Below are 115,343 nucleotides of genomic sequence, written 5' to 3'. Positions count from 1 at the left end.
GGAAACCGCCCTCCTCCTGCACCAGCCGCAACGTATTATCGGAGGGCTTGCCCTGGTACATGCCGTAGGGCCGCTCGCCCGTCAGCTCCGTATGCAGCCGTACGGCTTCCTGAATGTGCTTGCGCTCCAGTTCCTCAGAGAAATCCTTGTACTCCAGCCAGCGATAGCCGTGGCTGGCGATCTCCCAGCCGGCTTCCTTCATGGCGGCGACCGCTTCCGGGTTGCGCGCCATCGCGAGAGTCACGCCATAGACGGTCGCTTGAACCTTGAGATCGGTGAAGAGACGCCAGAGCCGCCAGAAACCGGCGCGGGAGCCGTATTCGTAGATCGACTCCATGTTGAGATTGCGCTGGTTCGGCCAGGGCTGCGCGCCGACGATCTCCGACAGGAGATTTTCCGAAGCCGAATCGCCGTCAAGGATAGAGCTTTCGCCACCCTCTTCGTAATTGATGACGAACTGCACTGCGACGCGTGCCTCGCCGGGCCATTTCGGATCGGGCGTGGCGCGCCCATAGCCGACGAGATTACGCGGATAGGTCTCGGATACCATCAAATCACCTTCTGAAAAGACAGGTGAAACGGTAGCATCCACGGGCGGAATGTCGAGCCGTAAAACTGCGGTATCGCCTTTCGGCCTTCAGCGCGCGCCTCAGGCGATCTTGCGCGCGCTCACCTTGCCCATCGGGTGCAGCGAGTGCACGCGGAATGGTCCGCCGGTACCTTCCTCGATCATCAGCGCCACATTCGAGACCGTCACCGGTTCGAGCAGCACGGCGTCGAAGACAGAGCGTAGCGCCTGTTCGATGCGCGGCATGTCGACAGCGTTGACCGGTCCCGTAACCGGCATATGGAAGCGGAATTCATCCATCACGTAGGGGTTGCCCCAGCGATGCAGATTGGCGAATTGCGCCGCCGAAAGACCGTCCGGATCGCTGCGTTCGATATCCGCTTCACTTAGCGGCGCGCGGAAACGATCGAACTCCTGAACGATTGCCGAGGCAAGATAGTGAACCTGATCGCAGGGTCGGATCGGAGAGAGGCTATAGAAGGTGCCGAGGCGCGCAACCTCCAGACGCGGAATCTGGAAAGGCGTAAGCGTCCCGCAAAATCGCATCAGATCGCGCAGGAGTTGCGATTCGGAAACCTCTGAAGAGAGGTGGAAAGGAGCCTTCAACACGCCATGGAACCCGTAGCGACGCGGCACTGCCGTATGAAAGGCGATCTCGTGGATACCGAGACCGCGGACTGCCGGGGGCTCGACCATTTCGCCTGAAAATACGTTGCGGCCAAGCCAATTGGCGGCCACATGCGAGAGCGGATCGCTCGCTGATGGCGTGAAGCAAATGGCATAGCGCATGCAATTTCCTCCAACTGATTGAGGTGAGCGCGGATCACATTCCGCGCTTTCGATGCGCAAGCAGATAGGTGATTTGCATGACAGAATAACGAAACGGAGCGGCTTCTAATTCACGTTTAACGTGAAGAGACTGCGATGTGGTTTGAAATCGCAAAGCTTTCCGGCAATAAAAATTCTGCATTTGCATCGCTTGCAATGCATATTGCCGCTTCCGCCAGCCGGTGCGCGAGCCCGAAACTGACTTTGAACCCGCCGGTCAGGGCGATGAGATTCTGACTCTCGGGATGTGCGCCGACCATCGGATCTCGATCGATCGCCTTGGGCCGCAGTCCGGTCCAGCGCTCGACAACTGGCGCGTCGCGCAACGCGGGCACCATCTCGCGCGCGGCTTCAATCAGCGCGTCGAGCTGTTCATCCGTGGAAAAGGGATCGGCAAAGCTGTTCTCGCTGGTGCTGCCGACAGCCACATGTCCACCCTCATGCGCCACTACATAAAGCCCGTCTCGGAAGATGGTCGGCAAGCCAGGGTCGATATCGGCGGCAAGCAGCGCCGCCTGGCCTTTCACAGCCTGGCCGAGAGGACGTTGCAATCCCGTCGTCAGGGTCGCGAGCAAGGGAAAGGAGCGATGCCCGGCAGCAAGGATGCTGCGCCCGAAAGCGATTGTTCCGCCCTCGATCGCCGCAGTCCCCCGCGCCGGATCGAGCTTCGTTATCTCCGTATTCTCGAGCACGCGCACATGCCGTGCCGTCAGCAAGAAGGCCTTGAGGGCAGCAACCAGCCCACGGGGCGCAACACGAGCGGCAAGCGTGTCGTGCACGAAACCGCTTTCGCCGGCGGCCGGGTCGAGCCAGCCTTCACCCGGCGGCCGGTCCAGCACATGCCAATGGAAACGCCGTTCTCCCGCTCTCCAATAAACCTCGGCATCAGCGGAATGGCCAAGCGCGATCTTGCGCAGATGCGGCTTTGGCAGCGGAATAAGCCGGCCGGAGCGCCTATAACCGGCCGAAAGGCCGGTCGCCTCCTCAATGGTGGCAATCTCTGCCTCTAGTGAGACCAGCGCATCGAACTGGAACTGCTTCTTCGCCGACCAGCGATCCGGCATATGAGGCATCAAGGCGCCGAGCAGCCCGCCGCTCGCTCCGCTGCCGAGATGTCCGGCATCGACAAGCAGAGTTTTCATGCCGCGACGCTCGGCGTGGACGGCCGCCCATAGACCCATAATGCCACCACCGACAATCAGAAGGTCGATGGATGATTGACCCGAGACCGGGGCGGGACTATCGGCTTTTTCCATGACAGATATCAATCCCGATCAGATCGGCGCGGGCAAGCCGCAGCCCCTCGAATGGCGCGACGGCGATATGCCCTATTCGACCGCCTTTGGCGACCATTTTTATTGCCAGACCGATGGAAGGCTGGAATGCGGTCACGTCTTCCTCGCCGGCAATGGCCTGCCCGAACGGTGGAATGGTCGCCCGAGTTTTCTCATCGGCGAACTCGGCTTCGGCACCGGACTGAATTTCTCGGAGACCTGGCGCCAATGGAAGCTCCATCGCCAGCCCGGTCAGCATCTGCATTTCATGTCCTTCGAACTCTATCCGATGCGCCGCGAGGAAATCGATCGCGCACTGGCCCACTGGCCCGAGATCGATGCCGAAAGACAGGCGCTGGCAGCCGCTTGGCCTGATATGCCCGAAGGCATTGTCTCTCTCGATTTGGACAGCCAGACGAGGCTCAGTGTTGTCTGCGGCCGTGCACTCGACGGCGTCGCTGCAGCGGCTCCCGGATTTGACGCCTGGTATCTCGACGGCTTCGCTCCCTCCCGCAACAGCGATATGTGGTCGGAAGAACTGATGCGCCTCGTCTGCGAGAAGACCACTGCCGGCGGACGCTTCGCCACCTACGCGGCTGCGGGTTTCGTGCGCCGCAATCTCGCGGCGGCCGGCTTTGTTGTCGAGCGGCGCAAGGGTTTTGCCGGCAAGCGGGAAATGCTCTGCGGAGTAAAGTCTCAGTAACCTGAGCGGCCCGGCTGCATTTGGCCGTAACCAAGCCACTGGCGGATCTTGTCTTCCAGAAGCTCCGGACTGATCGGCTTCGACATATAGTCGTCCATACCGGCATCGAGGCAAAGCTCGCGGTCGCTTTCCAGCGCATGCGCGGTGACGCCGATGATCGGCACGCGATGGCCCTGCCCCTGCTCCTTCTCGCGAATCAACTTGGTCGCCTGATGACCGTTCATGATCGGCATCGAGACGTCCATCATGATGAGCCGCGGCGTATGCCGCTCCCAGGCCTCCACGGCCTCCTCGCCATTATTGACGACGACGAAAGAAAGCCCGGTTCCCTGCAGGATCTGCGTGAAGACGATCTGGTTGACCTCATTGTCTTCGGCCACGAGAACATCGACGAAATCTGCTGCCCGTTGTCGCGGGGCCGGAGCCGGAGCTGCAGGTGGCGGCGGCACCTCCGCCTCCTTCTGCAGCCGCGCGATCTCCGCTTCGGACGCCTGTTTGACGCGGCTTGCACGCACGACCTCGACGACCGTATTGCGCATCACATTGGCGCGCGCCGGCTTCATCAGATACGCATGGCCGTTCAGCGCGGCAAATTCCTTCTCGGTGCCGGAAATATCCATCGACGTCAGGAAAATGATCGGCAGATCCACGAAGCGGCTGTCTGCGCGCAGGCGGCGCGCGACTTCGGCGCCATTCATCTCGGGCATGTGATAATCGAGCACGACGGCATCGACCTTGATGCCAAGATCGGCGGCGGCTTCCAGAATGGCAAAGCCGGTGGAGCCATCTTCTGCAGCAACGCCATCGAAACCCCAGAGGCTCAGCTGTTCGGTCAGGATACGGCGATTGACCTCGTTGTCGTCGATGACGAGGATGCGCGCACCCTGCACATTGATCGGCAGCGGCTTCGGCTCGATACGGGCGGCAGCGACCGCAAAAGGCAGCTGGACGGTAAAGACCGAGCCCTTGCCCCATTCGCTGTCGACATTGATATAGCCGCCGAAGAGATCGACAAGGCCGGCGGTGATCGCAAGGCCGAGACCTGTACCCTCATGCCGTCGGGTCGAGGAAGAATCGACCTGCGAGAACTTGTCGAAGACCGACTCCAGCTTTTCGGGCGGAATGCCGATGCCGGTATCTTCGATGCGCACGTTGACCATGATCTCGCCGCCGGCAGAAGGTTCGAAGCCGACATCCACGAAGACATGGCCGCGTTCGGTGAACTTCACCGCATTGCCGACGAGATTGGTAACGATCTGCCGAAAGCGCCCGGCGTCGCCGATAACGGCGGCAGGCAGATCGGGCGCAGCACGCACCAGAAGCTCGATATCCTTTTCTGCTGCGGGTGAGGACAATAGCGTCGCCACGTCCTCGACGGCCTCGACCGGATCGAAAGCCGCCTTGCGCAGCTTCATCTGTCCGGCATCGATCTTCGAGAAATCCAGGATGTCGTTGATGATCGTCAAGAGCGCATTGCCGGACTTGACGATGATGTCGACAAAGGTCGTCTGGCGGGTATCGAGATTGGTTTTGGCAAGCAGTTCCGCCATGCCGAGCACGCCATTCATCGGAGTGCGGATCTCATGGCTCATATTGGCGAGGAATTCCGATTTGGCGCGATCCGCAGCCTCGGCACGCGACAGAAGCTGCGTCAGCTCCTCCTCACGCTGCTTGAGGTCGGTGACATCGGTAAACAGTGCCACCCAGTGCTGCCGTGTGCTGACGGTGGCTTCCATATTCACCCAGCGCTCGCCCCCGACGTGGAAGACGGTGGAGATCGGCTGACGGGCCGCGATATTGGCGCGCCACTCTTCCAGCGTTTCGACCGCCTTGTCGTGGAAATCGCCGCGATTGGCGCAGAACTGGAAGAGGTCGATCCAGCCTCGGCCCGCTTCGGTGAGCTCGGACGGAATGCGCAGCACGTCGGCGAGCCCGTCATTGGAGAGCCTGATCACGCCGTCCTGGACGATTGCCAGCCCCTGCGACATGGCGTGCGTCGCATCGCGCATCATCTCGCCGAGGCTTTCCAGTGCTACGCGCGCCTCTTGGATTTCCTGCTCGCGCTCGCGCACGGCAGAAATGTCGGAATAGGTCAGCAGGATACGGTTGGAGGAAATGCGCCTGGAGTCGAAGATGACTGACTTGCCGGCAGCCCAATCGAGCTGGATCGGCTCCGGATTTGCAGCCTCGAACAGCCCCTTGCGGAAAGCATAGATCTCTTCGGGCGTCTGCGTGTCGCCGTAGCGGCCGAGCTCGTAATTGCGCTTGACGACGTCGATGAAGGGTCGCCCGTCGAAGCGATCGTCGAGCGGCAGTTCCCAGATGTTGTAGAACTCGTCGTTGACGTAGAGAATCGTGTGATCGTTATCGAGGATCAGCACGCCGACCGGTAGCGAGCGCAGGATGCTCTCGATCTCCTGATGCAGCGCTTCCTCATGCTGGCGCGCCTCGATCAGTTCCTTTTCACGCGCTTTCAGTGACGTGATGTCAGAGAAGGAACCGACGACATACCGCCTGCCGTCAGGCGTGACGACGCGGTTGACGCGGGAGATCACCTGGAAGATCTCGCCGTGGATATTCGGCAGGGTGCTCTCGATCTCGGTCAACACGCCGTTTTCCAGCGCCTGCTGGTTTTCCCGATAGATCGCCTCTCCGGCTTCCTGCCCAAACATGTCATGCTCGGTCATACCGAGCGCCTTGGAACGGGCATGGCCGGTGAAGGTCTCGTAATACTGGTTGGCATAGACCAGCCGGTGATCCTCGTCGCGCACGAAGGCGGCGACCGGAAGATCCTCCATGATGGTGCGCAGCAGGTCGCGCTCCCGCACGCTCTCATGCCAAGCGGTCTCGCCCGCCGGCGCGGGTTTGCTGCCATCTGGCGCATACCTGCTGCCATCGGGCGCATACCTGCTGCCACTGCGATAAGCGGCATTGACGATCAGCGGGCGGCCATCATCGGCAAAGATGCCGATCGGATGATCGAAATTTTCGAGCGTCTCACGGATACGGCCGAGATCGGCCGCCATCGTATCGGCGATTTCGGGAATGGCATGGCGTGGTTCGCGCGCTTCGAAAATCCCGAGCACATAGGCCCGATCCTGCGAGGGCGAGAAGCTCTCGATCAGCACCCGCTCATGGCTGAAGCCGGCCGCATCGAAGGCGATGGCGTTTTCTTCCGTGCCGAAAACCAGCGCACGGCGCTCGCGGTCCTCGCGCTCTTCCTCTTCCGGCCGGTCGAAGAGTTCGCGGCTGCGCCGCCCGATGAAATCAGAGATTTCGCGGCCGAAAAACCGGGCATAGGCCTCGTTGACGGCGACATAGCGCAGTTCGCTGTTCTTGACATAAGCAGGGGTATCCAGATCAGCGATCCGGCGACAGGCCAATTCCAAGAGTTCCCCGCTCGAATTCAAAAAATCTTCACTCCCGCAACGAACGAAATATCCCCTACAACAACTATAACGCCAAGGCTTTTAACAAGCTGTTAACCATAAAATTCCGAGGCGAGAATTCGAAGCCGGCTCATGAGGTTGATGAATCAGAGTGGCAACAAAGGCTTGCACGAAGCTGAAAAGACTCGAAATTCACGGGAGAAACATCGGCAGCCCAATTCGAGAGCGACGATTATGGAGAAAATTTAATTCAGGCGCGGTTTGCGCAACCATCAACGCGCCGCGATCGAGGTGGATTCTGCTCACGGCTTCAACGACGAGCCTAGCAGGAAAGGAATTCGACATGTCCGTTCTTCATAAGACAATGGCGGCGGGCCTGATTGTACTGACATTCACCGGTGCCTCGCTGGCTACCGCCGATACCGCAAATGCCCGACCGCGCGATGCCTTCTGGGGCGGTCTCGCCGGCGGCGTCGTCGGCGGCCTGGTCGGCGGAGCGATCGCCTCTGGTCCGGCATATCCGGCGCCTTACGCTTACTATCCGCGCCCCTACGCTTATTACCCCGCTTATCCCACCTACTACCGTCCGCGCTATTGCCATTTCGAATGGCGCTATGACGATTGGGGCGACCCCTACCGCATCAAAGTCTGCTCCGAATAGAAACCCACATCCGGCGCCGCTTGACCTCCCGGCGGCGCCAGTCCATGCATCGCATGACCCAAGGGAGGACATGCGATGCCCGAACCGCTCAAGAACCTGCTGCATGAAGGGCTGGTCGGCGACATGGCCGATCTCATTGCCGGCAACGCACCGTCCTTCGATAAGGAGCGCTTCGCAAGGCTCGCAACCGACGGCCTCGCAGCTCTGGAACTGATGGAGCGATCGGCGCTGATCCGAGACGCGTTATTTACAATCCTTCCCAAGGATTTTCCTGAAGCCGCCGCCATCCTGAAGGCGAGCCTTCCGACGTCAGGCAGGGCAGGACTCTCGGGCTGGATGCTGCTGCCCGTCAACCAGTTCATCGCCGCGCGCGGCCTTGAGCATTTCGATATCGCACTCGAGCTCCTGAAAGCACTGACGCCGCATTTCACGGCAGAATTCGGCATCCGCCAGTTCATTCATAAGGATCAACAGCGCGCGCTTACAACGATCGCCCGCTGGGTTGAGGATCGGAACCACCACGTCCGCCGGCTGGCGAGCGAGGGCACCCGCCCGCGTCTGCCCTGGGCGATGCGACTGCCGCAGTTGATCAAAGACCCCTCTCCCATCCTGCCGATCCTGACAGCGCTGATGGACGATCCCGAAGATTATGTCCGCCGCTCCGTCGCAAACAGCCTGAATGATATCGCCAAAGATCACCCGGATCTCGTCGCGGCCTTCATCGCCGACCATATCGAAGCTGCATCGGCCGAGCGCCGCTGGCTCCTGAAACACGCCTCGCGCACGCTGCTGAAGAAGGGCCATGCTCAGGCGCTCGCCAATTTCGGCTTCGGCGCGGCATCAGCTCTGAAATGCGAATTGCGGCTGCTCAATCCATCGGTGCTTTTCGGCGAGGGGCTGGATTTCGAAATCCGTGTGCGCAATGCCGGCAGGGCCGCACAATCCCTGATGATCGACTATGCGATCTATCACATGAAGGCTGACGGTACGCTCTCGCCGAAGGTCTTCAAATGGAAAACCGTCACGCTGGCAGCCGGTGAAGACCATGTGGTTCAGCGCCGCCACGCGATGCGGCCGATCACGACGCGGCGCTATTATCCCGGCGAACATCGTGTCGTCATTCTCATCAATGGCGCGGAGACAGCCTCGGGAGCTTTCGTACTTTCAATGCCTTCAGAACCCGCTATTGGCTGATCCCCTTGACTTTCGGTAGGAAATAGACCACATGGCACTCAGCTTTCACCTTCCGGCCGCCGCGTGAGCGTGCCACTGCAACAGATGCTGAAGAAGGATAGAGCGCATTCTGATGATGCCGTGTTCCAAAAGCGGCAAGACGCGCTGGAAAGCTTTTTCCAACTTACAAGTTCCCATTTCACGCGGGGTTCTTGACGCCAGATTGACACCGGACCGCAATGTCGCGAGCCGGCGTTTGTTTTTGGCGCGCCCTAAAAGGTTATGACTTGACCAATTTTGAATCGCTCGGCGTCTCCAAGCCGGTCGTCGCCACTCTGTTCCAGCTCGGCATCGAAACCCCGACGCCCATCCAGGAACAGGCTATTCCTCTCCTCATCCAGGGTCGCGATCTCATCGGTCTCGCCCAGACCGGCACCGGCAAGACCGCAGCCTTCGGCCTGCCGCTCCTCGAGCGCCTGCTCAAGGAAGAAAAGCGCCCCGACAATCGCTCGGTCCGCACGCTGATCCTGGCTCCCACCCGCGAACTGGTGAACCAGATCGCCGACAATCTGCGGAAGTTCATCCGCAAGTCGCCGCTGCGCATCAATGTCGTCGTCGGCGGTGTCTCCATCAACAAGCAGCAGCTTCAGCTCGAGCGTGGCTCCGATATCCTCGTGGCCACACCCGGTCGCCTGCTCGATCTCTGCAACCGCAACGCCATCACGCTGACCGCCGTGCGCTACCTCGTGCTCGACGAAGCCGATCAGATGCTCGACCTCGGCTTCGTGCACGACCTGCGCAAGATCGCCAAGATGGTGCCGAAGCGCCGCCAGACCATGCTCTTCTCGGCGACCATGCCGAAGGCGATTGCCGATCTCGCCGGCGATTACCTGACCGATCCGGTCAAGGTCGAAGTGACGCCTCCGGGCAAGGCTGCCGACAAGGTGGAACAGTACGTGCACTTCGTTCCCGGCAAGAACGACAAGACCGTTCTTCTGAAGAAGTCGCTGACCGAAAATCCTGACGGCCGCGCGATCGTCTTCCTGCGCACCAAGCACGGCGCCGAAAAGCTCGCCAAGCATCTGGAACAGGTCGGTTACTCGGTCGCCTCCATTCACGGCAACAAGAGCCAGGGCCAGCGCGAACGGGCGCTCAAAGGCTTCCGCGACGGCTCCATCAAGACGCTGATTGCGACCGACGTCGCCGCCCGCGGCATTGATATCCCTGCTGTCAGCCACGTCTTTAATTACGATCTTCCGGAAGTGCCGGATGCATACGTCCACCGCATCGGCCGCACGGCGCGTGCCGGCCGCGACGGTATTGCCATTGCTTTCTGCGCCCCAGATGAGGCCCGCCTGCTGCGCGATATCGAAAAGCTGATGGGCATCGAGATCACCGTTGCCAGCGGCGAGCCGCCGGCCGATCTGCGTGCGGCTCCCCGCAGCACCAATCGCGGCCGTGGCCAGGGCCAGCAACGTGGCCAGGGTAGTCGCGGTGAAGGTGGTCGCGGCGAAGGCAGCCAGCGCGGTGGAGAGCGCCGCGAAGGCGGCCGCAGCGAAACCCGCAACGGCAGCGGTCGTCCCGCCGGCCACGGCGACCGTCGTCCCCGCCACGAAGGCGAAGCTTCTGAAGTCCGTGCCGGTGAGGAGCGTCGCAACCGTCCGCAGCGCAACGATCGCCGCAACCAGGATTTCCGCGGCCAGCGTCGCGACGAACGGACACCGGATCTCGGCCCTGACAACGATCTGGCGTCGACCTCTGATTTCCGCCCTTCCCGCAAGCAGCAACAGCGCCCGGCTCAGCCGGCTGAAGCGACCGGCCATCATCGCGGCAACAAGCAGCACGTCCATGGCCGCCCGCCACGCAATCACGGCGACCAGCAGAATGGCGAGCAGCGCCGTGACGGTAGCGGCGGCATGCGCCGCAAGGGCGGCGGCCAGCGCCGCGAACGCGCATAAGCTTGAGACATCATGAGGGCCGGAGCGATCCGGCCCTTTCCTTTTGCCCGTCTACGACCTTCTGCACCGGATAGAGTTTGGTCCATTGGCGGAGCAGGAAATAATCACCTGCTCATCTTTTGTGCGACATGTCAGGTTCGATATGAACTCGCATCCCGCTAAGCCCTGGTAAATGCCCAGTTTTTCAGCCGCTTTTTGCGCTGCAAAAGATTTTATGAATCTTCCATGCGAACTGTGCATGGTTCTTGCATTGCCTTTTGCGTTGTATTCAAATGAACAAAAAAGGGGAGCCACACCTTTGGCATTTGATGAAATGATCACGGGCGACGAAAGTCCCCGAACGCCATATGAAAAATACTTTGAGTGGTACAACAGCCAAGACCGAGCGCATCTGATTGCAAAATCCCGCGATGCGGAAAATATCTTCCGCAAAACCGGCATCACCTTCGCAGTTTACGGCCACGCCGACAGTTCCGAAAAGCTCATCCCCTTCGACATCATCCCCCGCATCATCTCCGGCCGCGAATGGCGCAAGCTCGCCCAGGGTATCGAGCAGCGGGTGATCGCGCTCAACGCCTTTCTGGACGACATCTATCACAAGCAGGAAATCATCCGCGCCGGCCGTATCCCGCGCGAGCTGATCGAAAAGAACGATGCTTTCCTGCCCGAAATGATCGGCTTTCGTCCGCCGGGCGGCGTCTACACCCACATCGTCGGGACCGATATCGTCCGAACGGGCGAAGACCAGTTCTATGTGCTGGAGGATAATGCCCGCACACCCTCGGGCGTCAGTTACATGCTGGAGAACCGGGAAACGATGATGCAGATGTTCCCGGAGCTCTTCCATGAGAACCGTGTGCAGCGCGTCGAGGATTATCCCTATCTTCTGCGCCAGAGCCTTGCTTCGCTCGCCCCTCCCGGCTGCAAGGGCAAGCCGCGTGTCGCGGTGCTGACGCCCGGCATCTATAATTCCGCCTATTACGAACATTCGTTCCTCGCCGACACGATGGGTGTCGAACTCGTCGAAGGCTCGGACCTGCGCGTCATCGACGGCAAGGTGAAGATGCGCACCACGCGCGGCTATGAGGCGATCGACGTACTCTACCGCCGCGTCGATGACGACTTCCTCGACCCCCTCACCTTCCGGCCGGATTCGGCGCTCGGCATTCCCGGCATCATGGATGTCTACCGCTCCGGCAACATCACGATTGCGAACGCGCCCGGCACCGGCATTTCCGACGACAAGGCGATCTATTCCTACATGCCCGAGATCGTCGAGTTCTATACCGGTCGCAAGCCGATCCTCGAGAATGTGCCGACCTGGCGCTGCTCGGAAGCATCGAGCCTGAAATATGTGCTGGAACATCTGGAAGAACTGGTCGTCAAGGAAGTGCATGGTTCCGGCGGCTACGGCATGCTTGTCGGCCCGACCGCATCGAAGAAGGAACGCGCGGATTTCGCCGAGAAGCTGAAGGCCAAGCCGAGCAACTACATTGCCCAGCCGACGCTTTCGCTCTCCACCGTCCCGATCCTCGTCAACAAGGGCATCGCACCCCGCCATGTCGACCTGCGCCCCTATGTGCTGGTCTCCGACAAGGTGCAGATCATTCCGGGCGGGCTCACCCGCGTGGCACTGAAGCAGGGCTCGCTGGTCGTCAATTCCAGCCAGGGCGGCGGCACCAAAGACACCTGGGTATTGGAGGACTGATGCTCGGAAGAACTGCAAACGGGCTCTACTGGATGTTCCGGTATATCGAGCGCGCGGAGAATATCGCACGCCTCGTCGATGCCGGCCTGCGCATGTCGCTGACCCGCAGCGATTCCGGCGACGACAACTGGGACGGTGTCTTGCAAAGTGCCGGCGTGCGTGAACTCTACGACGAGACGCATACGAAACTGACCGGCCCCGACGCGATCGACTACCTGCTGCGTGATCGTTCCAACGCGTCGAGCGTCATGTCCTGCATCGATTTCGGCCGCAACAATGCCCGCATGGTGCGCACCGCGCTGACACGCGAGACCTGGGAAGCGACCAACGAATGCTGGATCGACCTCAAGGAGCTGCTGTCGAAAAAGCTGAAGGCCGCCGAACTGCCCGAAGTCATCGATGTCATCAAGCATCGCGCCGGCCTCATCCGCGGCGCATTCCACGGCTCAATGCTGAGGAACGAGCTCTATAATTTCGCTCGCATCGGCACCTTCATCGAGCGCGCGGACAATACGAGCCGCATCCTCGACGTGAAATATTACGTGCTTCTGCCGTCGATCTCGCAGGTCGGCTCTTCGGTCGACAATGTCCAGTGGGAATCCATCCTGCGCTCGGTCTCTGCCCATCGTTCCTACAGCTGGGCCTATGACGGCGAATACCGCGCCATGAACATCGCCGATTTCCTGATCCTGAACGGCCAGATGCCACGCTCGCTCGCCTATTGCTACGAGAAGATCGTCAGCAATCTCGGCTATATCGCCAAGGACTACGACGAGCGCCTGCCTGCCCACGACACGGCGGATGCGATCCGCGCAGCACTGCAGACCCTGAAGATCAAGGATATCATGGATCAGGGCCTGCATGAGTTCCTCGAGGATTTCGTCTCGCGCAACAACAAGCTCGGCAACGAGATCTCCGATGGCTACCGGTTCTATGCTTAAGCGGGTCAGATCATGAGACTGAAAATCAGCCACCTCACCGAATACCGCTACGACGAGCCGGCGCAGTTTTCCCTGCAGCGCTTGCGCCTGACGCCGCCGACCACGGTGGGCCAGACCGTGATCAACTGGTCGCTGCATGTGGAAGGCGCCAAGTCCGAAGTCGAATATGACGACCAGTACGGCAACCATGTGAACCTCGTCTCGCTGGAAGGCGAGCAGCAGGTAACGCGCATCGTCGCGGAAGGCGAGGTCGAAACCGAGGATCGCAACGGCGTTATCGGGCCTCACACCGGCTTCTGCCCGCTCTGGCTCTTCCTGCGCGAGACGCCGCTGACGAAGAGCGGCAAGCTGGTGAGGGAACTGATCAAGGAGGTAAGCGGCGAGAACGCGCTTGCCCGCATGCATGCGCTGATGGCGGCAATCCACGAGGCGGTGGAATACAAGCCCGGCACCAGCAGCACCGAAACATCAGCCGAACAGGCGCTGGAGAACAAGAGCGGCGTCTGCCAGGATCATGCCCATATCTTTGTCGCTGCGGCGCGTTTACTGGATATTCCGTCGCGCTACGTCTCCGGCTACCTGATGATGGAAGAAAAGGTCGAGCAGGCTGCCACCCATGCCTGGGGCGAGGCTCATATTCCGGGCCTCGGCTGGGTCGGTTTCGACCCCGCCAATAAGATCTGCCCCGATGACCGTTACGTCCGCACGGCCTCCGGCCTCTGCTACCGTGACGCCGCGCCGGTCTCGGGCATGCGCATCGGCACGCCGGGCGAAAAGCTGTCCGTCATCGTGAAGGTCCAGGACGGCGGCCAGATGCAGAGCCAAAGCCAGAGCTGACAAAAGCGCGGCTTCGTCCTGGACGAACTGGTCGGCCGTCAAACCCGGCAGACACGCGATCAAGGGCCGCCGGCCCCGATGTGTCTAGGCTTTTCGAAGGTAAACTCGGATGAAGTGGCCATGGCCTGCGCCGAAGATAGATCATCCGAGACGCCGTAGGCCGACGGTACGTAGACGCGGTTTCCGCGTAGCTTAGGTAGTAGCGCTTGGGAAGCGACCAGATACAAGATGATTGCGAGCATAGTTGTGCCGATCACGAAGAGCGGGAAAATCGGCATCTCGGATACTTCGGACTTCGTTCTCATCGAATTCTCCATTGGTTGTCCGATGAGAAGTTAGCTGCATTGAAGTCACGACGAGTATCATACTCGAAGGTGGGGCCGCCTATACGATAGGCTAGCCGCTTGGACGGAAATCCCCTGGCTTGCACTCTCGTCTTCCGGAAGAACCGGAGTGCATCGCGTCTGGTCGCCGGACCATTTCCATCAGGGCCGTCGGCGAATAGAATGAAGACTGTCGCGTTCGCCTCGGCCACTGTCAGGCAGGTCCGCCATCATCCATTTTCGCGGAGAAACGCTACGCTTATTCAACGGAGGTCGCGATGCGGCTGGAAAATACGAACGTTGCAGGAACGACGGCTGGAACGATTACGGTGGAATTCCGGGGCGAAGGAAACGACTTGATCACTGTTCGAATGTCGGCGGAGCCTGGCATGCAAGACGAAGCGGCGATCGTCCGGGCCAAGGAAATGATGGCAGAACTTGTAGCGGCACCTTCCGATCGCGTTTCGCCGTCGGCTGTTTAGAACCTCTCCTGGTTAACGTCAGGAATCCCCGATGGCTGTCCGAAGCGCAGGGCTCCTTATTTACCGTTCTGTAGATACGGCGGTGGAAGTGCTGCTTGTCCATCCCGGCGGACCGTTCTGGAAGGGAAAGGATGAGGCCGCGTGGTCGATACCAAAGGGTCTTGTCGAAGAGGGCGAAGATGAACTTGCCGCTGCCCGCCGGGAGACTTTCGAAGAACTTGGAGTCAATGTCTCCGGCCCCTTCGAGCGTCTTGGCGAATACAAGCAGCCTGGCGGAAAGCTCGTTATCGTCTGGCTCACGGAAGCCGAAAGTGGCTTCGAGCCCAGAGTCGAACTCAGTTCAACCTTTAAATTGGAATGGCCGCCGCGCTCGGGGAAGACGGAGGTCTTTCCCGAAGTCGACCGTGCAGGTTGGTTTTGCGCCAAGGAAGCGGAGTTTAAGATGCACAAGGGGCAAAGACAGATCCTGCATGATTTCCTGGAGAAAAAGGGGAAATAAGAACGCTCAGATGCGGTAAGTCCCTTACCGTTGGCCGTCCTCCCGCACACTGATCGATGCGGTTTGTCGCAAAACCCGCCAAGATCTCAGTCTCGCGACAAATACTGACTGCACGGCATATAATTGAAAGGCGGAGCTCTCGCCCCGCCTTTCAATGTTCAGTCCGGAATAGGCTGGATCAGTGGCTGTCCTTGCCGACAGCGCTGCCGCGGCATCCCTTGAGAAAGTCGAGGTCGGCGCCGGTATCGGCCCCTTCGACATGCTGCTGATGCAGGAAGGCGTAGCCCGAGGTCGGCAGATCATGGTTCGGCTGCCATTCGGCCAGGCGCAGCGCCAGTTCCTCTTCGGAAATATCGAGATGCAGGCGACGGTTCGGCACGTCGAGCTCGATCATGTCGCCGTTGCGGACAACAGCGAGCGGGCCGCCGACGGCCGCTTCCGGCGAGGTGTGCAGCACGACGGTGCCATAGGCCGTACCGGACATGCGCGCGTCGGAAATGCGCACCATGTCGGTGATGCCCTTCTTGAGCACCTTCGGCGGCAGACCCATGTTGCCGACTTCGGCCATGCCCGGATAGCCCTTCGGACCGCAGTTCTTCATGACCATGACGCAGTTCTCGTCGATATCGAGACTGTCGTCGTTGATCTTGGCCTTGTAGTCGTCGATATCCTCGAAGACGACCGCCCTACCCTTATGCACCATCAGGTGCGGCGAAGCGGCAGACGGCTTCAGCACCGCGCCCTTCGGCGCAAGATTGCCGCGCAGGACGACGATGCCGCCCGAAGAGGTCAGCGCCTTTTCAGCCGGCAGGATGACGTCTTCGTTCCAGTTGACGACGTCCTTGACTTCGTCCCAGACGGTTTCGCCCGACACCGTCAGCGCGTCCTTGTGCAGCAGGCCGGCTTCGCCGAGGCGCTTCAGCACGACCGGCAGGCCGCCAGCATAAAAGAACTCTTCCATCAGGTACTTGCCCGACGGCATCAGGTTGACGATGGTCGGCACGTCGCGGCCGCAACGGTCCCAATCGTCGAGCGAAAGGTCGATGCCGACGCGGCCGGCGATGGCCAGCAGGTGGATGACGGCATTGGTCGATCCGCCGATCGCCGCATTGGTGCGGATGGCGTTTTCGAAGGCCTGCTTCGTCATGATGTCGGAAGGCTTCAAGTCGTCCTTGACCATCTGCACGATGCGGCGGCCGGTGAGCTGCGCCATGACCTTGCGGCGGGAATCCACGCCTGGAATCGCGGCATTGCCGGACAGCGCCATGCCGAGCGCTTCCGCCATGGAAGCCATGGTGGAGGCCGTACCCATCGTGTTGCAGGTACCCGACGAACGGCTCATCGAAGCTTCGGCCTCGAGGAATTCGGCCTGCGTCATCTCGCCGGCCTTCACCATCTCGGAGAACTTCCACAGATGCGTGCCGGAGCCGACGCGCTCGCCGCGGAAATAGCCGTTCAGCATCGGACCGCCGGTGACGACGATCGACGGAAGATCGGTGGAGGCGGCACCCATCAGCAGCGACGGCGTGGTCTTGTCGCAGCCAACGAGCAGCACGCAGCCATCCATCGGCTGACCGCGGATCGCTTCTTCGACCGCCAGAGCCGCAAGGTTGCGGTACATCATCGCCGTCGGGCGGAAGGTGTTTTCGGAAGCCGAAAAGACCGGCACCTCGAGCGGGAAGCCGCCGGCTTCCCAAACGCCTGCCTTCACCTTTTCGGCGAGCTCGCGCAGATGACCGTTGCACGGCGTCATGTCCGACCAGGTGTTGAGGATACCGATGACCGGACGGCCGTCGAACAGGTCGTGCGGATATCCCTGGTTCTTCAGCCAGCCGCGGTGATAGATCACATCGCGGCTCGTGCCGCCGTACCATTCCTGCGACCTCAGCTTACGCGGCCATTCTGCTTTCTTCTTCATAATCTCTGTCCTTCAGGATACCCCCTGACCGCCTCGTACGATCAGGGTTATCGCACTTCGTCTCAAGCCAGGGTGTAGGCCGTCTTGACGGTTGTGTAGAATTCGGCGGCGTACTTGCCCTGCTCGCGCGGGCCGTAGGACGAGCCCTTGCGGCCGCCGAAGGGAACGTGGAAGTCGACGCCGGCGGTCGGCAGGTTCACCATCACCATGCCGGCCTCGGAGTTGCGCTTGAAATGCGTCGCATGCTTCAGGCTCGTCGTGGCAATGCCGGCAGACAGGCCGAACGGCGTGTCGTTGGCGGTCGCCAGCGCCTCTTCGTAATCCTTGACGCGGATGACGGAGACAACGGGCCCGAAGATCTCTTCGCGCGAAATGCGCATCTGATTGGTCGCCTCGATAAAGAGCGTCGGCTGCAGATAGAAGCCGGGCGTTTCGCGCGAGAGCAGTTCGCCGCCGAAGGCAAGCTTGGCGCCTTCCTTCTTGCCGATTTCGATATAATCGGTATCGGTCTTCAGCTGCCGCTCATCGACGACAGGGCCGATATGGGTACCGGGCTTCATGGCGTTGTCGACGACGATGGTCTTCAGCTTCTCGGTCAACGCGGCAACAAACTTGTCGTGGATGCCCTCGGTAACGATCAGCCGCGACGAAGCCGTGCAGCGCTGGCCGGTGGAGAAGAAGCCGGAATTGGCGGCAGCTTCGACGGCGACGGTCAGATCGGCATCGTCGAGCACGACCATCGGGTTCTTGCCGCCCATTTCCAGCTGGAACTTGCGGTTATGCTCGATAGAAGAGGTGGCGACGCGTTTTCCCGTGCCGGTCGAACCAGTGAAGGTGATGCCGGCAATGTCAGGGCTATCGAGCATGGCCTGACCGACGACCGAGCCCTTGCCCATGACGAGGTTCAGCACGCCCTTCGGCAGGCCTGCGCGGTGCAGGATGTCGGTGATCGCCCAGGAACAGCCGGGAACCAGATCGGCCGGCTTGAAGACGACAGTGTTGCCGTAGCAGAGCGCCGGAGCGATCTTCCAGGCGGGAATGGCGATCGGGAAGTTCCAGGGCGTGATGATGCCGATGACGCCGAGCGGCTCACGGGTGATCTCGATACCGATGCCAGGACGCACCGAGGGAACGACCTCGCCTGCCAGGCGCAGCGCTTCACCGGCGAAAAATTCGAAGATCTGCGATGCGCGGATCGTTTCACCGATCGCCTCGGGCAGCGTCTTTCCTTCCTCGCGGGCGAGCAGAGCGCCGAGTTCGTCCTTGCGCGCCATGATCTCGTCGCCAGCCTTCTTCAGGATGACGTGGCGTTCCCAGATGCCGGAACGGGACCAGGCGGGAAAGGCCGCCTTGGCAGCCGCGATCGCCGCCTTGGTGTCTTCGGCACTGCCCGTGGCATAGAGACCGACGACTTCATTCGTGTCCGATGGATTGATATTCTTCGTTGCGTCCGAACCGACCCATTCGCCGGCGATCAGGTTTTGATAAATGGTCATGGGCTTAACGAGCCTCCTCTACCGCTTACAAAAGGCGAGCCGGCCGCGCGCAAGACACGGCCGGACCTCGAATATCAGAGCTGCTTGACGGCGATTTCTTCTTCGGCGGCAATCTTCAGCGGGTTGCGCAGCGGCAGACCGAATTCGGCCACCTCGATTTCGAAGACATCGCCCTCTTCCGTCTTGATGCCATCGGCAAAGGAAAGCGTCGCAGTACCGAACATATGTACATGCACATCGCCGGGTACGCGGAAGATGCCATATTTGAAATGGTGATATTCCAGATTGGCAAAAGTGTGCGACATGTTCGCTTCGCCCGACAGGAACGGCTTTTCGAAAATCACCTTGTCGCCGCGCTTGATGCGCGACGCACCGCGGATATCCTCAGGGGCAACGCCGATGCGGATTTCCGGGCCGAAGCTTGCCGGGCGCAGCTTCGAATGGGCGAGGTAGAGATAGTTGATCCGCTCGGTGACGTGATCGGAAAACTCGTTCGAAAGGGCAAAGCCGATACGAAACGGCGTGCCGTCCTTGGCGATGACGTAGATGCCGGCCATCTCAGGCTCTTCGCCGCCGTCGAGCGCGAAAGAAGGCGAAACGAGCGGGGCACCCGGAGCAGCGGCTCCATAGCCGTTGCCCTTGTAGAACCACTCGGGCTGAACGCCCTTCTGGCCGGCGGCGGGCTTGCCGCCTTCGAGGCCCATCCTGAACATCTTCATCGAGTCGGTCAGAGTTTCCTCTGCCGCCTCGGTCGTCTTCTTGTGCATGGAATCGCGCGTCGCAGCCGATCCCAGATGCGTCAGGCCCGTGCCGGTCAGATGCAGATGCGCGGCATCGGGATGCGTGATCGGCGCCAGGAAGCGGCCTTCCGCATAGGCCTTTTCCAGATCGACGGTATCGCCGTATCCGTGAGCCTCGATGACGGAGGCGAGGGATTTGCCGCTGTTTGCGGCTTCCATCGCCAGGGCGTAGACGCTCTCGGCGCCCTTGACGGCCTTGGCGGCGGCACCCGGTTCGCGCACGGCGACGATGATCTCTCCGCTTGCGCCCTTGATCTGCGAAATAAGCACGGTCTTCATCCTTCTCGTTTGGCGATCGCAAAGCTTCGCCGCTCCGGCTCCATCCGGAGCCGGAATTCAATTTTCATATGACTGCGATGCGTGGGTCGAGCCTGCGCTCAGCCCTTGTTTTTGTTGTAGACGTCGAAGAACACGGCAGCGAGCAGCACCGCACCCTTGACCATCTGCTGGGAGTCAGTGCCAAGACCGTGGATCGACATGCCGTTGTTCATGATGCCCATGATCAGAGCACCGATGACAGCGCCGGTCACCTTGCCGACGCCGCCCTGGGCGGACGCGCCGCCGATGAAGCACGCTGCGATAACGTCAAGTTCAAGACCGAAGCCGCCTTTGGCCGTTGCCGAGTTCAGGCGCAGCGCGACGATGAGGCCAGCCAGGCCGGCAAGCAGACCCATATTTGCAAAGGTCAGGAACGTCAGTCTTTCGGTATTGATACCGGAAAGCTTCGTCGCCTTCTCGTTGCCGCCCATGGCGTAGATACGGCGACCAATCGTCGTGCGGCGCGTGATGAAAGCGTAAGCTGCGATCAGGGCCAGCATGACGACGAGCACGTTCGGGAAGCCGCGATAGATCGACAGCTGATAGCCGAGCGCCAGAATGGCGAAGGTGACGAGCGCATTCTGGGCGAGGAAAAAGCCGAGCGGCTCGACGTCGTTGCCATGCTTCTCGTTCGACAGGCGCTTGCGCCACGCCAGGTAGAAGAGAGCTACGGCGCCGATAACGGTCAGAATGATCGAGGTCGAGTTGATGCCGCCCATATCGAAAAGGTTGGGCAGGAAACCGATACTGATCAGCTGGAAAGCGGGAGGGAAAGGACCGATGCTGGTGCCGGTTCCCGAAGCCGTCATCACGAACAGCGTCAGGCCGCGGAAGACCAGCATGCCGGCAAGCGTAACGATGAAGGACGGGATCTTGTGATAGGCGACGAAATACCCCTGGACGCCGCCGACGAGCGCGCCGAGAGCAAGGCAGACGATACCTGCAAGAACGTAATTGGTGTGCCACTGCACCGTCATCACGCCGGCGATGGCGCCGATGAAGCCGACGACGGATCCGACCGAAAGGTCGATATGGCCGGCGACGATGACCAGCAGCATGCCCAGCGCCATGATGACGATGAACGAGTTCTGCAGAATGATGTTCGTCAGGTTGAGCGGTTTGAAGAGAACACCACCGGTCGAGAACTGGAAGAACACCATGATCGCGATGAGCGCGATGAACATGCCATATTCGCGGATGTTGCCGCGAAGGTAGTCCCCGATGGAGACGACACGCCCTTGCTCGGCGATGGGTTGATTGATCGGCGTCATTGTTTCTTCTCCCCTGAGCGCATGATAGCGCGCATGATGGTTTCCTGGCTTGCTTCTCCCTTCGGCAGTTCAGCGACGATGCGTCCTTCGTTCATCACGTAGATGCGGTCACAAGTGCCAAGCAGTTCGGGCATTTCCGATGAGATCATCAGAACGCCCTTTCCATCGGCGGCAAGCTGGTTGATGATAGTATAGATTTCGTATTTTGCGCCAACATCGATGCCGCGCGTCGGTTCGTCCAGGATCAGGACATCGGGGTCGGAGAACAACCACTTCGACAGCACTACCTTCTGCTGGTTGCCGCCGGAAAGATTGACCGTTTCCTGAAAGATGCTGGAGGAACGGATACGCAGCTTGGACCGATAGTCGGCCGCGACCCGTGATTCCTTGACGCTGTCGATGACAGAGGCATTCGATACCGCCTGCAGATTGGCGAGTGTCGTATTGTGGACGATCGACTCGCCCAGCACGAGGCCGAGATGTTTGCGGTCTTCGGTCACATAGGCGAGACCGGCGTCGATCGCCTTGCGAACGGTCGATGTATCGACCTTCTTGCCGCCGACGAAGACCTCGCCGCTGATCTTGTGGCCATAGGTCTTGCCGAAGACGCTCATGGCGAACTCGGTGCGGCCGGCGCCCATCAGCCCGGCGATGCCGACAACCTCGCCCTTTCGGACATTCAGGTTGATATCGTGCAGGACCTGGCGGTCGCGGTGCTGCTGGTGGAAACCATTCCAGTTCTTGACTTCGAAGATCGTCTCGCCGATCGGCACCGAACGCGGCGGATAGCGGTCTTCGAGGTCGCGGCCCACCATGTTCTTGATGATGATGTCTTCGCTGATCTCGTCCTTGTGACAGTCGAGCGTCTTGACGGTCATGCCGTCGCGCAGGACCGTGATCTGGTCGGCGACCTTGCGGATCTCGTTCAGCTTGTGGGAAATGATGATCGAGGTGATGCCCTGCTTGCGGAACTCCATCAACAGGGTCAGCAGAGCGTCGGAATCGCTTTCGTTGAGCGAGGCCGTCGGCTCGTCGAGGATGAGCAGCTTGACGCTCTTCGACAGCGCCTTGGCGATCTCGACGAGCTGCTGCTTGCCGACGCCGATGTCGGTGACGAGCGTGTTCGGAGATTCCTGCAGGCCAACCTTCTTGAGCAGTTGCTTCGTGCGGTTGAACGTTTCGTCCCAGCTGATGACGCCGTTCTTGGCGTTTTCGTTGCCGAGGAAGATATTTTCCCCGATCGACAACAGGGGCACGAGCGCCAGCTCCTGGTGGATGATGACGATACCGATTTCTTCGGAATCCTTCAGAACCTTGAAGTGGCGGGTCTCGCCTTCATAGACGATATCGCCTTCATAAGTTCCGGTCGGGTAGACGCCCGATAGCACTTTCATCAGGGTCGACTTGCCGGCCCCGTTTTCGCCTACCAATGCGTGAATCTCACCCTTGCGAACCTTGAGGTTCACGTTCTCCAGAGCTTTTACGCCCGGGAACGTCTTGGTGATGCTCCGCATTTCTAGGATGGTGTTGTCCATAGTCAAAGTTCCAGCGCCTGCAGCCAAAAACCGGCTGGGCGATCATAAAATCGAAGGCCGGAACCCGCAAGCGCGGGCTCCGGCCTCCTGTTCAACTTACTTCAGCTTGTCTTCGGTGTAGTAACCGCTGTCGACGAGGATCTGCTTGTAGTTGCTCTTGTCGACGGCAACCGGCTTCAGCAGATAGGACGGAACGACCTTGACGCCGTTGTCGTAGGTCTTCGTGTCGTTGACTTCGGGCTCCTTGCCGGACATGACGGCATCGACCATGGCAACGGTGACCTTGGCGAGTTCGCGGGTGTCCTTGAAGATCGTCGAGTGCTGTTCGCCAGCGATGATCGACTTGACCGACGGGATTTCAGCGTCCTGGCCGGTGACGATCGGCAGCGGCTGAGCCGCAGTGCCGTAACCGACGCCCTTCAGCGACGAGATGATGCCGATCGAGAGGCCATCATAGGGAGACAGAACGGCATCGACCTTGGCGTCGGTGTAGTTGGCCGAGAGCAGGTTGTCCATGCGGGCCTGGGCCGTTGCCGGATCCCAACGCAGCGTGCCGACCTTGTCCATGCCGGTCTGGCCGGACTTCACGACGAGCTTGCCGGAGTCGATGTAGGGCTGCAGGACAGACATCGCGCCGTCGTAGAAGAAGAAGGCGTTGTTGTCGTCAGGCGAACCGCCGAAGAGTTCGATGTTGAACGGGCCCTTGCCATCCTTGAGGCCGAGACCGTCGACGATGGAGTTTGCCTGCAGAACGCCGACCTGGAAGTTGTCGAAGGTGGCGTAGTAGTCGACGTTGGCCGAGTCGCGGATCAGGCGGTCGTAAGCGATGACCTTGATGCCGGCGTCATGGGCCTTCTGCAGAACGTCGGAAAGCGTGGTGCCGTCGATCGAGGCGATGACGAGAACCTTGACGCCCTTCGTGACCATGTTTTCGATCTGCGAAAGCTGGTTCGGAATGTCGTCGTCGCCATACTGCAGGTCGGTGCCGTAACCGGCAGCCTGGAGCTGCTTGACGATGTTGTTGCCGTCGTCGATCCAACGGGCCGAAGCCTTCGTCGGCATTGCGATACCGACGGTGCCCTTGTCCGCTGCCATAGCCGGCGCAACGAACGAAGCGACGCCGAAGGCAGCCGCAGCCATCAATGAGATAATGGATTTCATTTCTCTCTCCCTTGTTAAAGATTGACGGACGAAAAATCGCCCGCCCCGAAACTGTGGCAGGTTCCGTATTGGATAGTTACTTCAGATGGTGAGAAACGAAGTAGGTCTCCTCCACGATCTCACACGTGTTGAGTGCCAACCAGCACACGGCGGCAAACTGGTATGGATTCCTATAACTGTCAAATAGAATAACTGGTAATGTGCATAACAATTTTGGTATATCGTTAAAAAGTATTACTTTTGATGGAGCGCAGCGGGGAGGCTGCAACCATGACGATTATCTCGGAGCCGTTTTCGTTGGAACATGTCGACATAAACAGCGACAATTTTGGCGATGATGGCCTTCTGCGCGCGGGGCTTAAGCTGAATCACCTGCGTATGATTGTCGCAATCGAAGATAGCGGGCAGATTTCCGCCGCCGCCGAGGTGCTGAATATCTCGCAGCCGGCGGCGTCCCGGATGCTGTCCGATATGGAATCGATCGTGAAGACTCCGCTCTATGAGCGGGTGGCGCGCGGGGTGATGCTCACGACCTTCGGCGAGGCACTCGCCAGGCGTGCGCGCAAGATCCTTCTGGAACTTCGCGAGGCGAGCCGCGAGATCGGCGAACTGAAGAGCGGCAAGGGCGGCTCGGTCTTCATCGGTGCGGTCACCGCGCCCGCCATGAGCCTCGTCGTTCCCGCCATCAACATGGTGCGCAAGACCTTCCCAGGCATCGACGTCAGCATCCAAGTCGAGACCAGCAATGTGCTTGCCCGCGAGCTTCTGGCCGCCCGCCACGATTTCATCATCAGCCGCATTCCCGATGACCTGAACCCGCGCCTTTTCGAGGTGCGCGAGATCGGCATCGAGAGGGCCTGCCTGATCGTGCGCAGCGGCCATCCTCTGTTAAAGAAGAAGAAGCCGAGCAGCCTCGAGGAGATCAGGGATTACGATTGGGTGTTCCAGCCGCCCGGCACGCTGCTCCGCCGCACGATCGAGGACATCTTCCTGTCGCGCGCCGTCCAGCTTCCGGAAAACGTCGTCAACACCTCCTCGCTGCTTTTGACCTGCGCCATCATCTGCGCGACGGATGCGATCGCCCCCGTCGCCATCGATGTCGCCCAGTTCCTCGCGTCGCAGAGTTCGAATGCATCGGATGTGCGCATTCTGCCGATCGACTTTGAGATCAATGTGAAGCCCTACAGCCTGATCACCGTGCGCGAACGGGCGCTGCCGCCGAGCGCCCGGCTGCTCTACAGTCTCATCCTGGAAGAGAGCACTCGGCAGGCGAAGGGATAAAATCCAGCCCGGCGCCAACTTGGCCTCGTCTAATGCGCCCGTTCGCAAGGGAAGGCGCATGCTGTTCGGACAATCGATATTCCAATCCGTTCTCGAACGGCTGAAAACGGAAGAAGACGCGGCCGGCGAAACGGAAGAGCCGGTTGCCCACCGCGTGTCCGGCTTTTCGACGGGCCTTGCCTTCGATGTGATGGAAGGCGTCTCGGCTGCCTCGCAGCGCGTTGGCGAAGCCTATTTCGACAATCTCGGCCCCGAGCCTGTGATCGAGGCGCCCGAACCGCCCGCGCCTGAGCCCGAGCCGGTCATGCCCGAACACCTGGCCCGCACCGCGCCGGAAGAGGTTGCCGCTGAACTTATGATCTCCGCCGCCGATACGCAGCAGACATTGAATGAGAAGCGCCGCGCCTTCGCCAAGACCAATCATCCCGACGGCGTCGCCCTGCCCTTCCGCGACAATGCCAACAGACGCATGATGATTGCCAATCTCCTGATCGACGAAGCGATGCGCCGGCTGCCGCGCTAAAGCAGGTCGCGAAAGAGCGCGCGGCGATAACGACCTGCGTCAGATAAGGAATTGAAGCGTGGCTCCTACCCAGGCTTTCATTATTCGGCCTTCTTCTCTTCCTTGGTAGCAGGCTCGTCAGCGTCCTCCTCGTCCTCCTCGTCCTCATCGACGACGACGGCAGGCGCCGCCTCCGGCGGCTTCGGATCGAAGGTCCAGATCAGCATATAGAAGGCATAGGCGCCGACGGCACCCGCAAGCACGCCCCAGAAGGGATCGCCGCCGATAAATTCGAGACCTGCCCAGCCAAAACAGACTGCGACAATGAGGATGCGAACCCAGAGGTGTCGATAGGCCGGATGGTTGGGGTCGATAAGCTGCATCTCTCACTCGTCGTCGCATTGAAGTCACTTGTCTTTAGGATGGATTTCACAAATGTGAAAGGGCCGCGGGCTTGACGCGGCGACCGGAAAATGGAATGAAAATTCTAAACTTGTATCAATTCGGTTTATTTGTTCCGAATCTAGGGAGGCAGTTATGACAGTGAGATTTGGTCTTCTCGGCGCCGGCCGCATCGGCAAGGTGCATGCGAAAGCCGTCAGCGGCGATGCCAATGCGAAGCTCGTGGCCGTCGCCGACGCCTTCCCACAGGCGGCCGAAGCGATCGCCTCCGCCTATGGCTGCGACGTGCGCACCATTGAAGCAATTGAAGCCGCCAAGGATATCGATGCGGTCGTCATCTGCACGCCGACCGATACCCATGCGGATCTCATCGAGCGCTTCGCCCGCGCCGGCAAGGCGATCTTTTGCGAAAAGCCCATCGACCTCGACGTTGCGCGCGTAAAAGCCTGCATCAAGGTCGTGGAAGAGACCGACGCCAAGCTGATGGTCGGCTTCAACCGCCGCTTCGACCCGCATTTCATGGCCGTGCGCAAGGTCATCGACGAGGGCAAGATCGGCGATGTCGAGATGGTGACGATTACCTCGCGCGATCCGGGTGCCCCGCCGGTCGATTATATCAAGCGTTCCGGCGGCATCTTCCGCGACATGACGATCCACGATTTCGACATGGCCCGCTTCCTGCTCGGCGAAGAGCCGGTCTCGGTCGTCGCGACCGCTGCCGTGCTCGTCGACAAGGCGATCGGCGAAGCCGGCGATTACGACAGCGTCTCCGTCATCCTGCAGACCGCTTCCGGCAAGCAGGCGATCATTTCCAACTCGCGCCGCGCCACCTATGGCTATGACCAGCGTATCGAGGCGCACGGTTCCAAGGGCGTCGTCTCGGCGGAAAACCAGCGCCCCGTCTCGATCGAAGTCGCCAACGCCGAAGGCTATACCCGCCCGCCGCTGCACGACTTCTTCATGACCCGCTACACCGAAGCCTATGCCAACGAGATCGCAAGCTTCATCTCGGCGATCGAGAAGGGTTCGAAGATTTCCCCTTCCGGCGCCGACGGCCTTGCAGCGCTGGCGCTCGCCGATGCCGCCGTCCAGTCCGTCAAGGAAGGCAAGCTCGTCAAGATCGGCTGACCGCCCTCTCCCGACGGTCGCCACCATGAGATGGCCGGGCACCCGCCCGGCCATTTCTCGTTTTGATGCGTGTGAGGGCGAACCTTAAAAAGACCCCTGCCCAACCCCTCCCCACAGGGGGAGGGACTAACCCGGCCGCACCGCCTCGCTTCTTCCGAAACATCGAAAGTTTGGAAAGCGGGTGCGGCAATTTAAGCCCCTCCCCCTTGTGGGGAGGGGTTTGGGGCGGGGTCTTCATTTTTTGGGGAACACACGCCCTCACTCCGTCCCCTGCACACCCGCCACGACAATATCCTCATCGATCACCGCCAGCGCCCGGTTCAGATGCCCCTCGAAGACGAGGTTCTGCTCGTCCGCAACGACCCTGATCTCCGGCATGCCCTCCATGCGCACGACATGCGACTGGCCGAGCCCCTCCTCGATCCCCTGCCGCATCAGGTCGTAGAACCGCGTTCCCGGCCCGGTAATGGCGATCGGCATGCGCTCGGTCAGGCTCAGCATGCGCGACAGCCCGTTGCCGAGCGCCAGCCCCGCCTGCCGGAAGGCGAAGCCGGAGATGCGGTGGCCCTGCCGCGCCCTGGCTGCGATCTTGTCGAGCTCCGCCAGCGGCACGAATTTCGCCGGGATCGTATCGAGCGGCACTTCGAAGGCAGTGCGGAGGATCGCGTAGAAGCCGGCGTAAGCCTCGATGCAGCCGCGCGTGCCGCAGCGGCAGAGCCCGCCATTGGCCATATGCAGCATATGCCCGAAATTGGGCGCGGAGACTTCGCGCCCGCCATGGCTCGTCCGCCGGATGATGCCAAGTCCGATGCTGTGTCCGAGCGACAGCGCCGCCAGCGAGCGAAAATCGGCGCCTTTGACATTTTCCTCCCGCGCGCCGAGCGCGGCGGCAACCAATAGCGTCTCATTGTCGAGGATGACCTTCGCCTGCCATTCGGGCTTAAGCGCCGATTCGAAATCGATCCGGTCGTTGCCGAAGATCGGCGACCAGATGAGCACCGGCTCGGCCGAATTCACCAGCCCCTTGCTGCTGATCGAGATGAGCAGCACTTTTTCCCGTTCGATGCGCGAGCGCGACAGGATACGTTCAAGCCCCGCCCGCACGCCGTTCACGAAGCGGGCGGCTCCCGCCGGATCATGCGACCGCTCCTCGCTGAAACGGTCGATCAGTTTGCCGGCATAATCGACCAGCGAATATTGCACGGCATCGGAGGAGATGATGACGACGATGAGATAGCCGCAGTCGCGCCGCTGGCGCAGAAGCACGCGCGGCCGCCCGCGCCCGCTTGCGGCCTGCTGCTCGGATTTCTCGATGATCTGCGCCTTTTCGAGATCCGCCGTGATGGCAGAAACGGTCGCAGACGAAAGCCGCGTGAAATCGGATATCTCAGTGTGAGCAAGAGCCCCGTGGCGGCGAAGAGTGGCGAGCACGAGCACGCTGTTTCTCTGCCGTACGAGCTCCGTGCTCGATTTGGTCAGCATGTATAGCCGCCCTCTCCATGTTCGTTCCGCCCCTCACTTGCCACAGCATCTCCGGCCCCCTTTCGTCAAAGGAATTAAGCCGGTAGTGCGGTGTTGACAGTTGAAAAAATCTCTGACACTAAATTTCTCGACTGTCGAGAAAAAAATCCGAACCTTTCTGGACAGGCTTTCGCGGTGGCCGGAGGGGCAATTGCCGGGCCGGCCGCATTTCACTCGGGAGGACAATATGAAGTCTATTTTTAAGCTGATGGCCGGCGCGGCTATTCTTGTTTCCGTGCACACGGCTGCCATGGCTGCCGACCTCGTGGTCGGTGTTTCCTGGTCGAACTTCCAGGAAGAGCGTTGGAAGACGGACGAAGCCGCCATCAAGAAGGCTCTCGAAGCCAAGGGCGCAAAGTACATTTCCGCTGACGCCCAGTCTTCGGCCGCAAAGCAGCTCACCGACGTCGAGTCGCTGATCTCGCAGGGCGCAAACGCTCTCATCATTCTCGCCCAGGACTCCGACGCGATCGGTCCGGCCGTTGAAAAGGCCGCCAGCGAAGGTATCCCGGTCGTCGGTTACGACCGCCTGATCGAAAACCCGGCCGCCTTCTACATCACCTTCGACAACAAGGAAGTCGGCCGCCTGCAGGCCGAGGGCGTCTTCAAGGTCAAGCCGGAAGGCAACTACGTCTTCATCAAGGGCTCGTCTTCCGACCCGAACGCCGACTTCCTCTTCGCCGGCCAGATGGAAGTGCTCAAGCCTGCGATCGATGCCGGCAAGATCAAGAATGTCGGCGAAGCCTATACCGACGGCTGGCTGCCGCAGAACGCTCAGCGCAACATGGAGCAGTTCCTGACCGCCAACAACAACAAGGTTGACGCCGTCGTCGCTTCCAACGACGGCACGGCCGGCGGCGCCGTCGCCGCTCTCGACGCCCAGGGCATGGCCGGCTCCGTTCCGGTTTCCGGCCAGGACGCCGACAAGGCTGCACTGAACCGCATCGCTTTGGGCACGCAGACGGTTTCCGTCTGGAAGGACAGCCGTGAGCTCGGCAAGCGCGCTGCCGAAATCGCTCTCGATCTCGCCGGCGGCACGACCATGGACAAGATCGCCGGCGTCCAGACCTTCGAAGGCGGCCCGAAGAAGGTGAAGATGCAGTCCATCTTCCTGAAGCCGCAGGCCATTACCAAGGACAACCTCAACGTCGTCATCGACGCTGGCTGGATCTCCAAGGCTGAAGCCTGCCAGGGCGTCAAACCCGGCTCCGTCAAGGCTTGCGACTAATCCTCGCCGGCTGATTGGAAATACCGGCGCCGCAGCGGCCCTCCGCTGCGGCGCCGGATGCGGATGAAGCCCGCCTCTTGGTGCTTCTCCATTCTCGCGCGCACCGCGGATGCTTTGATTCCCTGCCAGAATAGTGCCGTTGTCATCGGCTATTTTCGGAAGCGTCCCGGTGGTCACATCAAGAACAGGGCGATCGTCGGCAGCTCCCGCAGGAGCAGGCCGCGCCCAAACAAATGGGGGAAACGGCAAACCCATGGCAGACATCACCCACTCCACGACGTCAGGTCCGCGCTCGGCAGTTGAAGGCCCCTTCACGCGCTTCCTGCGGGCGACGGAAATCGATACCCGCCTTCTCGGCATGATTGCCGCGCTGCTGGTCATCTGGATCGGCTTCCACTTCTATACCGGCGGCCTGTTCCTCACGCCCCGAAACCTCTGGAACCTCTCGGTCCAGACAACCGAAATCGCGGTTCTCGCGACCGGCATGGTGCTGGTCATCGTCACCAGAAACATCGACCTGTCGATCGGCTCGATCCTCGGCTTCGTCGCCATGATCATGGGCGTGGTCCAGGCGAAGTTCCTGCCGCAATATCTCGGCTTCGACAATTCCTTCACCTGGGTGATCACGCTGATTTGCGGCCTCCTCGTCGGCACGGCGATCGGCCTGTTCCAGGGCGTCATCATCGCCTTCATGGGCGTGCCGTCCTTCATCGTCACCCTTGGCGGCTTCCTCGCCTGGCGCGGCCTTGCCTGGTATGTCACGAGCGGCCAGACGGTCGCGCCGCTCGACACCACCTTCCGCATCATGGGCGGCGGTGCCGAAGGCGCGATCGGCGCCACCTGGAGCTGGATCATCGGTGCGGTCGCCTGCGTGCTGATCGTCGTCTCGATCATCGGTTCCCGCCACCAGCGCCGGCGTTTCAACTTCCCGCGCCGTCCGCTCTGGGCCGAATATTTCCTCGGTGTCCTCGGCTGCGCCCTGGTGCTCGGCGCCATCTGGGTCTCGACGATCTATTACTGGCCGCCGGCGATCGCCAAGCGCTATGCCGAGGCCAACAACATCACCGCGCCGGAAGGCGGCCTGATGATCCCGTACGGCATTGCCGTACCGGTGCTGATCGCCATCCTCGTCGGCATCGTCATGACCTTCATCGCCACGCGTCTGCGCTTCGGCCGCTATGTCTTCGCGATCGGTGGCAACCCTGAAGCTGCCGAACTCGCCGGCATCAAGACCCGCTGGGTGACGGTACGCATCTTCGCGCTGATGGGCTTCCTTGCAGCCGTCGCCGCCGCCATCTCCACGGCGCGCCTCAACGCCGCCGCCAACTCGCAGGGCACGACCTACGAGCTCTACACGATCGCGGCAGCCGTCATCGGCGGCACGTCTCTGGCAGGCGGCACCGGCACGATCGCCGGCGCCATGCTCGGCGCGCTCGTCATGCAGTCGCTGCAGTCGGGCATGGGCCTCGCCAATGTCGATACGCCCATCCAGAACGTCGTCGTCGGCGCGGTGCTCGTCATTGCCGTCTGGCTCGACACTGTCTATCGCTCCCGTGCGAAGTAAGAGGAGTCCGAACCATGGCTGAACAACGCACTCCCCTCGTCGAACTGAAGAACATTTCGATCTCCTTCGGCGGTATCCACGCGGTCGACAATGCCTCGGTCGATCTCTATCCCGGCGAAGTCGTGGCCCTTCTCGGCCATAACGGCGCCGGCAAGTCGACGCTGATCAAGATCCTCTCCGGCGCCTACAAGCGCGATGCCGGCGAAATCCTGATCAATGGCGAACCGGCCGACATCCGCAATCCGCGCGATGCCAAGAAGTTCGGCATCGAGACGATCTACCAGACGCTCGCCGTCGCCGATAATGTCGACGCCGCCGCCAACCTCTATCTCGGCCGCGAGCTGAAGACCCGCTGGGGCACGCTCGACGACGTCGCGATGGAGGCCTCCGCCCGCGAGGTGATGGGTCGCCTGAACCCCAACTTCAAGCGCTTCAAGGAGCCGGTGAAGGCGCTCTCCGGCGGCCAGCGCCAGTCGGTCGCCATTGCCCGCGCCATCCTGTTCAACGCCCGCATCCTGATCATGGACGAGCCGACGGCAGCCCTCGGGCCCCAGGAAACGGCGCAGGTGGGCGAGCTCATCAAGCAGCTGAAAAAGGAAGGCATCGGCATCTTCCTGATCAGCCACGACATCCACGACGTCTTCGACCTCGCCGACCGCGTCTCGGTGATGAAGAACGGCCAGGTCGTCGGCCACGCCCGCACCGAGGATGTCACCAAGGACGAAGTGCTCGGCATGATCATCCTCGGCAAGGTGCCCCCCAAGGCCATCCCCGGCCCCGGCGCCATGCAGGTCTGATCGAAAGACACGCCCGACAGAAAAACTCCGCCGCCCGATGGGCCGGCGGAGTTTTCATTTCGGCAACAGCTTGGCGCGCCAATCTCGCCTTAAAAGCCAAGCCGCAGAAATTCCGTAAACTTCGCGATTGAAGCAGAGCCAAAGCTAGGCTAAGAACCACGACATCGGACGACGAGTCACATCGTCAGGCATGCACCCGTAGCTCAGCTGGATAGAGTGTTGGATTCCGATTCCAAAGGTCACAGGTTCGAATCCTGTCGGGTGCGCCATTTACGAACAAAACTGGGCACTCCTGCCGGAGTTGCCCCATTCCCCATCACAAGCCGCTCCAGAACGTCTCTCCGCCCGTGGATGCGGATTTCCGTATCGTCGACTTCGACCTGATCGATGACGGAGCGCAGATAGGCACGGCGGAACGGGATGGCGCCGTTTGCGACGTTCTCGCGCATGAGGGCGGCAAAGGCGCTGATTTTCTCTTCGGTGATTCTGGTCTCGGGCTGAAGCTCGGAGAAGGCGCGGTCCTTCGCGGCCTTCGCATGGTCGCGTTCAGTCTTGAGCGATGCGAGCCGGTCTTTCAGCGTCGGGTCGGACGCGTCGGCGATGCCGTTCTCGATCGCTCCATAGAGCCGTGACAGGCGGTTTTCACAGTCCGCGACCTTGTTCTGAAGCGCCGCCAAGCGCTGCGCGTGGTCTTCGCTGCGCGAGGCCTGCCGGGCCATCAGCCCGCTGAGGATGGCGCGGACTCGTTCTGGCGTGAACAGGGATGTATTGAGCTGGTCGGTGACGATCTGGTCGAGCTTGTCCATCGGGATGGATCGTCCCGGGCAGGCAGACTTGCCCTGTTGAGCGCACGTGGCGCAGGTGTAGTAACGATAGCGCCCTGACTTGCCCGTGCGGAGGGTCATGCCGCCGCCGCAGCTGGCGCAGGTCGCAAGGCCGGTCAGGAGGATCGGTCCGGTGACGACACGCGGCGGCGTCTGCTTCGGGTTGCGGGATTTCAGGCGGGCCTGCACGGCATCGAACAGGACCGGATCGATGATGGGGTCGACCGCGACCATGATCTGGTCGGCTTCGGGCTTGTCTTCCTTTGTCTTCCAGACCTTGCGGTTGAAGCGGTACTCGCCCTTGTAGGTCGGGCTTGTCAGGAGCGCGTGTAGCGGGCCGATACCCCAGCGCGCACCGCGACGGGTGCGGTAACCCCGTTCATTCAGATGGCAGGCAAGGGCTTTGACGCCGAGGGGGCCGCTCGTGCCGTTGCCTTCGTGGACAAGGCGGAACATGAGCCGCACCACTTCTGCCTCCACGGCATCAATGGCAAGGCGCTTCTTGGTTTTTGCTCCCCGCTGCTCCGCAGCCACAATGGCGTATCCATAAGGCGCGGCAGAGCCATTCCAGAAGCCCTGCCGGGCATTCTCCTGCATGGCCCTAAGAACGTGCTTCGCGTTCTCCTTGGACTGGTACTCGTCGAACAGGGCAAAGACCTGCCGGACCATGACGCTCATCGGGTCATCGCCAAGGTCTTGGGTGATGCTGACGAGCTTTACGCCGTTCTTGCGCAGGCGGCGGACATGGTATTCGAGCGCGAAATGGTCGCGAGCGAAGCGGCTGAAAGAGTGGACAACAACCACATCGAAGGGGGAGTCTCCGCCCGCCGCGAGGTCAAGCAGGCGCTGCAGCTCGGGGCGACGGTCGTCAGTCCCGCTAAGGCCAGCGTCGACGAACTCGATGACAACCTGCCAGCCGCGCGCCTTGCAAAATTCTTGTGCCTGTCGCCGCTGGTCAGGGATAGACAGGTCGTTCTCGGCCTGGCGGCCTGTCGAAACGCGTAGATAGAGGGCAGCGCGCAGGCTGTCAGTGTTTTTCGCATCCAGAGTCGTGCGATTGAGAAGCTTCATGACAGTGCCCCCTCATTCTCCGGCACTATCGCAGTTGTTTGGGGCCGTTTCGAGTCATCTTGCTTGCTGGGGCTTGTTTCCAGCAGGCGCAATATTTGCGGCATCAGGAAAGCTTCGATGGCATCCAGTTCTTCGGCGGTGACGGAGAGAAGCTCAAGATTGTCGGCGATGACGGCAGGACGCGTGCTGTCACTGCTGCTGGCCTTTTGGCCGGCGGCAGGGCGCAGCAGCTCGCGATGGCTGGACTGGCGTCCGCGCATCTCCGCGTCCTCGGGAAGGGGTTGAAGTTAAAAATCATTATGCTGACGGCTTAGGCATCGCCGTCCTGGCGCTGGTCTTTCAGGCCGCCGCCGGGGTCGAAGGCATCAGACTCATAGCCACGGCGGGTATTTTCCTGCAGGAGCACGAAAGCAGGGCTTTCAACGGCATCCTTGAGGAAGGCGAGGAAGGCCTTGCCGACCGCTTGCGCCTCCGGTGTCACGCGCCGTGCATGGCCCCACGCATGGGCGTTCTCTTCCATCTGCCGGAAGTAGGTTGGATCGTCCATCTCCGGGCCATGATGGCCGGACACGAGGATGGCCAGGAGATTGATAATCTCCTGAAACGCCTCTGCGGTTTGTGCGGGCGTTGCGCCGTCGACATTGAGCCGGTCGAACCCTTCGGCAATAAAGCGCTCAATCGTGTCCGGCATCATGATGGTTGTTTTCGTATTCGACATGGCCGAAACCTTTGATGAGCGTGGCGTTTAGTACTGACCTTGTAACAGGCCAGTACTATGTCGTTCCACGCGAAAACCTCGCGCTCGCCGGCTACCCCATGCGGGGGCCGGTCGTACGCTGGCGGATGATGCGGTTCACGGCATCGAGGCTCGCAAATATCTCACGCGCTGGCTGCGAATGCGGCGCTGCCAGCGCCAGCTCGCGGTGCAGTGTGCCGCGCAGGGTATGGAGCGCGGACAGGCTCAGGGATTGAAGGTCTTGCAGGGTGTAGGTGCGGGACATCGTGGTTCCTTTCTCTCGCGGCCCCGCCAATCGGGGCCTTTGAGCCCCACGCACAGACAATCGGCAGAAGGACCGATGGCAGGTTGCGAAAGAGAAAGGAGAGATGGACAGCGCCGCGCCCTGGAGAGAGCGAAGTGCGGGCCTGTTGCGTGCCATGCACGGCGCGCTGCAAACTCTCGCGAAGTTTGCTGGCCGACGCGCGCGCGTGGTAGAATGTCCTTATATTGGGAGAGACTATTTAAGAGATTTGCGTGTCTATTATGATTAGCGTACGCGGCCATTTAACGATGGCGCAGCTACGGCAGGCATTATTTGAGGCCCTTGGAGAAATCGAAGAAGGATACAACTTGCGCCACGCGCGCAATGTCACTGTCTTCGTAAATCCCACTGATGAATTCGGCGAAAAGATCATCCTGCGCGACGAGCGCGGGAAGGTGCTTTCGCGCGTGACGAAGAAAGGGCCCTACCGGTCGGCGGCAGAGGAATACAACCTCTGACGCACAGCCGGAGCAAACGCGGGAAAGGTGGTGCGGCATGAAATTGCCGCCCTGTTACATAGGTTTGGAACAAGCGCGCCAGGTGCTGGCGGAGATCGGCGTCGAATTGACGCCACGCCAGATGAAGCGCGCAGCCGACCGCGATGCCCACGGTCATCGGAAGTTGCCGTTTTTCGTCGACCCGGTGGAAGGCACGCTGAAAATTGAAAAAGGCACGCTTGTTGCGATTTACCAGCAACTGCAGAACGATGCTGTGCGTGATTTCAAGGATAAAGATTGACTTCTATGTTCATATTTTGTTCTATACTTTAAACAACAACAAAAACAATGATTTCCGATGGCAGATATAAGGAAGCGCACGGGAAGTAACGGCACCAATTATCAAGTCCGGTATCCCAGCAAAAGCACAAAGACCGGCTATGCTTACGCCACCTTCGATACGTTGAAGGAGGCGCGCGCTTTCACCGAAAATCTGGGCAGTTTGAAACATATCGCCGGCGGACGGAAAATCACCGTGCCCGAAGCCGTGCAAATTTGGCTCGATACCTGCGAGAAGATTGGCCGCGATGGCCGGGAGAAGGTGGAGACCACCACCCACGTCGAATATCAGCGCCGTGGCGCCATCATGAAGGCTTATGATTGGGAAAAGCACCTGCACGAGCTAGAGGCCGCTGATGTCGTACATTTCCGGAACTGGCTGCTTCAGCACAAGAGCCGGGATCTGGCGCGCCGCACCCTGTCCTCATTCCATTCTGTCATTATCGAGATGAGGTTGCAGGGCCTGATAAAGGACGACCCTGCGGCTGGCATCACCATTCGTGCCGATGGCCGTTACGAAGAGGACGACAGCGAAGTTCGCATCCCGACTGACGACGAGGTCCGCGCCCTTCTGAAGGCGGCCGATGCGATGGGTGAAGGGTCAGAGCAGCTGGCGAAGGCCTGGCGCCGTTATCGCCCCATGATTTACCTCGCCGTGTTTTCCGGTATGCGCCCATCCGAGTATCGGGGGCTCGCTTGGGGCAACATCCAAATCGACCGCGTCCACGTCCGGCAGCGCGCTGATCGCCTCAACCAGATTGGGCCGGTCAAATCGCGCGCTGGCAGGCGCACCATCTATCTCCCCGAAGCTGTCGGGAAGATGGTCCTGGATTGGAAGGAGCATTGCCCGGCCTCGTCACTGGGCCTCGTGTTCCCGACGGCGCAGGGCAAGCCAATGGCGCTCAACAACTTTGCGCGGCGCTGCTGGGAGCCGCTGATGAGAGCGGCCAACCTGATGGAGCCGGACCCCAAGGGGAAAGAGGGGGCCATGCGGCCACGCTTCACGCCGTATGGTTTGAGGCACTATTTCGCGTCAAAGTTGATTGCCAAGGGCGAAGACCTGAAATTTATCCAGACCAGCATGGGTCATGCCGACATCCAAATTACCTTGAATGTCTACGGTCATCTGTTGAAGGATAAAGAGGCCAAACATCAGCGCACCGCTGAGGAGTTTGCGGCAGAACTGATGGCGGCCGAGTAGGTCTTTGCGGCGGGAACAAAAGGAGAAAATCGATGTGGCAAATATGTGGCAAGTCGGCTGGAGGCCGCAGAAACCTTGGACTCTTTCTCAGCTTCCCAAGCTGAATGTCGCGGGTTCGACCCCCGTCGCCCGCTCCACTTTAAAATCAATGACTTAGCATCAAATTAATTTCCGTAGTCACTGATATTTCGCGTTTTTTGCCACAAATCGTGAGTCCGCTGAAACCCGCAGAAATCCTAGATTGTCCGGCGTGGCCCGCGTGGGCTTGTGGCAAGGATGTGGCAAATCGATACCGAAGAAACCGACACTCAGCCGATACAGCTGAGTGTCTAGCGGCATATTCTGCAGCTTAATTACGGAAATTTTGGATCGCTGTGGGTCTGCATCAGAACCCGGGTTACTCGCCAGCTGTAGTCAGTTGCCATTTTGTCGCCCTCGCGCACTAGCCTGTCCACCTTCAGGCTGAATAACGCCTCGATGATGTTCGGGGCGCCGGCCCTAATGGCTTTGGCATCCGCTTCGACATCGGGTGAGGCCCGATAGGCGTAGGGCTGGCTCTGGATATGTTCGACCAGCGCTTCGACGGATTCTTCGTAGGAATGGCCGCACACCTCCACGAGAAATCGTACGATTCGGCCGTTGCAGGCATAGTCATTCCCATCGGGATAGCGCACCAGCCCATAGTCCTTGCCGAACGCCGCCCGGTCCCTGTCCTCACGTCCGGGATCTTCCTCATTGTTCCAGTCGACCAGGCCGGTCATGGCGTCGTAGCGCCATAGGCTTTGCGAAAGCTCGTCGCGCATCAGTTTGTCCTATCTGCCCGTGGGCGTTGCTTGCTGGAATTGGTCCGGGACCGCCCGGGCCATGTTCTTTTGATTGACTGACTTCAGTTACCGCTGCCGCGTGTCCGGTGGCCGCCATCGCCCCATGCGACTGGGTTTCCTCAATCTGTGACGCTGAGTTCTGGCCGGGCGCGCCGTCCGGTCAAACCCCGCCCGCACCACTCCCGCCTTCAAGGGGCGGGACCGTGTTAGGGCCTGACCCGCCGGCTCATTCGCCCGTCCTTCCTTGCCCGCGTCTTGAGGGAAACCCGCAACGCAAGGAGCAAGGTCATGACGACCACCAACGAAACCCCGCGGCAGGATGTCTACAGCCGCATCACCAATCAGATCATTGAAGCCCTTGAGCAGGGCGTAAAGCCCTGGACCCAGCCCTGGAACGCCGCCCACGCGGCAGGCCACGTCTCCCGGCCGCTGCGCCATAACGGCCAGCCTTATGCCGGCATCAACGTCCTGACGCTCTGGGCATCGGCGATGACGGCGCACTACGCGGCGCCTATCTGGATGACCTTCAAACAGGCCATCGAGCTTGGCGGCCATGTCCGCAAGGGCGAGAAGGGCTCGCCCGTCGTCTACGCCGACACGATGCGCCGCACCGAAACCGATGACGCCACCGGCGATGAGACCGAGCGCGCCATTCCGTTCCTCAAGGCCTACACGGTCTTCAATGTCGAGCAGATCGAAGGCCTGCCAGAGCATTTCCACGCGCTGGCTCACGCCAGCCGCAATCCCGACGAGCGGATTGCCGGGGCCGAAAGCTTCTTCGCCGCGACTCGCGCCGATATCCGGCATGGCGGCGATAGTGCCTATTACAGCCCGGCACTCGACTACATCCAGATGCCGCCCTTCGAGGCGTTCCGCGACGCCCAGGCCTACTACGCGACGCTCGCCCATGAGGCGACCCATTGGACTCGCCATACGACCCGGCTGGACCGGGATTTCGGGCGCAAGAAGTTTGGCGATGATGGCTATGCCCGTGAAGAGCTCGTGGCCGAACTGGGCGCGGCGTTCCTGTGCGCGGACCTCGGGCTGGTGCTCGAAGACCGGGCCGATCATGCTGCCTATATCGGTCACTGGCTGTCCGTCCTGAAGGATGACAAGCGCGCTGTCTTCGCCGCTGCCGCGCACGCGCAGCGCGCCGCCGACTATCTCGGGCGCTTCAGCCGTCCGCTGGAGGCCGCCGCCTGAGCGGAGGCCTTTCTTCCCGGATGCAAATTTGCTGGTCACGGCCGTCGTCTTTCCCGTACCGTTATTGCGGGATCGAGCCGGACGGCCCGGGCCATTCGTCCTCCGGACGGATCGGCAGCCTTTTGTGCGCATCCGTCAGGCTGTCCATGTACTTGTCGCAGAAGCTCAGCCGGTCGAGGATGGCGTTGGCCCGCCGCTGACCCATGACCTCAGCCACATCGAAGCGCTGGCCTAGGTATTCAAGAACCACGTAGTAGGACTCCCCGTAGTAGCGCGATACGCGCAGACCGGGTTTTGTCCTGACTGATGGTCGATTTCGTCCTTCTCGGCCTGCGCTTTGTCATGCTGGTACAGCACGAAGCGGTGTTCGTGGGAGCGATCGAACTTCTGCCATTCCGGCTCCGGCTCCCAGGAGGGAGCCTTCTTGATCTTCTTGAGCCAGATGACGTTTTCGGTGAACTTCACTGTCGCCGTCACCTGCGCGACGTGCCGGATTTTCTGCTGCATGAAGGGGCGTCCGCACAGGCCGCTGAGGAAAAACCCGACGGCGGGGGCGGTCACAGCCATCGCCTCGTAGCTGATCCAGCCCGCAATCCCGACAGCGGCGACAGCCAGAACACTCGCCATTTCATCGGCGGACTGCGCGTCAAACGGGCGAAGGTGACGGAGGGCGACGCTGATGGTGGTGCGCCCACCTTCGACCGTGATGTCCGTCCGGGGTTCGCCCTCAAAGACTTTCCCAATCGCGTTCATGACCGTTCTCCTTGGGTTGCGCCTTGTTTGGCGCTGACCTGCATGAGAATGTGTCACCGGAAGACGCGGTGTTTCCTCGCGCTTTCCTCGCAATTGCGGATCGGTCCATGGAGTATGCGGACGATATACTGGCCAGGATTCAGGCGGCGCTGATAGATTATCACGCAGCAACCCACACCAATGGGCATAAGAGGTCATGGTCCGTTATTGCGCAGGAGATTTACGACTCTGCCTTTGACACGCTGAGCGTGGGCGATGACGGCGCTTCCGGAGATCCCTACAAGGCGCTCGCTGAAGCGCTGCGGCGCTTTGCTGCTGGGACGCAAACGCCCAGCAAGGACCGGCTCGACGCCCTTTGCGCATACCTCCTGTCTAAATCCTTCATCACCGATGCCGATTTGCGGCCCGGGGATGCCGGCCATCCCCTCGTCCGTGCGCTGTCGGCCTTTTTCGGTAGCCCGGAAGAAGGCCGTGACTTTGCTGTACTGCAGGGGCGCTTCGCGGCAAGCCGCCCGCTAGCATCCGGCCATACGGAGGTGTCCGTTATCACGGTCAGAAATGGGGGAGATTATGCGCCCGTCATCGAGGACAGGCTCTACCACCTGCCGATTGCGCCGCAGTCGACGAAGCGCGATGCGCTTGTTCGCCTCCTGAAGCGCCGGGGCGGCAGCGAGCAGCGGTTTGATGGCTGGCTGTTTCACCGAGGCGGGCAAGCCTGCCTTGTCGTGCAGGACAGTTTGCGGGGGGAGCCGAGCATCTACACGGTGCTCGACCGCAAGGTAGCGGCAGGTGAGACACCAGCCGCCATGTTGCTCGTGAAGTCGCGGGATTTTGGCGCGCCCGCGCCAGGATATGAGAAGGGCAGGATGAGCTTCGTTGCGGAGGATACGAGCGCACGGGACGTTGCCTTCGGGAAAATCAAAGAGCGGATCTGGGAATACCGGCAGGAGGGCGAGCCCGATGGCCAATAACCCCGGCCAGGCAGATGACGCCGAACGCCGACGGCTGCACGCGGCGTTCCTTGAGGCCGTCAATATCGGCGATGTCGACAAGGTGCGGCAGTTCCTTGCCAACGCCGCCATCGACATCAACTATGCCGAACCCGGCACCGGCCTTACCGCCCTTCATATCGCGGCGGGACGCAACGCTGTTGCTGTCCTTCGCCTTCTTGTCAGGACCGGGCGCTGTGACCTTGGCATCAGGGATGCACAAGGGCGGACGGCGGCCGTTGTCGCCGTCACCGTAGGGCGAAGCCCTGCCGTCGGGCGTTACCTCGCTGACCTTCAGCACGGCGCGGGGATTGCAGTCCTCGCGCAGCGCCGCCCCGGCGAGCAAACGGATTCAGGGTGACGCGTACTTCCCGGCGAACACTGGATGCACGGGACTGCTTTCGTCGAAATACTCAACGCGCTGCAGCATGAGCGGATTGTAGCCCGCCCAAACCACCAGCTGGCGCTTGAGCCGGTCGCTGCGTGCGAACTGGCGGCTGACCTCATCCGGCGTCAGCAGGTCGTATTGTTCCAGCGATTCCGACCGCCCGGTGATGCCGGTGGCCTTTTGGTCGGTTGCGGCTTCTCCTTCGCGGGTGACTTTCACCACGGTCTTCCCCAGCCGCTTTGAGACGTACTCCGTCGTCATCAAATCATTGTTGCCGAAGAACTGGAGAATGCCGGCATTGCCGACAAAGGTCTCCCAGCGTTCCTTGTAGAGCGCCTTGCCCTGTCCCCAGTCCTGCAGCACCACCCAGAGCTTCACGCCGAACGAGGCAATCTGCCCGGCGGCGTCTTCGAGCTGCTTCATGTGCCCGAGCACCGGGAATTCATCAAGGCAGGCCAGTACTGGGACGGCAGGTTTTGCCTTCTCCCGCTCCATCGCATCGAGAAGGAGGTTGATGAACACGCGCAGCCACCGGCTGCAGCGTGCCATGCGGTTGGCGGGCAGGCACAGGTAGACGGTCATCCCTTGGGAGGCCGTTTTGAGCGCGGAGAGGTCGAAGTCGTGCCCGTCCAACACCCGTGCCATCGCCCGGAAGTCTAGGAACTTCGTGTGGCGGCGGGTTGTCGAGAGCACCCCCGCGCGTTCGTTGGGTGGTCGCTCGTAGAAATCACGGGCGGCCCCTTCGATGACGTCCCCGACATCGGCGAGAGTATCACTGCGCTGCAAACGCGCCGCGTTCTTGAGCATGGCGAGTTCGAGCGCGAACGGGTCATCCTCACCCTCGCCAGCCGTGACAAACACGGTTCGCAGCAGCGCCCGCAGGGTGACAAGATTGCGCCGTCCTTCGAACGCGGGGTCTGTTGCTATGTGCAGCAGCAGCCCTTCGATCCAGTTCTGCGCACTGTCATCCCAATGCGGGTCTTTGCCACCCGCGATGACAAGCGCGTCTGAAATCAGCCCCGCATCCTCGATGATGGTGTCACTCTCAGGCGAGAGCAGCGACAGGGGATTGAAGCTCGTGCGGTACCGCATCAGCCGGTCCGGCGCGATATGAGAGGGGTCGAGAATGCAGACCTTTTGACCGAGTGCCGCGCGACGATCGGCAGTGATGGTGGCAAGCTCGCCCTTAGGGTCGAGCGCCAGGACGCTGCCGCGATAGAAGAGCAGGTTGTTCACGAGCGTCACCGACTTTCCCGTCCGGGAACCGGCAATGGTCATCACATGGCGGTTGTCGTCGATGCCGATGAGGCGGCCATCAAGAGCGCCAACAAGAATCTTCGCCCCGGGGCTGGCCGGGTCATACGCCATGTGGCGGCTGCCCATGATCTTCTCACAGGGCTCCCACCGCGCCTGCGGGACGCTCTGGCGATCGAGAAAGCGCGTCGTCACGCCGCGCGCGATGTCGCTCATGAAGTCTTTCGTGAAAGCGTCCATAGGGGTGCTCCTGCCGACCGGGGTTACTCCGGCCATTTTGGAGTGCCCATCCGGCAGTCTTCCTCGCTATTTCCTCGCGCGTTATCGCGGATGTGCCAGCGCTCAACCGCCCTGGGGCGTTCCCCTTTATCGTTGTCACCCTTCGAAGCCTGCTTGAACGTGCCTTCCGGCGCCTTGCCGTCAATGACCCGCCCGCACCACTCCCGCGCATCAAGGATGCGGCAGGACCGTGTTGGTCATGACGGCGGCGGCTGATGCCGGCCGGCCTTTCGTTCCGCGTCCCTCGGGACACGCAACAACGAACGAAAGGAGAGCCCCATGGGCCTTGATATGTACGCCTTCGCCATCCCCGAAACCCCGGCTGGACCGGTCGATTTCGAAGCCGAGACTGGCAGTGAACTACACTACTGGCGCAAGCATCCGAACCTGCACGGCTGGATGGAGGCGCTATATCGCGCCAAGGGCGGCAGAGATGACGACTTCAACTGCGTCAACCTGCAGCTTACGGCTGACGACCTCGACCGGCTCGAAGCCGACATCCGCAGTGGCAGCCTGCCGCCGACCAGCGGCTTCTTCTTCGGTCAATCTGACGGCACGGAAGTCATGGATGACCTGGCCTTCGTGGAGAAGGCACGGGCAGAAATCGCGGACGGCATGACCGTCTTCTACACCTCGTGGTGGTGAAGGGAGTGGGGTAAGGCGCAGTCAAGCGCCTTGCCCTTTTCATTATCACGGCGACGTAAACACGGCAGATGGGCACCCTTCTGATGAACGGGCGCGCCAGAGATATGCTAGGATATCTCGCTATCGTGCCAAGTCTCGATATATTCTGTGCTAATCCGCTCAAGTCTTGCTTCATCTTTGTCGAGATTCCAGCGGCGATCAGCGTAAAACTCGATCGCCTTTCGCGTCTCAACAACTAGGACGTCACCATCAAACGCGTATTCACGCCTTACTGCGGCCGCCTGCTCCTTGGAAAGGCTGCGGTGGGGGCGCAGGGTGATACGGGCTATTGTGTGCCAGTCGCGGTCGAGCGGTAGATCTTTCTCCAGCATCCTCGTCTTGAGGCTGCTTCCTGGCTCGATCCGTCCGGGAACATAGTCTCGGTATTCTTCATGCTTGAAACTGTAGGCGCGCACGTGAATACGTGATCCGTCAGAAGCAAACCGCGTCGGTGCTATCCATTGTGGCGTCTGATCGCCGGTCGCCATGGATATATACTGTACTTCAACCGCCTGTCGGCTTTCCGCTGCCCGGCTGAGTAGCGCGAGTATCGAAGGGTCGTTCTGCCGAGTCAGCAACGGAAGCGCATCGAAGCGATCTGTGCCGCTTGCGCGCAGCACTCGCTCCCATTCGCCGAATGAGGTGTCGGGAGTAATCGGACGATGTTTTGCCTGTGCGATATAGACCTTCTTCACCGCATCATAGTGCGGCGCGTTTGCTCCGGCCTCGGTCAGGTAGGCCTTAAAGTCCAACGCCGCCTGCGCTGTCGATACCCCAAAACGTTCTATCAAGTCGCGGCGGTTCGCCGTGCCGCGCCAAGTGAAGCATTGATCCAAATACGTCAGTCGTTCGCGCTGCGGGTGCTTGAGAGTTTTTAGGCTCATAATAAGGGACTTGACTCTGATTGCTTCATACGTCTAATTTTTATACATCTAATTTTTAGACGGGGCAACGGGCATGAAGATTTTACATACAGGGGATTGGCATCTAGGGCGTCAATTTTATGGGCAATCGCTGGAAGCCGACCATGACTGTGTGCTGGATCAGGTGCTCGGAGCCGTAAGGACGAACTCGCCCGATGTTTTGGTCATTGCGGGGGATGTATTCGATCGTGCTTCGCCACCCGCGACAGCGGTTCGCCAGTTCAATAACTTCATCCGGACGGTTCATGCCGAGTGCAACACCTCGATTGTAATGATCGCCGGCAACCACGATTCGGGGGACAGAATCGCTTCGTATGCCTCCTTCGCCGATCCAGAACGGCTTCTGATTCGAGGCCCTCTTTCAGCCGAGGAGAAGCCCTTGATCCTTGAGGATGAACACGGGCCAATCGCGTTTTCCGGACTGCCTTTTGGCAATGAGTTCTCGGCACGGGAGTGTTACGGGAACAGTTCAATCGCATGCCCCGCCGACGTAGTGGCTGCGCAGGTGGCGTGCGCCCGCACTTACGTGCCGGGCAATGCCCGCTGGGTCATCGCGGCCCATGTCTTTGTCGCCACCGCGACCCCGAGCGAGAGCGAGCGTCCTTTGCAAATTGGTGGCATCGAGACTGTTCCATCCAGCGTATTCGACGGCGCGCACTATGTCGCGCTGGGACATCTGCACCGGCAGCAGAGCGCCGGCGGCGAACATATCCGCTATAGCGGCTCACCGCTGGCCTTCGGCTTTGACGAAGCGGACAGCGCCAAATCGCTCACCATGGTTGATCTTGCCGGCAACGGGTCGGTGACTCATCAGCAGCTGCCGATCAATCCGCATCGCGCCGTTCGCGTCCTGAAGGGGGAGTTCGAGGAACTTTTGGACAAAGGTAGCCGCGAGCCCTCAGAGGACTTTATCAAGCTCGTGCTGACCGACAAAAAGCTCCTGATCGACCCGATGGGCAGGATCAGGGAGCACTATCCCAATGCCCTTGCGCTCACCTACGAACGTGACGAGCGTGCGGAACCGATTTTGCTGCGCAGCGGCTCCCAGGCCAAGCTCGACGATCCGGTCGCCGTGGTCGGCGAGTTTCTGAGCCGGGTGCGCGGCGAAGATGGGACGGATGACGAAATGGCGGTAGTCACTTCTGCCCTGAAACAACTCAACAATGTGGAGGACAGGGCATGAGACCGTTACGGCTTACACTTCGGGCCTTTGGTCCTTATGCTGGAGAGCAGGTTATCGATTTCAGAGATGCTCTTAGCGCCGGATTGTTCGGCATTTATGGCCCAACCGGATCGGGAAAGTCATCGATATTTAGCGCGATTTCTTTTGCATTGTTCGGTGAGCCCGCCCGAGACGACCAAGATGCATCAACCTTGAGGTCGGATCACGCCGAACCTAGTTGCCTTACGGAAGTTGAACTTATATTCGAGCTTGGCGCGACGAGGTATCTCGTACGGCGCAGGCCGGAACAAATGCGGCCGGCCCAGCGCGGCGGCAAGGAGACGAAGGAGGCGCATTGCGCCTGGCTCTTCGACGTCACTGATATCCCGCTTGATGAAATCACACCTGATAATCAGGGTACTCCGATCGCGGAGAAGAAAGTCTCCGAAGTCCGCGATGAACTTGAGCGCAGGCTTGGCTACGGCAAGGAGCAGTTTCGTCAGATCGTGCTTCTGCCTCAAGGACGCTTCGAGAAGTTTCTGGCAGCAAACACAAATGACCGCCTCGCGATCCTGCGCGATCTTTTCGATGTATCGCTCTACAAGCGGCTGACCCAGAAAATGAAGGACGACGCGAAGTCCGCCGAGGAAAAAATCAGGGCCGATCGCCGGGCATGCGAAAGCAGGCTGGAGCAGGAAGGTTTCACGACGCTCGAAGAACTTTCGGCGGGTGCTCAGCATGCACAGGAAGAGCAGAAGATCGCCGCTGCTGTGACGGAGACGGCAAAGAACAATGCGGGGCTGGCGGAGCAGAAGCTGGCGTCAGCGCATGAAGTGGAGAAGGCCTTTGTCGAGAACGAGGAGGCCGCTCAGGCGCAGGCATTGATGGAGGCTAAAAGCGAGGAAATTGAAAAGGACAAGGCTGTCCTGATCGGGGCGCGCGTGGCTCAGAGCTTGCAGGATGCCGATGCTGCCATGCAGCGCGCGCGCACTGATCTGTCCGTGGCCAGTGGAAACTGCACCAAGGCGCTGGTTGCGCGCGAGGCCGCCGAAGAAGCAATGAAGAAGGCGGCTGCGGCCCTGGCGACGGAACAGGGAAAGCGCGGCGAAGCTGAGACCTTACGGGCGCAGAGCGCAGACCTGAAGCGTCATCGTGAGACGCTGGGTCAGGCTGACAAGAAGAAGGCAGCCAAGGACGAGGCAGCGCGTATCGAGCGCGAGGCGTTAGCAGCATTCGAGGTGGCGCAGAATAGCTATGGCGCTCTCACTCGCGAGCAAGCAGACATAGGAGCGCAGATCAAGACAGCGAGTACAGCGGCAGAGCAGCGTACGACCTTGTCCGCTGCGGCGCAGGAACTGAAATCAAAGCTCGACACAGCGCTCGGCTATGACCGCGCACTCAAGGCAGTCAATGATGCGCGAGCTCAGGTTTCTGGCGCTCGCGAGATTCACGAGAAGAATTGCCGGGCGCAGGAAGATGCGCAGCGAAGCTTTGACGAGGCAGAGGTCGCTCTTGCGGGAGCGCAGGCGCAGCATCTTGCCGAAAAGCTGCGGCCGGGAGAGGCTTGTCCTGTCTGCGGTTCTCATGAACACCCGACTCCTGCCCACGGGCAAGCGGAAAGCGCGGGGCGCAACGATGCGTTTACGGCGGCCCGCAAGGCGCTTGATGGCGCCCGAAACGCGAGCGCGCTCAGTGGCCAGACCCTTGCCGCGAAGGAGGCGACGCTTTCGGAAAGGGAGGCTCACCTTGAGGCACTGACGAAGCCGGAGAACACTGTCGCCGAACTTCAGGAGCATAGCGCCCAGGTTCAAAATAATATTGAGGCTCTTGGTCCAGCGATCGATTTCGAAGCGTTGCGTCGCGCATTGGAGCGGGTCGAGGCCCAGTTGCCGGAAGCCGGCTTGGCCGTAGAGAGCGCGCGCGCAAGCCGCGACCAGGCAGTGACTAGCCATGCTCTTGCGTCGCAGGCGCTGGAGGATGCCCTCGCCTCGGTTCCCGAAAAGCTCAGGACGACGGATGCGCTTGAGGCTGCGATCACCGCTACGGAAGAAGAGATCAAAAAGCGCGAATTTGATCTCGAGCAGGCGGTTAAGTCCGAGCGCGACGCCGGAGAGAAGCAGATCGCTGCACGCAAGGATGAGGAAAGCGCGGCGAATGCCCGCGAGGCAGCGCTTGCCAAGCTGCAACAGGCGGAGCAGAATTTCGGCGGCCGTCTGGCTGCGAACGGGCTGACCCAGGAGCAATACGAAGACCACAAAGCAAATATCGATCGCATCGAAGAGTTGCAGGCTGCTATCGAACGCTTTGGACAAGATCTCCACGCCGCTCGCGACAGGGCCACTCGTGCCGGCACGAATGTTGAAGGGAAGAACCGCCCTGATGTTGCGGGGCTTGGCGCCGCAAGCGAAGAAGCTAAACGGGTCAGGGATGAGGCCTATCGGAAGCAAGCTTCCGCAGCTGCTCGCTCGGAATCTCTGGCAAAGCTAGTCGAAAGCATTACCAGTTTATTGAGTGACATCAAGAAGGCCGAAGACGCCTATGCGCCTCTCGCGGCGGTCGCCCATGCGTTCAGCGGCAGGAACAACGCGAACATGGAGCTGGAGGCTTTCGCCATCGCCGCCATGTTTGATCTTGTGCTCGCTTCGGCAAACGCAAGGTTCAAGCCTATGAGCGGGGGCCGGTACAGCCTGGAGCGCGAACGTGACGTTTCCAAAGGTGCTGGCAAGAAGGGCCTCGATATTGTCGTGCATGACGTGCATACCGGGCGTACTCGGGCCACGCAGACCCTTTCAGGGGGCGAGACCTTCATGGCGGCGCTGGCGCTGGCTCTCGGGCTTTCCGACGTGGTGGAAAGTTTAAACGGGGGCGTTCACCTCAATACGATCTTTATTGATGAGGGTTTCGGAACGCTCGATATGGAAACGCTGGATCAGGCGCTTCAGATTCTTCAGGACATTGTTGGCGAGAGCCGAGCTGTCGGACTCATCTCGCACGTCGAACTTGTCCAGCAAGCAATACCGTTCGGCTTCCAGATCAGCAAGACGACCGGCGGCAGCCATATCAGTCCACGTTTTGCGTAGCTGAAATAAGCGCTCAATATGACACGACTTTAAGTATTTCTTGAAGAAACTGTTGATAAGGCATCAGGTGGGGGCGGCTTTGCCAAGGCCCGCCTGTTGCTACGAAGTTAGGGCACGTGTTCGTCGTATGACGAACAGTATTCCTAAAATATTTGAGGTCCGAAAGGCAGGCCACAGCCTCGACGACTAGGACGCGTCCGCTGCTCCAAATATTCCGACACCTTCGATGACTCCGAGACTTAAGCCGCGGGCCATCGATCGGGATCGTGCATTTCCGCTCGGTGTTGCCCCTGAGTTCCCGCTCATTCGCTGACAAGGGATTTCCCTCGACAATAACCGCCCCAGTCCTGAGCGGGCGCGCAGCCGGTTCAAGGCCAAGCCCCTTGCGGGGTGGCGCGGGGGTTTCCCCATCCTTCGCTCGCTGCGCTCACTGCAGGACGGGCGATACCGCTCCCCCGCGCCAGCCATGAACCGCCCGCTTTTCCGCCCGCTCCTGAATGAGGCGTGTCGAGGAAAACCCATAGCGAAAGGAGCTACATCATGACACGCAACACCAACCAGAAGAGCAAGCCCGCCCGTGAGTTCACCCCGCCGGCCTACATCGCCTACCATGTCGATGAACGCGGCGAGAAGAAGTTCTGGAGCCGCATCGGCGCCGCCTGGCGCCACCAGAAGGGCGAAGGCCTGACCCTTCAACTGGACCTCATCCCGGTCAATGGCGGCCGCATCGTCCTCCGGGCCCCGTCCGAAGCAACCGAGGAGGCGGGCGCGTAAGCGCCCCCTCCCACCGGGAAGGAGAAACAACATGAACAACAATGTTCACATCGAAGCCGCGCGCGCGGCGCTGGCCCGCGCAGCCTGGGTCTACGGGCAGGCGCCCGCCTATGGCCAGGAAGCCGTGTCCGACCTGCTCGCTGACCTTCGGCATTTCTGCATTGTGGCGCGGCTGGACTTCGACGCGTGCTGCACGGCGTCTGAGCGGTACTTCACGAAGGAGAGAGAGCCCGGCTACAGCGCCGATCCTGACACCTACGTTGCAGCACTATCCGTCGAAGGTGCGCGCGCATGGCTGATCGAGCACGATCCTGCTGGAGCGGCCATCTGGACGGCAGAAGCCAGCATCGACGTGCTGCGGGATAATGTGACGCAGAATCTGCGGGAGTATGGCTTTACCGAGGATATCAAACGTCCTGGCGCTTATGAGCCGGTACCATCCTGAGTCAGCGGCGGCGCGGCACTCCCGCTGCGCCGCCACGCGGCGTTTGAACGCGGTCAGAAAAAACTGGCAGCGCGGGACAAGGCCCGCGCTGCCAAATTCATTTCAATGACCCTTACTCCGTGGGAAGCATCAGCACATTGTCCGTGCCGCAGAGCAGCCGGACATCGTGCTTCGCCCAGGCCTTGAGGTCGCATTGCGGGCAGCAATAGCGCACACGCTTGCCACTTTTCGGGGTAGCAGGCTCAGCTGCGCTCTCGCCTGTGGTCGGGGAGGAGGGCTCCGGCGCATCCTTCCATGTCAGCGCAAACCCTTTGCCGAGGAGCTTGTCGGCGGCCACGTCGAACGGGCCGCCGGGGATAATGTAGTGACGGAGCGTTTCACCGGTCTCCTTGCCGCCCTCCACCCCGGTGTCGGATGGCTGGAGGCCGATGGCTTTCATCTTCTCCGCCCACTCCCGGTTATGGTAGCGGCCGCGTCCCGGCTGGCCCTCATGGCGTTGCCATTGATGGGCCATCTCGTGGACGAGCGTGCCGAGGATGTCCATCTGGCTGCGGCTCGCGAAGTGCATGGGGTTGAGAGCGATTTCGTCGGCCTTCTGGCCGGCATCGTTCTGGAAGCGCCCGCCTGCGAAATACCCAAACGTCCCCTTGCGGCGCTGGAAGGTAATCAGCGCGTTCGGCAGCGTGCCGCCGAACAGCGCCTTGTTGAAGTATTCATGCGCCTGCTGCAGGCGCTCATAGGTTTCCTTGGTGGGTTTGATTGTCAGTGTAGCGGGGTCGACAGGAGAGGTTGTGTGGTTGTTGAGGGGAGTGTTCATGGAGGACCATCCTTGTCCGCCGGTCCCTCGCCACTGGAATGCACACTCCAATTTCGCATCAGGACCAGGCTGATTGAGGCCCTGAATGTCGCCCGTTCTTAAGCCCCGCTTCCTCGTGCTTTCCTCGTTCAGCTGCAGTTGAAAAAGCAATGTACGAGCACTCATCCTGTCATCATGCTGCGATGTACATTTCACTTGTGGCCCTGTCTCATGGCATAATCATAGAGAGGGGCAAATCCGCAGTAAGGTCTTGTACAAGGTGTGCGCGGTACTACCGCGCTCACCTTGCCGGGGGAACTCTCCGGTTCCCCGCGGACCCCCTCAGGGCATCCCTAGAGCCGATGAGTCCGTCCTTGTGACGGCCTATGCGGCAAGGGATGCGGTCAGCCGCCGTGGGCATCGAGCCCTTGGCGGCTGAGGCAACGTTTCGGCGTTGCATCCCGACCGAGGGAGACTGCCGCTCTCCCCGGACCCATCGCGCAAAGGGGCTGGCCGCGCCCCTTGTGCAATCCACGGCCAGGGCTGTCGCGCCCTGGACCACGACCGGTGTGTCGGCACCGGCTTCGAGCAAAAGGGAGACTTCGGCTCTCCCTTTGCAAACCCATCGACCGGGGAATGGCGCTCCCCGGAACCCTCGCAAATGGCGCGCGGGCGATGGCGCGGCAGCGTCCCGATCACGGCTGTGCGCGCGCGTGGAAAGCGCGCGGATCGGGGCGGCGAGACGGCGCTATCGATGATGCATGACGGAGAAGACGACACGCGAAGCCCCGATCTCTTACCGGCCCCCTCATGAACTGCGGGAGCAGTTCCGGGCGCGGGTCGAGGAATCGGGGCTCTCCGTCAATGCCTTCATCACCGCTGCCGTGTTCGGCGAGGATGTGCCGAAGCCCGCCCGCCGGGCATCCGCGTCGCGCGCGGATGTGGCCCGCCTGCTGGTCGAGACCGCGCTCTTGAACGAGCGCCTGAAAGGTCTCGCCGGCGATGCCGATCCGGCGCTGCTGGAAGACGCCGTGCGCGATCTCCGTGAAATCCGGGCCGCCTGCCTGAAGGCGCTGGGACGCTCGCCATGATCCCCAAGGCGAGCCAGCGCGGCGGCGGCAAAGACCTCGCCACCCATTTGCTGAACGCGTTCGACAACGAGCTTGTCGAGGTGGCGGAGGTCACGGGCGCGATTGCGCCTGATTTGCACGGGGCCTTCGCCGAGTGGGAGGCCATCGCCACCGGTCTCACCAAGTGCCGCAACTATCTTTACAGCCTCTCGGTCAACCCGGACCTCGGGCAGGGTCAGCTGTCGCGGGCACAGTACATGGATTATGTCGACCGGGTGGAGAAGGCGCTCGGCCTGTCCGGCCAGCCGCGGGCCATCGTCTATCACATCAAGAACGGCCGGGAGCATTGTCATGTCGTCTGGTCGCGCATCGACTACCAGAACGAAAAGGCCGTTCATCTCGCCTTCGACCGCGAGAAGCTGATGATGGTGACGCGGCAGTTCGCGCGTGAGCACGGGCTGGAGCTGCCGGAGGGATATGGGCCCGGGCGCTTTGACGAGCGTCGCCAGAAGACCTCGCTCTATGAGCGGGCACAGGAGCGCGCAACCGGCCTGTCGAAAGAGGAGCGCCAGCTGCAGGTCACGCAGGCCTGGCGGCAGAGCGACAGCCCTAAGGCCTTTGTTCGGGCGCTCGAAGACCTTGGTTATGTCTTGGCGACGGGCAACCGGCCGTACGTGCTGGTCGATATCTATGGCGGGATGAATGCCCTGCCCAAGCTCATCGACGATCGCAGCGTCCGCACCAAAGATATCCGCGCCTTCCTTGAAAAGGAGTTCCCGCCGGAATCGCTGCCCACTGTCGAGGAAGCGCAGGCGCTGGTCGCGCAGCATCGCAAGGCGCGCGAGCAGTTTGCGAAGGCGCGGGGTGAAGGCGCGGAATTGGAGAAGCTCGCGCGGGCGCAGGCCGCACGGCGCGCGCCGGTTGAGGCGGCGCGCGTTGAGATGGTCGCGCGTCAGGAGCGGGAGCGCGAGGCGCTGTTGCGGGAGCAACTGGCCGCGCGGCAGGCGCTCCGAGCGAGTTATCTCGCTGAGACGGCGCGAGTGCGCCAGCAGCGTGAGGAAGCGCGCCCGACGGGGCTGGCGGCGTTCCTAGGGCGCGTAACCGGCGTGTCGGCGATAATCCACCGGGTGCAGCGGTTTAAAGATGCCAAGCGGTATATCGCTTTCCGGGAGAGCAAGCAGGGGATCGTCAGAGCGCAGCGTGTGGAAACAGCCCTGCTGCAGCGTCGTCATGAGCTTCAGGCACTCGATATGAACCGGCAGCTGACGGCGCTGACGGCGGTGGAGGCGCGGGAGCGTAAGGCGCTTGAAGAGAAAAGGGTTCGAGAACAGCGCCTCAAGGACCGGGCTAGCCATGAGCATATGCCGGCCCTCGCCCTTGATCTGAAACCGCGGGGGCGCGGCGCGTCGGTGCGGCGGGCGAAGGACCGGTATCGTGACCGGACGGGGCGTGACCATGCGCGCGATGAAGAGCGCGCGATGCGGGCGCGGATGGCGGAGGAGGAGAAAAGGCAGGAACCGGATACGCCCGATATCGACCTCAAAGATGCGCACCGCGAGGCGCTGGAGCGGCAGGAGCCATGGAGCAAGGAGGTGGATCTGCCGAGAGATTTTGCGCGGGCAGCGGGTGGTGAGGATAGTGGCGGTGACGGTGGGGATGACGGGACCGAGGAGCCGATCCGGATATCGCGGGCCGAGCGCAAGGGGGAGCGGCAGCGGTCGCGGCGGCGTGGACGAGATGATGATTTCGAGCGGGAGAGGTAGTGGAGCGGTCTTTGAAATTTGCGGGATTCGTGCACCTGCAGTGCACCGAAACGGGATAATTCAAAGAATAATGATGACGCGCCCTGCGGGACGGGGGCTCTACGGTCCGCTTGCGCCAAGGGCTCCAGCGTGACCGCCGAGCCCCACATTCAGGGTCTCGGCCCATGCGGGTGACGATCCCTCGCGCTCTTACGTTATGAAAACAGCACCGATTATACAGCAGAAGTTCTTGCAACATTATCGCCCATTGGGTGAGTATAGGCGCAATTCACCAACTAGGGGGGCTAATGGCGGATTCCAAACTTCAGGAAGCTTTGCGCGGTATGGCTGTACGGATGCCGAAGGTTGTCCGTGAGCATGAGATTATGCGTATAGCAGCCTCTGTAGGCGGCCGTGACAATACTAAGTCGGCGGAATATGCCAGACACGAAGTGCTGAAGTGGGCGCAAAAGCGTATTGGCGGCCTATTACCCGATCAGGCCTGGAATGGTGAGGATTTTGACTACCTGGCGGGCGGTCGAAATTGTGTTGGTGTCCGCATCAATAGCGGCGAGTCCGACATTTGGGCTGTTCGCATTGACGATCCCGATAAGACTGTGCCCGGACGGAACTGGACGACAGAAGTCGTGGTGGGATTGCAGCCGCGTCAGTCTCCGCAGCTTAGCATTCGCCTTTTGGCGAGCACCCCTGAAGACTCGCTGGATATCAGCCATCACACACCGGGATTGGTCCAGCAAGTTGCCGATCGCTGCGGCCTTAGTGCTGGCGGCTATGAGCTCACCTCCGAGCCGTTCATTATCCAGTATGCTGATGAAGCTGAGCAGCTGGCGGATATGCTGGCGGCTGCTGAACGTCGGCTACCCGTCTTCGTGTTGACGACCCCTGATGAGTCCAGTGAGCCGCTTCTTGACTCGAACGTTCTTGCGCGCGCTATGCTTGGTATTGCGCACGTTGTAGTTCTGCCAGCCTCCTACACCTGGTACATTACTGAGCGCTTTGGAAAAGCGCGGTCAGTATTCGGCGGTGCCGTCAGAGCCTATCTGCCAGGCTTTGATGCTTCCAGCGATCCTTATTCGCATCGCTTGTTTCTCACGGAGAACCTTCTCAAACAGGACGGAGCTTCACAATGTGACCGGTGGATGAGATCGCTCGCGGCGCATGAGAGCGTCCGGCGCACCAAGCTTGGCCGCGATGTCCTTGCATTCGCGCCCATTCGAAATGCCAGCCTCCAACTCCGACAGACGGCGCTTGTTAGTGAGCACGCGAGTGAGGCCGTGCAGTTGATCGCGGCGAATGCTCGCATCGTAGCGCTCGAAAAGCAGGCGAGTGACGACAAGGCCACTCTTGAGTTCTTTTCCTCCGAGCATGAGAAATCAGAACTTCGCGCCGAAAGCGCCGAGCAGCAATTGCGCGCAGCCGGCTATCGCATTCGACAGCTTCAGGATCAGATGACCAAGGCGGGAGATGCGCCGGATGCGGAGATCTCTCTGCCGACATCTTGGTCCGACTTCGCGAACTGGTGCGATACGCAGCTGGCTGGACGGCTGATATTGGCACCCGCCGCGAGGCGGATGGTCAAAGATCCGATTTTCGAAGATGTTGAACAAGCGGCAAGGTGCCTCGTGTGGCTCGCTACCAATTGCCGCGAGCGGCGGATGGGGAACGGGGAAGGAACGCTCCGTGACGAGCCTGTAGAGGATGGCGTACGTAATGCGCATTGCGGAGGTGATCAGTTTGATCTGGACTGGCAAGGTCAGCGCTACACGGCCGACTGGCACATAAAGTCCGGCGGAAATACCCATGATCCGAAGCGCTGCCTGCGCATTTACTACTTCTGGGAGCCTGCGAGCGAGCAGATTGTCGTTGCGGAGATGCCAGCGCACCGGCGTACGGACGCCACCTAAGGCTCTCGGAATCTATCACGCCGACCGTTGCGGAAGCTTGCCTCCAACTAGGATTGCCGGCGCTCGTCGTCGCGACGTGGCGTGCTGCGACGTTCGCGTTCTGGTAGATTTCGTGTGCCCGTACAGGCGGGGTAGTTTATGCAGCCGAGGAACTTGCCGTTTCGTCCGCGGCGCTCGACAAGCCATCCGTCTGTGCATTCGGGACAGGCCGGGTACGCCGCGCCGCAGCTGCAGATGAGATTGTTTGGGTCTGTCGGCCTCTTAACGGGCAGCCCATTGCCGCAGGCGCTGCAGGCTTTCTGGGTCTGGCCGCAGAGGTGACGATGCTCGCACGCGAAAAACGTACCGCCACTCTGGCCGGTCTGCGCGAGCATACGTCCGCCGCAGGACGGGCAATGGCGTTCGGCGATGCCGGGCTCGCCGATTTCGATGGTCTGGTAGTCGTGGTTTTCGACGAGTTCTCTTGCGAAGGAAGAAGGTTTTTGCCGGTCAGCGAGAATGGTGACGGAATGCCGGGCTCGGGTCAGCGCCACGTAGAACAGGCGGCGCTCCTCCGCGTGCCCGAAATTCTCAGGTTCCGGAAGGACCAGATCGAGCAGCGGGTCATCGACAATTTCCGAAGGGAACCCCATCGTGTCGGTAACGGCGCGCAGGATGATGACGTGATCGGCCTCAAGCCCCTTGGAGGCGTGTACCGTCATAAAGCGGATCGACAGTTTGGGAAACTGGTCTGCGAGCATGTGGAGCGACTGAGGGCGGGCGTGATGGTAGCGTCCCAGCAGGAGAACGCTTGTACCGGAAGCGGCGGTAGCTGAGAGGCTGTCGAGAGCAGACCGCAAGGCATCACCTTCCTGGCCCCATTTGTAATAGGCGATCATGATGGCGGGGGCCGCCGTGGTCGCGGCGGGGATGACGGTCTTTTTGATTTGCGCCGGGTTGCGGAGCACGAAGCGGCGCGCCGGATCGGCAATCTTGTCTACGCTGCGAAAGGTGCGCCCCAAATCGACGATGCTATGCACGGCGTTGTTGCCTGCGAATTTGCCGCCAAACTCGGCGCCGAAATTGCGCATCAGATGGATATCCGCACCGGTGAAGCGGTAGATGGATTGCCAGTCATCGCCGACGGCGAAGAGGCGCGCATCGTCATGCTGCGCCTTCATGGCGCGAAGCAGCCGCGCGCGCCCTTTGGAGATGTCCTGGAACTCATCGACCAGGATGTGGCGATAAGGGCTTTTGTAGCGGCCGCTCTCGACATAGGCGGTGGCTCGCACAATCATGTCCTCGAAGTCGATCATGTCGCCGAGGCGCTCTTCATAGGCATCGATCAGAGCATCGAAGATTTTCAGGAATGAGCGGCTGCGCGGTGCATCCTCTGATGAATGGGCCCGTGCTTCACAGCGGGCGATCGTGGCGCCGGAGCTTTTGAAATGCCTTAGAAATGTGCCGAGGGTCTGCGTGAAGGCGTCGACCTGTCCCATCGCCGCGAGGGTGCTGAAGAGCTGGTCGGTGGCAACGGGCTTGAAGGTGACGTGGGGAGCGAGCTTGCCCTTGAGATTATCGAGTAGTTTGCCCTCAACTTTCTCGTAGCTGAACGTCTCGATAAGGGTCGTGCCGTTCGCGGCGTGTAGCTGGCGTTTCCATTCCATGTCTGCGAGATAGCGTTCGCGGTCGATATAGGGGGCGGTCGTGAGGCGCGTTGCACCGTTGATGCCGCGCTCTTTGCGGACGCCGAAATGCTCGATGTAGATGCCGCTCTCCGTCAGCCTGAAATCAGGCCTGTACGCGCCGCGCGCATCCTCCGGGAGCGGGCCTTCATAGACAGGCTCGTATTCGAACGCGATGCCGTGGCGATAGAGCCAGTTGGAAATCTCCCATTCTTCGAAGCTTTTGACGAGGTCGCCATTCAGCGTGCGGAGCTCATGGGCCTCCACCCACTGGAAATAGCTATCCTGTGTCTTGAAGTCCCATTCGCTCTTGTATGGCCAATAGAACTCGGAAAACCAATCCAGTATGAGCTTGCTAAGCCCGGCCTTCGAGGCGACTTCGTTGAGAAGAATGTCCCTGAGCAGCACGCGGAACTTGGCGTCATCACTGGCATGGTCGGCCAGCGCCGGACCCTTGCCCTCAACCTCGCGGATGATCCGGTTACCAAGCGCGTGAAAGGTTAGCGCGTCGACGTCTACGCCCGCCCGTTCCTTGATGCGTTCGGCCATCTCGGCGGCGGCGTCTTTGCCGAAGGCGAGGAGCAGGATTTCGTCCGGTTTGCGGATGCCGCGTTCAACGAGATAGGCGGCCTTTGCCACAATGACACTGGTCTTTCCTGAGCCGGCGCCGGCAAGAACGAGCGTTGCGTCCTCGTCTGTCACCACAGCGAGGCGCTGCTCCGGCGTCAGCGGGTTCTTCTCGATCGTGTCGAAAAAGCCCTTCATGTCGGCAAGGTCGGAGTCGATGAAGCGCTGGATGGCGGTGCGGCGCGCTTCTTCGGGATGTTCTTGGAAGGCGCGGACAATTTCAATGAGCTTCTGCTGATCCTCTGAGAGGACGCCGTCAGGGATGGTCTCTGGTAGTGACCCGATGACGGTCGTTGCGCGCGCCAGGAAGGGGGAAAGAAGGCAGGCGGCGGGGTAGCGGCGGGGCTGGCCGAGGCGCGCGATGACTTCGGACAGCGCAGTCAGTTCGTCTTGTGCCGTTTCGAATTGTTTGAGGAAGTGGGCGCGGAAAGCTTCGTTGGCCGCGGAGATGAAGCCGGCGGCATCGTGCGGTGTTACGCCCGCCAGCCTTGCGATCTGGCCGCCGGTCAGCGGGACTTCTATTGTGGTGAAACCCAGCGTGCTGGTGATCTGCGCCGGGCCTGCCCAGGAAGAAAAGGGCGCTTGGTGGCGGCTGCCCAGGAACGTGATACCGGAGGCGGTCTGCTCGGCAGCCCATGAGGCATGGCCGAGTGAGCGGAGAAATGCTCCCGGCCACGCGCGTCTTTTGAGCTGCTTTGGCGCTGTCATCGTCAGGCGCCTTCGCTTGCGAGCAGTGTGTTGTGCGCGGCGCGGAAGGTATCCTGCAGCACCTTGTGGTTATCGAGGCCTTTGAGGGCATAGAGGTTCAGAAACTGGCGTCCGGAAAACAGTTTGCGGTCGACGGGGCTGAGGCCTGCTTCGTCGCAGACCTCTTGCCAGTGTTCGGCGATGGTCGTGATCTGGTGTTCGATCAGTGCGGCGGCTTCCGCCTCTTTCAGGTGATAGTCGGGCGCGGCAGCGAGCAGAGTGGCGAGCGTGCTGGCGCGGCCCTCGCCCTTGATCAGCATGGCCTGTGTGGCTTCGTTGCCGGTGCGGCCTTGCGGGCAGATGTCGTAGGCGGGGGTGAGCGTTAGCATCCGGCCGTCCCAGAAGGCGGCATGGTTGCGGGCATGGTCGTCGGTGTTGCCGCACAGCACGTTGAAGCAGATCCGCCCGTAGAGTTCCTTCAGCGTGTCCTTCGGGTCAGTGAAGCGGTGGCGGATGAGTTCGGCCAAGTCTTCGTAGGAGGCGTAGCGCGCCATCATTTCATCAAGCCCAAGCATGGTCAGGGCCGAGACCATGGCGTGGCGCGTCCAGCCATCCTTTGTGTGTGTACGGTCGAAGCGCTCGATCAGCAGCACATCCTTATGAGCGGCGCGGGTCATCGATACGGGCGCGGCGTTGATCCCGCAGGCAGTTGCCAGCTTCATCGCGATGAATTCGGCCTTCACGACGCTGTAGGTGTCGTTGGCGGCTGAGAATTTGGCGATGAACTTCTTCGCGCCGTCGTCGATGAGCGCCTTCGGGCGAGCGCCGCCGATCGACGTGCCGTGATTAAGGGCCTGGTCGAGCGCCGGGGTTAGGGGGACGCCTTTTTCAATAAGGGCGGCTGCCTCCATGAGTTCGTCAAGCGATGCCTGTGCGGCAAGGCGGGGGACATACTCTGTGGCCGATGCCTGAAAATCGAGGGCGCCAATGCGGTCGGAGCCTGACTGCAGCAGGAAGGTCAGCTCGCTGATCTCGGATACGCCGGCAGCATCGGGCTTTTTGCCCGTCAGCCTGTTGATGATGACACGGCGGCCCCAGGCATCCGGCGAGCCGTCGCGAATGCAGCTGGCCATCTGGAGGCCGTTGATGGGTGCAATGACGCCTTCCTGGAGGGGGAGCTCCGGCTCGTAGATGGGAATGGCGCTCTTACGGCGGCGGTAGCTGGCGCCGTAGGTATAAAGCAGGCGCTCGCCGTCCTGGTCGAGGCGACCGGCAACCACCGGCTCTGTTTCCCCGGGCAGCCACATCCAGACAAAGGCTTCGGTAGCATCCGCCTTAGAAGTCATCATCGACCTCCTTCACCGTGTGGCGGACGCTCTTCGGCAGCAGAGTCAGTTTTTCGTCAAGGCGGGCATTGTGCATCTGGAGCGTGCGCTCGTCGTAGTCGAACAGGCGCACGCCGACGATGGAGGCAACCTCAAAGACGATGCCGATCTCGGGCCCTGGCGCGCCTTTTTCGATGCTGGAAAGGGTGGTGCGGCTGATGCCGGCGCGGTCTGCCAGTTCCTGCGCGGTCAGGCCGCGCTCGGCACGGCCTACGCGGATCAGCTTGCCGAGCATGGCGAGCGCCTGGTGCGTGACTCTGGAGTAGCTTCTTTGGCGGGGCACGGCTATACCTGCTTTGTTCATTTGAGTGGACGTGAGGTGCTCTCATGTCCAGAATTTTGTACATTGTGCCATGGGGCTGAAGTCTAGTCAAGTTTTGTTCATTTGATTGGTCATAAGGGTGGCTCGTGGCCATAATTTTGTACATAGTGGATATTTGCCGGCGGCGGCGCGATAAAGTGAAGGGGCGGTTTGGGCTGTTATGAAGGTTGGATATACGGAGTTTTCTTTTGGCTACGCGTTCACAGAAAATCTAATCCGCGGTTCGGCAACGGCCCCCACCGGCGCGCCGGTCTTTCCCAACCTCGTGCAGGAGGCGACGCTGGGCTATGACGTGCAGATCGGCTTCCCCGCGGTTCCGCTCTTCTTTCAGTACAAGCTCCCCGAGCTGATGACCCGCGCCAGCGCCTTTGAGATCGCGGGCGGCCTGTGTCCCGGTCTGACGCTTGAGTTCTTCAGGATCGCGCTCATGCGCCGGGATGTTTCGGATCAGCACCGGTTGCTGATTGACTGGGAGGGGCGCTATCCGGGTCAAGTGTTTTACGCCGCGCCATGCCTGCGCGACTGTGCTGCGTTCAATAGCGCCTACAACACAGCGAGCGTAGCGAGCCGTTCTATCCTGTTCTCTCCCGCGCAGATTGGTCCGCTGCCGGACGACAAGGTCCATACGATCGCGTACAAGCCCGGCCTGTCCTACGGGTATTTCTGCTCGGAGCCCAGGCAAATCGAGGCCGTGACCTTTGAGAGTGTGACCAGAAACCTGTCCCGCAAGTTTAAGAACAAGAACGTCCGGGATTTCAGGGCCACGGCTCAGGAGGTCCGTCAGGCCGTGCTCGAAGCCGCGTCGCCGGTCTGGCGGCAGACGGAAGATGCCGTTGCCGGAAGGGTGCGGCAGGCGCTGCCGCCGGTCGCTGCGGATGGATCAGGTTTGCAGCCTGATCGCGAGCAGGCGATTCTCGACGTTCTGGTTGCCCGGGAGATCGCGCGCATCGATATGGGGATTGACCTCGTAATCGCGCAGCCGCGTTGACGTGTTTTCAGTGTCGGGCGCGTCCGGCAGGGCCGGACCGGGCTCTAGCCTGCGGCCCGAGCCGGTGTCTCGGCCCCTGCGGGTAACGATCCCTCGCGCGGTTTAAGGAGGGCTCGGGAGCCCACCACCAAAGCAGGCACTTGCTTCGCTGTGTCCGCCGTCGCCCCTCAGCTTGTGAGGGCGACGGACGGCTCCAGACGAAGCAGGCAATGGTCCCACTATTTGACATAAACCATAAGTCAGAACGCCGTGGACAAGCCGCAAAAAGCGGTGTGCATGGTGCACCATTGTGATGTAGTTTGATGAACTCACTGCTCCGGGGAAGCTTGATGCCTGTCGACAAAGACAAGACGGTTCGTACCTCTATGATCGTGTCGTCTCAGACATATCGAGAGGTTCAGGAACTAGCGGTCGCTAACGACGTGTCCGCGGCCTGGATCATGCGCCACGCACTCCTGGAATTTCTGGAGGCACATCGTGGCGAGAGCGGCCTCCCGCTGCAGGCTTCGCGGCGATCCGAAGCAACGAACGGTCGCGCCACGAAGAAGGTCAGATAAGCAATGCACCTCGAAGAGATCATACCGGGCGCCCGGATAAAGGGCATCCTTGCTGGCGAGATCGTCGAGATCATAGCAGCCCGATCATACGGCGCGGACGCCGTGGAAGTTACGTTCAAGGCTAACGGCGGCGGCGTCGAGCAAACCATTCTGTTTCGCTCGTCTGAAGCAACGCTTGAGCGAGAGGCTGAGACTCGCCGCTTCGCCTTTGATGGTGATGGCCATCTGATGCGCCTGGCTTCGGAAGCATTGCGAATCCGCCTGGCACATTTGTTTGATCCGTTCCTTGCCGTGCGCTCGTCACAGATCGACGCGCTCCCGCACCAGCTCACCGCTGTCTACGGTGAAATGCTGCCGCGCCAGCCCTTGCGATATCTCCTTGCTGACGACCCCGGCGCGGGAAAAACCATCATGGCGGGTCTCTTGATAAAAGAGCTCCTGATACGGGGCGATCTTGAGCGCTGCCTGATTGTCGCGCCGGGCAGCCTGGTTGAGCAGTGGCAGGACGAACTCAGAGACAAATTTCATCTGACATTTGACATTTTGACACGCGACCAACTGGAAGCGGCCGCCTCTGGAAACTCATTCGGGGAGAAGCAACGCCTTATCGCACGGCTAGACATGATCGCGCGTTCTGAAGAGCTCCAGGCCAAGCTCAAAGCCGCGCCGATGTGGGACCTCATCATCTGCGATGAGGCGCATCGGATGTCGGCTAGCTTCTTTGGCAACGAAGCCAAATACACCAAGCGCTATCAGCTCGGGCAAATGCTGGGTGAACTGGCAAGGCATTTTCTGCTTATGTCCGCTACCCCTCACAACGGAAAGGAAGCCGATTTCCAGCTGTTCATGGGACTGCTGGACGCCGACCGCTTCCAGGGGAAGTTCCGGGAAGGTGCCCGCAAAGTCGATGTCTCTGACATGATGCGGCGCCTGACCAAAGAAGAACTGCGCCGCTTCGATGGAACTCCTCTTTTTCCTGAGCGGAAGGCCTACACGATTTCCTACCGTCTCTCGGACAAAGAAGCTGCTCTTTACGAAGGGGTGACCCGGTACGTCCGCGAGGAAATGAACCGGGCTGATCAGATACAAGAAGGCGGGGAGCGCAGGCGAAACACCGTCGGTTTTGCGTTGCAGATTTTGCAGCGCCGCCTTGCGTCGTCACCGGCTGCTATCCACGAGTCGCTGCGGCGCCGCCTTGCCCGGCTAGAGGCGCGGCTTGAGGAGGAGAAGCTTCTCAAGCGGGGGCGCGACGGTGCTGAAAAGCTTTCTGAAAGGGAGGCGCTTCCGGCTTGGAACGAGGACGACCTTGAAGAAGCGCCAGAGGATGAGGTCGAGGACCTAGAGGAGCAGGTTGTTGATCAGGCTACGGCTGCTCGAACCATCGCAGAGCTCGAAGCGGAAATCATAGCGCTCAAGGAGCTTGAATCGCTGGCCCGCGTTCTGCGCAAGTCGGGCGAAGACAGCAAATGGCGCGAGCTTGATCAAATACTAGATGACCCGCTTGTCTTCGACCCCGCGAACGACGTTCGCCGCAAGCTCGTCATATTCACGGAATCCCGCGACACGCTCGAATACCTTAGTGCCCGCATCCGCGCGCGCACAGGTGAAGAAGAGAGTGTCGCGGTTATCCATGGCGGAATCCCTCGCGATCGCCGCAGAGCAGCAATCGCCTCATTCAATGACGATCCCACTGTCCGGTTTTTAATAGCCAATGATGCTGCCGGTGAAGGTGTGAACCTTCAACGCGGCGCCCACTTGATGGTCAACTACGACCTGCCGTGGAATCCCAACCGCCTTGAACAGCGGTTCGGACGCATCCACCGCATCGGACAAACCGAGGTTTGTCACTTGTGGAATCTCATAGCCGGTGAGACGCGCGAGGGGCAGGTTTATGCCCGCCTTCTCGAAAAGCTTGAGACGGCGCGCGAAACGCTGGGCGGTAAGGTCTACGACGTGCTCGGCGAATTGTTCGAAGCCCGCGCCCTTCGTGAAATGTTCATGGAAGCGATCCGCTACGGCGAGCGGCCTGACGTGAAGGCGCGTTTGTTCGAAGCTATAGACGGCGCAGTAGACAGGAAGCGCATTGAAGAGCTTGTGGCCCGCAACAAGCTGACCAAGGAAGGGCTGGATGCGGCAACCATCAATGCCCTGCGCGAGGACATGGAACGGGCAGAGGCGCGACGGCTGCAGCCACGCTATGTAAGATCATTCTTCGAGGAAGCATTCGCACTCTCTGGCGGCGTGATGCGTCCTCGGGAATCCGGGCGCTACGAAATCACGCGCGTGCCGGCAATCCTAAGAGATAGGGATAGGCAGATCGGGCGCGGTGATCCTGTTCTGCCCCGCTATGAGCGTGTTTGTTTTGACAAGGCCGATATCCCCGGCAAACACCAAGCGGCACTCGTGGCGCCGGGGCATCCACTGCTTGATTCCGTGATTGACCTGACGATGGAGCGGTACCGGAACCTCCTCACCCAAGGAGCGGTCCTCGTCGATGAAAGCGACATGGGCACTGACTGCCGCACGCTTATCTATCTTCAGCACGATATCAAAGATGGACGGATGGCCGCGAACGGCAGGCCGCGCTTGATATCGCAGCGTCTGCAGTTCGTGTTCATCGACGCGAAATTACAGGTGCATGATGGCGGCGCGGCTCCCTATCTCGACTTCAGACCGCCCCATGACAGCGAGCGAAAACTGGTTGAAGAGCGCATTCTCAACGCGGGAACCAGCGAAAACACGCAGCTGATAGCGCAGGGCACGCTTATCGAAGATGCGGCACGCGGCTATGCGATATCCGAACTCGTCCCACGCCACCTCGAAGAGGTCCGGGCGCGGCGTGTCTATGAGATCGAAAGGACCGAGGTTGCAGTCAAGGAGCGGCTGCGCCGGGAGATACTGCATTGGCAGCACCGTGCCCTAGAGCTCGAACGGGAAGAACAGGCGGGACGCCAGCAGCGGCTCAATTCACAGAACGCCCGCCGTCACGTTGACCTTCTTACGGACCGTCTTGAGAAGCGTCTCATCGACCTTGCGAAGGAACGCGCGATCGCTCCTCTGCCGCCCGAAATCCAGGGTGCCGCATTAATCGTTCCCATAGGCTGGCTGCTTAAGCAAACCGAGGGAACGCAAATTCCTCCGAACGGCATGGCGGAGGATCGCGAGCGCATCGAGAGGCTTGCGATGGACGCCGTCATGGAAAGCGAACGCAAGCTTGGCCGCATACCTACGGATGTCTGCTCCGAAAATCGAGGTTACGACATCGAAAGTCGCGAGCCGGAAGGTGGAAAGCTTCACTTCATTGAAGTGAAGGGGCGACACGAGGCAGCAGACACAATCACCATCACGCGCAATGAGATGCTAACGGCTTACAATGCCGAGGATGCCTACGTTCTAGCCGTTGTACAGGTGGAAGCCGGATTTGCGCGGCAACCAGTTTATGTGCGCCGCCCCACAGGGCTTTTCGGTCCAGAACCGGGGTTCGCGGAAGTTTCGCGCATCATTAGTCTCAGCAAGATCATCAACGCGGGGGAGACTCCGTGTTAACAGTGAAACCCGGATATTTCGAGGAGATCAGGAGCAAAGCCGCGAACAGATGGGATCAGCTTGAGCGGGACCCGGAGCTCGCAGGTCCATGGCATCAGCTATTCAGGCAAGTCCAGAGCCCACGTCATGTCCTGTCCGAGCTCCTGCAAAACGCTGACGACGCGTTTGCGTCCGAAGCCAAGGTTCGGATCGAGAACGGCGTATTCTCTTTTGAGCACAACGGTGAAGATTTTTCGGACGAACATTTCGCCTCGCTCTGCCGCTTCGGCTACTCCAGCAAGCGCTCACTGCATACGATCGGATTTCGGGGAATAGGCTTCAAAAGCACCTTCAGCCTTGGCGACCGCGTTGAGCTCGCTACCCCCAGTCTCTCGGTGGATTTCCTGAGGAAGCGCTTCACTGAGCCGTGCTGGTCACCTGCCGGTACACGGCAAGACGGAAAGACCTGCATAAGCGTTGCGATCAGTGACCAGCATCGCCAGCATGAGCTTGAGCGCAATTTGGAGGAGTGGCTCTCCAGTCCGGTTTCCTTGCTGTTCTTCAGAAATCTGCGGCGGATCGAAATCAACGGCCGCGCCATCCATTGGGGCAGCCTGGGTCCAGGCCCCGTCGAGCGCACTGAATGGATGGGGATGCATGGAAGTGAAGACAAGCCCGTCCTGATTGTTCGCTCGGAAGCCGTCCCATTCCCTGAAGAAGCCCTGGCTGAAATACGCGAAGAGCGCACTCTATCGGCGGACGAACAGGCTGATTTTCCTGCGAGCAAAGTTGAGCTGGTGCTTGGGGTGGAGGGCCGGCTTTTTGTCGTACTTCCCGCCGGGGTCAAGACACAGTTGCCGTTTGCCTGCAATGCACCGTTCATCGCTAAGCCCGATCGCAATGATATCAAGGACCCGGCAATCTCGGCCACCAATCGATGGCTTCTTGAGCGTGCCGGCAAGCTCGCCGCTGCGGTCATGACGGCCTGGCTTGCTCAAAAAGAAACCAAAATCGTTGAACGGGTTGCCGCCTATGGTCTGTTGCCAGATGTTGATCGAAAGGATTCTTCTCTCGGCGGAATCTGCGGCGCCATCGTCGAAGAAACATTTGCCGACGCTGTCGAAGACCAAGCAATACTTTTGACCGAAACGGGTGAGGTCGTCCGGGCTGGTGAGGGAATTATCATTCCTGACATCGTGCTTGATATCTGGTCAGCACAGCAGGCGGCAGAATTCCTTGATGATGATCATCGCCCCATTCTCGCGCATGACATTGCGACGCAGGACAAGGAAAAGCTGGTTCGCTGGAATTTTGTCGAGAAGGTCGACAAGAAGGTGCTGCTTGATGTGCTCAGGCGGCGACATTTGCCCAAGCCTGAGTCCTGGCGCAAGCTGCTGACTCTTTGGGCCTACGTCGCTCCCGAGGTCGCAGGCTATTATTTTTCAGCTCCGGACGCTCTGCGCATTGTGCCCGTTCAGGGGCAAGATGTTCTTTATGCCGCAAACGAGGTGGTACGGCTCGGCGAGAAGAAGCTGCTTCAGTCCGATTCTGATTGGCAATTCCTTTCCGGGCATCTCACCGCCGTAAATCAGAATTGGGTACGCTACCTCGCAGATCAGCGTCGCCAGGCTGAAAGCGGCGACGCTGAGGAGCTCAAGAAGCACACAGCAGGCGCATATGCGGTCCTTAAGAAAATCGGCCTCGATGATACAAGCAACGCTGATGCTGTCATAAACCGCGTTGCTGCCGAGTTCTTCGCCCAAAAGCAGGTCACTCTCGCTGATTGCGTCCGTCTTGCACAGATCGCAGCCAAGCTTGGTGCATCCGCTGGCGACGCTTTCCGCTTCGTGTCACGCGGCCGGACGATCCATCCGCTGACTAGCCCGCTCTATTTTGACGAGGATGGCTGGCTTCAGGAGCTCATTCCGGAGAACCAGTGGGATGCCGTCATCCTTCATGGCGATTACACCGAGAAATTTGAGTCCTGTTCCAAGGAAGACTGGCTTCGTTGGGTGTCGCATGGCAATGCGCGATTGCTCACGTTCATTCCGCTCACGCAAACCCGCAAGACGATCTATGGGCGTCAGAACGTTCAGCAAGAAGCCGCCAAGCGAGGTTACAAAGGCGATATCACCTATCACTATAAGACCAGTTCTTTTGTCGTTGAAGATTGGGACTTCAAAGAGTCCTTCTGGCAACATTGGGAGGCGGCAGAGAAGGGCGATCTTGGCATCTGGGGCCGGATTGTGGAGCGGCTTCTCATTCAGCGCGAAAGCTACTGGAGCAGTGCAAAATCAGCGCGGCTAAAGCAAGTCGCGACAACAGGCACCGAGCGCTCCATTATTTATGAAGACCTGGCACCGAACTGGGCGCGCCGCTTGGGGGAACGCGCCTGTCTTCCGGACACCCACAATGTGCATCGTAAGCCGGCGGAGCTTTTACGCCGTACTCCTGAAACGGAAAGCCTTCTCGACATCGAGCCATTTGTGAATGCGCTTCTTGACAGAGAAGCGTCTCGACCCGTGATGGATTTGCTCGGCGTCCGCCACCAGCCTCTCGGGCCGACCAGTCTGCTTGATCGCTTGCGGGTATACGCCCAAGTCCAAAAAGCACCGATTACCGATGTTGAGAAATGCTACCGCCGCCTCGACCAGATGGTGGGAACGTGCACCACCGCTGACTTTCAGGAGATTAAGAAAGCGCTTTCTCAAGAGCGATTGATCCTCTCGGAAGGCGCGACGTGGGAGACGGTCGACAGCATCTTCTTACTCTCCGATGAGGAGGACGTGCCTGCCGCTGCGGTCATTCGCAGCTCCCTGGCCGATCTCGCACTCTGGCCCCGGCTCGGAGTCCAGCGGCCGACAGCTGAGCTCGCGATCGATTGGCTGAAAGGCCTCCCGTCAGGACAACAACTTTCTGCTGATGACGGACGCCGGGTTCGTGCACTTCTTACCCGCTACCCGCAGCGAATCTGGGAGGAGTGCGGGCATTGGCTGAATCTGGCTGGTGAATGGGTTCCGGCCGACAGGCTTTCTTACAGCATAACCATGCAGTCTCTTATTCCGTGGACCAACCTTCATCCTTGGGTGAAGCAGCAGACGGCGGACATGATCAAGCTTCCGGCTGCTACAACGAACGAGTTGCCGTTCTCGGCGGTGCCGTCACTATCCGCTCATATCGAAGAGCAGTTTCACAAGCAGCCTCAGCAGTCCGCGAAACCAGTCATCAAGGAGTGGATCGCTGTCCTGGGCTCAGAGCTCAGCCGAGCGGTTTTTGACTCTGAGAGTGATGCCCTGAGATTGGCAGCGCTCGCTAAACGCCTTGCCCTGACAACATGGCAATCCGCACCCGCTCTCGAAATAATCCCCTATCTGAAGGGTGTACCGGCTGGGTTGCCGCGGCGCGCTGATGTCTTATGGCTGGACAACGTTCTGTACGTTGATGAGCTGCCGAAGGCGCGTTTGGCGCGCCGCGTGCCCGAAGAAATTGCGCGTCAGTTTGGCCGTGCCGATATTAGAGCCGCGCTCGATTACAGTTTTGAGCGACCTGCCAGGGATGTGCGGGAATACCTCGCTGAAAACTTCAATCTGTCGGCACCGGCTGCTTATGAGACAGGCGAGGTCCAGCGGGCCTCGGATAGCTTCTCGCCGGAGGACGCTACCTCCTCAGTGGAAGAGCCCGAAGGACTGACAGAACGGCCCTTCGACGAACTGGAGCCATTCATCCCTGAAGCGGCCAGCACCTCCAATAACCACGACATCGAGGATGAGCCCGATCCGGTGGCGCCTCCGCAGAACTCATTTGTCCATGCACATTCCATTCCCAAGCCGAGGAAGCTTGAGATCATGGAGCGTTTTGCGAAATCCCAAGGCTACAAGAAGGACGGGGAGGATCGATATTTCCACCCGAATGGCGGGTGGATCACCCGTGCGCATGACTCGCGCTTTCCTTGGGAAAGCCGCAGCGCGTCGGGGGACATCCAGCGCTACTATTGGCCTAAAGACCACTGTCTTGAACAGGAGCCGCTCCAGCTTGAGGCAGATGTCTGGTCCTTGATTGATCAGTATCCAGGCACTTACGCACTTGTCCTTTCAGACTCGGAGGGCAACCCGCTTGAGGTTTCTGGCGCACGCCTAAGGGCGTTGCTCGAACAGGGCGGGCTTACCCTTCATCCTGCAACATACCGGATAGTCTATAATCATGACCAAAGCTCATAGAAAAAAACTAATCGAGGTCGCGCTGCCTCTGGAATACATAAATCCGGAAGCGTTGCGCCAGAAGAAGAAGGCGCCTAAAGGCTACCCCACCTCTATTCATAAATGGTGGGCCCAGAGGCCGTTGGCGACATGCCGCGCGGTGATATTTGCACAGCTTGTAGATGATCCCTCGTCATGGCCTGATCGGTTTCCATCTGAAGCGGAGCAAAAAGTCGAACGGGAGCGCCTCCATAAGATAATCGAGTCAATAGTTCCTTGGGACTCATCCAACAACCAGCATGTTATGGGAGCAGCGAGGTGGGAAATCGCGCGCTCGGTCGCTTGGGGCCTAGGTGAGGAGCCTCCGTCAAAAGCGGATGCCGGCGCGGTCCTCTCCTATCTGCAGGAAAAGGCGCCGCCGGTTTATGACCCGTTCAGTGGTGGTGGCTCGATACCTCTTGAAGCGCAACGCCTTGGGTTGCGCGCGTTTGGCTCCGACCTGAATCCGGTTCCAGTTCTGATCTCGAAATCGTTGATCGAGATACCCTCAATATTCTCGAATAGGCTGCCTGTTCATCCAAATTTCGACCGACACCGCAAGTGGAAAGGCAGCGATGGCTTAGCAGAAGACATTCGGCATTATGGCCAGCTATTGCGTCTCGAAGCCGAGCAAAGGTTAAGCCACCTCTATCCGCTGGTTCAGCTTACGGACGGCCGAGAGATAACCGCTGTGGCGTGGATTTGGGCTCGAACAGTCGCTTCGCCCGATCCCCAAGCGAAAGGAGCGCACGTCCCGCTTGCATCGACATTTATCCTCTCGGCAAAAAGCGGCAAAGAAGCGTGGGTTGAGGTAGTGCGTGATTCCGATGCCGTCGGTGGTTGGAAGTTTGAGGTGCGTACTGGCGTACTAGAGAGTGCCGAGCGCCGCCAGGTGGCAATGGAAGGCACCAAGGCGGCCGGTCGAGGTTCAAACTTCTCCTGTGTTCTGACCGGATCGTTGATAACAGGCGACTACATCAAAGCGGAAGGAAAGGCTGGAAGGCTTGGTCAGCGTCTAATGGCGATCGTCGCAGACGATGCCCGCGCACGCATCTTCTTGAGCCCACAGGTCGATCAAGAGCTAATTGCTGCTGGCGCCGACAAAGAGGCGATTGTTTCAGAAGCCAGGAATGGATTCCTGAATGTTCCGACGCCCGAACGATTAACCGGAGGAACTTGCTTCGGTTATGGAATAGATACTTTCGGCAAACTCTTTACGTCCCGACAAGTATTCGCACTCACGTCAATTTCTGACGCGGTTTCGACGATCAGAGAGAGTGTCAGGCAAGATGCCCTGGCAAGCGGTATGGATGATGGCACGCCTCTAGAGAAGGGCGGAACAGGTGCAAGCGCGTATGCGGATGCGATAGCGACATACATGGCGTTCATTGTTGACAGAATGGTCGCTTACGGATCAACCCAGTCAACCTGGCTTTCAAAAGATAGTGCCATACGGTCCGCCTTTAACCGTCAAGCATTGCCGATGACGTGGGACTTTGCGGAGCCGAACATTTTTGGGAAGTCGAGTGGTGATATCAACACATGTACCAATGTCGTTGCTGCTTGTGTTGCTGCTTGCTCAGGAGAGGCTGAGGGTAGAATCGTAAATGCCAATGCTGCAAACGGATTAGTGCCGTTTAGCGAGGGCGTCGTTATCTCAACCGACCCGCCTTACTACGACAACGTTGCATACTCAGACTTGTCAGATTATTTCTATCTTTGGCTGCGCCGATCACTTCGTGACGTCTGGCCAGAGCTATTCCGCCGTATGATCACACCTAAGGATGAGGAACTGGTTGCCACAGCTTATCGTCATGGCGGGCAGCAACAAGCCGAAGAGTTTTTCCTTCACGGGATGAGAAGGGCGTTGGCAAATTTGTTTGCGATAGCGCATCCTTCAGTGCCCGTTTCGATCTACTACGCCTTCAAACAGTCTGAGGCAGCTGAGGAAGGACTTACATCGCCGGGTTGGGCTACGTTCCTTCAAGCTGTTTTTGACGCCGGTTTCGCAGTGGATGGTACTTGGCCGGTACGGTCAGAAGGTGAAGTCCGAATGAATTCGAATTCGGCCAACGCGCTTGCGTCGTCTATTGTGCTTGTTTGCCGTAAGCGACTCCCAACAGCGGCAGTGGCAACGCGTCGAGAGTTCGCAGCGCGCTTGAAGCGAGAAATGCCGGACGCCCTAGAGAAGATTAAAGAGGCCGGAGTGGGGCCGGTGGATATGGCGCAATCAGCGCTTGGCCCAGGGATGGGCATATTCACTGGATATGCAAAAGTATTGGAGCCAGATGATTCCGAAATGACGGTACGGACGGCGATTGCTCTCATCAACGAAGTGAGAGAAGAGATTCTGGGCGAGGAGGATGCACACTACGATCCTGAGACTCGCTTTTGCGTCGATTGGTTTCAGGCCTTTGGAGTATCTGATGGCAAGTCCGGAGACGCCATCGGAATGGCAAATGCCTACAGCCTCGGACTAGCTGACCTAGAGCAGGCTGGAGTCTTTTATGCGAAGGGCGGGATTGCTCGACTTTTGAAGCGTAGCGAACTTCCCACCAACTGGAATCCGGCAAATGATAAGCGTTTGACCCATTGGGAATGCGCACAGCACTTGATCCGTATCCTTGAGGCAAAGGATGGAAGCGAGGCTTCCGCAGCGCGGCTTGTAGCGGCGATGAATCCTGAGGATGCGCAAGCGGCCAGGACGCTTGCTTACCGCCTCTACGACATTTGTGAAAAGAAGGGATGGGCTCAGGAAGCGCAGGTCTACAACCTCCTCGCCGAAGAGTTCCCTCACCTTGAAGAAGCGGCACTTGAATTTGAGGGCGAACGCGGGCCGGCCCAGGCCGTGTTGGACCTCTAGGGGGAAATGATGACGAACGCATTTGGGGCGAAACAAAACGTCGATGCAGCGCTGGAAGCTCTCCGTATGGGGCTATCACCCTATGTCGCGGACCAGATGAAGCAGCGTCACGGCGCAAACTGGCGACAATTCGCCAGCCGTGCGGCCGGTGGCGATGCGAGAGGTGAACTGGATGTCTATGCGCTGCTCAAAACCATCCTCGACAACTATAGCGAGGTTTTCCGGCACGATGCGCGCGTCCGCAAGGCGCGCAGCTATGTTTCGCTCGCGCTAGATGCTCGTAACTCGTCCTCGCACTTTGACGGCCTGATGCAGGACCGTGAGGCCTTGCGCTATTTGGATGCTATTCGTGAACTTCTGGAAGCGGTTGGCGCTAAGCCGCAGGTGAAGATCGTCGACCAGCTCTATGAGCGGCAGAAGTCGGCCAACCCTGCGGCCGCGAAGCAAATCGCGCAGGAAGAAACGCGGCTCGAAGAGCCGCCGATGTCTGACAAGTTGCAGCCTTGGCGGGAAGTTGCGCAGCCCCACCCCGACGTTTTGGAGGCTCGTTTTACCGATGCGGAGTTTGCAGCAAATCTTGCGCACGTTGATCAGGGGATTGGCTCAGAAGAGTACACGGACCCATTAGCATTCTATCGCATCACTTACTTGACCGAAGGCCTCAGCCGCGTGCTGCGGTCTGCTGCAGAACGCTTCGCGAAGAAGGGCGGTGATCCCGTAATCGGACTTCAGACGAATTTCGGCGGCGGCAAAACCCATACCATGCTTGCGCTCTACCATCTCGCCGGAGCGCGCGCTGCCAAATATGCGCCCGAGACACTTCATGGCATGAAGTCGATTTTCGACGCGGCGGGCGTCGGAACATTGCCAGAGGTAAAAAGGGCTGTGTTCGTCGGCACTCACAAGGGGCCGAGCGAGGTCATGCACTCCAGTGACGGGCGACAAGTGCGAACCGCTTGGGGATACATCGCCTACTGTCTAGGAGGTTGGAAGGCTGTTGATCTTATCGCGGACTCGGAAAATCATCGCACCAACCCGGGCTCTGAGCGACTGGTATCAATCCTCGAACAGGCCTCGCCCTGCTTGATCCTGCTGGACGAAGTCGTGGCGTTCGCAAAACAGCTTCGCGGCGAGGAATACGAAGCCTTCCATGCATTCATTCAGTCCCTGACCGAAGCTGCTGCGTCGGTACCGGGGGCCATGGTAATCGGGTCACTGCCCGAATCTGACATGGAAGTAGGTGACCAGCGCGGTGTTGATGCGCTGCGCCGCCTTGAGAAGCTGTTTGGCCGCGTGCAGTCAGCGTGGACACCGGCAAGCGGCACTGAAACCTTCGAGATCGTGCGCCGCCGCCTGTTCCAGAGTCTGGACGATGATGGCGAGAAAGCGCGGGATGCCACGATACAGGCATTCAGCAAAATGTACCGAGATAACCCAGCTGATTTTCCTCCAGAAACTCGCGAGGCTCCCTATCGCGAAGAAATGAAGCGGGCCTATCCGATCCACCCTGAAGTGCTTAAACGTTTCTCGGAGGACTGGTCGACGCTGGAGAAGTTTCAGCGGACCCGCGGCATCCTCAAGATCATGGCAAACGCCATTTACGCACTTTGGCGGGCACAAAGCACGGCACCGATGATCACCTTAGCCCTGCTGCCGCTGTCCGAGGACAAAGTCCGTACGGCGATCCTAGAGCCTTTGGACAAATCGTACGGGCCCATCGTGCAGGCAGAGGTCGATGGGTCGATGGCTTTGCCGGCTAAGATGGAGGCGACCCGAAAAAGGTTTGGCGACGTGATTGCAGCAACCCGCGCCGCGCGTGCTGTGTTTCTCGCGACGGCGCCGCATATGGGTTCCACGCGGGGCGGGCTGACAGGCCCAGCACTGCGGCTAGCATGCGCGCAGCCTGGGGATCAGATTTCTATCTTTGGCGACGCGCTTCGAGAGCTTTCAGAGCGCTCGGCCTATCTCTACCGCGAGGGGGACCGGTACTGGTTCTCAACGCAGCCTACCCTCAACCGTATTGCTGATGAACGAGCAAAGGATGTTTCGGCAGAGGATGCTGATGGCGAAATCATCTCAATCCTGCGCAAGGAGCAGGCCCATAAAGGCGGGTTCCATCGTGTCCACGTGGCACCCGAAAACCCGCTGGATATCGAAGATGGACGCGCGGTTGCGCTGACTATCCTCCCGCCTGCCTATAGCCATGCTCTACGTACCGATGACCTCAGCGCTGCGGAACGAATTGCAACGGAGACCATACAGCGGCGTGGCTCGGGGCAGCGTCGGTATCGGAACTCCATAATTTTTGTTGCTGCGGACGACAGTGGCCTCGAATCCTGCCGAGAAATTGCGCGAAAGTATCTCGCCTGGCACTCCATCGTGCAGGACGAAGCGATGGCGGAAGGACTCACTAAGGCACAATTCGATGATGCTACTTCGCGAATGAAGCAAGCAGCCGAAGGACTCGCGCAGCGTGTCCGGAGCACATGGTCACATGTGATTTATCCTGCCGCATCAAAGGACACCGCTAACGGGACAGGCGCAGCTTCCGGGTTCAGTCTCGAGCATTCGTCGGTGGTTAACCGGGCGCCCGGCAAGCCCATTCCACAGGTAGTGTATGACAAGCTCAAAGCAGCCGGCGTGATTGTTGACGACCTGGGACCAGACACCCTGCTGGCAGACCTGCGCAAAGTTTGGGGCGAGGAGACGCCGCACGTTCAGGTGGCTACCTTACTCGACTGGTTTGCATCCTACGTCTACCTTTCCCGCCTACGCGATGATGCCACTTTGACGCTCTCAATTGAGAAACTTCTAGGTAAAATCGAGGCTCCTGTCGCCTTCGCTAAGGGCTTCAATGAAGTAGATGGAAGCTACGTTGGAGTGACACAATGGAGTTCGGCTCTAGGGGCTTCTACCGCCGCAGGACTGCTTGTTTGGAGGAAGGCGCTGCCTGTCCGCGAGCCGTCGACAGACACAATAAGCAGCGGGAATGGTGCGAGGAATATTGAGGCGGAAACTCTAGGGGAATCTCGGCCAGGGACTGTAGACGGGCACAAACAGCCAAAGAGGTTCTATGGCTCGGTTGCGCTTGATCCCGACAAGGCAGGACTACAGGTAGCAGCTATTGCGAAGGAGATTCTCTTTGAGTTAACAAGGCAAGCCGGCTCATCTCTCAAGATTACACTTGAGATTGAAGGCTCATCGTCGACAGGGTATCCGCAGGACGTCGTTGATGTGGTTCGTGCCAATCTCCGGGACCTCAAACTCGATGTCAGCGACGTTGGCTTTGAGCAGGAGTAGAGCGGCCGCGCTCAGGGCTCCGAACGGGTAAGATCCGAATGTAGAAGCTATACCTGAACCGGGGCGGACCTCTTTAGTCAGAGTTTGTAGCCAGAATAAAATTAGATAGCACAAACAATGACATAAGAGTTCTCATTTTCATCCTGTCCGGCGCGCCACTTCCTCTCACTCTTGCCATCCTTGCGAAATGGCTTGGCATATGCGCCAAATCGGCTTGGCATCAGCGTAAAACGGCCACGCGACATCGAACCGGGCTGAAATCAGCGTCTTCTCTAATATCGTTTATAATCAACCGGTTAATGGATTCGCGTTGATCTGGCGACTCCGGGTCTCGCTTTGATATTTTGCATGCCAAATGCGACGCAATCCTTGAAAACGACGTTACGGCCATGTCGCTCATGCATGGCTCTGAAGTTTATACTTCGGCGGCGTCGCATAGACCGCCCAAGTCCTTCTGAGGTTCTGAGGACGAGGGCAAAGTGTAGGCGAAGAATCACGATGTAAAAGTAGAGCTAGACGAGATTCCTTCGTCCGAATGCAGGCCTGCTGTAAGCCAAACACAGCCGAGCGCCCTAAAACATCTCGGAGTGTGCGTTGAATCCTGTGGAATATGTCGAAAACCAAAGGATTCGAGATGCTCTGAATCGGGCAGAACCAGATAACTTGGTTGCAGTGATTCGCCTCAATTAATCTAGCGGGAATTGCATGGCCAAGAGCACGACAGGAAAGACCGGCGGCAGCTCTAAGATACGCTTCGTAATGGTCGAAGCGGAGATCGCCGACGGAGACATCGGGCAGATCACCCAGGCGATTCAAAACGCCCTGAAGACGTCCGCTCCCGCCACTACCCAGCGCATTTCTGGTCCAAGCGTGAAGGCGGTCGCCAGAGAGGCTGAGATGGATGCGGACGACGACGTGGAAGAAGCCGAGGTCGTGGAGATCGAGGCGCCCGTACGAGCACCGCGGCCCAAAGTGCAGCGCGCCGCCAAGCCCGCTCCAGACGTTCTTGATCTCGACATGACGTCGGACGTTTCGCTCGCAAGTTATGTGCAGGGTACTAACCCCAAAAGCAACTTTAAGCGCTATCTCCTGATTGCTGCGTGGTTTAAGGAACACCGCTCGATCGATGCAGTGACTGCGGCTCACATTTACACCGGGTTCAGGACACTCAAATGGTCTGTCAACATTCCGGATTTTTCACAGACCCTACGAGACCTCAAGGCCGCTAAGTACATGACCACGCCCGAGAAAGGGCACTACGCTATCAATCACCTCGGCATCGCCGAGGTGGAGACGCTGCTTTCGGGCGGAGACTGATGCTCCTCATCGACTTCGTGCAACAGGTCGAGGGGTTCGACACCCTATCGCCGAAGGACAAGATAAAGGTCTTCGGATGGTACATCCATGTCCATAAAGGACTGCCATCATTCGACAATGGATCCATCAGGGCCTGCTTCAAGCAACTCCATCTGACGGCACCCGACGTTTCGGTGTACCTCCCACGCATGGCCGCAGCAAAGCCGCCGGAACTCCTTAAGGAGCGCAGCAGATATCTGCTGCCGCGCAACGTGCGCGTCGATCTGGACAAGAAGTACGGCGCGCATCAGACCGTAGTGCAGGTCAGCAAACTTCTGTCCGACCTTCCTGACCGTGTACCCGACATTGCGGAACGCACATTCCTTCGTGAAGCGCTCGCATGCTACCGGGCTGAGGCGTTTCGCGCCTGCATCGTTATGTCTTGGAATCTTGCCTTTGATCATCTTCTGCGGTGGATACTTGCCGATGGGACCCGCCTTTCGGACTTCAATGCCGCCATCAATCGACGCTTCCCCAAGAAGACCGGCATCTCGATCTCATCCATCGAGCATTTCGAGGAACTGAAGGAGGCCGAGATCGTCGACATCTGTCAGACGGCGTCGTTGATCTCGAAGAACACCACCGAAATTCTTCGGGAAAAGTTGAAGAAGAGAAACATGGCGGCTCACCCTTCGCAAGTGACCATTCAACAGTCTCAGGCCGACGACGTCATCACCGATCTGGTCAACAACGTCGTCCTCACCCTGGTGTGACAATGGGTGAAGGTGGCGAAGTCGACTCGACGAGCGAAGGGTTCAGGCAACCGCCGGATCAGCTTACGGAACCATGCCTGACGTACATGGCCAGGATCATGGAGCTTCGCGAGTTCGTTGCCTTCTACTACGGGTTCGTCAAAACGTCTGCCGAACTCCGACGACGAATCCCAGTCACCGACGAGGACGAGGGTGACAAAGCGCTGAAACTTCTGCGATACGAGCCAAGTCGACATGGCGCATTCATGAACCAGATCATGCTGTCCAGAGCCATCGAGTCTTTCGACCTTTACCTAACGACCATACTGAGGGATGTCTTTATCGCTCGGCCGGAGATGCTAAAGTCCGAGGGCACTGTGGATGTCGCGACGATCATCGAGGTCGGAAACTACCAGGATCTCGTGTGGCACATCGTCGAGAAGAAGGTACACGAACTTTCATACAAGCCTCTGTCGGAACTCCGTAGATTCATTCTTTCTCGCACCGGTATCGATATCTTCCCGAGCGAGGAGGTGTTCGCAACCACAATGGTGGCATCCGAAGTTCGAAACCTGATCGCGCATAACGATTGCATCGCGAACGACGTCTTCATGTCGAGAACGAAGGGCGTTGATGTTCCTCTGGAAATTTCCAGCATGGGTCGGGTCGTCATCGATGATGCATGGCTTCGACGCGCAAGCTATACGCTCGATAGCCTGGTCTTTAGATTCGATGAAATGGCATCTCAAAAGTTCAAGCTTCAAACTTTCAATCGAATGACTGCCTTTCTGGCAAGGGTCTAGCTCGCCGTTCCGAACGATAGCCTCTGCAAAGCGGCGGGCCCGTTCGGCGATTGCACGCCTCACCACAGGTATCATGGACAAAACGTCGGACAGGGTGAAGCTGTCCTGTCGACATCGTACCTGCCCTCCTGGAACGCCGTCCGCAACTCGCTCCATACAGGATTCGGGAACGCCCACTTCGCCGCGTACGGCCGCCATCCGAAGAAGACCCGCGCTTCATCCGACATCTCATCCCGTATGGATTCGATTTCTTCGACAACGGCCTAACCTCCCGTAGGAACGGCAGATTTCGCGACATCCGGTTCAAGTCGTCCTGCGCCATCGAGAGGTCTTCGTCGGCGTCGATGAAGTCCTGATCGAGGAAGTGGAAAACCTCTGCCGCCTGGCGACCGCGCCGATACCGTCGCGAGATTGCTCGCCTCCTTCCCGAGACAGCAGCGGGTAGCGGTCATCACGCTTGACGGAGTGCGCGCACTGATGGACGCTGATATCTGACGCCGTTGAGTCGACTGTTCAACCCGTTTTCCACTGATGGCAAGCTGAGGCATTTGGTTTCAGGCTGATGCCAAGCTGGTTTCTCTAAACCAGGAGCTCGCGGGCGAAATTTCTCTAAAAAACAACTCAATTGTTTCGCGTTGATGGCAAGCGTGAGACTTCCCTCTGAATTCCGAAAGAAAAACAATACGTTGTGGAATTTGTGCGGCCGATTTCCCACACGAATTCCTACCCCGCCGCTAGACGGGGCTGGAATAAGCTGGAAACCATCGCGCAAACTTGTCAACGCCGCAGCTCAATACCCGCAGGATAAAGCATTGGTCGGTCTAAAGCCCTGGCTGCACGCCGGGTTCCTCGAATGCCCAGGCTGATATTGGAAATCGGCGCTGTTTGAGCTTCGGTGTGTCGTGCATGATGAAGCCAGGATGGCCAAGCCGATAACCAAGCCAGCGGTCATAAATATCCGAACTCTGCTCATCACGCTCACCCCGCAGCAATAGCTCGAAACATAGAATTCATGGCGTACTCTGCAGTGTCAACGGAGAGCGGGGAGCCGGACCATCAAAAACCGAACGGCGGACGACGACTGGCTGAGAGCGATTGATGGCAGGCGGACCGCACAGCCGACTTTAGTGGGGTCAGGGCTATTAGGTCCCCCGGCCGCACGGTCCGGCGTTTAACTCGGGATGAAGACTTAGGTTCCAGCGCCCGCGGACAAGATCCGTCACGAATATCAACCGAAGTACAAATGACGTGAAATCTTGCCGGAAGAAGGCATGGGATTGCAGCGGCCGTGACGGGGAAGACGTTGTCGGCCGCGTTCAGATTGACGCCACGACATCGGGCCGAGAGCAAATGTACCGCTGGATAGCGCCTCCCCTGGCACGCCTCTTGCACAGTTAACAATACGCCATCCCATCGGGAGTATTGTGTCATGGAATGGGACACCCCAATCGAATTCGATCCTGTGATCCTGATGTTTCACGATCCGGATAGGCTTCTGTCCGTGCGAACGGCCATTGGAGCCGCCAATGCGCTCATGAAGGAATTCCCCTCGGATGACGGGGAGGAATTTCTTGCGGCGATCAAGATCTGTCTTGACGTCGTGCAGGGCAATGCTGAGCCCGAGGAATTGAGAGCGGCGATTATTCGCGCTGCAGCCGAGGCCGGGATTACCTTCATCGCCGTGCTTCACTAAGTCACCGCTTTCGCGGAAATGGCGGCCCGATGCCCGGATTTCGTAATCGCCGCGATTTGTCCCGCAAACTTTGTAAGCGCAATAACAAAACATATCAAGTACTTGGCGATAGCGCTTACAATATTACGAAATTACAGCCTGTTTCCAACTCTTGTGAGAATAGCGAAGGTCCCTGGAAGACCCGTTTTCTTCACCTGAGTTTCCCATTGTCTCTGTAAGCTTGTAAGCAGAGCAATAAATAATTGAAAAGACTGGGGAAAGGCGCTTACAAAGTTCGTGTAAGCAATCGTAAGCGCCCTAAGCAATTCTGCAGGTCGGTTCGCAAGGAACACCGGCAGAAGGCCGGCGAGGATATTGCGCGCACATCCTCCTAGAAGCTCCGGTCCTGCCCGCGCCGGCCGTGCTCAAACGCAATGCGTCCATCAGCCCATCGCGCCCAAGGCCTGCCGCTCACATCCCCGCGAACATAAACCCGCACAGCCTCACGCCCGCGATTGAAAACCGCCGATTGAGGTTCGAACCCTAGCCCCACAAGCGCCCTTTGCAGGTTGGCGCGCCAGCCGGAAGGCAGGCGGCTGGCATCCTCGCTTCCGCCGCTCAGGAGCTTGCGCACATCGGCGCAGGGCACCATCATATCCCCGTCAGGGATCAGGTCGCGGATGATATCGTAGGTGGGGCCGAAATCCATCACGCCGTGATGCAGGGCTTCAAGATCGGCCTTCAATGCCGGGTCGTCCAGCCACAGCGTCTCATGCTCGCAGATCGTCATGACTTCGGCCCAGACCTGCGCACGGTCGGCCCTGATAGCCGCGAGATCGATCGCGGTGGGCCTGACCGGCCACCAGCGGCGGTTGCCGCTCGTGTCGGTCAGGAACTCATCGGCGTTGGTCGTGGCGTAGAACACGAACTGGCGCGGCACGTCGTCGGGCCTCTGCTGATACGCCCCGCGCGCGGTATCGACGCGAACCGTGATGAACTTCCTGATCGTCTCGATCTCCCGGGTCGACCGGCCCGCAAGCTCCGCGAGCTCGATGACCCAACGCCCTCGCGTGGTCTCGATCACTTCGCGCGCGCTTTCGCCCACCGTCAGGCCGTCGGTCACCCATTCCTCGATCGGAACGAGCGCCCGGCCGAAAGACGATTTTCCGAGCCCCTGCCTGCCCTGCAGGGTCAGTACGTAGTCGAACTGGCACCCTGGTTCAAAGACGCGTCTGGCAAGCGCTGAGAGCCATTTGCGCGCAAAGGCACGGTTCAGCCGCGTGTCCTCGGCGCCGAGATAGTAGGTCAGGAACGTATCGACACGCCGCGTCCCGTCCCATGCCGGCAGTGACGACAGCCAGTCTTTCACGGGATGATAGGGATGCCGGCCGGCGACCTTGTCGATGATGGGATTGATGTTGGAAACCTTTGGCGTCAAGCCAAAACCTTCCAGCCATTCCACCGCTTCGGCGAGATCATTGTTGCCGAGGGGGCGAGGCTTCCAGTCGCCCTGCCGCAATTCCCACGGCGGCCGGCGAAGCAACATCGTCCGGCCGCTGAATTCATCGAGGGCGAGCATTCCGCGTGTATCGGGGTGGTGCTCCAGCATCACGGTCCAGTTGCGCGTGAGGCCAGGAAGGGGATTGCCCTTGTCATTCGTCTTGAGCATGGCGAGCCAGTCGCGCGATGGCGCATGTTCAGTCATCTGTGGCATGAGATCTTCCGCGCGGGAGGGAGTGATGTCCCCTTCTCCCCTGGGGGAGAAGGGGGAGCGGCATCAGTCACACAGTCCGCAATCCACGCCTCGACCTGCCCTTCCACCCAGCCGACCGCCCGCTTGCCGATCTTCACCGGCGGCGGAAACCGCCCGTCGGCAATGGCAGCGTAGAGGGTCGAGGTGGGAAGGCCCGTCCTGTTCTGAACCTCCGGACGACGGAGAATCCTTGATGTCATTGGCCGTTTCCTTCTGGAATGTTTCGGACCTCGTCAGACCTAGTTGCAAACGGTTGGCAAATAAAAATCAGACCGGAAAAGAAGGGATCGCGATGGCGTGCAACGATCGGTGTCAGCCCACCGTTTATCCACGGACGTTTCGGCCCCACCGCCCTTTGCCCATGCCGGCAAATGGTGGATATATGGCCAGGGAAAAAAGCTCTGTCGCCGCGACAAGGCGAGGAGCGGTTCAGAAGCGGAGCCTGAGGTTGCTTTCATGGTAGATGACGCGAGCGCGGCGCGCCGCCGGAACACCGCCGGTCTGCGACGGTTCCTCGATCTAAAGCAGCAGCGCGACTGGATGCACGGCGAGACGATCCTGCAGGACGCCGATGAGCGCCCGGAATCCCTGGAACTGCGCCTCAAATACGTCGCGAGGTTCGAGAAGCTGCTGCGCCGGCCGCAGGCACAAGCGGTTCTGGAGATTCTCCGGCGCTATGGGAGCGACTGCATCCCCATCCCGCGCCGGACCGAGCGGCACTACTGGTCGGTTTCCTGTCTGCCGTCCACTCCGGGCAAGGCGCTCGTTCGCGTCAATGCAAGCTGGATGGAGCTCTTCTCGCTTTATGCGGATGGCGACGATATCCGCGCATTGTTCCTGGTGCATCTTTCCGATTTCACGACCGACCACTCGCTCGACGAGGGCCAGGTGGACGAGGATTTCCTCGAGCACTGCGTCTTGGCGCCGGAAGACGTCAGCTATATCTTCCCCAGGGGCGAGGACATTTTCGGCGTCAAGGTCCGCGGCTTCTCCTCGATCGACAAATTTCTCGCCACGCCCCGTGCGTTGCAGGCAATCCGGGCATTCAACCTGACGCACATGAACCGTGGCCGGAACGCCTACCAGGCGAGCCACTGTTACAGGCTTGCGGATCACATGCTGGGTGACGACGGACGCTGAACATCAGACCAGGCATGGCGCATCACTCGGGATAGGATTGGCCCTCCTCCGGCGCCACTTTGTGGAAGAGGATGAATGCCAGGGGGTTGCCGGGCTCGGACATGGCATCGCTGCGCTGGCCCGTAATCTCTCCGGCCACGCCGCTCGTATATTCCGCAACCACCTCGCCGAAACTGTTGCGCTGGATGGCCACCCTCTGTCCGGGCTCGACCTTGTCGTTGAGCTTGACCAGATGTTCGACGATCCCGCCCTGTGTCGCCAGGATCGGAAAGGCACTGTTGCCGACGAAGACATTCACGTCCTTGCCCGTCCGGCCCATCGGCCCGGCAACAATGCCGTGATGCTTGAGGACGTTCATCGTGCCTTCCACGAACAGCGAGATCATTTCGAGGTCCAGCACGCGTGCGGCGCCGATTTCCGGCGTGAAGGATGGGATGCCCACGTCCATGAACGCATTGTGCAGGACACCGGGATAGACATGGTTGTCGAAGATCTGGCCGACGGGATAAAGTTCCACCATCGCCTTGACCTCGGGCACGTCCAGGCCGCCAATATTGAATGCGGTGACTTCGAATCCGGTTGTTCCGGTGTGGAAGTCGATCGCGAAGTCGGCATTCGGCCGCAGCAGCCGGTTGAACAAAAGCCCGGCATGCCGGCTGGGCGCAGTCAGTCCGTTTTCGTTCCCGGGCCACTCCCGGTTCATATCGATCAGGTCGATGCCCCTGCCCTGATTGGGCCATCTGCGCTGCATGCCCTCGATGGCCGGGCGTGCCACGTCGGTGACCGCCATCACCGTGCCCGACATCTGCGCCGGATCGAGCTGGTTCATCACCGTCTGGACCGTGTGGATGCTGCTCATTTCGTCGCCATGCACACCACTGGTCAGGACGCCGCGCTTGCCTGGCTTTGCTCCCTTGGCGACTGTCACAGACACGTACCAGTACTGTCCGGTCGGCATCTCCACGCCCTGAAAATACAAGAGATGCTTCTTGCCGGGCTCCAAATCATTGACGTCGAGGGCGCTGACGACCTTTTTTCCCTCGATAGTATCGCCGGTATAGACCGTTCCTGATCCTGGACGGGAAGCGGGTGCCGCTGTGTCCTGGGCATCAGCGGCATCAGCGGCGGCGGCAAGGGCGGCCGACGCGCCGACCGTTGCAAGTGATGCAATCATGAAATTACGGCGATCGATGCCGTTCTTCGATTTGTCCGACATGACGGAGGCCCTTTATGATTTGAAAAGTTGGGTTAGAACAATGGCATGCGCACCGGTCGCAAATTCCTGCACGACCTCAACCTAGGGTATGCCGCTGAAACTAGGGCACGCCGTCGCGTTCGCAAGGTTTGTCGGTTCGGCGACATCCGGAGGCAGCGCGAAGCAGGCATGCGGCAGGACATTCGGCGATCGCCGCCGCACAGCCGGGCCGCCGCAGCGTTGCCGGAACCGTGCCTTCGCTATTCCGTTTACGAGGACGAAACCAACTCGTTCCTGGATGCGAGTTGGCGACGTAAGCAAGACCTTCGACGCGGCGGCGAGAAGTCCGTGTGCCGGTAACAACCGCCTATCCATCCCGAAAGCGGGTGCAATGGGAAACCAGCGAGGAACATCCATAGAAATAGGCGGCGTCACGCTCGCCTGCAGCAGCGCCGGCGATCCGAAACGCCCGGCGCTCGTCCTGCTGCACGGATGGCCGTTCTCCAGAAGCATCTATGACGGGGTCATCGAGGACCTAAGTGACGATGCCTTCGTGCTGGCGTTCGATCTGCCTGATATCGGCGGCTCGCGGGGACGGCCGCCGTCGGCCGAAAAGCATGTTCTCGCAGATCTCATGCTCACCGCCGCGGAATCGCTCGGCGCAAGCTCGATCCTGATTGCCGGCATCGATGTCGGCGGCATGATCGCCTTTGCTGCCGCGCGCGACCATGGCGCGCGCATCGCCGGCGCCGCGGTCATAAATACTGTCCTTCCCGGCGTGCAGCCGTGGTCGAAACTCATCGCCGATCCCCGCATTTGGCATTTTGCGTTTCACGCCGTTCCGGATCTGCCGGAGACGCTGGTCGCTGGCCGGGAACGCGCCTATTTCGAGTTCTTTTTCAATGTTCTGGCCGGGAACAAGGCCGCCCTCACCGAAGACATGCGCGCTGCCTTCGCAAGAGCCTATGAGCGTCCGGAAGCGCTCAAAGCCGGCTTCGACTGGTATCGCGCGTTCGAACGGGATGCCCGCCACAACGCGAAGGTGAAACCCATCGATACGCCGCTATTTTACCTGCGCGGCGACGCCGATGGGCGCGAGATCGGACCTTATGTCGAAGGTCTTCGCGCGGTCGGCGCACAGCGGCTGGAGAGCCGCGTCATCCGCAATTGCGGAGAATATGCGCCGCTCGAGGCACCGGCGCAGTTTAGCCAGGTGCTGCGCGATCTCCGGGCAAGGCTTGAAACAGAAGCCTGAGACAGTCTTGCGGCGGCGACAATATCATTGAGGCAATTGCGTCGAACATTACTCGCTACAGTTGCCAACGCCGATGGTTTAGGGAATATTCGTGCTCTGGTCCTGAAGGCCTGCGCCGTGACCGATAGGGGGATAATGTCATGCCTGTAAAATACCTTTTGGCCGCGGTGGCGATCACGCTTCTGAGCCTTTCAGGGTGCGCAACCAGCGGCACCGGCGGCGACAACACGACCTACGCAACTCCGATGGGGATTGGTGCCGTTCGCGCCAACGGCAATATCGGCGGCTATTGATAGCTGCTGATTTCCATTGAGAGCTGATCCACCCACGGATCAGATGAAGCCCCAATTCCGCGTCAGTTCGAACCGGCATGGAGGGTCCTGGTGCGTCCGCGTCCCTGCCGGCAGGAAGGATTCCGCCAGGGAGCAGCGAAGCCGCAGCGAATGACAGCGTCTCGGGGCCGAGAAACGGAAGCAATCTGGTTCTGCCGTCACCGACGCGTCCCGTCGCGATGGCCGATACGCATACCGACCTCCTCCAGAACCTGGACGAGCCGACCTGCGATATCCGTCTCCACACCTGGCGCACGCCATGCCACGAATCCGTCGGGGCGAATGAGCACCGCGCCGCTTTCCTCCACGCCATAGGCGCCGGGCCAGCGTCCCTCCGGGGCAAGATCGCCCGATATGCCGAGGACATGGCATGCGAGCGGGAGGCCGCCGTCCTTGCGCAGGCGATCTGCCGCGGCGCGCCACTTCGCATCGCCTGCAAGCAGCACGAAATCGCGTCCGAAGAGATCCAGCGTCGAGAGCGTTTCGCCGTCACGCTCGATGACGAGATGCGGTGCCCGGGTGCCGGGTATGCCGGCAAGTTCCGCGACCGGTTCGAACGCCCGTTCGGGAGCGCCATCCTCGGGCACCAATGCACCGCTGTCGTAGCGCTGTCCGAACACGACATCATAGTCATTCACGATGGCAACGGCAGGCGGCAACCGCCCCGCAGGATCCCTGAACCATTGCTGCAGGCGGGCGAGCGCTTGCGCCAGCGTCGCGGCGATCACCGGCCGGCGCTCTGCGTCATAGGTGTCGAGCAGGCGGGCATTCGCCTCGCCGCGGACGACCATGGCGAGCTTCCAGGCCAGATTGTGCGCGTCGTGGATGCCCGAATTGCCGCCGAATGCGCCTGTCGGCGGCATGAGGTGCGCGGCATCGCCGATCAGGAAGCAGCGGCCCGCGCTGAAGCGGTCGGCAAGGAATGCCGCCATCTCCCAGGAGCGCGCATCGACCAGCTCTGCCTTGACGCCGGCTCGGCCGGCTGCCTTTTCGACGAGTTCCCGGCAACGGTTACGGTCGAAGTCCTCCGGTCGCTCACCCTTTTCCGGAAAATATTGCAGCGCCAGCAGCCAGCGTCCTCCGGGACGCGGCGTAATGGTGGCGTTGAGGTCGCTGACGAAGCAGGAGGTAAGCGGCCGGCCGCCGATCTCGGGAGACAGGTCGGTGTCGAAGATGATGCTCATCCAGTGCTGCAACACGCCCGGGCCCTTGCGGTCGATGCCGAGTTTTTCGCGCAGCGTGCCGTTGGCGCCGTCGGCAGCGATCAGATAGTCGGCGACAAGAGTTTCCTCCTTCCCGGTTTCGCGATTGCGGATGACGGCGTAAACAGCGGCGGCATCCTGCTCCAGCGATAAAAACTCGGTGTTGAAGCGGGTGTCGGCGCCAGCCCTCTCCGCGCAACGGCGCAGGATGGGTTCCAGGACATGCTGGTCGCAGGTCGCGGGCTGCGTTGGGCTATAGGGACTGGCATCGGGCCATGCTTGACCGCCCCATTGAACATCCGGATCGGCCAGGTTTCTGGCCCGTGCAATTCCGCCGCCCTGCTGGTCGCCGGTGCGTTTGGCACGGATTTCCGCCTCCAGCCCGAGACTGCGGAATATTTCCATGCTGCGAGGCGAGATGCCGGCGAACTTGTACTGGATGGACGTGTCGGCATGGCGCTCCACCACCATGCAGCCGACACCCTGACGGGCGAGGAGTGCGGCGGCGGTGAGGCCGGTCAGGCCGCCGCCGATGATCAGAACCGGGATATGCGTGCTCATGAGTTTCTCCAGCGTTTGGGGCAAGCGGATCCATTCCCGGCAAAGCCGGGCTGCAAATGGCGATTATTATTATTTTGATTGACAAAAATATTTGATGAATCAAACTATGTCAAGTTAGCGAAGCAGCACGGAACCAAGACATGACGCCCCCCCGGAATGCGCCCGATCCTGCCCAGGAGGCCTGGCGCTTGATGTTCAACTTTCTGATGCGCTCGGCGCCGCAGCGTCTGGCCGCACAGCAAAGGCATGGGCTGACGCCGAACGATTCCCGCGCCCTCTTCTCGCTCGATAAGGACGGTAAACCGATCGGGGCATTGGCGCGCGATTGGGGCTGCGATCCCTCGACGGCAACATGGCTGGTAGACCGGCTGGAGCGATCCGGCCTCGCCGACCGCATTCCCTCACCCGGCGATCGACGTGTGAAGCTCGTGCGGGCAACAGAAAAGGGAACCGCAACGAAGAACGAATTGCTGGCGGCCTATCACGAGCCGCCGGCAGAACTGGCAAGCCTGTCGGCCGGTGATCTGGATGCGCTCGTCAGGATTTTCGGGAAGCTGCGCACCGAAGGCGCCTGATCGCGCCGCCCGGCGCGGTGCACTCAGATCCGCCCGGTGCAGCAATTGGAGAGATCGCGAAAGCGTGGGGCAGCTTCAAGGCCAGCGAAGCCTCGTGCAGACGCTCAATTTCGTCCGCGTCCGATCTGTCGCCTGGCTTGCCGGTCTAACGATTACAGTTTGCAGGCCCCGTCTTGCTGATGGTTTGACACCTGCGTGTACTTGACTCTGACTGCGGTTCACCGGGAGATGCGACGAGCGTCTCGGCGTAGTGGCCATAATTTTCCCGCGTGTTTTGATCGACGATTGCCGCAGGAGCGGAAATGACCAGCCCTGCAGCGGTCCCGACTGCCTGCGCGGCCCCCGTCGTCGCGACCATGATATTATCGCCAAGTCCCAGCCTGCTGTCGCTCAAGGTCTGTCCATCGGACAAACGTCTGCCAATCAGCTGTACGATCTCGGGCGACTCGGCGAACTTGGTGTGATGGAGGCTGTCCCCTTCCTTGAGCTTCGTGAGATCGATGACGGTAATCTTATTCGTTTCCAGTTCTTCCCGATAGGGCGATTGTTCAGGATCGATCGCTCCCAATCTGGGAACGTTGCCCCACACGCGGCGAGAGACGGCAAGCGCGCGGTCGTCGCGGGAAACGAAGAGCGTGAACTGCGGCCGTTGCTTGCCCATGTCGACGATCTGGGAACCGAACACGTCCACATCGACGTCAGGCGCCGCCAGCATGACGTTCTTGAACTTGGCCGGCAGCCCTCCGTTGCGGATTGCCATTTGACGCAAGGATTCCAGCGCCAGCCAATTGCCCATCGAATGGGCCAGGACCGATACTTCCTTCACCTGGGGATCACGCGCCAGATACTGGAACAGGCTTTCTACAGCATTTCTCGTGTAGTTGGTGCTTTCGCGATCGTAGCCATAGGCCAAGAGCTTCCCGCGTGACGGCCAGGTTGCGAGCACCGGCACGCTGTGCGCGCCGGAATCGTGGATGATCTGCGCGAAACGAAAGACCGCATCGTCAAACTGGTTGTTGAACCCGTGTATGAAGACGAGGACGCTGCCGTCCGGGCTCTTGCGCACATGATCGTGCAACCATTTTTCGGCTGCTGCGCGGTCGATTTCCTCAGCCTTCAGCGCTGCAAAATCCCGCGCCGGATTTGGAGGCAAGGTTCGCGGAAAGGCGACTTCGCCCGCTTTGCGGACCTTGTCGGGTGGAATCGATACCGTGATGTCAGCGAAGTTTGGGGTGCGGGAGCGCTCGCCGCTGAACATCTCGCCGGGCGTCTTTGCACGTTCTCGGGTCGTTGCGACCAGCATCTCGACCTGACTTGCAGAAGGATTGGCTGCCACCGGCTCGAGCACGCCCGAGGGGCGACCCGCGCACGCGCAGAGCAGCGTCATGAAGGCAAGCGCGCAGAGAAAGCGAAGCCAGAATCGCACGCTGCCTGCGATGCTTCGGGAAACGTGCCGCCTCAATCCGATCATTCCTGGGGGTCCGCAGCTTCGAGCTAGAAATGAATGACAAGGCCGAGGATGGGCCCCTGTTCGACGACGTCGAACTCGAAACCATCATTCTCGTAATCGACGCCGATGGCCCGGTAGCCGATCACGCTGGAGACGGTTTCGTTGAATTTGTAGCCGATGGTTGCCGCAACGTCCCAGTCCAGGTTGGCGCCGCCACCTCCGACCAGCCCCCACCCGGTGAGGAAGACGTTCGGGGTCAGCGCATAGGTTCCCTTGATCCCGCCGACGGCATCGACCCAGGTGTCGCCATCGCTCCTCGATCTGCCGTCGAGGAGCCCGCCCTCCAGCGAGATCTTCGTGTCGACCGACCAGACCCGTGCACCGCCGACAACGTCGAGGTGGCCGGCCGCATCGTCCAGCACCGAATATCCGACCCCCACAAGTCCGGTGAAAACCTCTGTATCAAGCTTCGCCTCGTCCGCCAGAACGCCGAAAGGCGTCCCCTCGCTGCTGGATATCTTCGTGTAGATGATGTCGCCGAAAACGCTGTACCGGTCGTAGCGAGCCTCGCCGGTGGCCATCGCGCCGAAGTCGAGGTGGTCCCAGATATCGCCGAACGAGGCGTCGACATGCACCGACGGCAGGCCGAACTGCGCAACGTCACCCGACAATCCCGCACCCCAGAAGTAGGGAGCGAAGGTAAAGGTCCAGCCGCTTTCGGTCTCGATTTGTTTGGCTTCAGGCGTGACGGTGCGAGCCATGTCGGCGGCAAATACGGCGCTGTTTGCCGCCAGCGCCGCAGTCAGTGAAATCGTCCAAAGTCTCAGTCCCATAAGTCCCCTCTAAGGCTTAAACGCCAGCGTCGCGATGAATAGGTCCGGTGCCCGTGGGACAGGGCCTAGTAGCACGGCGGATATGGATAGAGGCCACATGCGGGCCGGCCGTAAGCGGCCGCAGCGCCCGCCGCTGCTCCGGCATACCATGCGCCCCGAAAGGCCGTTCTTCGTGCTACACCCGCAAACGACAGGGGCGTCCTCGGCATCCCGATGATGTCGATGAAGATCGATGCCGGACCGTCCGCCTTGGCGAAGCTGCCCTCCAGAACATCCACCTTGAACGTCAGGTTCGGACCTTCGAGCTTCGGCTCCTTCAGAACGACGACGGCGTCCTCGACGCTGGACGCGTCCTTGTTCAGTACCGAAATAGTGGCGTTCGGCGGATCCTTTTCGAAGCTGCCGCCCTGAGCCCACTCTTCCAGCAGGTGCGTGGTCAGCGCATGGCCGGCGGAGCGGACAGGCCGGTCGGCAAACAGGATCGAATTGCTGGAAATGCCCGTCAGCGTGAGCGTGTCGCCCTTCAGGGTCGCGCCGCCGGAATTCATCACGATCAGCGAGGGAACCAGATCCGTCTTCTGCGTGCTCGATGTGCCGATGATCTTTGTCGCGGGGGCGGAAATCGCGTCCTCAGCCAGCGTCGCGCCGGCATAAAGGACAAGCCCTGTCAAAGCTGCCGCGGCATATGCAGTTTTTCTGAAGGTCATGAGCATTTCTCCTTCGATTGACGAGACAGCGATCCAGCCCGTCGTCCGCAAACCGAACGACGGGCTGAGCCGGGTTAGCCCAATTCCTCGACCGGCGGGATCTTCCAGGTGCCGTCGATGATCGAAGGGGCATTCTCGTTCGGCCAATACAGCCGCATCATCAGGTAGAACTTGCCGGCCGGCGCAGGCAGCCAGTTCGATTCCTTGCCGGCGCCGGGAGACTCGTGCTGCACGAAGAGGTCCAATGAGCCGTCGGCATTGTACTTCAGATCCTGCCGAGGACTGATCGAATAGCGGTTGATCGGGTTTGCGACGAAGAAGTAGTTCTCGTCATACATGGTGAGCGACCAGAAGCCCGAAACCGGCGGCGTCTTCCCCTTTTCGAAGTGCATGACGTATTTCTTTCGGCCGTCGTAAGGCCGTCCATGAGCGTCCTTTTGGGACGTCGGATAGACGGCGTCCTGGGGTCTGTTGGCGCCGAGACCGATCGCCGTGACGAGCGCCCGCATCAGGTAGTCAGTTCCGTACAGCCCGGTCTTAGTCGTGAATGCCCAGCCATTGATGTCCTGAACATGACTGTTGATCTTGAACTGCAGCATGATCCGATCGAATCCGATGGCGGGGATCCGCTTCTGGAAGTCCGCCTTCAGCTTGCTGGCGTCGAAGTCCTTGCCCGCGACCAATCCTATCCGCGCAAAGCGCTCCAGGGCCGGCGCATCGGCGTCTGACGGCGGGTTCGTCTTCATCAGATCTGCAAGAAGCGTGAAATATTCGACCGCGCTCAAGCGGTTGACCTGGTCGCGCACGGCCGTCTTCATGTCGATCGACGGATCGGCCTTGCCGGGTGGCGGCGTATAGTCTTTGCCATAGGCGCTGAGCGGGACCAGCTTGAATTCGTCCTGCAGCTTATGGACCTCGGCATAGTCCTCGGGCGTTCCCGTGCAGTAGATGCGGCCGAGCAGCCAGACCAAATTGGTCGGGGACTCGTATTTCGTGATCCCTTCGGGAAGCGTCCCGCTCCAGCCGGGAGCCGTGATGGCGTAGGTCTGCGCGCCGGTGCCCGTCGTCCGCTTGCCCGGCACCTGGAAGACATTCGTCCATCCATCGAGCATCGGCAGCAGGAAATAGCGGTCCTTCATGTCCGGCACGCTCAGCACGTAGGGCTCCTTGCCGACATCGAAGAAGGAGGTCGTATACAGGGTATCGGCATTCGGTGCCGTCACGTCCTTGAAAGAGGCGTCCGGGTACTCCCGCAGCTTGATGATATGTCCCATGGGACCACGGGTACCCTTGACCTCGGGAACGTTGGTCATGACGCGGCGGGTCATCTCCATCGTCACCAGAGGGTAGCCATAGATATATGCGTCGGTTGCGATCCAGAAGTCCTCCAGATCCTCGCCGATCTGCAATCCTCCTTCGCCGAATTCCGCGCGGGCTGGAGAGATTGCGGTTCCGGCGAGTAGGCCGAGGCCGGCGAAAGTCAGGTTACGACGGGTGATATTCATCATGAGCTCCTGCTGCGAAATACCGACAGTACCATGGACAGCCCACCGGGAGTTGTGGAGGTATGTTACAGTTATTAACTGTGCGCGTGGGCGTGGCGGCCAGGCTGAGCCCGAGGTTCTTGAACTGCCGGCGGCGGGAGAACGTGCGATGTCATCCGCAAGCGCTTAGTGCCAACCGCCAGGAACTCGATAGAGAATTGCTGTTGGCCCTGCAGGCGCGCATCGTCTGGGCCGCGCACGAGGACGCTGCCGCAGTCCGAGCGCTCGAGCGAATGGATCAGATGCGATTTCGCGTATTCTGCAGCGCGCCGTCTATTTCCTTTGCCAGGCGGTCGACGAGGTCCTGCCACTCGGCCCGTCTTTCCGAACGTATTGCCGGAGGAAACTGATCCACATTTGCGAGGGCATCTTCAGCGACGGCAAGTTCCTCACATAGATCGAAGAAGGTCTGATCCTTCTCCATCATCCGACGAATATTGAATTCGCGCTCGGGGAACCGGCGAAGGACCGACGACAGAATTGCTTGCCTGGTTTCCTTTAGGGTCGTCATATCGCAATCCAAAATTGCGATTACTATACTCCAAACTCTTGCCGCACCCAGAAATGGCATGTAATTAACATGAAATATAGGGGTAAAGGTCGGAAACGGTCGAGCCCCGCTATGCGAAGCTGGGGGGCGTTCGTCATGGAAGCAGGAACCCGAAACGGCGCAACCGATGCGTCGGGTCTTCCCGTCGACGCCTGCCGCGAACAGCTTGCCCTGATACTTGGCAGCGTTGATTTTGACGCCACCGATCGGGAGCGCCGATTTCTCAGCTATGTCGTGAACGAAACCTTGTGCGGGCGCGGAATGCGTATCAAGGCCTACTCGATCGCCGTGGAGGTATTTGGCCGCGACGCCTCCTTCGATCCGCAGGCCGATCCCATTGTCCGTGTCGAGGCAGGCCATCTCAGGCGCTCGCTCGAACGGTATTATCTGACCGCCGGTCTGGCTGACCCCATCCACATCAGCATACCGAAGGGCGCCTATGTTCCGACGTTTTCCCTGCATCGCTCTCCAAGTCCCGGCGACCAGGAGGCGTCCGCCGCCCCTCCGATGGCGCCGCCGCCGGCAAGGACAGTTCACCGGCTGCCTGTGATGATGGCAGCCGGCATGGCTGCAGCAGCGATAGTGGCCGCTGCCGTTCTCATGCTGTGGTGGCAGGTGATTTCTCCTCGGCCCATCGCGAGCGGTCCGGAAAGACCGCATCTGGCGGTCGAATGGTTCGAGGACCTGTCCGGCAAGGAAGGTTCCGCAGCGTTGGCTCGCGGCCTCACGCAGGAGGTCGTCAGCGGACTGTCCAAATTCAAGGACATCGTCGTCGTTCAATCCCCCGGTCCCGAGACCGAACGCCAGGTTCGATACGTGCTCGGCGGAAGCCTCTATACGTCGGCTGATACCTTCCGGCTGCAGGTCAGCCTCCGCAGCAGTCCGAACGGGACCGTGCTCTGGGCCGCGAGCTATGACGGCGCGACAACCGTTGGCGATCTGCTGAAGTCCCAGGCCGACATTGCCAGCAACGTAGCAACAACCCTGGCGCAGGCCTACGGGGTCATCTTTCAGGCCGATGCGAAGCGTGCCGTTCCGAACCCTCCGGACGACTGGGCCGCCTATGCCTGCACGCTTTCCTACTATTCCTATCGCGCCAGCTTCGATGGAAGAGTTCGCCCGTCGGTCCGCTCGTGTCTCGAGAAGGCCGTAGAACGCTTTCCCGACTACGCGACCGCCTGGGCGCTACTGTCGCTGACGCTCATCGACGAGGCCCGCTTTGGCTACCCTATCGATCCTGTCCGATCGCCGGCATTGATCGATCAGGCCCTTACCGCTGCACGGCGCGCGGTGGAACTGGAACCCTTGAATGTCCGGGGGCTGCAGGCGCAGATGTTCGCGCTCTATCTCCGGAAGGAAGTCGATGCAGCCATGAAAGTGGGCGCCAGGGCGATTTCTATCAATCCAAACGATACCGAGCTCATGGGCGAATACGGCTATCGGCTGGCAATGTCCGGAAACTGGAACGAAGGGTGCGCCCTGGTGGCGAAGGCGTGGGAGCGCAATGCGGGGCCTCCTGCATATTATGAAGCGGCACTCGCCCTTTGCTCATATTTCCATGGGGATTATGAGGAGGCAGCGATGTGGATCAGAAAGGCGGATGTGCCCGCAAACGCTCTCTATCACGTCATTGCGATCGCGATTTTCGCCGAAACGGGTGACGAAGCGCTTGCCGATCGCGAGCGCGCCTGGCTCGTCGAGCATGAGCCGGCCCTGGTGCGGAACCTCCGCGCCGAAGCGGCCCTGCGCTTCACCCGGCCCGAAGACATCGCATCTTTCCTGGGCTCGCTGAAGAAGGCCGGCTTGCAATTTTCGGAGTGATTGCAAGGTATCGCGCGGAGGCGCCAATAAACAATCAAAAGGAAATATTATGCTGAGCGAAGTAGCGACCGCTGAACAGATCTCACGCGTGATCTCGCAGGCGACTGCCCCTGCCTTTCTGTTGGGTGCTGTAGCAGCATTCATCTCGGTCTTGATCACGCGCATGAACCGGATCGTGGATCGCAGTAATGTTTTAAACGCTCTGCCTGACGGCGACCCTGGCCGCAGCCACATGAAAACTGTCCTTCCGCGATTGAAGCGGCGTGCGCGATTGCTCAACAAGGCAATAGAATACGCCGTGATGAGCGGAATCTTCACGACCGTGCTCGTCATATTGGCGTTCGCGAGCTCATTCCTGAATTTCAGGCATGAATACGGCGCAGCTCTCATGTTCTCGATCGCGCTTCTGTTCTTCGCCGCTTCCCTGGTGACCTTGCTGCTCGAGGTAAGGGCCGCACTGCACGACCTCGATTTCTATGTGTGAATATCGGCTGCGCTTTACAGCCATTGCGCGCGGCACTGGCAGATCGCAGATCACATGAAGCCTGGATTTCGCGGCAGATACTGCATCCAGTCGCCGTAGCCGGGCGATGCCATCAATAACATCGGAAAGGTGATCCGCATGCCCTGCCTGATGGCGAGGCTCAAGGCGCTGTCGCATGTGCCCGGCAGGAACGCCGATATCGTTTCGGCAGAGCCATCTGCCGCCAGCGTCAACATGGTCGCAAAGGCATCGCGAAGAACGTCGGTCCGCATGACCGCGAGGGGACCGATATGCCCATTGGAGCTGATGTAGCCATAGCCGACAGGGCCATCGCCGGCATAAAGCAGAACCCCTGTGGTCGCGGGATCACTGAGCAGGTAGCGGTGATGCTTCTCCCGCGAGGCGCCTATGGCACGGAGATCGATCTCGGCAAGATTGTTCATCGTCGCTGCGCTGCTGTCGATCGCGATGGCACGCAATGGCGGTTCCGGCAGCGTCTGCTTCACCCGTTCGCGCGTGGCATTGAAAAAGTAGATCGGCGTCTTGGGAAAGAGGCCGTGCCGCATGTAGAGACCCTGCGACACGCGATTGAAAGTGAAGGTGATCAGCGCCTTGTGGATAGCCCCCGATTTGCGGGCGTGCTCCATGGTTCGCTCCAGGAGTTCGTTTCCGATGCCCTGCCCCTGCCGGGCGGGATCGACGAACAGCTGGGCGAGGAACCAGACATCGCCGCAAACCCAGCTCCAGGCAAAGCCGAGAATTTCCCCATTCTCTTCCGCGACCCATAGGCCATCAGGGTCGTCCTGCAGCGAAAACAGCTGAAAATTGGGAGGGCTTGCTGCAGCCATCCTGCCAAAGCCATGCCGAACGGTAAGATCGTTGATGCTGGCAACCACCAGAACATCGGTCGCGGCCAGATCGTCGGCCCGTGCAGGTCTGTAGACAAGCGACATTGGATGACCCCCGCAAGTGCTTCGCGATAGAGCAAGCCGCAACGTTGGCCTCATCGGCGATCGAATGACCGTCGGGCGACGCGTCGCTTTCGGCACTCTCTATTCTCCGATGAGCGGCAGTCAGTGTGATATCAATCTCACCGTCTTGCAATGGAAGCAAATCGCCGCGGCACCAGCGACGAGGCTGGTGGCAAGCGAGCTGATTGGCCTTCGACTTTGCGATCTCCGCCGCCTGCTCGCAGCAGGCGGTCGCTCACACTGCTCAGCCAGTCAGCGGGCTCAGCCAGTCACCGGTCAAGCGATTGCGTCGACAGTCTCCTGACGGCTGAAGAGACCTCGAGCGCCTTCAACCATGATCCGCAGATGCTCCGGATCGCGCACGCCTTGCCGATAAAGCTCCACCATGATTGCGGCAATCCGCGCCGCCTCTTCAGAGGCTTTGTCGATGCCTGCCTCTTTTACAACAGTATCGAAAACAGGCTGGCAGACGGAAAGATCGTGCGCGTCGAACGGCTGCGGTTTTCGAACATCGATCGTTTTCATGTCCTGCAGATAGGAGCCAGCGCCACCTTATCGCACCGGCTCCTCGCTCCCCCTCCGATTAAGCGACGTTCTTTTCGCCTTCGATCATCTGCATCGGCGCATGGGAGCCCTCGGCGGCGCCGATTGCAATCTTGCGCGGCTTCATCTCTTCAGGGATTTCGCGCTTCAGCGCGATGGTCAGAAGGCCGTTCGTCAGCGAGGCGTTTTCGACGCGGACATGGTCGGCAAGTTCGAAGCGCCGTTCGAAGGAACGGCCGGCAATGCCGCGATGCAGATAGTCGCCCTGCTTTTCCTCGTTCTTCTCGCCTTTCACGACCAGCACGTTGCGTTCCTGAGTGACGTCCAGATCGCTATCGGCAAAACCTGCGACCGCCATCTGGATGCGATAATCGTTATCGCCGGTCTTGACGATGTCGTAGGGCGGCCAGGTGTCGATGGCCTGCAGACGCTGCGGATTGTTCAGAAGGTTGAAAACGCGGTCGAAGCCGATGCTCGAGCGGTAGAAGGGTGCGAAGTCGAATTCGTTTCTCATGACCAAATCCTCCGTAAAGCGAGTTGGAAAGGAGACGCGTCGGAAACTGCGTCTCCGGCTTCCGGCCCCCTGCTGGGCTGCCGGCAAAAATCGATTTGGTTTGGCTGTTTTCGCCTTTCAAGAGGGCCTGCAAAATTTTTTTGAACACGCCGCTCCGGTCCACTTGAACGCCGAAAACACCGAAACAATCTCTTATCCGCCTGGAGATTTTCTTCACCTGTCGAAAGTTTTTAGGAGATCGAACATGACTATCGAAGGCACGGCAGCAGTTGGCTCGGCAAATGTCCTCGATGCCATCTCGGCGTCGCATATCCTGCATCCCCAGCAACATTTTTCCCATCCGGACGAAGTCCTCGCTTCGGACAAGATAACGACCGAAGAGAAGCGCGCGATCCTCGCATCGTGGGCGTCCGACCTTCACGCGGTCGAATCCTGTCCTGAACTGCGTCACCCTCCTGGTGTCGCCTGCTCCATCCGCTACCGGGATATCCTTGCTGCTCTGAAGTCCCTGGACCGGCAGGATTTCGCCATGAGCAGTCGGGAGCAGGCCCGCAAGCCAACCTGGATCTTCGGATAAGGAGAATGGAATGCGACAGAAGGCGTTACAGTCTCCAGCCGCTCCGCAAGGCAACCCGATCACCGACAGGCTTGTTCTCGCATCGAGATATCAGGAATGTCTGCGCCGGCTTTCGCGCGCCGCTGACCGGCTCCATCACGCCGATCTCGGCGAGAAATTGATGGAGATCGCCAGGTGCATGGAGCGGATGAGCGACGAGATCGCGATCAACGAAGCGGGCGTCGAAGTCCTGAGACGCGCGGCACGGCTGATCGGCATCGTGGAAGCATTGGTCGACCGCAAGGCAAAAGCGTCGATCCTGCATTGAACGTTTGGTCGATGTCACTGAATGAAAGCCCGCTTCGGGTGCGAGGCGATCGGCGTCGTCCCTGTCAGGCACCAAGCGGATTTGACATCGGGATTTTCTGCGCCATGCGGACCGACAGAATTGAAGTGAGACCTGCATAGGATGCTGCCCGAAGGGCGGAAGACGGCAGCCTATTCGTGGACGATTGGGAAAATGAGCCGGAGGAACGGCTGATTATGTGCTATTCTCATACCCCATCAATCGGGTGGTGGGACAGCAATGCTGGAAACGGACAAGATATTCGCCGGCTCGATTCCGGAAAACTACGACCGCTATATGGTCCCTTTGATTTTCGAGCCATACGCAGCAGATCTTGCGCGACGAGCAGCATCCCTGTCGCCCGATACCGTCTTGGAAATCGCCGCGGGCACAGGGGCGGTTACCCGCATCTTGGCGCCAAAACTATCCGCTGACGCAACTTATACCGTAACCGACCTCAACCAGCCTATGCTCGATTATGCCGCTTCGCGCCAGCCTCCCGACAGCCGCATCAGATGGCGCCAGGCGGATGCCCTGGCGCTGCCGTTTGAAAACGCAGCCTTTGATCTCGTTTGTTGTCAGTTCGGAGTGATGTTCTTTCCCGACCGCATGTCCGGCTACCGCGAAGCGAGACGGGTACTAAAACCCGGAGGGCATTTCCTGTTCAATGTTTGGGATCGCATCGAGGAGAATATCTTTGCGCATGACGTGACGAATGCTCTTGCGGAAATGTTTCCGGACGATCCGCCACGCTTTCTGGCGCGCACGCCGCACGGCTATCACGATATCGCCCTGATCCGCCGCGATCTGGAGGAGGCGGGTTTCTCGCATATGACGATCGAGACGAGAGCCGAACAAAGCCGGGCGCCCTCGCCGCGTCTTCCTGCCGTCGCCTATTGTCAGGGTACCCTTCTTCGCACGGAAATAGAGGCGAGAGACGCCGAAAAACTCGACGCTGCTATCGAACACGCCGCATCCGCGATTGCAGCCAGACATGGCAGCGGCGAGGTTGCTGCAAAAATTCAGGCACATGTCATCATGGCTGTGGCGTAAACCCGGCCACGCGCCTGACCTCTAATGCGCGGTATAGGCGCCATCCACCAGGTAGTGAGCACCGGTGATGAAGCTGGCCCGTTCGGATAGCAGGAAGCAGACGAGATCGGCGACCTCATCAGGCGTTCCGCGCCGGCCCATGGGCTGAAGAGCTGCCATGCGGCGCGAGTTTGCGGCCTCCAGATGCTCCGACAGGAGTGGAGTATCGATCCAGCCGGGACCGACAGCATTTATCCGGACGCCGAACCGCGCGTATTCTATCGCAGCAGCCTTCGTCAGCCCGACAACCCCGTGCTTGGCAGCCGTATAGGCTGCCGCGGTCGGCAGGGCGACGGAACCGAGGGTGGAAGACATGTTGACGATCGCACCCCCGCCCCGTTTCAGCATCGCGCGGATCTCGCATTTCACACAATAGAAGACGCTGTTCAGATTGACATTCATCAATCTGTGCCAGTCTTCCAGCGGATAGTCCCCAACCGCTGCTCGTACCCCGTCAATGCCGGCATTGTTGACAGCCAGATCGAGACCACCGCATGTCTCGACGGCAAAATCGACAAGTTCCTGCACGGCCCCTGCATCACTCACGTCGACGACAAATGCGTGGGCGCTTTTCCCGCTGGCCTGAATTGCCGCCGCAGTCTCGCGCACTGCATCGGCGTTGATATCTGCGACGACGACCTCAGCCCCCTCATCGGCAAGTTGCCGGGAAACCACAGCCCCGATGCCGGAACCTGCGCCCGTCACAAGTGCGACTTTTCCTTCCAGGCAAAGTTTCATCATGTCCATCCATCTCAGTATGCTAATACTCAGGCGAAACACCGACTTGACGCAAGGAGATTCGCGGGTCAATAAAATTACACACCATTATAAGTTGCGCACTTTGTAATTTGACAAGTGTATGGTTCTGCAAAGCGAATGTCCCGGCCGGAAAACGATGCACTACCGGTCGGAAATCAGGGGCCGTCCGAACTATTTTGGCAGGTGGAAATGGATAGACAAGTTGCTGTTAAGCGCCGGGGCCTGATCTTGGGCAGCCTGGCCGTCATGCTTGGCGGATGTAGTACGACATCGGATGGTCCGCCAATCGGATATCGTGTATTCGGGAGCGATCCGGACGTCGACCCCCGCTATCGGCGCCAGGAAGTTGCCTATACCGGAAGCGAGCCGGCCGGTACCATCGTCGTCGATACCGGGGCACGCTATCTCTACTTCGTCGAAGGCAATGGCATTGCCACGCGCTACGGTGTCGCCGTCGGGGAAGAAGGGCTGAGCTTCAAGGGCGTGGCCACGATCGGCCGCAAGGCCGAGTGGCCGTCCTGGAAGCCCACCGACGACATGATCGCGCGCAAACCGCGTCTGGCGCAATATGCCGACGGCGTACCGGGAGGACCGGACAACCCGCTCGGCGCTGCAGCACTTTACCTCTATCAGGGCGGACAGGACACCCTCTTCCGGCTGCACGGAACGAACGCGCCCTGGTCGATAGGCCACGCCGTTTCGAACGGGTGCATCCGGCTGACGAACGCAAACATCATGGATCTCTACGGCCGCACCCGCGTGGGAACGCGTGTGGTGGTCATTTGATCGCGTTTACCATTTGAAATTGCGGGGTTGGCCACACCGGTAAGTATCTGCTAAAGTAGATTCGTTGCACATTGCATCACTCCCGCACTGTCCAAGGTGCCGATTATCGTCAAACTTTGAGGTGCAGTCTTTCAGGTCTGCGCTAGGATGAGGAGAGGACTTAATGAGCAGAATTTTATTTTTGATCCTCGCAACGCTTGCGGTGGCCAATCTGAGTGCCTGCGGGTCGATTGGTAAAGGCAAGGGGAAAGCTCCGCCGCCTGCGGCAACGGCCGTCTACAAGTAAAATTCGCAACGATACTTCGGAAGGGCTCGACAGGCCCTTCCCCTTCCTTACATCCTAAAAACCAGCCAGGCTTGATCCACCTGCCATTCAGCAAGCGGGAACGGCTCATTATCTGGCGTCAAGCTCGCATTTTGAGGAGCTTGCACATGGAGCGTATTGATGGCGCCTGGAAGAAGCCGCTTGTGCCTGGTCGCTGTTCTGGCGGTCATTGTCTCATCGTGCCAGACTGAAGACAAAGCCCCCCAACCGCATTACACATCCGACGCCAGCGACCTGAAGAAACCTGTTACGGCTGCGGAAAAATCCAACCGGCATTTCATTGAATTCCGCTCGCGTTATGCGCTGACCTACGGTCACACCTACGTCGTCTTCGGGCGCGCAGACAAGAATGGAAGAATGATCAATCCCGAGGTTGCGGGGCTTGCCCCGGCATCGGAAGATGCGGCGCCCTACGTCATCGGCCACTTCATTCCTGTCCCCGCCACGACGGGTGCAACGGACGGCGACCTCGAAGAGCAATACCGCTCGGCAAGCTGGCGCGTGATGCTGACGGATGACCAATATAATGACACGGTCGCCTATATCAGAGGCCTGCAGGCGCGAAGCCGCCTCTGGGAAGCAACCGTCTACAATTGCAACGCCTTCGTGGCCGACATCGCGCGTCATATGGGCTATAAGACGCCGGGTATCTGGCTTCGGCCGCAGCAATTCGTTACAAAACTGCGGGAGATGAACACGGGTTGATAAAAAGCAGGGCGATCCCGAAAACGGGTCGTAGAAAGGTTCTGGTGCCGATTTGAGCTTGTCAGTTCATACCATTGGCGAGATCGTCTGGGTCGTCGGAATTATTGCATGGTACGTCATTCGATACCCATTTGAGCGTCGCGGCAAGCGGGTGCCTGTCGTCAGCAATCGGCGGAGCGCGTCGGAGAAGATAGCGCTTGCGGCGGCTCTCGCAGGTCTCGCGATCGTGCCGGGTTTCTATGTCGCGACGGGCATTCCGAAAGCCGCCGATTATCCTGCACAGTCCTGGGCGGTTCTGGTGGGCGCAATCGTCTTCGTGCTCGCCATGTGGGTCTTTCGAAGGACGCATAAGCAGCTCGGGCGAAACTGGTCCATCACGCTGGAAATCCGCCAGAAGCATGAGCTGATCTGCGCCGGGCCCTACGCGCTCGTGCGCCACCCCATGTACACTTCCTTCATGTTGATGGGGCTTGCACAGGCTTTTCTCCTGTCGAACTGGGTGGCTGGTCTTGCAGGCCTCATCGGTTTTGCGGTGCTGTTCTTCCTGCGAGTGGACAAGGAAGAGCGTATGATGCTCGACGTTTTCGGTCCTGAGTACCGCGCCTATATGGACAAGACGAAGCGGATCATTCCTTATCTCTATTAGAGCAATTCCAGCAAAGGTGTGCAGCGGTTTTGCGCCCGGAATTGCGTGAAAACAAAGAGATGGATCATTTGCGTCTTTCGAAGAAAAATGGAAGCGATCTGCTGCCTGATTCCTTAAACCGGAATCGATTTAACGACAAAATCATGCAGCAGTTTCAAGTGCTACAGCGTCCCTTGCGCGTATGAAAAGACGCGCGGCGCTGTAGGGGGAGGACAAGGATGAGGGGACGAACGATCAGGCTTTCGGCCGCAAGACGGCTCGTCGGAGATCTGATGAGATTTTCGATCGGCATACCACGCGTCACCGTTCAGCGGCAGATGAACATCCGCGCGCTGCTCGATGCCAGGAGCGGCTGCGATCCCCGCCCATCATGGACCGTGCTGTTTCTGAAGGGATATGCGCTCCTGTCAAAGGAGATTCCGGATCTGCGGCGTGCCTACATCAAATTTCCGCGCCATCAACTCTACGAATATCCCGAAAGCGTGGCCTCCATCGCTCATGAGCGTGAACATGAGGGTGAGCGGATCGTTCTCCTGAGCACGATCAAAAGCCCGGAACAGCGCCCTATCCCCGAACTGGAAAAGCTGATCCACGAAGCGCGGTCGCTTCCCATTGCCGAGATCAAGGAGTTTCGCCGCTCGCTCAAGCTTGCCTGCGCACCGGCTTTGCTCAGATGGTCGCTGATGTGGCTCGGGCTCAACCTGGGGCGAAAACGCGCGCGTTATTTCGGCACGTTTCAGCTATCGGTCTATTCGGGCCTCGGCGCGGAATCTCTCAATCCCCTCACCCCTTTGACCACGCTCCTGAACTACGGTCCGATCGACAAGAACGGGACGGTCACCGTTCGCATTCATTATGATCACAGGGTCATGGACGGGGCCAGCATCGCACGGGCGCTGGAACGTTTTGAACGGATTTTGAACGGCGAGGTCGTTGACGAGTTGAAAGGGCTCTCCCACTATCGGGGTCCTACCGGTGCGGCGATTGCAGGAGCCTCTCAATGACATCAAGCGGCGAGCCTCGCTCGGCCGTCGTCGTTCTTGGTGCCTCCCGAGGCATCGGGCGGGCAATTGCCAAGGTTGCTGCGCGGGAGCGCAATGTCATCGTACTCGTGGCCCGCTCCCCCGAGGGGCTGGCGGCGACGGCGGCCGAGGTGGAGGAGGCCGGCGGCAAGGCTTTCACGATCGCCCTCGATCTCGTTGCGTCAGACGCATCGGCTCGCCTCGAGGCTTTTCTGGCTGCCAATGATTTGGCCTGCAACGTTCTTGTCAACAGCGCTGGATATGGACTGCGCGGCGCAGCAACGTCACTTCCCGCGGACGACCAACTCGGCATTATCGATCTCAATATCCGCGCCCTGGCCGACATGACCCTTCGCTTTCTGCCTGGAATGGTGGCTCGCCGGAGTGGCGGCGTGCTCAATCTGGGCTCCATCGCCGGTTTCACTCCCGGGCCCTACATGACCTTCTACTATGCCAGCAAGAGTTTCGTGCGTTCCTTTTCGGCCGCACTTCATGAGGAGGTTCGCCGCTTCGGCGTCACCGTGACATGCGTGGCGCCCGGCCCGGTATCGACGGACTTTCTTGAAAAATCCGGCGCCAATCGCACGGCCCTCTTCAAGGTCTTGCCCAAGCTCGATGCAGATTATGTGGCCGAGCAGGCATGGCGCGGCTTCAAGTCAGGCCGTCGCCTCGTTGTTCCCGGCATCTCTGCCAAGCTGACAGCGTTCATCGCCACGGTTTTGCCGACGGCAGCCGCTCTCCGGCTAATCGGTCGGGTTCAGCGCAGAAGCAGAGATCCGCGTCCTCACGGATCAGGGACGGGGACCGGATAACGTTGTGAAAGCGGCGCAGGCACTGTCGGCATCCCAATACGCCGCCGATTCCGGCGAGCACCATTGATGCTTCTCGCTGCGCACGAAAACCTGCTTCGAACTCTCCGTGTCATCCCCTCCCGATGCGTCCTCTCTGATCCGCAGCCACCAGACCGCAGTGAGGTGCGGCGCCGTCAACTGCCCGTCGTGAGGCGCCGGCTTCAGGACTTCATTGTGCAGGCGGCCGCCTTTTTGCGCGCCGGCATCATCGGCGCAAGCCACGGTCAGGGGAAGAGCGAGAGTAGCGCCGGTTACGAGCGCCCTCCACACATGTCGCCTCACCCTGGCCGTGACGTGCTGGTTTCTCATCAGCCTATTCAGCCAGAATATTAGCGTTTGCGGAAGTACAAAAAGGTGAATGCGCGGCAGTAAACGAAATATACTGCCCGTTCGCGTTCGCAGTCCTCATACACGTAAGGGCAGGCCCGGCAAAAGAAGCATTCATTCGATTGACTGAAAGTTTCATCAGGTTTATATACGAGCCATGACAGACGAAAAAACCCAGCCAAATCGCGCCGAGATCACGCGGGAAAAGCTGTTGTCCGCAGCCCTCGATGTCTTCGGCCGTTATGGCTTCGACGGCACGTCGACGCGGCAGCTGAGCGAGGCTGCGGGCGTCAACCTGCAGGCCATTCCCTATTATTTCGGCAGCAAGGAAGGCCTCTATGTCGCGACATCGGATTATCTGGTCTCACGCATCGAGCGCCATGTCGGCGGCCTGCGGCAGCGGATCGGCGCCCGTCTCATGGAACTTGCTGCTGCCGGGCAGGAGCTGAGCGAAGACGAGGCGCGACTTCTCCTGACGGAGATCGCAACGACCATGGTCAGCCTCTTCGTCAGCAAGGAATCCGAGCCCTGGGCACGGTTCGTCATCCGCGAGCAGATGGAACCGACAGAGGCCTTCGCCCGTGTCTATCAGGGCCTGATGGGCCCGATGATCGGGATTGCGCGCCGGCTGATCGGCACCATCCTGCAGGACGACCCGGCCTCAGAGCACGTGCGGCTGCGCACGCTTGCCTTCGTCGGCAACATCCTGATCTTCCGCGTCGCTCATGCCGCCGTTCTCGCGCAGATGGAATGGCAGTCGGTCGGCCCCGAACAACTTCAGACCCTTTGCACTCTCGTTGCAGAACTTGTCGGCCAGTTGCAGCCGGCGAAAGGAAATACTCGATGAGACGGATTGTCCCCTTCGCCATCATCATTCTGCTTGCCGGGACAGCCGCCGCCTGGTGGTATGGCCTGCCCCAGAAGCTTGGCTGGCTGCCGGAACGATCAAGAGAATTCGCGCTCTATGGCAACGTCGATATCCGCCAGGTTTCCCTCGGCTTCCGCGTCAATGGCCGGATTGCCTCGCTCGCTGTCGATGAAGGCGACACGGTCACAAGCGGCGAGGTGCTCGGCAAGCTCGACGCAGCGCCCTTCGAGGCCGCCGTTGCCTCTGCAGAAGCCAATGTCGCAGCCCTTCAGGCAACACTCGACAAGCTGAAGGCCGGCCCGCGCCAGACGGAAATCGCCCAGGCCCGCGCGCAATACGACGAAAGCCTTGCGGCGCTGAACAATGCCAATCTCGCCTATGACCGCGCCCGCCAGCTCCGCCCCCAGGGCACGATCTCGGAGGCCAGTCTCGATCAGGCAACCGCCAACCGCTCGATGGCTGCAGCCCGTGCCGAATCCGCCAGCGAAGCGCTGAAACTCCTGGAGGAAGGCAGCCGTGCAGAAGACATTGCCGCTGCCGAAGCGCAATTGACAGCCGCGCAGTCATCGCTGGCCTCCGCCCGTATCTCGCTTGCCGATACCGAACTGCGCGCCCCCAATGACGGCGTCATCCTTTCTCGCGTGCGCGAGCCAGGCGCCATCGTTTCACCCGCCGATATCGTCTATGTGCTCTCGCTGACTGAGCCGGTCTGGGTGCGCAGTTATGTGGCGGAAGGCGACCTCGGCCGCCTGCATCCCGGCATGAAGGTTCAGGTGACTTCGGATACGCATCCCGATAAACCCTATGACGGCACGATCGGCTTCATTTCGCCGGTGGCGGAATTCACGCCGAAATCGGTCGAGACGCCGCAACTGCGCACCGACCTCGTCTATCGCCTGCGCATCGTCATCGACAAGCCCGGACCCGATCTGCGCCAGGGCATGCCCGTCACCATTCGTTTTCCCTCTCTGGCCGCGCCATGAGCCCCTCCCCCACCTCGACGGATGAAGCGCTGGTCCGGCTTGCCGACGTCACCAAGCGCTTCGGCGATGGCCCCGCCGCGCTCGATGCCGTCTCCGGCGAGGTCAAGGGCGGCGCAATCACCGGCCTCGTCGGCCCTGACGGCGCCGGCAAGACGACGTTGATCCGACTGATGACCGGCCTCATGCTGCCGGAAAACGGCGCGGTCGAGGTGCTGGGCTTCGATACCCGCAAGAACCCGGCCGCCATCCAGGCATCGATCGGCTATATGCCGCAGCGCTTCGGCCTCTATGAGGACCTCTCCGTTCAGGAAAATCTCGATCTCTATGCCGATCTCCGCGGCCTGCCGAAGGGCGAGCGCGCCGCCTCCTTCGACGAGCTTCTGACTTTCACCGACCTCAAGCGCTTCACCACGCGGCTCGCCGGCAAGCTCTCGGGCGGCATGAAACAGAAGCTCGGCCTTGCCTGCGCTCTGCTGAAGAAGCCGCGTCTGCTGCTGCTCGATGAGCCGGGTGTCGGCGTTGACCCGATCTCGCGCCGCGATCTCTGGAAAATGGTCGAGAACCTGACGCAGGAAGGCATCGGCGTGCTCTGGTCGACGGCCTATCTGGACGAGGCCGAGGCTTGCGATCACGTGCTGCTGCTCAATCAGGGCAAGCTGCTCTTTTCCGGCAAGCCGCATGATCTGACCGGCCGCGTGGAAGACCGGGTCTTCAAGGTCTCGGGCGTGACGGGCCGCAGGCGACAGGTGCTGGCCGAACTCTTGCAGACGAAAGGCGTCATCGACGGCGTCATCCAGGGTGATGCCATCCGTCTCGTGACATCGCGGGATGAGCCCCCTGACATCGGCAGCGCCGGCGCAAAAGCGAAGCTGATACCCACCCCTCCCCGTTTCGAAGATGCCTTCATCGACATGCTCGGCGGCGGCCCCGGCGGACGTTCGAAACTCGCCGAAGCGCAGGCGCCACCGAGCGAGACAGGCGAGCGTCCCGTCATCGAAGCCCACGGCCTGACCAAGCGTTTCGGGGATTTCACCGCCGCCGATAACATCACTTTCGATATAAGCCGCGGCGAGATCTTCGGACTCCTTGGACCCAACGGCGCTGGCAAGTCCACCACCTTCAAGATGCTCTGCGGCCTCCTGAAGCCAACCGGCGGCGAAGGCCGCGTCGCCGGCTTCGACCTGCGCAAGGATGCCGCCGAGGCGCGCAACCAGCTCGGCTATATGGCACAGAAATTCTCGCTCTACGGCGATCTCACCGTCATGCAGAATCTCGAATTCTTCGCCGGCGTCTACGGTCTTTCCGGCGGCCGCCGGCGCAAGCGCATCGAACTGATGACCGAGATCTTCGATTTCGGCCGCTATGCGCGCCATTCGGCAAAAGACCTGCCGCTCGGCCTGAAACAGCGGCTGGCGCTTGCCTGCGCCGTCATGCACGAGCCGCGCGCGCTTTTTCTCGACGAGCCCACGTCAGGCGTCGATCCGATCACCCGGCGCGAATTCTGGACGCATATCAACGCGCTCGTCGAAAAGGGCGTCACTGTGCTGGTGACGACGCATTTCATGGACGAGGCGGAATATTGCGATCGAATCTCGCTGATCTATCGCGGCCGTTCTATCGCCCTTGGCTCGCCCGATGAACTGAAGGCGCGCGTGGCGACGAAAGAGCAGCCGGATCCGACGATGGAGGATGCCTTCGTCGCGCTCATTCAGGAATCGGAAACGGAGAAGGCCGCATGAGCACCTCCTCCAGAGCCCGCCGCTTCGCTGCCCTCGTGCGCAAGGAAAGCTATCAGGCGATCCGCGATCCCAGCACCATCCTCATCGCTTTCGTGCTGCCGCTGATCCTGCTTTTCCTCTTCGGCTACGGTGTATCGCTGGATACGACCCGCACCCGTATCGGTCTCGTGCTCGAACAGGCAACGCCGCTCACGCAGGATCTCGCCGCAAGTTTCCAGGCTTCCCGCTATTTCTCCGTCACGGTCGGGCGCGATCGGCGCATGTTCGAAGAGGATCTCGTGCGCGGCACCGTGCGCGGTATCGTCGTCATTCCCGCCGATTTCACCACCGATTATGCCGCCGGCAACCATCCGCAGATCCAGGTTCTCGTCGATGGCTCTGATCCGAACACCGCCAATTTCGTTCAGAACTACGCGCAGGGCGCCGTCGCCAACTGGGAACGCCAGCGGCGGTCCGAAGCGGTCGCCGCCGGTCCACCGATCTCGATAGAGCAGCGCTTCTGGTTCAATCCGGAACTTACGAGCCGTAACTTTCTCGTTCCCGGCTCCATCGCCATCGTCATGACGCTGGTCGGAACCTTGCTGACCTCGCTCGTCGTCGCCCGCGAATGGGAACGCGGCACGATGGAGGCGATGATGGCGACACCTGTCACATCAGCCGAACTGCTGGCCGGCAAGATCCTACCTTACTTCCTGCTCGGCCTTGCCTCCATGACGCTTTGCGTGCTCCTGGCCGTCTTCCTCTTCCACGTGCCGTTCCGTGGCTCCATTCTCGCGCTCTATGCGCTGTCGGCCGCCTTCCTGATCCCCGCGCTCGGCCAGGGCCTGCTGATCTCAACGGCGACGAAGAACCAGTTCCTCGCCTCGCAGATCGCGCTGATCTCTGCCTTCCTGCCGGCTTTCCTGCTGTCAGGCTTCATCTTCGAGATCAATTCCATGCCCGAGATCATCCAGTGGATCACCGTCATCGTGCCGGCGCGCTATCTCATCCCCAGCCTGCAGACGGTATTCCTGGCCGGCGATATCTGGCCGATGTTCGCTCGCTCCATCGCCGTCATGCTCACGATCGGCGGCGTCATGTTCGTGCTGGCCGCCCGCGCTAACAGGAAGAGGATCGGTTGAGATGTGGTGGACTCGCCTGAAAGCCCTCATGACAAAGGAACTGCTCGCCGTCCTGCGCGATCCCAAAGGGCGTTTCGTGCTCATTGTGCCGCCGGTCATGCAACTGCTCGTCTTTTCCTATGCCGCGACACTCGAGGTGCGCAACGTCGATGTCATGGTGCTGAACCGCGACAGCGGCCATTGGGGGCAGGAGCTGATCCAGCGCATCCAGGGCTCGCCGACATTCCGCCGCATCGAGACCGCCGATAACCAGACCGATATCCGCGAGGCGATCGATGGCCAGTCGGTCATTGCGGCAATCGAGATCGGCCCTGATTTCTCGCGCAATATCGAGGCAGGCATATCCGTCCCTCTGCAGATCATCCTTGACGGCCGCCGCTCCAATGCTTCGCAGATCGTTTCCGGCTATCTCACCCAGATCGGCATGACGCTCTCGGCGGAAACACCTGCCGGCCAACGCGCCATGGCAAAAACGGTGGCGACCGTACCTCGAAACTGGTTCAACGCCAACCTCACCTATCAATGGTTCATGGTGCCGAACCTGATCGCCAGCATAGCCCTCCTGATCGGCCTCATCGTCACCGCGCTCTCCATCGCCCGCGAACGGGAACTCGGCACGTTCGACCAACTGATGGTTTCGCCGCTGCGCGTCCATGAAATCCTGATCGGAAAGCTCATTCCGCCCATGATGATCGGCCTCTTCCACATGACGCTCTATATCTTGGCGGCGGTCTTCATCTTCGGAGTGCCGCTGCGCGGTTCGCTCTTGCTTCTGTACGGCAGTTCGATCTTCTACCTGGGTTCGGTAGCGGGCCTCGGTCTCTTCATCTCGGCGCTGTCGATGACACAGCAGCAGGCGATCCTCGGCGCTTTTCTGTTCATGGTGCCGGCCATGCTGCTTTCCGGTTTCGCGACGCCGATCGAGAACATGCCGGACTGGCTGCAGCCGGTGACGATCATCAATCCGCTGCGTTATTTCCTCATCATCGTCAAAGGCGTGTTCCTCAAGGATATCCCTGCGGACGAGGTATTGAACCAGACCGTCCCGCTGGCGCTGATTGCCTCGGCGACACTTGGCGCTGCCGCCTGGTTGTTCCGCCTAAGGCTGGAATAGCGCGTCACATTATATGAACCGAGCTCCCAAACCGTGACTCCCTAACGCTTCTCCGGCCGGAACATCGACAGGATCGGCTCGTTACTCCTATGCAAATTCCAGCAAGAGCGTGAAGTGACTTTCGCGCCGAAATTTCTGGAAAAACAAGGATATGGAATTAAGGAGAAGCAAAATGTACAAGATCATCCTCGTATCGAGTGCGCTTGCGCTCTCATCCCTGGCTACGAATGCGATGGCTGATGGAGCCGTGACCGGTGCTGCGGGCGGCGCTATCACCGGGGCTATCGTCGGCGGCCCGGTAGGCGCTGCAATTGGCGGCGTGGCCGGCGGTGTAGCCGGTGCGGTGGTCGATCCGCCGCCACGCGAGGTCGTGACCTATGTCGAACAGCAGCCGGCCCCGCCGTCATCAGTGGTGGTGCAGCAGCCGATCGTGGTCGGCAAGCCGCTGCCCGCAGATGTCCAGGTAATTCCGGTGCCGGATAATCCGCGCTATGCCTATACCGTCGTCAACAACCGCCATGTGATCGTCGAGCCGCAGACCCATCGTGTGGTTCAGGTGATCGAATAAAGGCAAGAGGCCCCGCTGCGGCGGGGCCTTTCCTTATGCGCGATTCCGCAAGGCTTCCGCCTGCGCATAAAACTTCTTTTCCCACTCCTTGTGATTATCGAGCCCTTCGCGGATGAACGGCGTGAAAATTGCAAGATTGAGCAGTATCCAGTTGATCAGCCGCGCCGGGAGTTTCAGCGGTTTGACGAAATCGACAAAGAGAACGACGCGTGTCTTGTCGGTATGGTTCCAGGCCTCATGTTCATAGGCGTCATCGAAGATCAGCGCCTTGCCTTCCTGCCAGTGGCAGATCTGGTCCTTGACGCGAATGGCGAGCTTGTCGGCGGGTTCCGGCACGATCATACCGAGATGCAGGCGCAGCACGCCATTATAGGGGCCGCGATGCGCCGGCAGATGTTTGCCGGGTTCGAAGATCGAAAACATTGCCGTCTTCAAACCTGGGATCTTCTGCACTGCCTTCCAGGTTTCCGGGCAGGCCTGGATATTCTGTTCCGACTTCACACCGAAGCCGACGAGGAAGAAGGTTTTCCAGCGGTTATCCTTGGAAATGGTCTGCACGTCGGTGGAGATTTCCTGGAAGCTCGGCAATTCGCTCTGGCGCACCAGCACGCGGTCGAGTTCCGCGCGGATCTGCGGCCAGGCCTTTTCGACATCGCTGGCCCAGGGGAAAACGGAGTTGTCATAGACGGGCGGATTGCCGAGTTTCGCATATTTGAAATTCAGGCCTTCGGCCCAGGCGACGATGCTCATGAAAAAGCGCGTGATCGCGCTCGGCCGATTTAAGGAGGCGATCCCGGCAGTTTCGAACTGCTGCGTCTCAGGAGCGGATGCCGGTTTTTGGGGAAGGGGCGTATTGGCGATACCGTCAGTCATGAGTCTTCCATTGCGGATTAGGGCGATTCCAGCAAAAAGTGCATAGCAGTTTTGCCTCCGGAATTGCGTCAAAACGAAGAAAATAGAGCGCTTCCGTGTTTCGAAGAAAAACGAAAATGCTCTTGGAAACGATACGGCCTTCCGCGCAGGAGCCCCCGCGTAGGCCATTGAATAAATATGGATAGTCCCAATGGCATCTCAAGTGCAGGCTTAGTGATCAAATGCCGCAGGATACCGCCTTGCAACAACACGGCGGCACCTTTTCGAATGGATTAGACCTTCAATTCGCGACGTTCGCGTTCAGTTACCATGGCAAGGTCGAGCACCTTCTGCAGGTTCGCCGCATGGCGGAAATTCGGATCATGCTGCGCGCCATTCGCGACGGCCTCGGCAAAACGCTGATAGTTGGTCGGAACCGGCGGCACCTCGACCGGCCGCCAAGTCGCCGTTTCCACGTCCTCACCGAGGCAGCCATGCAGTTCCGAACCGCTTGGGCGGTGGATGACCTCAAGGCTGCCCTTCTCGCCATAGATGCGCAGCTTCAGCTCGTTCAGGTGCCCGGTCGCCCAGCGGCTGGCATGAATGACGCCGAGCGCACCATTGGCAAAATCGACCGACATCGTGAAGCTGTCATTGGCGTCGAGCATATACTCGCCGATCTGGCCGCCCGGCGCCTTGTTGAAGGTCTTGAGCCGCGCAAAGACATGATCGATATCGGTTGCGGCGCCGTAGGCTGCGAAATCGAGGATATGGATGCCGACATCGCCGAGCACGCCGTTCGACCCGTGACCAGTAGACAAACGCCACAGCCATGTCGACTCCGTGCGCCAGTCGCCCCAGGCGCGCGAAACGAGCCAGCTCTGAAGATAGGAGGCCTCAACGTGCTTGATCGTACCGAGTTCGCCCGCCAGCACCATCTCGCGTGCACGCTGCAGCGGCGCGACATTGCGATAGGTGAGGTTGACCATATTGATGACGCCGGCAGCTTCAGCCGCTTCCGTCATCTCCAGCGCTTTCGGATAGTTTTCCGCGAGCGGCTTCTCACAAAGCACATGCTTGCCGGCCGCGATCAGCGCCATGGTCGTGGGGTGATGGATCCGGTCGGGCGTGATATTGGTCGCCGCATCGAACTCGCCCCAGGTGATCGCCTCCTCCAGCGTCAGAAACCGCTTCTCGATATTGAACTTATCGGCAAAGGCGGCAAGCCGGTCCCTATCCGTGTCGACGGCGCCGACCACGGTCACACCGTCCATATTCGCGAAATGGGCGAGCTGGTTTCTGGCCATCACGCCCGTACCAAGAACGAGTAGTCGCATGGATGCTCCTCAACGGTAACCGGCTTCGCCGGCCTGGTGCAGTCTCGGGCCGCGTTCGACATCGGCTCCAGGTTTTTTTCTATCGGCACATTTGGGGCATCGGTGATATCAGTCAACGCACGCTCGGGGTTATACGTCCAATCCACGCCATCGATCAGCACCTTCTGCAGGTTAGCCGCGTAGGTCGGGTAGGTTTCGTGGCCGGGGCGAAAAGCAGAATGCAAACCACCATGGAAAATGCCAGCGAAGCCGTTTCTCTCCCGTGTTCTACGAAGACATAGACTTTTACCGGCCCTTTGACAAAAGGGATTTTCCAGGCCCTCTTGGCGGGCAAAAATCGCTTTTCACATCAATGGGAAACGGATTTGGAGAACAGGTTGACGACGACCACGCCCGATATGATCAGACCGAGGCCGATGATGGCGGGCGTATCCAGCCGCTGCTTGAAAAACACGAGGCCGACAGAGGAAATCAGCACGATTCCCAAAGCGCTCCAAATCGCATAGGCAATGCCGACGGGAATATGCTTCAGCGTCAGCGACAGGCAATAGAAAGCCGCCGCGTAGCAGGCGACGACGAGCGCCGTCGGCCCGAGACGGGTGAACTGCTGGGAGAGTTGAAGTGCGGTCGTGCCGATAACTTCGAGCACGATGGCTGCAATGAGCAACCCATATACGGCAGCTGGATTCATCGCGGTATTCCTTCTCGAGCAACTCCAGCAAAAGTCTGGTGTGGAATTGCGTAAATTGAACTCCGGCAAAACTGGGAGGTGGTTTTGCATGCGGAGTTCCACGAAACAAAGAGATCGAGCATTCCAGAAAAACGGGGATGCTCCGGGCTTACTTGTGGGTCAGCTCGATGAGGCGGGCGATCAGGTCCCGCCTGAGAGTGCTGCTGATATCATGGCTTTCCAACGTATCCGCGAACCACAGACCGTCGGCGGCAAAACGCACGATCAATGTGTCGAGCGCGGAGTCGGTGCCGATATATTCCTCAGCCCTCGCCGCCACCCATTCGCGCCAGCGGTGGCGCAGCCGGGGTTCGGCCAGCAGAGCGATCGTCACCTGCGTCCAGCTTCTGGAATCGTCGGGACGATCCTTCAGCCCGGACACCGCCTGGAGATAGGCGCGGGAGAACCGGCCTTGCGGCAGCGGATCGCTGCGCATCAGTTCGTCTATATCGGCGTCGAACTTCTCCAGCAGGCCTTCGAACAAGGCGTCCAGCAGCGCATTCTTCGTGGGGAAATGATGCAGCAGGCCGCCCTTGCTGACACCTGACGCAGCCGAGACCGCATCGAGCGTGACAGCGCTCATGCCCTGCTCACCGGCAAGACGCGCCGCCACCTCCAGCAACTGCTGGCGCACGAGCACGGGTTGTTTCTTGCGATGATGAGCGTTTGACATGGAGCTATAAAGATACCGTCTGGACGGTTTGTCAAGGATATTCTGCTGGAGCCCCTACTCCACAAGGGATTATGCGCGAAATGCCGCGGTATTTTGATGACAGTTGCGATCCTTTTTGATCGGGTGCATGTAGGAACGGGTATTAAGGGATGGTTTCGTGCCTGAAGAGGTCATTACACTATACGAGGCGATCGGCGGCGATCCGACCGTTCGGGCGCTCACGCATCGTTTCTACGAACTGATGGATACGCTGCCGGAGGCGAGAAACGTGCGCGCCGTGCACCCGCCAAGCCTTGAAGGCAGCGAAGAGAAATTCTACGAATATATGACCGGCTATCTGGGCGGCCCGCCGCTCTACACCGATAAGC

At 60.0% G+C, this 115,343-nt stretch carries 103 protein-coding genes, 1 tRNA gene and 1 pseudogene (2 of these 105 running past the window's edge); 61 read left to right on the top strand and 44 right to left on the bottom strand.

What is annotated here, in order from left to right:
- The 3 genes from puuE to EV281_RS13135 all read right to left on the bottom strand — a co-directional run.
- A protein-coding gene (puuE, locus tag EV281_RS13145) for an allantoinase PuuE (protein ID WP_132653541.1) crosses the window boundary here: on the bottom strand, positions 1-550 show its 5' portion. It extends 374 nt beyond the left edge of the window; 550 of the gene's 924 nt are visible here — the first part of the coding sequence; its start codon is at positions 548-550; the stop codon falls past the left edge of the window.
- 99 nt (positions 551-649) lie between these two features.
- On the bottom strand, positions 650-1,357 hold the full coding sequence (locus tag EV281_RS13140; protein WP_132653540.1) for a DUF1045 domain-containing protein: 708 nt from the start codon (positions 1,355-1,357) through the stop codon (positions 650-652).
- A gap of 116 nt (positions 1,358-1,473) precedes the next feature.
- On the bottom strand, positions 1,474-2,652 hold the full coding sequence (locus EV281_RS13135) for an FAD-binding oxidoreductase (RefSeq protein ID WP_132653539.1): 1,179 nt from the start codon (positions 2,650-2,652) through the stop codon (positions 1,474-1,476).
- Here EV281_RS13135 and mnmD point away from each other — a divergent pair.
- Positions 2,651-3,373 carry a tRNA (5-methylaminomethyl-2-thiouridine)(34)-methyltransferase MnmD gene (mnmD, locus tag EV281_RS13130; RefSeq protein WP_132653538.1) on the top strand — a complete coding sequence of 241 codons (723 nt, stop codon included), beginning with the start codon at positions 2,651-2,653 and terminating at the stop codon, positions 3,371-3,373. The two genes, EV281_RS13135 and mnmD, sit on opposite strands and share 2 nt — an antisense overlap.
- Here mnmD and EV281_RS13125 read toward each other — a convergent pair.
- The gene (locus EV281_RS13125) at positions 3,367-6,783 is read right to left on the bottom strand and encodes a response regulator (RefSeq protein WP_132653537.1); all 3,417 of its coding nucleotides are present in this window, start codon (positions 6,781-6,783) and stop codon (positions 3,367-3,369) included. The two genes, mnmD and EV281_RS13125, sit on opposite strands and share 7 nt — an antisense overlap.
- A 322-nt stretch (positions 6,784-7,105) precedes the next feature.
- Between EV281_RS13125 and EV281_RS13120 the strand changes: the two genes are divergently transcribed.
- From EV281_RS13120 to EV281_RS13095, 6 genes are all read left to right on the top strand, one after another.
- On the top strand, positions 7,106-7,423 hold the full coding sequence (locus EV281_RS13120) for a hypothetical protein (RefSeq protein ID WP_132653536.1): 318 nt from the start codon (positions 7,106-7,108) through the stop codon (positions 7,421-7,423).
- Positions 7,424-7,498: 75 nt separating this feature from the next.
- Entirely contained in the window at positions 7,499-8,617 is a 1,119-nt protein-coding gene (locus EV281_RS13115; RefSeq protein ID WP_132653535.1) for a DNA alkylation repair protein, read from the top strand.
- Between the two features lie 218 nt (positions 8,618-8,835).
- The gene (locus tag EV281_RS13110; protein ID WP_132653534.1) at positions 8,836-10,554 is read left to right on the top strand and encodes a DEAD/DEAH box helicase; all 1,719 of its coding nucleotides are present in this window, start codon (positions 8,836-8,838) and stop codon (positions 10,552-10,554) included.
- Between the two features lie 298 nt (positions 10,555-10,852).
- Positions 10,853-12,262, top strand: a complete 1,410-nt coding sequence (locus EV281_RS13105) for a circularly permuted type 2 ATP-grasp protein (protein WP_132653533.1) — start codon at positions 10,853-10,855, stop codon at positions 12,260-12,262.
- A complete protein-coding gene (locus tag EV281_RS13100; RefSeq protein WP_132653532.1) occupies positions 12,262-13,203 on the top strand; it encodes an alpha-E domain-containing protein in 942 nt (313 codons plus the stop codon). Before EV281_RS13105 ends, EV281_RS13100 begins: the two co-directional genes overlap by 1 nt.
- Positions 13,204-13,215: 12 nt before the next feature.
- On the top strand, positions 13,216-14,040 hold the full coding sequence (locus EV281_RS13095; protein ID WP_132653531.1) for a transglutaminase family protein: 825 nt from the start codon (positions 13,216-13,218) through the stop codon (positions 14,038-14,040).
- 59 nt (positions 14,041-14,099) lie between these two features.
- Here the strand turns inward: EV281_RS13095 and EV281_RS13090 are convergent, their stop codons facing one another.
- Complete coding sequence (locus EV281_RS13090; protein WP_132653530.1) at positions 14,100-14,345, bottom strand: hypothetical protein; 246 nt, start codon at positions 14,343-14,345, stop codon at positions 14,100-14,102.
- A 296-nt stretch (positions 14,346-14,641) separates the two neighbouring features.
- On the opposite strand from EV281_RS13090, the gene EV281_RS13085 reads away from it, so the two are divergent.
- Both EV281_RS13085 and EV281_RS13080 read left to right on the top strand, forming a co-directional pair.
- The gene (locus tag EV281_RS13085) at positions 14,642-14,845 is read left to right on the top strand and encodes a hypothetical protein (protein ID WP_132653529.1); all 204 of its coding nucleotides are present in this window, start codon (positions 14,642-14,644) and stop codon (positions 14,843-14,845) included.
- Positions 14,846-14,876: 31 nt separating this feature from the next.
- On the top strand, positions 14,877-15,344 hold the full coding sequence (locus EV281_RS13080) for an NUDIX domain-containing protein (protein WP_132653528.1): 468 nt from the start codon (positions 14,877-14,879) through the stop codon (positions 15,342-15,344).
- A 178-nt stretch (positions 15,345-15,522) separates the two neighbouring features.
- Here EV281_RS13080 and araD read toward each other — a convergent pair whose 3' ends face one another.
- The 6 genes from araD to chvE all read right to left on the bottom strand — a co-directional run bounded on the left by araD (position 15,523) and on the right by chvE (position 23,843).
- A complete protein-coding gene (gene araD / locus EV281_RS13075; protein WP_132653527.1) occupies positions 15,523-17,262 on the bottom strand; it encodes an L-arabinonate dehydratase in 1,740 nt (579 codons plus the stop codon).
- A gap of 62 nt (positions 17,263-17,324) precedes the next feature.
- Positions 17,325-18,758 (bottom strand): aldehyde dehydrogenase family protein, encoded by a 1,434-nt coding sequence (locus EV281_RS13070; protein WP_132653526.1) that lies wholly within the window; start codon positions 18,756-18,758, stop codon positions 17,325-17,327.
- A 74-nt stretch (positions 18,759-18,832) separates the two neighbouring features.
- A complete protein-coding gene (gene araD1 / locus EV281_RS13065; protein ID WP_165911910.1) occupies positions 18,833-19,828 on the bottom strand; it encodes an AraD1 family protein in 996 nt (331 codons plus the stop codon).
- 107 nt (positions 19,829-19,935) lie between these two features.
- Positions 19,936-21,147 carry a multiple monosaccharide ABC transporter permease gene (mmsB, locus tag EV281_RS13060; protein ID WP_132653524.1) on the bottom strand — a complete coding sequence of 404 codons (1,212 nt, stop codon included), beginning with the start codon at positions 21,145-21,147 and terminating at the stop codon, positions 19,936-19,938.
- Positions 21,144-22,682, bottom strand: coding sequence for a multiple monosaccharide ABC transporter ATP-binding protein (gene mmsA / locus EV281_RS13055; RefSeq protein WP_132653523.1), 1,539 nt, complete (start codon positions 22,680-22,682; stop codon positions 21,144-21,146). Before mmsA ends, mmsB begins: the two co-directional genes overlap by 4 nt.
- A gap of 96 nt (positions 22,683-22,778) precedes the next feature.
- Positions 22,779-23,843, bottom strand: coding sequence for a multiple monosaccharide ABC transporter substrate-binding protein (chvE, locus tag EV281_RS13050; RefSeq protein WP_132653522.1), 1,065 nt, complete (start codon positions 23,841-23,843; stop codon positions 22,779-22,781).
- 270 nt (positions 23,844-24,113) lie between these two features.
- Here chvE and EV281_RS13045 point away from each other — a divergent pair, with 270 nt between their 5' ends.
- Positions 24,114-25,124: a LysR family transcriptional regulator gene (locus tag EV281_RS13045; RefSeq protein WP_132653521.1), complete on the top strand. Its 1,011-nt coding sequence runs from the start codon at positions 24,114-24,116 to the stop codon at positions 25,122-25,124.
- Between the two features lie 58 nt (positions 25,125-25,182).
- Complete coding sequence (locus EV281_RS13040) at positions 25,183-25,647, top strand: hypothetical protein (RefSeq protein ID WP_132653520.1); 465 nt, start codon at positions 25,183-25,185, stop codon at positions 25,645-25,647.
- A gap of 80 nt (positions 25,648-25,727) precedes the next feature.
- Here the strand turns inward: EV281_RS13040 and EV281_RS13035 are convergent, their stop codons facing one another.
- Positions 25,728-26,009: a hypothetical protein gene (locus tag EV281_RS13035; RefSeq protein WP_132653519.1), complete on the bottom strand. Its 282-nt coding sequence runs from the start codon at positions 26,007-26,009 to the stop codon at positions 25,728-25,730.
- Between the two features lie 154 nt (positions 26,010-26,163).
- Between EV281_RS13035 and iolG the strand changes: the two genes are divergently transcribed.
- On the top strand, positions 26,164-27,156 hold the full coding sequence (gene iolG, locus EV281_RS13030) for an inositol 2-dehydrogenase (RefSeq protein WP_132653518.1): 993 nt from the start codon (positions 26,164-26,166) through the stop codon (positions 27,154-27,156).
- Between the two features lie 258 nt (positions 27,157-27,414).
- Here iolG and EV281_RS13025 read toward each other — a convergent pair whose 3' ends face one another.
- On the bottom strand, positions 27,415-28,638 hold the full coding sequence (locus EV281_RS13025) for an ROK family transcriptional regulator (protein WP_132653517.1): 1,224 nt from the start codon (positions 28,636-28,638) through the stop codon (positions 27,415-27,417).
- Between the two features lie 226 nt (positions 28,639-28,864).
- On the opposite strand from EV281_RS13025, the gene xylF reads away from it, so the two are divergent.
- From xylF to EV281_RS13005, 4 genes are all read left to right on the top strand, one after another.
- A complete protein-coding gene (gene xylF / locus EV281_RS13020; protein WP_132653516.1) occupies positions 28,865-29,905 on the top strand; it encodes a D-xylose ABC transporter substrate-binding protein in 1,041 nt (346 codons plus the stop codon).
- Between the two features lie 253 nt (positions 29,906-30,158).
- Positions 30,159-31,469: a sugar ABC transporter permease gene (locus EV281_RS13015; RefSeq protein ID WP_132653515.1), complete on the top strand. Its 1,311-nt coding sequence runs from the start codon at positions 30,159-30,161 to the stop codon at positions 31,467-31,469.
- 14 nt (positions 31,470-31,483) lie between these two features.
- Entirely contained in the window at positions 31,484-32,266 is a 783-nt protein-coding gene (locus EV281_RS13010; RefSeq protein WP_132653514.1) for an ATP-binding cassette domain-containing protein, read from the top strand.
- A gap of 192 nt (positions 32,267-32,458) precedes the next feature.
- Positions 32,459-32,535, top strand: a tRNA-Arg gene (locus EV281_RS13005).
- Here EV281_RS13005 and EV281_RS13000 read toward each other — a convergent pair.
- The 4 genes from EV281_RS13000 to EV281_RS12985 form a co-directional block, all read right to left on the bottom strand.
- Positions 32,506-34,161 carry a recombinase family protein gene (locus tag EV281_RS13000; RefSeq protein ID WP_132653513.1) on the bottom strand — a complete coding sequence of 552 codons (1,656 nt, stop codon included), beginning with the start codon at positions 34,159-34,161 and terminating at the stop codon, positions 32,506-32,508. The genes EV281_RS13005 and EV281_RS13000 overlap by 30 nt on opposite strands.
- The gene (locus tag EV281_RS12995) at positions 34,158-34,421 is read right to left on the bottom strand and encodes a hypothetical protein (RefSeq protein WP_132653512.1); all 264 of its coding nucleotides are present in this window, start codon (positions 34,419-34,421) and stop codon (positions 34,158-34,160) included. Before EV281_RS12995 ends, EV281_RS13000 begins: the two co-directional genes overlap by 4 nt.
- 50 nt (positions 34,422-34,471) lie before the next feature.
- A complete protein-coding gene (locus EV281_RS12990; protein WP_132653511.1) occupies positions 34,472-34,879 on the bottom strand; it encodes a hypothetical protein in 408 nt (135 codons plus the stop codon).
- Between the two features lie 91 nt (positions 34,880-34,970).
- Positions 34,971-35,162, bottom strand: a complete 192-nt coding sequence (locus EV281_RS12985) for a hypothetical protein (protein WP_132653510.1) — start codon at positions 35,160-35,162, stop codon at positions 34,971-34,973.
- Positions 35,163-35,422: 260 nt separating this feature from the next.
- Between EV281_RS12985 and EV281_RS12980 the strand changes: the two genes are divergently transcribed.
- The 3 genes from EV281_RS12980 to EV281_RS12970 are packed head-to-tail and all read left to right on the top strand — an operon-like array spanning position 35,423 to position 37,178.
- Positions 35,423-35,659, top strand: a complete 237-nt coding sequence (locus EV281_RS12980) for a hypothetical protein (protein WP_132653509.1) — start codon at positions 35,423-35,425, stop codon at positions 35,657-35,659.
- 37 nt (positions 35,660-35,696) lie between these two features.
- Positions 35,697-35,939 carry a hypothetical protein gene (locus EV281_RS12975; RefSeq protein ID WP_165911886.1) on the top strand — a complete coding sequence of 81 codons (243 nt, stop codon included), beginning with the start codon at positions 35,697-35,699 and terminating at the stop codon, positions 35,937-35,939.
- 57 nt (positions 35,940-35,996) lie between these two features.
- Entirely contained in the window at positions 35,997-37,178 is a 1,182-nt protein-coding gene (locus tag EV281_RS12970) for a site-specific integrase (RefSeq protein WP_132653508.1), read from the top strand.
- A gap of 353 nt (positions 37,179-37,531) precedes the next feature.
- Here the strand turns inward: EV281_RS12970 and EV281_RS12965 are convergent, their stop codons facing one another.
- Complete coding sequence (locus tag EV281_RS12965) at positions 37,532-37,981, bottom strand: hypothetical protein (RefSeq protein ID WP_132653507.1); 450 nt, start codon at positions 37,979-37,981, stop codon at positions 37,532-37,534.
- Between the two features lie 309 nt (positions 37,982-38,290).
- On the opposite strand from EV281_RS12965, the gene EV281_RS12960 reads away from it, so the two are divergent.
- Positions 38,291-39,205: a zincin-like metallopeptidase domain-containing protein gene (locus tag EV281_RS12960; protein WP_132653506.1), complete on the top strand. Its 915-nt coding sequence runs from the start codon at positions 38,291-38,293 to the stop codon at positions 39,203-39,205.
- Positions 39,206-39,266: 61 nt separating this feature from the next.
- Here the strand turns inward: EV281_RS12960 and EV281_RS12955 are convergent, their stop codons facing one another.
- Both EV281_RS12955 and EV281_RS12950 read right to left on the bottom strand, forming a co-directional pair.
- A complete protein-coding gene (locus tag EV281_RS12955) occupies positions 39,267-39,455 on the bottom strand; it encodes a hypothetical protein (protein ID WP_132653505.1) in 189 nt (62 codons plus the stop codon).
- Positions 39,437-39,958, bottom strand: coding sequence for a hypothetical protein (locus EV281_RS12950; protein ID WP_132653504.1), 522 nt, complete (start codon positions 39,956-39,958; stop codon positions 39,437-39,439). Before EV281_RS12950 ends, EV281_RS12955 begins: the two co-directional genes overlap by 19 nt.
- A gap of 107 nt (positions 39,959-40,065) precedes the next feature.
- Between EV281_RS12950 and EV281_RS12945 the strand changes: the two genes are divergently transcribed.
- Together EV281_RS12945 and EV281_RS12940 are read left to right on the top strand one after the other, a co-directional pair.
- Entirely contained in the window at positions 40,066-40,929 is an 864-nt protein-coding gene (locus tag EV281_RS12945; protein ID WP_132653503.1) for a hypothetical protein, read from the top strand.
- The gene (locus EV281_RS12940; protein WP_132653502.1) at positions 40,919-41,308 is read left to right on the top strand and encodes an ankyrin repeat domain-containing protein; all 390 of its coding nucleotides are present in this window, start codon (positions 40,919-40,921) and stop codon (positions 41,306-41,308) included. The genes EV281_RS12945 and EV281_RS12940 overlap by 11 nt, the downstream gene beginning before the upstream one ends.
- On the opposite strand, the gene EV281_RS12935 is transcribed toward EV281_RS12940, so the two are convergent.
- On the bottom strand, positions 41,300-42,829 hold the full coding sequence (locus EV281_RS12935) for a type IV secretory system conjugative DNA transfer family protein (RefSeq protein WP_132653501.1): 1,530 nt from the start codon (positions 42,827-42,829) through the stop codon (positions 41,300-41,302). The genes EV281_RS12940 and EV281_RS12935 overlap by 9 nt on opposite strands.
- A gap of 318 nt (positions 42,830-43,147) precedes the next feature.
- Here EV281_RS12935 and EV281_RS12930 point away from each other — a divergent pair, with 318 nt between their 5' ends.
- Positions 43,148-43,513, top strand: a complete 366-nt coding sequence (locus EV281_RS12930; RefSeq protein WP_132653500.1) for a phosphoglycerate kinase — start codon at positions 43,148-43,150, stop codon at positions 43,511-43,513.
- A gap of 107 nt (positions 43,514-43,620) precedes the next feature.
- On the opposite strand, the gene EV281_RS12925 is transcribed toward EV281_RS12930, so the two are convergent.
- Positions 43,621-44,436, bottom strand: coding sequence for a hypothetical protein (locus EV281_RS12925; RefSeq protein ID WP_132653499.1), 816 nt, complete (start codon positions 44,434-44,436; stop codon positions 43,621-43,623).
- 73 nt (positions 44,437-44,509) lie between these two features.
- On the opposite strand from EV281_RS12925, the gene EV281_RS12920 reads away from it, so the two are divergent.
- From EV281_RS12920 to EV281_RS12905, 4 genes are all read left to right on the top strand, one after another.
- Positions 44,510-45,658: an exonuclease SbcCD subunit D gene (locus tag EV281_RS12920; protein WP_132653498.1), complete on the top strand. Its 1,149-nt coding sequence runs from the start codon at positions 44,510-44,512 to the stop codon at positions 45,656-45,658.
- A complete protein-coding gene (locus EV281_RS12915; RefSeq protein ID WP_132653497.1) occupies positions 45,655-48,717 on the top strand; it encodes an SMC family ATPase in 3,063 nt (1,020 codons plus the stop codon). The genes EV281_RS12920 and EV281_RS12915 overlap by 4 nt, the downstream gene beginning before the upstream one ends.
- Before the next feature lie 540 nt (positions 48,718-49,257).
- Positions 49,258-49,491, top strand: coding sequence for a hypothetical protein (locus EV281_RS12910; RefSeq protein ID WP_097140738.1), 234 nt, complete (start codon positions 49,258-49,260; stop codon positions 49,489-49,491).
- Positions 49,492-49,522: 31 nt separating this feature from the next.
- Positions 49,523-49,936, top strand: coding sequence for a hypothetical protein (locus EV281_RS12905; protein WP_132653496.1), 414 nt, complete (start codon positions 49,523-49,525; stop codon positions 49,934-49,936).
- Positions 49,937-50,048: 112 nt separating this feature from the next.
- On the opposite strand, the gene EV281_RS12900 is transcribed toward EV281_RS12905, so the two are convergent.
- Entirely contained in the window at positions 50,049-50,753 is a 705-nt protein-coding gene (locus EV281_RS12900) for a SprT-like domain-containing protein (protein WP_132653495.1), read from the bottom strand.
- Between the two features lie 740 nt (positions 50,754-51,493).
- On the opposite strand from EV281_RS12900, the gene EV281_RS12895 reads away from it, so the two are divergent.
- The 3 genes from EV281_RS12895 (at position 51,494) to EV281_RS12885 (ending at position 55,469) form a co-directional block, all read left to right on the top strand.
- Complete coding sequence (locus EV281_RS12895; protein ID WP_132653494.1) at positions 51,494-51,823, top strand: hypothetical protein; 330 nt, start codon at positions 51,494-51,496, stop codon at positions 51,821-51,823.
- Entirely contained in the window at positions 51,820-53,565 is a 1,746-nt protein-coding gene (locus EV281_RS12890) for a relaxase/mobilization nuclease domain-containing protein (protein WP_132653493.1), read from the top strand. Before EV281_RS12895 ends, EV281_RS12890 begins: the two co-directional genes overlap by 4 nt.
- Positions 53,566-53,852: 287 nt before the next feature.
- Positions 53,853-55,469, top strand: coding sequence for a hypothetical protein (locus EV281_RS12885; protein WP_132653492.1), 1,617 nt, complete (start codon positions 53,853-53,855; stop codon positions 55,467-55,469).
- A 47-nt stretch (positions 55,470-55,516) separates the two neighbouring features.
- Here EV281_RS12885 and EV281_RS12880 read toward each other — a convergent pair whose 3' ends face one another.
- The 3 genes from EV281_RS12880 to EV281_RS12870 are packed head-to-tail and all read right to left on the bottom strand — an operon-like array spanning position 55,517 to position 60,067.
- On the bottom strand, positions 55,517-58,468 hold the full coding sequence (locus EV281_RS12880; RefSeq protein ID WP_132653491.1) for a UvrD-helicase domain-containing protein: 2,952 nt from the start codon (positions 58,466-58,468) through the stop codon (positions 55,517-55,519).
- A 2-nt stretch (positions 58,469-58,470) separates the two neighbouring features.
- On the bottom strand, positions 58,471-59,793 hold the full coding sequence (locus EV281_RS12875) for a type II toxin-antitoxin system HipA family toxin (RefSeq protein ID WP_132654284.1): 1,323 nt from the start codon (positions 59,791-59,793) through the stop codon (positions 58,471-58,473).
- Positions 59,783-60,067, bottom strand: coding sequence for a helix-turn-helix domain-containing protein (locus EV281_RS12870; protein WP_165911885.1), 285 nt, complete (start codon positions 60,065-60,067; stop codon positions 59,783-59,785). Before EV281_RS12870 ends, EV281_RS12875 begins: the two co-directional genes overlap by 11 nt.
- A gap of 247 nt (positions 60,068-60,314) precedes the next feature.
- On the opposite strand from EV281_RS12870, the gene EV281_RS12865 reads away from it, so the two are divergent.
- The 9 genes from EV281_RS12865 to EV281_RS12815 all read left to right on the top strand — a co-directional run bounded on the left by EV281_RS12865 (position 60,315) and on the right by EV281_RS12815 (position 80,166).
- Positions 60,315-61,142, top strand: a complete 828-nt coding sequence (locus EV281_RS12865) for a hypothetical protein (RefSeq protein WP_132653489.1) — start codon at positions 60,315-60,317, stop codon at positions 61,140-61,142.
- A gap of 560 nt (positions 61,143-61,702) precedes the next feature.
- Positions 61,703-65,245, top strand: a complete 3,543-nt coding sequence (locus tag EV281_RS12855; RefSeq protein ID WP_132653487.1) for a helicase-related protein — start codon at positions 61,703-61,705, stop codon at positions 65,243-65,245.
- Positions 65,239-69,441 (top strand): ATPase, encoded by a 4,203-nt coding sequence (locus tag EV281_RS12850; protein WP_132653486.1) that lies wholly within the window; start codon positions 65,239-65,241, stop codon positions 69,439-69,441. The genes EV281_RS12855 and EV281_RS12850 overlap by 7 nt, the downstream gene beginning before the upstream one ends.
- Positions 69,425-72,322 carry a DUF1156 domain-containing protein gene (locus EV281_RS12845; RefSeq protein ID WP_132653485.1) on the top strand — a complete coding sequence of 966 codons (2,898 nt, stop codon included), beginning with the start codon at positions 69,425-69,427 and terminating at the stop codon, positions 72,320-72,322. Before EV281_RS12850 ends, EV281_RS12845 begins: the two co-directional genes overlap by 17 nt.
- A 6-nt stretch (positions 72,323-72,328) precedes the next feature.
- Positions 72,329-75,622 carry a DUF499 domain-containing protein gene (locus EV281_RS12840; RefSeq protein WP_132653484.1) on the top strand — a complete coding sequence of 1,098 codons (3,294 nt, stop codon included), beginning with the start codon at positions 72,329-72,331 and terminating at the stop codon, positions 75,620-75,622.
- A gap of 705 nt (positions 75,623-76,327) precedes the next feature.
- Positions 76,328-76,939, top strand: coding sequence for a hypothetical protein (locus EV281_RS12835; protein WP_132653483.1), 612 nt, complete (start codon positions 76,328-76,330; stop codon positions 76,937-76,939).
- 17 nt (positions 76,940-76,956) lie between these two features.
- Entirely contained in the window at positions 76,957-77,691 is a 735-nt protein-coding gene (locus tag EV281_RS12830) for a hypothetical protein (RefSeq protein ID WP_132653482.1), read from the top strand.
- 2 nt (positions 77,692-77,693) lie between these two features.
- The gene (locus EV281_RS12825) at positions 77,694-78,473 is read left to right on the top strand and encodes a hypothetical protein (RefSeq protein ID WP_132653481.1); all 780 of its coding nucleotides are present in this window, start codon (positions 77,694-77,696) and stop codon (positions 78,471-78,473) included.
- A 1,429-nt stretch (positions 78,474-79,902) separates the two neighbouring features.
- Positions 79,903-80,166, top strand: a complete 264-nt coding sequence (locus EV281_RS12815) for a DUF982 domain-containing protein (protein WP_132653479.1) — start codon at positions 79,903-79,905, stop codon at positions 80,164-80,166.
- A 370-nt stretch (positions 80,167-80,536) separates the two neighbouring features.
- Here the strand turns inward: EV281_RS12815 and EV281_RS12810 are convergent, their stop codons facing one another.
- On the bottom strand, positions 80,537-81,859 hold the full coding sequence (locus tag EV281_RS12810) for a virulence-associated E family protein (protein WP_132653478.1): 1,323 nt from the start codon (positions 81,857-81,859) through the stop codon (positions 80,537-80,539).
- Entirely contained in the window at positions 81,847-82,098 is a 252-nt protein-coding gene (locus tag EV281_RS12805; RefSeq protein WP_132653477.1) for an AlpA family transcriptional regulator, read from the bottom strand. The genes EV281_RS12810 and EV281_RS12805 overlap by 13 nt, the downstream gene beginning before the upstream one ends.
- 256 nt (positions 82,099-82,354) lie before the next feature.
- On the opposite strand from EV281_RS12805, the gene EV281_RS12800 reads away from it, so the two are divergent.
- A complete protein-coding gene (locus EV281_RS12800; RefSeq protein ID WP_132653476.1) occupies positions 82,355-83,038 on the top strand; it encodes a hypothetical protein in 684 nt (227 codons plus the stop codon).
- 22 nt (positions 83,039-83,060) lie between these two features.
- Here EV281_RS12800 and EV281_RS12795 read toward each other — a convergent pair whose 3' ends face one another.
- Entirely contained in the window at positions 83,061-84,254 is a 1,194-nt protein-coding gene (locus EV281_RS12795; protein WP_132653475.1) for a succinylglutamate desuccinylase/aspartoacylase family protein, read from the bottom strand.
- Positions 84,255-84,624: 370 nt separating this feature from the next.
- Here EV281_RS12795 and EV281_RS12790 point away from each other — a divergent pair, with 370 nt between their 5' ends.
- Together EV281_RS12790 and EV281_RS31110 are read left to right on the top strand one after the other, a co-directional pair.
- Positions 84,625-85,488: an alpha/beta hydrolase gene (locus EV281_RS12790; RefSeq protein WP_132653474.1), complete on the top strand. Its 864-nt coding sequence runs from the start codon at positions 84,625-84,627 to the stop codon at positions 85,486-85,488.
- Positions 85,489-85,628: 140 nt separating this feature from the next.
- Entirely contained in the window at positions 85,629-85,781 is a 153-nt protein-coding gene (locus EV281_RS31110; protein ID WP_165911884.1) for a hypothetical protein, read from the top strand.
- A 197-nt stretch (positions 85,782-85,978) separates the two neighbouring features.
- Here EV281_RS31110 and EV281_RS12785 read toward each other — a convergent pair whose 3' ends face one another.
- On the bottom strand, positions 85,979-87,583 hold the full coding sequence (locus tag EV281_RS12785) for an FAD-dependent monooxygenase (protein ID WP_132653473.1): 1,605 nt from the start codon (positions 87,581-87,583) through the stop codon (positions 85,979-85,981).
- 140 nt (positions 87,584-87,723) lie between these two features.
- On the opposite strand from EV281_RS12785, the gene EV281_RS12780 reads away from it, so the two are divergent.
- Positions 87,724-88,158 carry a MarR family transcriptional regulator gene (locus EV281_RS12780; protein ID WP_132653472.1) on the top strand — a complete coding sequence of 145 codons (435 nt, stop codon included), beginning with the start codon at positions 87,724-87,726 and terminating at the stop codon, positions 88,156-88,158.
- Positions 88,159-88,303: 145 nt separating this feature from the next.
- On the opposite strand, the gene EV281_RS12775 is transcribed toward EV281_RS12780, so the two are convergent.
- The 5 genes from EV281_RS12775 to EV281_RS12755 form a co-directional block, all read right to left on the bottom strand.
- Entirely contained in the window at positions 88,304-89,545 is a 1,242-nt protein-coding gene (locus tag EV281_RS12775; protein ID WP_132654282.1) for an alpha/beta hydrolase, read from the bottom strand.
- A 107-nt stretch (positions 89,546-89,652) separates the two neighbouring features.
- Positions 89,653-90,441: a hypothetical protein gene (locus EV281_RS12770; RefSeq protein ID WP_132653471.1), complete on the bottom strand. Its 789-nt coding sequence runs from the start codon at positions 90,439-90,441 to the stop codon at positions 89,653-89,655.
- 65 nt (positions 90,442-90,506) lie between these two features.
- Positions 90,507-91,148 (bottom strand): hypothetical protein, encoded by a 642-nt coding sequence (locus EV281_RS12765; RefSeq protein WP_132653470.1) that lies wholly within the window; start codon positions 91,146-91,148, stop codon positions 90,507-90,509.
- A gap of 74 nt (positions 91,149-91,222) precedes the next feature.
- A complete protein-coding gene (locus EV281_RS12760; protein WP_132654280.1) occupies positions 91,223-92,653 on the bottom strand; it encodes a DUF1254 domain-containing protein in 1,431 nt (476 codons plus the stop codon).
- 277 nt (positions 92,654-92,930) lie between these two features.
- Positions 92,931-93,203 carry a hypothetical protein gene (locus EV281_RS12755; RefSeq protein WP_132653469.1) on the bottom strand — a complete coding sequence of 91 codons (273 nt, stop codon included), beginning with the start codon at positions 93,201-93,203 and terminating at the stop codon, positions 92,931-92,933.
- Between the two features lie 135 nt (positions 93,204-93,338).
- Here EV281_RS12755 and EV281_RS12750 point away from each other — a divergent pair, with 135 nt between their 5' ends.
- Positions 93,339-95,063 (top strand): hypothetical protein, encoded by a 1,725-nt coding sequence (locus EV281_RS12750; RefSeq protein ID WP_132653468.1) that lies wholly within the window; start codon positions 93,339-93,341, stop codon positions 95,061-95,063.
- A 49-nt stretch (positions 95,064-95,112) separates the two neighbouring features.
- Positions 95,113-95,547, top strand: coding sequence for a DUF2721 domain-containing protein (locus tag EV281_RS12745; protein WP_132653467.1), 435 nt, complete (start codon positions 95,113-95,115; stop codon positions 95,545-95,547).
- Positions 95,548-95,597: 50 nt separating this feature from the next.
- On the opposite strand, the gene EV281_RS12740 is transcribed toward EV281_RS12745, so the two are convergent.
- The 3 genes from EV281_RS12740 to EV281_RS12730 form a co-directional block, all read right to left on the bottom strand.
- On the bottom strand, positions 95,598-96,500 hold the full coding sequence (locus EV281_RS12740; RefSeq protein WP_132653466.1) for a GNAT family N-acetyltransferase: 903 nt from the start codon (positions 96,498-96,500) through the stop codon (positions 95,598-95,600).
- A 294-nt stretch (positions 96,501-96,794) separates the two neighbouring features.
- A complete protein-coding gene (locus EV281_RS12735) occupies positions 96,795-97,043 on the bottom strand; it encodes a hypothetical protein (protein ID WP_132653465.1) in 249 nt (82 codons plus the stop codon).
- A 58-nt stretch (positions 97,044-97,101) separates the two neighbouring features.
- Positions 97,102-97,575: an Hsp20 family protein gene (locus EV281_RS12730; protein ID WP_132653464.1), complete on the bottom strand. Its 474-nt coding sequence runs from the start codon at positions 97,573-97,575 to the stop codon at positions 97,102-97,104.
- Between the two features lie 244 nt (positions 97,576-97,819).
- Between EV281_RS12730 and EV281_RS12725 the strand changes: the two genes are divergently transcribed.
- The 3 genes from EV281_RS12725 to EV281_RS12715 all read left to right on the top strand — a co-directional run bounded on the left by EV281_RS12725 (position 97,820) and on the right by EV281_RS12715 (position 99,530).
- Positions 97,820-98,152, top strand: a complete 333-nt coding sequence (locus EV281_RS12725; RefSeq protein ID WP_132654278.1) for a hypothetical protein — start codon at positions 97,820-97,822, stop codon at positions 98,150-98,152.
- 10 nt (positions 98,153-98,162) lie between these two features.
- Positions 98,163-98,459, top strand: a complete 297-nt coding sequence (locus tag EV281_RS12720; protein ID WP_132653463.1) for a hypothetical protein — start codon at positions 98,163-98,165, stop codon at positions 98,457-98,459.
- Positions 98,460-98,717: 258 nt separating this feature from the next.
- Entirely contained in the window at positions 98,718-99,530 is an 813-nt protein-coding gene (locus EV281_RS12715; protein WP_132653462.1) for a class I SAM-dependent methyltransferase, read from the top strand.
- Between the two features lie 21 nt (positions 99,531-99,551).
- Here EV281_RS12715 and EV281_RS12710 read toward each other — a convergent pair whose 3' ends face one another.
- A complete protein-coding gene (locus EV281_RS12710) occupies positions 99,552-100,307 on the bottom strand; it encodes an SDR family NAD(P)-dependent oxidoreductase (RefSeq protein ID WP_132654276.1) in 756 nt (251 codons plus the stop codon).
- A 210-nt stretch (positions 100,308-100,517) separates the two neighbouring features.
- On the opposite strand from EV281_RS12710, the gene EV281_RS12705 reads away from it, so the two are divergent.
- From EV281_RS12705 to EV281_RS12650, 12 genes are all read left to right on the top strand, one after another.
- The gene (locus EV281_RS12705) at positions 100,518-101,114 is read left to right on the top strand and encodes a L,D-transpeptidase (RefSeq protein ID WP_132653461.1); all 597 of its coding nucleotides are present in this window, start codon (positions 100,518-100,520) and stop codon (positions 101,112-101,114) included.
- Positions 101,115-101,277: 163 nt separating this feature from the next.
- Positions 101,278-101,400, top strand: coding sequence for an ABC transporter (locus EV281_RS12700; RefSeq protein WP_132653460.1), 123 nt, complete (start codon positions 101,278-101,280; stop codon positions 101,398-101,400).
- 159 nt (positions 101,401-101,559) lie between these two features.
- Positions 101,560-102,144: a hypothetical protein gene (locus EV281_RS12695; protein ID WP_132653459.1), complete on the top strand. Its 585-nt coding sequence runs from the start codon at positions 101,560-101,562 to the stop codon at positions 102,142-102,144.
- Positions 102,145-102,202: 58 nt separating this feature from the next.
- Positions 102,203-102,790 carry a protein-S-isoprenylcysteine O-methyltransferase gene (locus EV281_RS12690; RefSeq protein ID WP_132653458.1) on the top strand — a complete coding sequence of 196 codons (588 nt, stop codon included), beginning with the start codon at positions 102,203-102,205 and terminating at the stop codon, positions 102,788-102,790.
- A gap of 218 nt (positions 102,791-103,008) precedes the next feature.
- Entirely contained in the window at positions 103,009-103,794 is a 786-nt protein-coding gene (locus EV281_RS12685; RefSeq protein WP_132653457.1) for a hypothetical protein, read from the top strand.
- A complete protein-coding gene (locus EV281_RS12680) occupies positions 103,791-104,624 on the top strand; it encodes an SDR family oxidoreductase (RefSeq protein ID WP_132653456.1) in 834 nt (277 codons plus the stop codon). Before EV281_RS12685 ends, EV281_RS12680 begins: the two co-directional genes overlap by 4 nt.
- A gap of 523 nt (positions 104,625-105,147) precedes the next feature.
- Positions 105,148-105,837: a CerR family C-terminal domain-containing protein gene (locus tag EV281_RS12675; RefSeq protein WP_132653455.1), complete on the top strand. Its 690-nt coding sequence runs from the start codon at positions 105,148-105,150 to the stop codon at positions 105,835-105,837.
- A complete protein-coding gene (gene hlyD / locus EV281_RS12670; protein ID WP_132653454.1) occupies positions 105,834-106,841 on the top strand; it encodes a secretion protein HlyD in 1,008 nt (335 codons plus the stop codon). The genes EV281_RS12675 and hlyD overlap by 4 nt, the downstream gene beginning before the upstream one ends.
- A complete protein-coding gene (locus EV281_RS12665) occupies positions 106,838-108,580 on the top strand; it encodes an ATP-binding cassette domain-containing protein (RefSeq protein WP_132653453.1) in 1,743 nt (580 codons plus the stop codon). Before hlyD ends, EV281_RS12665 begins: the two co-directional genes overlap by 4 nt.
- Positions 108,577-109,701 carry an ABC transporter permease gene (locus EV281_RS12660; RefSeq protein WP_132653452.1) on the top strand — a complete coding sequence of 375 codons (1,125 nt, stop codon included), beginning with the start codon at positions 108,577-108,579 and terminating at the stop codon, positions 109,699-109,701. The genes EV281_RS12665 and EV281_RS12660 overlap by 4 nt, the downstream gene beginning before the upstream one ends.
- Before the next feature lies 1 nt (position 109,702).
- Positions 109,703-110,815: an ABC transporter permease gene (locus EV281_RS12655; protein WP_132653451.1), complete on the top strand. Its 1,113-nt coding sequence runs from the start codon at positions 109,703-109,705 to the stop codon at positions 110,813-110,815.
- 172 nt (positions 110,816-110,987) lie between these two features.
- Positions 110,988-111,383, top strand: a complete 396-nt coding sequence (locus tag EV281_RS12650) for a DUF1236 domain-containing protein (RefSeq protein WP_132653450.1) — start codon at positions 110,988-110,990, stop codon at positions 111,381-111,383.
- Positions 111,384-111,416: 33 nt separating this feature from the next.
- Here EV281_RS12650 and EV281_RS12645 read toward each other — a convergent pair whose 3' ends face one another.
- The 5 genes and pseudogenes from EV281_RS12645 to EV281_RS12625 form a co-directional block, all read right to left on the bottom strand.
- A complete protein-coding gene (locus EV281_RS12645; protein WP_132653449.1) occupies positions 111,417-112,256 on the bottom strand; it encodes an aspartyl/asparaginyl beta-hydroxylase domain-containing protein in 840 nt (279 codons plus the stop codon).
- A gap of 272 nt (positions 112,257-112,528) precedes the next feature.
- Positions 112,529-113,572: a Gfo/Idh/MocA family oxidoreductase gene (locus EV281_RS12640; RefSeq protein ID WP_132653448.1), complete on the bottom strand. Its 1,044-nt coding sequence runs from the start codon at positions 113,570-113,572 to the stop codon at positions 112,529-112,531.
- Positions 113,573-113,581: 9 nt separating this feature from the next.
- Positions 113,582-113,784: pseudogene (locus EV281_RS12635) on the bottom strand (trehalose utilization protein ThuA); the annotation flags it as partial.
- A 137-nt stretch (positions 113,785-113,921) separates the two neighbouring features.
- On the bottom strand, positions 113,922-114,263 hold the full coding sequence (locus tag EV281_RS12630; RefSeq protein ID WP_132653447.1) for an SMR family transporter: 342 nt from the start codon (positions 114,261-114,263) through the stop codon (positions 113,922-113,924).
- A 148-nt stretch (positions 114,264-114,411) separates the two neighbouring features.
- Positions 114,412-114,975, bottom strand: a complete 564-nt coding sequence (locus EV281_RS12625; RefSeq protein ID WP_132653446.1) for a TetR/AcrR family transcriptional regulator — start codon at positions 114,973-114,975, stop codon at positions 114,412-114,414.
- A 157-nt stretch (positions 114,976-115,132) separates the two neighbouring features.
- On the opposite strand from EV281_RS12625, the gene EV281_RS12620 reads away from it, so the two are divergent.
- On the top strand, positions 115,133-115,343 hold the 5' portion of the coding sequence (locus EV281_RS12620; protein WP_132653445.1) for a group II truncated hemoglobin. It continues 179 nt past the right edge of the window; only the first 211 of its 390 coding nucleotides appear in the window; the start codon lies at positions 115,133-115,135; its stop codon lies off the right edge, out of view.

It is taken from the genome of Rhizobium sp. BK418 (assembly GCF_004341105.1).
Classification (GTDB): domain Bacteria; phylum Pseudomonadota; class Alphaproteobacteria; order Rhizobiales; family Rhizobiaceae; genus Rhizobium.
The sequence above is the reverse complement of the archived record's forward strand: the minus strand, read 5'-3'. Positions and strand labels throughout refer to the sequence as shown.

Bases quoted from the DNA above. Each gene is read 5' to 3' on its own strand.
- EV281_RS13140 (WP_132653540.1), bottom strand. From the start codon at position 1,357: ATGCGCTATGCCATTTGCTTCACGCCATCAGCGAGCGATCCGCTCTCG.
- mnmD (WP_132653538.1), top strand. From the start codon at position 2,651: ATGACAGATATCAATCCCGATCAGATCGGCGCGGGCAAGCCGCAGCCC.
- EV281_RS13135 (WP_132653539.1), bottom strand. From the start codon at position 2,652: ATGGAAAAAGCCGATAGTCCCGCCCCGGTCTCGGGTCAATCATCCATC.
- EV281_RS13120 (WP_132653536.1), top strand. From the start codon at position 7,106: ATGTCCGTTCTTCATAAGACAATGGCGGCGGGCCTGATTGTACTGACA.
- EV281_RS13115 (WP_132653535.1), top strand. From the start codon at position 7,499: ATGCCCGAACCGCTCAAGAACCTGCTGCATGAAGGGCTGGTCGGCGAC.
- EV281_RS13110 (WP_132653534.1), top strand. From the start codon at position 8,836: ATGTCGCGAGCCGGCGTTTGTTTTTGGCGCGCCCTAAAAGGTTATGAC.
- EV281_RS13100 (WP_132653532.1), top strand. From the start codon at position 12,262: ATGCTCGGAAGAACTGCAAACGGGCTCTACTGGATGTTCCGGTATATC.
- EV281_RS13095 (WP_132653531.1), top strand. From the start codon at position 13,216: ATGAGACTGAAAATCAGCCACCTCACCGAATACCGCTACGACGAGCCG.
- EV281_RS13090 (WP_132653530.1), bottom strand. From the start codon at position 14,345: ATGAGAACGAAGTCCGAAGTATCCGAGATGCCGATTTTCCCGCTCTTC.
- EV281_RS13085 (WP_132653529.1), top strand. From the start codon at position 14,642: ATGCGGCTGGAAAATACGAACGTTGCAGGAACGACGGCTGGAACGATT.
- EV281_RS13080 (WP_132653528.1), top strand. From the start codon at position 14,877: ATGGCTGTCCGAAGCGCAGGGCTCCTTATTTACCGTTCTGTAGATACG.
- araD (WP_132653527.1), bottom strand. From the start codon at position 17,262: ATGAAGAAGAAAGCAGAATGGCCGCGTAAGCTGAGGTCGCAGGAATGG.
- EV281_RS13070 (WP_132653526.1), bottom strand. From the start codon at position 18,758: ATGACCATTTATCAAAACCTGATCGCCGGCGAATGGGTCGGTTCGGAC.
- mmsB (WP_132653524.1), bottom strand. From the start codon at position 21,147: ATGACGCCGATCAATCAACCCATCGCCGAGCAAGGGCGTGTCGTCTCC.
- mmsA (WP_132653523.1), bottom strand. From the start codon at position 22,682: ATGGACAACACCATCCTAGAAATGCGGAGCATCACCAAGACGTTCCCG.
- chvE (WP_132653522.1), bottom strand. From the start codon at position 23,843: ATGAAATCCATTATCTCATTGATGGCTGCGGCTGCCTTCGGCGTCGCT.
- EV281_RS13045 (WP_132653521.1), top strand. From the start codon at position 24,114: ATGACGATTATCTCGGAGCCGTTTTCGTTGGAACATGTCGACATAAAC.
- EV281_RS13040 (WP_132653520.1), top strand. From the start codon at position 25,183: ATGCTGTTCGGACAATCGATATTCCAATCCGTTCTCGAACGGCTGAAA.
- EV281_RS13035 (WP_132653519.1), bottom strand. From the start codon at position 26,009: ATGCAGCTTATCGACCCCAACCATCCGGCCTATCGACACCTCTGGGTT.
- iolG (WP_132653518.1), top strand. From the start codon at position 26,164: ATGACAGTGAGATTTGGTCTTCTCGGCGCCGGCCGCATCGGCAAGGTG.
- EV281_RS13025 (WP_132653517.1), bottom strand. From the start codon at position 28,638: ATGCTGACCAAATCGAGCACGGAGCTCGTACGGCAGAGAAACAGCGTG.
- xylF (WP_132653516.1), top strand. From the start codon at position 28,865: ATGAAGTCTATTTTTAAGCTGATGGCCGGCGCGGCTATTCTTGTTTCC.
- EV281_RS13015 (WP_132653515.1), top strand. From the start codon at position 30,159: ATGGCAGACATCACCCACTCCACGACGTCAGGTCCGCGCTCGGCAGTT.
- EV281_RS13010 (WP_132653514.1), top strand. From the start codon at position 31,484: ATGGCTGAACAACGCACTCCCCTCGTCGAACTGAAGAACATTTCGATC.
- EV281_RS13000 (WP_132653513.1), bottom strand. From the start codon at position 34,161: ATGAAGCTTCTCAATCGCACGACTCTGGATGCGAAAAACACTGACAGC.
- EV281_RS12995 (WP_132653512.1), bottom strand. From the start codon at position 34,421: ATGCGCGGACGCCAGTCCAGCCATCGCGAGCTGCTGCGCCCTGCCGCC.
- EV281_RS12990 (WP_132653511.1), bottom strand. From the start codon at position 34,879: ATGTCGAATACGAAAACAACCATCATGATGCCGGACACGATTGAGCGC.
- EV281_RS12985 (WP_132653510.1), bottom strand. From the start codon at position 35,162: ATGTCCCGCACCTACACCCTGCAAGACCTTCAATCCCTGAGCCTGTCC.
- EV281_RS12980 (WP_132653509.1), top strand. From the start codon at position 35,423: ATGATTAGCGTACGCGGCCATTTAACGATGGCGCAGCTACGGCAGGCA.
- EV281_RS12975 (WP_165911886.1), top strand. From the start codon at position 35,697: ATGAAATTGCCGCCCTGTTACATAGGTTTGGAACAAGCGCGCCAGGTG.
- EV281_RS12970 (WP_132653508.1), top strand. From the start codon at position 35,997: ATGGCAGATATAAGGAAGCGCACGGGAAGTAACGGCACCAATTATCAA.
- EV281_RS12965 (WP_132653507.1), bottom strand. From the start codon at position 37,981: ATGCGCGACGAGCTTTCGCAAAGCCTATGGCGCTACGACGCCATGACC.
- EV281_RS12960 (WP_132653506.1), top strand. From the start codon at position 38,291: ATGACGACCACCAACGAAACCCCGCGGCAGGATGTCTACAGCCGCATC.
- EV281_RS12950 (WP_132653504.1), bottom strand. From the start codon at position 39,958: ATGAACGCGATTGGGAAAGTCTTTGAGGGCGAACCCCGGACGGACATC.
- EV281_RS12945 (WP_132653503.1), top strand. From the start codon at position 40,066: ATGGAGTATGCGGACGATATACTGGCCAGGATTCAGGCGGCGCTGATA.
- EV281_RS12940 (WP_132653502.1), top strand. From the start codon at position 40,919: ATGGCCAATAACCCCGGCCAGGCAGATGACGCCGAACGCCGACGGCTG.
- EV281_RS12935 (WP_132653501.1), bottom strand. From the start codon at position 42,829: ATGGACGCTTTCACGAAAGACTTCATGAGCGACATCGCGCGCGGCGTG.
- EV281_RS12930 (WP_132653500.1), top strand. From the start codon at position 43,148: ATGGGCCTTGATATGTACGCCTTCGCCATCCCCGAAACCCCGGCTGGA.
- EV281_RS12925 (WP_132653499.1), bottom strand. From the start codon at position 44,436: ATGAGCCTAAAAACTCTCAAGCACCCGCAGCGCGAACGACTGACGTAT.
- EV281_RS12920 (WP_132653498.1), top strand. From the start codon at position 44,510: ATGAAGATTTTACATACAGGGGATTGGCATCTAGGGCGTCAATTTTAT.
- EV281_RS12915 (WP_132653497.1), top strand. From the start codon at position 45,655: ATGAGACCGTTACGGCTTACACTTCGGGCCTTTGGTCCTTATGCTGGA.
- EV281_RS12910 (WP_097140738.1), top strand. From the start codon at position 49,258: ATGACACGCAACACCAACCAGAAGAGCAAGCCCGCCCGTGAGTTCACC.
- EV281_RS12905 (WP_132653496.1), top strand. From the start codon at position 49,523: ATGAACAACAATGTTCACATCGAAGCCGCGCGCGCGGCGCTGGCCCGC.
- EV281_RS12900 (WP_132653495.1), bottom strand. From the start codon at position 50,753: ATGAACACTCCCCTCAACAACCACACAACCTCTCCTGTCGACCCCGCT.
- EV281_RS12895 (WP_132653494.1), top strand. From the start codon at position 51,494: ATGACGGAGAAGACGACACGCGAAGCCCCGATCTCTTACCGGCCCCCT.
- EV281_RS12890 (WP_132653493.1), top strand. From the start codon at position 51,820: ATGATCCCCAAGGCGAGCCAGCGCGGCGGCGGCAAAGACCTCGCCACC.
- EV281_RS12885 (WP_132653492.1), top strand. From the start codon at position 53,853: ATGGCGGATTCCAAACTTCAGGAAGCTTTGCGCGGTATGGCTGTACGG.
- EV281_RS12880 (WP_132653491.1), bottom strand. From the start codon at position 58,468: ATGACAGCGCCAAAGCAGCTCAAAAGACGCGCGTGGCCGGGAGCATTT.
- EV281_RS12875 (WP_132654284.1), bottom strand. From the start codon at position 59,793: ATGACTTCTAAGGCGGATGCTACCGAAGCCTTTGTCTGGATGTGGCTG.
- EV281_RS12870 (WP_165911885.1), bottom strand. From the start codon at position 60,067: ATGCTCGGCAAGCTGATCCGCGTAGGCCGTGCCGAGCGCGGCCTGACC.
- EV281_RS12865 (WP_132653489.1), top strand. From the start codon at position 60,315: ATGAAGGTTGGATATACGGAGTTTTCTTTTGGCTACGCGTTCACAGAA.
- EV281_RS12855 (WP_132653487.1), top strand. From the start codon at position 61,703: ATGCACCTCGAAGAGATCATACCGGGCGCCCGGATAAAGGGCATCCTT.
- EV281_RS12845 (WP_132653485.1), top strand. From the start codon at position 69,425: ATGACCAAAGCTCATAGAAAAAAACTAATCGAGGTCGCGCTGCCTCTG.
- EV281_RS12840 (WP_132653484.1), top strand. From the start codon at position 72,329: ATGATGACGAACGCATTTGGGGCGAAACAAAACGTCGATGCAGCGCTG.
- EV281_RS12835 (WP_132653483.1), top strand. From the start codon at position 76,328: ATGGCCAAGAGCACGACAGGAAAGACCGGCGGCAGCTCTAAGATACGC.
- EV281_RS12825 (WP_132653481.1), top strand. From the start codon at position 77,694: ATGGGTGAAGGTGGCGAAGTCGACTCGACGAGCGAAGGGTTCAGGCAA.
- EV281_RS12815 (WP_132653479.1), top strand. From the start codon at position 79,903: ATGGAATGGGACACCCCAATCGAATTCGATCCTGTGATCCTGATGTTT.
- EV281_RS12810 (WP_132653478.1), bottom strand. From the start codon at position 81,859: ATGCCACAGATGACTGAACATGCGCCATCGCGCGACTGGCTCGCCATG.
- EV281_RS12805 (WP_132653477.1), bottom strand. From the start codon at position 82,098: ATGACATCAAGGATTCTCCGTCGTCCGGAGGTTCAGAACAGGACGGGC.
- EV281_RS12800 (WP_132653476.1), top strand. From the start codon at position 82,355: ATGGTAGATGACGCGAGCGCGGCGCGCCGCCGGAACACCGCCGGTCTG.
- EV281_RS12795 (WP_132653475.1), bottom strand. From the start codon at position 84,254: ATGTCGGACAAATCGAAGAACGGCATCGATCGCCGTAATTTCATGATT.
- EV281_RS12790 (WP_132653474.1), top strand. From the start codon at position 84,625: ATGGGAAACCAGCGAGGAACATCCATAGAAATAGGCGGCGTCACGCTC.
- EV281_RS31110 (WP_165911884.1), top strand. From the start codon at position 85,629: ATGCCTGTAAAATACCTTTTGGCCGCGGTGGCGATCACGCTTCTGAGC.
- EV281_RS12785 (WP_132653473.1), bottom strand. From the start codon at position 87,583: ATGAGCACGCATATCCCGGTTCTGATCATCGGCGGCGGCCTGACCGGC.
- EV281_RS12780 (WP_132653472.1), top strand. From the start codon at position 87,724: ATGACGCCCCCCCGGAATGCGCCCGATCCTGCCCAGGAGGCCTGGCGC.
- EV281_RS12775 (WP_132654282.1), bottom strand. From the start codon at position 89,545: ATGACGCTGCTCTGCGCGTGCGCGGGTCGCCCCTCGGGCGTGCTCGAG.
- EV281_RS12770 (WP_132653471.1), bottom strand. From the start codon at position 90,441: ATGGGACTGAGACTTTGGACGATTTCACTGACTGCGGCGCTGGCGGCA.
- EV281_RS12765 (WP_132653470.1), bottom strand. From the start codon at position 91,148: ATGACCTTCAGAAAAACTGCATATGCCGCGGCAGCTTTGACAGGGCTT.
- EV281_RS12760 (WP_132654280.1), bottom strand. From the start codon at position 92,653: ATGAATATCACCCGTCGTAACCTGACTTTCGCCGGCCTCGGCCTACTC.
- EV281_RS12755 (WP_132653469.1), bottom strand. From the start codon at position 93,203: ATGACGACCCTAAAGGAAACCAGGCAAGCAATTCTGTCGTCGGTCCTT.
- EV281_RS12750 (WP_132653468.1), top strand. From the start codon at position 93,339: ATGGAAGCAGGAACCCGAAACGGCGCAACCGATGCGTCGGGTCTTCCC.
- EV281_RS12745 (WP_132653467.1), top strand. From the start codon at position 95,113: ATGCTGAGCGAAGTAGCGACCGCTGAACAGATCTCACGCGTGATCTCG.
- EV281_RS12740 (WP_132653466.1), bottom strand. From the start codon at position 96,500: ATGTCGCTTGTCTACAGACCTGCACGGGCCGACGATCTGGCCGCGACC.
- EV281_RS12735 (WP_132653465.1), bottom strand. From the start codon at position 97,043: ATGAAAACGATCGATGTTCGAAAACCGCAGCCGTTCGACGCGCACGAT.
- EV281_RS12730 (WP_132653464.1), bottom strand. From the start codon at position 97,575: ATGAGAAACGAATTCGACTTCGCACCCTTCTACCGCTCGAGCATCGGC.
- EV281_RS12725 (WP_132654278.1), top strand. From the start codon at position 97,820: ATGACTATCGAAGGCACGGCAGCAGTTGGCTCGGCAAATGTCCTCGAT.
- EV281_RS12720 (WP_132653463.1), top strand. From the start codon at position 98,163: ATGCGACAGAAGGCGTTACAGTCTCCAGCCGCTCCGCAAGGCAACCCG.
- EV281_RS12715 (WP_132653462.1), top strand. From the start codon at position 98,718: ATGCTGGAAACGGACAAGATATTCGCCGGCTCGATTCCGGAAAACTAC.
- EV281_RS12710 (WP_132654276.1), bottom strand. From the start codon at position 100,307: ATGAAACTTTGCCTGGAAGGAAAAGTCGCACTTGTGACGGGCGCAGGT.
- EV281_RS12705 (WP_132653461.1), top strand. From the start codon at position 100,518: ATGGATAGACAAGTTGCTGTTAAGCGCCGGGGCCTGATCTTGGGCAGC.
- EV281_RS12700 (WP_132653460.1), top strand. From the start codon at position 101,278: ATGAGCAGAATTTTATTTTTGATCCTCGCAACGCTTGCGGTGGCCAAT.
- EV281_RS12695 (WP_132653459.1), top strand. From the start codon at position 101,560: ATGGCGCCTGGAAGAAGCCGCTTGTGCCTGGTCGCTGTTCTGGCGGTC.
- EV281_RS12685 (WP_132653457.1), top strand. From the start codon at position 103,009: ATGAGGGGACGAACGATCAGGCTTTCGGCCGCAAGACGGCTCGTCGGA.
- EV281_RS12680 (WP_132653456.1), top strand. From the start codon at position 103,791: ATGACATCAAGCGGCGAGCCTCGCTCGGCCGTCGTCGTTCTTGGTGCC.
- EV281_RS12675 (WP_132653455.1), top strand. From the start codon at position 105,148: ATGACAGACGAAAAAACCCAGCCAAATCGCGCCGAGATCACGCGGGAA.
- hlyD (WP_132653454.1), top strand. From the start codon at position 105,834: ATGAGACGGATTGTCCCCTTCGCCATCATCATTCTGCTTGCCGGGACA.
- EV281_RS12665 (WP_132653453.1), top strand. From the start codon at position 106,838: ATGAGCCCCTCCCCCACCTCGACGGATGAAGCGCTGGTCCGGCTTGCC.
- EV281_RS12660 (WP_132653452.1), top strand. From the start codon at position 108,577: ATGAGCACCTCCTCCAGAGCCCGCCGCTTCGCTGCCCTCGTGCGCAAG.
- EV281_RS12655 (WP_132653451.1), top strand. From the start codon at position 109,703: ATGTGGTGGACTCGCCTGAAAGCCCTCATGACAAAGGAACTGCTCGCC.
- EV281_RS12650 (WP_132653450.1), top strand. From the start codon at position 110,988: ATGTACAAGATCATCCTCGTATCGAGTGCGCTTGCGCTCTCATCCCTG.
- EV281_RS12645 (WP_132653449.1), bottom strand. From the start codon at position 112,256: ATGACTGACGGTATCGCCAATACGCCCCTTCCCCAAAAACCGGCATCC.
- EV281_RS12640 (WP_132653448.1), bottom strand. From the start codon at position 113,572: ATGCGACTACTCGTTCTTGGTACGGGCGTGATGGCCAGAAACCAGCTC.
- EV281_RS12630 (WP_132653447.1), bottom strand. From the start codon at position 114,263: ATGAATCCAGCTGCCGTATATGGGTTGCTCATTGCAGCCATCGTGCTC.
- EV281_RS12625 (WP_132653446.1), bottom strand. From the start codon at position 114,975: ATGTCAAACGCTCATCATCGCAAGAAACAACCCGTGCTCGTGCGCCAG.